The following is an 82860-nucleotide window of genomic DNA, read 5'->3' as shown; positions in this document are numbered from 1 at the left end:
AACTCAGGGGCGTGGCCACCAAGTACTTGCCGAACTACCTGGCTTGGCAACGGCTGATGAGCTGGAACAAGGAAGGCGTTTCCGCCGACGATGTCATCGCGTCAGCTCTCGGCAAGCAGGTCATCAACGTTTAATCTGAACAGCGCCATATCTTCGGAGTTGTAGAGTTCTGAGCGAATGCCCTTTTCTTTCTGCAACCTTTCTAGCTTTTGCTCCAACCCAGTTGAGGCGATAGTTGAATAAAATCCGACAAACACTGTGCAGCCGAAACTTTCTAATCGGTCTCGAATGTCGATTTCGTCATTTACGCCTACTGATTCTTTGGAGTTTGCATAATGCTTGCAGCTAACGAGTTTTTTAACCGTTGTTCCATGCTCTTCAATTTCTAGGCGAAGATCAATTCCCCCATCAGCACCTCTTGTTGGTCCTTTTGTAATTTTTCCTCCGATCACTGACTCCAGAAATATTTTCGCAAATTTTTCAAATTGATCCAGATCGTTGGACTTTCCGCTCGCGGGCTCAATTTCACGAAAATTCAGTCTTGCCATCTTAAAAATAAGTATCAGTAAGCCGTTTAATGGAAAAGGCTAGCACGATGGCGGCCGATGTACGGAGCAGGATGATTGACGATTGATGCAGGGCGATCCTGCTTCATGCACATTCCGAACTCGATCAGTAGATTGTCAACGATTTGAGCGACCATGTCGAATGGCTGCTCTTGGCGGCCGATAGGGGCAGTTCACCCATTAGTCCGCAAAGCAGCCGTTCAGTAACAATCCACGACAGCGTGCAGCCGCTCTCTAGGCGGTTTTCGGTCTTACCATGCAGGGCCGCGCTGAAGGCCGGTGCCAACTCATTTCGGTGTGTGTTAACTACCGTACGTCGCGAGTTGTCACCGCTCGTCGGCTGTCGAGGATCACAGGTGCTGGCAGGGCGCTAGACTCTGTGCCGGATGGTGATTCTCGGACAGGTCGGGAAGAGTGCCCTGGCGGCGACCTGGGCGGTTCGGCCTTGGGCCTGGCGCCAGCGCTTCCCAGTCAGTCACGGAATGTTTTGTAAATACATTTGGTAAACATTCCGATGCCCAGAGCTATCCCAGCAGTGCACGAGCCCCAACCACCTAGATAGAGTGTCTATAGAGTTCGATTGGCGAACGAATTCTAAACATTCTGAGCTGCCGGATGCGGGAAGGTAAGGCGAAGGTCTTGTCCGAGGCTGAATTCAGCCAGAAGGAAGGTGGAGGCCACTAACTCGACTGAGGCCGTGCAGCGGCTCGAGCGCGAGCTTGCCGTTCTGCATGACGACACAAAGCTGATGGAGGAGACCTATGGATCGGACAATCTTAGGCTCGTTGTCATAAGGAGGTACATTGAGGGTCTGTTGAACAATGCCAAGGTCGTCCGGTGGCTCGCGCAGCATCGCCGCGACCATCTTCAGCAACTACAAATTCTCGCTGAGTCTGATAGACCGTCCAGAGCGAAGGCGGTAGGGTCGCGCTCACATTGAGGTCGCTTTGATCATACGACGTTCAGCGGTGCCAAATGAAGCGTTCGATTTTCTCTGAGAACAGCCATCTGCTCATCCGGCTATCACGAACTTGCGACCTGTCGGAGCAGGTCGCCGAGACAGCGTGGAAGCGATCGAGGTCCGTAGTGCTGCGCATCGTGTAGCCCCGTCATCAGCGTATCCCCTCTGAATCCGGGTTGACGCGTCTGCAGCAAACCGCCAACTTCTTGGCTCGACCCGCCCCTCTGAGAGCACACATGCGGCTGCAATCTGTCTCGATCCGAAATTTTCGATGCTACCGTGACGAAATCACGGTGGCCCTGTCCGATCTGACGACGTTCGTTGGGAAAAACGATATCGGGAAGTCTACCGTCCTTGAAGCATTAGAGATTTTCTTCAACAACGAAACAGTCAAGATCGATAGCAGCGATGCCAACGTCTTCACCGACGATAAGACGGTAGCCATCACTTGTGAGTTTTCCGATCTACCCGAGCCATTGACCCTCGATGCCGGCGCGGAGACGACGCTGGCTGCAGAGTATCTGCTGACTGCCAATGGAACGCTGAAGATTCGCAAGACCTTTGACTGCGGCAAGAAGGCGGTCTCCTGCGAGGTTGCTATCCTGGCTAACCACCCGACGGCACCTGGTGTCGCAGATCTACTTGATCTGAAGGAGCGCGACCTGCAGCGACGTGTGGAAGAGCAGAAGCTTGCTGTTGCAAGGAAGGGCAATCCTGGCATGCGTCAAGCGCTTTGGGCAGAGGCCGGTGACCTTAACTTGGCGGAGGTCGAGATCCACGTCACGAAGCCGAAAGAGGACAGCAAGCGCATCTGGGATCAACTCGAGCCGCATCTTCCACTGTTCGCGTTGTTTCAAAGCGATCGTAGCAGCCGCGATTCGGATGGTGAGGTGCAGAATCCCATGAAGGCCGCAGTTGCCGCTGCAATCGCGGAGGTGCAAGATGATATCGAGCGCATTCAGTTGAAGGTGCGTGAAAAGGCCGAACAAATCGCCAGAACCACACACGAAGCGCTGAAGACCATCGATCCGAACCTTGCCAGGGAACTGACACCGCAATTCGCACCGCCGACGGCCTCCAAGTGGACTGGCCTCTTCTCAGTTAGTCTCGATACCGATGACGGTATTGCGTTGAACAAACGTGGCAGCGGCGTTCGCCGCCTCATTCTAGTGAGCTTCTTCAAGGCTGAGGCAGAACGCAGGCTACGCAGTGGCACCACTCGAAACATCATCTATGCGATCGAGGAACCCGAGACGGCTCAGCATCCCAACAACCAGCGCATCCTCATCGAGTCGTTCAAGGTCTTGGCGAGTGAGCCGGGGTGCCAAATCATCCTCACCACGCATAGCCCGGGGTTCGCGTCTGAACTGCCCACTGAAAGCATCCGATTTGTGACTCGCGATGATGGCTTGAAGCCGAGGGTCGAAGCAGGTGCCGACGTCTTTGGCAATGTCGCGGAGACGCTCGGTGTCGTCCCGGATAGCCGCGTCAAGGTACTCCTCTGCGTCGAAGGTCCAACGGATATCGCCGCACTAAAATGCTTGAGTCGGGCGTTACATGCAGTCGACCAAACGCTACCGAATCTCGAGACTGATCCGCGAGTGGCATTTGTGCTCTTAGGGGGCTCTGCTCTCAAGCACTGGGTCGCGGAGCACTACCTGCGTCAGCTTAACTGTCCTGAGGTTCATATTTACGACAGCGACGTCGCCAGCTATGGCGAAGCAATCAATGCCGTCAACCGCCGTGAGGACGGCTCCTGGGGCGTGCTGACTGCCAAGCACGAGATCGAGTGCTATCTGCATCCCGACGCGATCAGGGAGGCCTTTGGAGTCGATGTGGTTGTTGCAGATCAACCAGATGCTGCCGGCAAGGCCGTGCCTAAGTTGTTTGCCGAGGTCTTTTCGGCCCAGCAAAGATTCGACGGCGTGATGAAGGACACGCAAGCGAAAAATCGCTTGGCCGACAAGGCGTTCCCCTTGATGACTGCGGAGCGATTGGCTGCCCGCGATCCGGCGGGTGAAGTGCTCGGGTGGCTACGCAGACTTGGCGCCATGCTTTGACGCATTCGTACGACCACATCTTGACCAGCAGCAAAAAGCAGCCTGTCGATTCACGGCGCCACGATGCACCTACGCGGAGGATTTCAGAGGCCTGCGTGACTTCTGGCTCATACCATAGGCTGCGGAAACAGAGACAATACTGTATATTTATACAGCATGTTTTTCCTCGTCTAAGTGAGCCGGAGCTGCGATGAGAACGGCCTTGAGATCGGGAGCGGTCGCAGTGCCGCCGCTTACACGAGCATTTGGCGCCATATTTCCCATTGGTCCAGTAAAACGCAGCATGGGCGAGCGCACGCAAATGTGATACAAAACGTACGTGCGAAATCTGGAGGCAAAACGAGAGGCATGGACGTCATCCATGAGAAAGAGCCGCGCGAGACAGTTGGTCGTAATACCGTTGCAAGGTTCCGTATGCAGTTCCAAGCAGCTGCCTATGCGGCGCTTGAGATTCTGAGCGGTAAGGAGATCGACCGGGTCTACTGCGATTATCACGACGACTTTGTCGTGCGCAGAACCGTAGAGGGCGTGGTCGACTACCACTTCTTCCAAGTGAAGACCAAGGGCAAGGCAAACCAGCAATGGGATGTCGCGGAGGTGTTCGCCCTCAAGAAAACAGGTGCGATCGATACGCATGAGAAGTTGGAGGCGATTCGCAACAGCATCGCGGGCAAGCTGTTCGTGCACACCATCGAATTTGGCGACCAGTGTCGCGAAATCACGGTTCTCAGCAACGTTCACTTCAATGACGATGTTCACGGTGTCGTCACGGACCTCTCCGCGGGCACGTCCAGCAAGAAGTACATCCGTCAGCTCATCGAAAAATTCGCGGAAATCATTTCTACCGAAAGTCCACTGTCGTCCGAGCAGATAGATGCGGCTCGAAAGAAACTGTCCTTGCTGCCGAACGTTCAATACATCGGCGACACGCTCGAAGCCTTCAGTATTGCCGCGCACAACGCTATCTGGAAGCACAGCGAGATTGAGCTGCATCAACACGAGATTGAACGCCTCGCAAGAAGCCTGGTGACGCTAGTCGAGGAGAAGTCCTGTTCTCCCATCAGGGGGCTATCCAAGGCTGACATCGATTTAGCAACTGGCGTCGGCCTGGAAGACCTGCTTGACGTCCTGAGCATTTCCACCCAGGTGTACCGGACCCTGATGGAAGGGGGCGACCCAGCTGCCATCAAAGCAGCGTCCATTCTTCAGCGGAAGCTGAAGGAGGCGGGTGCCACTGAATCCATGATCGAGGCGGCCTCGCGAGCGAAGGTCTCTTGGGACGTCTGGGTTAGAAGTGCGCGGCATACGTTTCCGGACTTCACGTTCAACGTCTTGCTCGATGAAGTCGACAAGAAGTGCAAGGCCTGGCTGCTCGGAGGTGGCGTCTTGGGAGACCTTGAGAGCTTCGTTCAAGGAACTCTGGACTCGCCGATCGCAAAGAAGTTCGCGGCACTGGATACGGACTTGGTGTTCGGAGCCTTCTGTGCCGCCGTCGTTAGGAGAGCAACGCGATGAGCTCGCCAGAGTTCTTCAGCGAAGCTAGGCGGCTCGGCCTCAAGCTGAACCTCTCTGGCGAAGGATCTTCACCGGTGCACACGCTCGACAACGAGGCTCTGTTCCAGTTGCCCCTGCTCGCCATGGCTATCTTAGCAATCTCGAAGGGCCAGTCCAAGCCTCAACTGCCCGAGATTGGGCAGTTGGTCGGCGAGTGTCTGGAGCGGACTGTCGCCGGCTTCAAAAGATCTTCTCAGGACATTGGTTGGTCCGGCAACCTGCGGATCAGGACCATTAAGGCGCTGACGTTCTTAGAGTCGACCGGGCAAGTCACCATCGACGAGGTGACACGCCGAATCGCCGCCACCGACTTGGGCAAGAAGGTCTACAACGGCGCCTTGGAGGGAGAAAGTCTCTTGTCTCTCTCCATGAAAACCATCGAGCTCAGCTACCAGTACATTCGGGATGAAGCTCGAGCCAGAGGGGAAGTGAATTGAGGCTGAAGTCACTGCAGATAGAACCTCTGGGCGAGGGAGGTTGGGAAAGCTCGCTCCTGGAGTTTGGCTACAGGACCACGATGCTGTTCGCGCGGAACGGCAGCGGGAAGACCCCTGTCATCCGTGCGCTTGCGTCCGCGCTGGGGTTCCCCAACAACTTTCGAACCGACATCCTCGAGAAGTGCAAGGCGATTGTCTTGCGCGCCGAGTCGGAAGAGAAACCGCTCACGATCCGCCGCACTATCGATGCGACGAACGAGGGGTTCTACGCCACGATTGACTTCGATGGTGAGCAGACCGAACACCATTCACAGGGATCCTTCTCGCTCGCGTTGTTCCAGCTTCTTGGGCTGAAGCCGCCACGGCTTGTGTCGACCAAAGGTGAGGAGGCGCAGCCCTACATCGCAACCTTGTTGCCGGTATTTTACCTGATACAGGGCTACGGATACTCGGCTGCCTACCGCGCCCCAAGCTCGTTCATCGCAGACCAATTTGCGGAGATGGTGCGGTTCGCTTTCGGGCTGAACCCCAAGCATTCCTATGAGGTCAAGAAGACCCTTATCGAAGAGAGGAGTGCCCTAGAGGCACAGACACGCAAGATCGTTGCTGCACAGCGTGTGCTCGAGTACCAGAGTCGCGGCGTTGACGACAGCGACGCAAACCAAGCGGTGCTGCAGCGGACGGCTGAGAACCTGACGCAGCAGATCGACGGACTTCGCGCATCCGTGGATGCGAGGGGGACCGCGAGCTCGACGCTCGCGGAGCTCCTGCGTCAGAAGGACGTCCAAATTCGAGCTCGGCAATTGGAGCTCTTCGAACTGCAGAATCGTGTCGCGGGCATCGAGACCATCCGTTCGGAAATTGATGGTGAGGTCAAGACACTCGGGCTGAACGAAGAGGCTCGGCGTGTCTTCACGTCGTTTCAGGAAATCTGCCGCGTGCCAAACTGCGGATTGTTTTTGGGTAGCACGGAATCGTACGGGAAGAACCTGCTGTATCTCAAGGACCAAATCAAGGACCTTGAGCGGAACAGCCAGCGTGCCGAGATTCGGGTTGAGCAATTGGAGGAGCGGCTTGAAGAGCTAGGAGCGGAGCGCCAGACGCTCGTTGACAACCTCGAGTTGCCCAGTACCTCGGGTGTCGATCAGTTGGTGACGGCTGTGCAGGCCTTGACCAAGCAGCTTGTCGGCGTGCAGGGCGAACTGGGCCGAATCTCTGGATTGAAGGACGAGCGCTCGAAGCTGTTCAAGCTGGAGCGAGAACGCGATCGTATCCAGGATCGCATTGACGGGCTGTCCAACACCGGTAGAGCCGACCATGAGTTCAACAAGCTTCGGCTGACTCTACGCGAACTCACCGTGAAGTGGATGCAGACGCTTGAGACGCAGAACGTGTCGACGAACGTCGACATTGACTTGAATCTCCGCTTTACGTTCGGAGGCGAAACGCTTGATGTCATCGGCAGCGGCGGCAGCAGCAGCACGACGATCAGACTAGTCCTCGCCATACACGCGGCCCTGCTGGAGGCGTATCTGTCTGATAGATCCCGTCCATTCCGATTCCTGATCCTCGACACCCCGAAGCAGGAGGAACTCCACACTGCCGACCTAGCCAGATACCTCACTGAGCTTGAGAAGATGTGCGAGGCAAACGATGCCCAGCTTCTCTTTTCGTCCACCGAGTATGACCACCCAACCGGTCCGAAAGATAAGTGTTGGCTGCCGAGCTACCGCGGACTGGACAAGCCGATGTACCTCGGCAAGCGAAGCGATCTGCTAGCCGATGCTGAGCTCACATGATCGAACGACTGGGCTAAAGCATACGGCGTCGACAAATGCGCGCAAGATGGCAGGGTGCGGACCGCTACAGCTAGCGGTTTGCATCCACCGGTTGAGTCCGCCCTGCAAAGCAGACGTTGACTATAAGCGATCGAACGTCCGCAACGGGTTGTGGAACGAACGTTCGAATGGCAGCGTCGAGGTCGCGAATCGGCTCATTCTGCCATCGGCGCGCCCCACCTTGAAAGCGACGTGAAATTGGTGAGCATTCGGGGGTGCGCAACCGGCGGCGTGGGCGCATAATCGTTGCACTCCCGCGCGTTGCGCATCGACCCCGCCTCACCGCTTCCTGCTCGCGGCCTCGCGCCGCCCACCGTTCCCGTCCGCCGCCGAAGTTGACGCCGCCGCGCGCCCATCGCCCGCTAGCCCGCGCCCGTGCTGGCGCTCCGGCAATCTGGTCAAACGATTACGGAACAGAACCGTTCTGACACCCCGATTGAGGCCGGTCGAGGGGTACCTTAGTCGTCGCGTCGCGTTACTTGCATGGCTCGCGCATACAAGTGGAGATGCCGAACACCTCGTTTGCATTGACAATGTCGTGGACTGGGATCTACTGATCGGGGTGCTCCAGGATGTCCCCGCCGGATGGAAAGGGATACTCGTAGGGCGCCCTGGTGAACGAGACCGTTCGACAGGCCTCCCTATAGGCGTTGGAATACCAACGTGTCGGCGTCGACTACCTCCACCGAAAGTAGATCTCCTTCTCTCCAGTTAAGGGACTCGACTAGTTCGGCAGACAACGGAATCATGAGATCTCCGCTCCCGTCTGCAGCAGCAACGGTGATGACGCGCTCGGAAGCCGCTTCTTGTCCCTGACGCTCCGAGTACTTCTGCAGGATGGTGCGCAGCATCGCATCATCATCCGGAAGTGTGAGCCACACTGCGCAATTGTCGTCGGAATACTTTGGCATACGGTCAACTGCTTTGCCGTGCTGCTCCATGATGCGTTGGCATTCTGTGGGGCGGAGTTTCATATCCGCAGAGTCTCCTTGGACGGACTATTGTCGCGGCATTCCTGAAGAGTAGATGAGTTTTCTCTACTGATCTAGTGACGTGATTTCTAAGATCGATTGGAATTCCCGGAGTATGTCCGGCTGCCGATTGCTCAAATACTTGAGCACCGATTCGTTCTCTATGAGCTTTGCCAGAAATCCTCGGGCGAGAACGAGGTGCAGCACATCTTGGCCGTACGTCTGCTCCACTAGCTTGTATTGTTCCTGCAGGTTGCTCATCTCGCGCTCCATCTTCGCCATTTGTTCTTGGGTGACGCCGGTTAGCTTCCTCGGCTTTTTGCCATCGACGAGGCGAGTTGCTGGCGTCGCAACCAATAGTGCCTCCGCGTAGGCGACGGAGATATTGTTCGCAGCTTCCATCAGTTCCACACACTCTACCTGGCGGGTCGGCTTCATCTTCCGGATGGCCCTCGCGACTTCTGGTGAAAACTGCCGATCCTTTAGCAATTCAATGGCCTCGGGGCAGATTCCATCAAGCAGATTGACCTTCTTCATGATTTGACTGACGTCGACCGAAAGGGCCTTCGCCAGTCGCTCTGGTGAAACGCCTCGGTCAATCGCGCGACGAATCATGTAGTGCTCCTGGATGGTCGCGAGACGATTGATGCGATTGTTGTACGTGTATGCCTCGTCGTCCGTCGCCACGAGACATGGCGCCTCGACGAATCCCAGCTCTCGCATAGCCGTCAGCCGAATATGGCCGTCGAGTAGCAGGTGGTGGCCGGACTGCTGGTCGACTGCAGTTACGGATAGAGGCTCAATCAGGCCGACTTCCTCAATTGAGGATCGGATCTGTTTGAACTTGCGCGTGTTGGCTAGCCCAACGGGTGCTCTGCGCGAAGGGAGAATGCAGATTACAGGTACGGAGAGGGGGGCCGGCACAAAGCCGAGCGTTACGTCGCTCATCCCGATCCACCATTTGGCCATACTCGCTCTGCGAGATATTGAGGTAGTGTAGCCATGGACTCGGCACGCAGGAGGTTCACAAAATTCTCGTCGGCGAACAACTGGCGAAGGGCTCCGAAGACGAACAGCAATCGCTGCTGTGTGAACTCGGCCTTGCGGACCATTGCCTTTTGACGCTCGACTTCGCCCTCATAGGTTCGGACCAGGCTGGACGTCGTGATGTCGGCTTTCTTGGATGTCATGTACCTGGCAGCCGATCTTCCTAGTGTCCGGCGACGTTCAATGATCCGCCGTGCGGTCATCAACTGTTTGCCGCGGAGCTTTCCCGACTCGTACGCTTCCTGCAAAGCCGCCTGGATTGCCTTGTCGTCATCGCCGGCTCCAGCAATAGACAGCGCTGCAGTCAGTGGGATCTTGCCATTTTCGACAGCGACCAGGAGGCGCTCTTCGCCGTGCTGAAGCAGCATCAGGATGCCCTGGACGTACGCTTGCGTCAGGCCGGTCTTCTCTGCAATGATCTTGGGAGAGTATCCGTGATCCTGCAGTTGCCGAATGCCCGCGAGCAACTCCAGTGGGCGGCACTGCCGGCGAGCGATGTTCTCCGCAAGGCTCATGATGAATGCGTCTTCGTCGCTGACATGAACGATCATTGCCGGAATAGTCGTTTCACCTAGCGATCGAAACGCCTTCAGCCGGCCCTCGCCACACACCAGAAGATACTTCTCTTCGCCATTCGAGCCGGCCCGAGGTGTTACGGTGATTGGCTTCTTTAGGCCGATTGCCTTGATGTTGCCAACGATCTCCTCGAAGACCCGACTATTGCGCTCGCGTGGATTGATCACGTCGATCTGGTCAATCGGGACCATGCGGATCTCGCCTGCTTGGCGCGTGGTGCTCATACCGCTCTCCGTAGCTTGGCGCGCTCTGCCATGTGGTAGAGATAGTCGAGGGTGTCGAAGCGGTAGCTCTCATATTCGATCGAGTTGCGCTCCGCCAAGCGAATACCCGGTTGCGTGAAATCCAGGCGAGGTAGCAGGTAGTAGTCGAGGGGCGCATCGTTCTGCCCATTCAATCGAACGGCGACGGTGATGTCTGGCAGCAAGCTCGTATCAAACCGGACTTTCCAGTGATTTCGGCCATTTTCATGGGGCTGGCAGCGTGACAACACAAGCGACACGGTGAACTCACGATTGACATCCAGGATGTCGGTGGCCGGATCGCGGAGGACTATTCCCCCAAGATCGGCAATGGCCTGCTCTGTCTGCTTAACGATGGTGGGATGCAACTGGCGCAGGAACCGGTTAATCTCAAGATAGCGATAGTCTCGGTCCGGTGTGAAGCCAACAGTCTGATAGGCACGGATCAAGCTGCCGAAGCGGTAGGCATAGATAGCAGATGATGGCATTCCCTCTGTTTCGTCAATGATCAGCCCTGACAGGAAGCCTCGGCTCCTATACAAATTGCGCAGTCGCTCAATTAGCTCCTCGCAGCTGTATCGCCGCGCCCGAACACGGATGATCCCCTGCGCGGTGTAGAAGACATCCGGTGGTACGATTGGCTTGAAGGCGCCATCCTTGCGAATCCACATGTCTGGCGGGTTCATCACGCGCATCTTCTTGAGTTTGAAGGACACGCGGTTGTAGACACTATTTCCAATGTACTTTTCGTTAGCTAGCACCTCCCTGACGGTTGCACGAGTCCATTCTCGATCCAGGTTCGTACGCACCCTCATGCCATTAAGGCGTGCGGCAATTTCGTACTCATTTAGCGATTCATCGATGAACCAGTTGTAGATCAGATTGACGATCCGAACTTCGCTGTCAGGTCCGGGCATCAGAATCACGCGGTCGGTCTGTAAGCTCTTGTGCTCCCCACGGTGAAGTTCGGTCTTCATAAGACCATGCTCGTCAACTAGCACTCGCCGCAAACCGTAGCCGGCGGGCCCGCCTTGCCGAAATCCGAGCTCGATCAGCCGGCACTGTCCCGCGAACACCTTGGCTGAAAGCTCGCGGCTGTACTCGCCGGCCATTGCACGCTTGACTCCCTTGACGATGGTTGACACAGGCGAGCCATCATTCTCGAATTGCTCGGCGCAATACGCGACCTGGATACCGGCGCGCCGGCAGATGTACTCGTAGTACGCGCTTTCATCTGCATCCTGAAACCGGCCCCAGCGGCTGACGTCGTACACGAGAATCGCTTGAAAGTCGGCTTGGCCGCAAGTGACGTCGTGGATGAGGCGCTGCAGGGCTTCGCGGCCGTCGATTCTTAGCCCGCTTCTGCCTTCGTCGGCATATGTGCGGATGATCTCGAGCCCCCGCCTGTTGGCGTACTCGCGGATCTTGTCACGCTGGTTTTCCGTTGAGTACTGCTGATGCTCTGTGGACATCCGAACGTATTCGACGGCGTGCTGCGCCATGCCCGTTGCAGGCGCAGCTTCAGTGAATTGATCGAGTGCCATGATGACCACGAGCTAATGTGCGAACCCGCTCTCACGCTCCTAGCTTCACCGGTGCTCGTTCGATGCCCGAGACCGATGGACCGTACGAGGCTGCGGATGGCTTCATTGGGGGGCATTCGCAGCCTGGGAGAGCGCACGGATCCACAGTAGCAGGTCGGGCGCCAACATGCCTCACGTCATCTCTTTGCAATCGTGGGCGGTCGGGGCCCTAGTTGGCGGAGCACAACGATTTCCACGGTCCACGCGTCCATCTTTGCAATGCCTGCCGACGTCTGACGCTGTAAGGTGTAAATGCCCGCTTGAAGCGGCGCTCGGGCCGATGACACGTCCATCTTTGCAATCGGGCGTCGACGGAGATTTCTGGAGCGCTGCGACTCCCGGTTGCTCTCGGCATATGCCGGATGCGCAGCGCGATAGTGGGACCAGTAATCCTTGTGGCGCATAAGCCATCTACTTCGCGCCCGCGCCTGGTTTTCGCGATAGTCGGGATCGGTACTCAGGCGCATCTTTTGCCATCGACGCCGGCGTTCGTGTTGGCAGGCAGTGGCCGAGCAATAGCACTGCCTCGGTACATGGGGACATGGAAGAAAGGGTTGGCCGCAGGCGGCACACCGTCGCATCGCTTTCATGGCTCGCTCCAGTCAAGGAACCAAGTATGTGGCGAGGTGGCGGCAAGTTATTAAGCGACTGCTGAAAACTATATTCAGACGAGGCGATGGGCAGAGCCCAACTTAGTTCRTCGAAAGATCCTTYGACGAGTGGTGTCATCTATTCTGTGACGTCGGTAGGAAATTTCCATCTTTTCTGAAAATCGTAAAGATATACTTCACAGAAAAGATGGGTAAGTCCCTGATTTTTAAGCCCCGTCTTGCCAACTATTTTGTGAGACTACATTTCGTGTAGATGTGTCTAGCTAGGTCTTCGGACTTTTAATCCGATGGTCGCGTGTTCGAGTCACGCACGACCCACGAGTATGTCGAAGGGCCTGTGGCGCAAGTCACGGGCCCTTTTTCATTTCTACGCACGCACCCAGTCCATAGCCGGCCAAGGTGCGGTCGATTCCTCCCTGCAGCAAATTCCTTCCCAAGACCTAGCCGGCATCGACGGTTGCATGTCTTCGCATGATGCGGTAAGATTTTCTTACCGCACCGTACAGTGCTTTGCTGAGGGTCTAGACATGACACAACTCGAATTGGAAGAGCTTCTGATTGCCGCCGTAGCCAACATCCAGAAGATGAGCGGTCGTGACGAGACGGAGGTCTCTGYCGACACGGTTCCACTCGATGACCTTCCTGGCTTCGATAGCTTGAATGGTGTTGAGGTCACGGTGGAAGTGATCGAGCAGCTTGAACTACCCTTAGAGGTTAATAATATTTTTGTCGCTGACGAAAAACCCATCTCAATCAGGGATGTTGCGAAGATGCTGTCTGAACTCGACCCAAAATTGGGTGGGCAAGTAGGAGTTTAAGATGTCTATTTCGGATCRCCTTCGGGAAGCACGTGAGATTGCTGGATTGTCACAAGGGCAGGTGGCAAAGCGTTTGGGCATGCACCGGCCTACCATTTCTGAGATTGAGGCAGGGCGCAGGAAAGTAGCGGCCGATGAAGTCGAATCCTTCGCTAATCTGTACGACGTCTCCGTTGAATGGATCGTCAATGGCTCCGTAAAAGATGAAGCTGCCGAAGCTCGCGTTCTCATGGCAGCTAGAGAGCTTAGCAAGATGTCGGACAATGACCTCGAGCGCTTGATGAACATGCTGAGGATGTTGCGTAAGGGCGAGGACAAGTAATGTCGCAGAAGAAATTGCTTTTCAGCGGGGCTATTGCAAAGGCATTGCAAGTGCGAAGGCGTCTTGGAATATCTATCGAAGATCCGGCATCGCCGCTTGATGCCGCCGAGAAGTTGGGGGTCGAAGTTCGCTTGGCAGACCTCCCCTCCATGGAGGGTATGTACGTCGCGAGCGGCAGGCCGACCATCATCCTTTCCAGTCTGCGGCCGCATGGTCGGCGGAATTTCACTTGTGCGCACGAGCTAGGTCATCATGCATTCGGGCATGGCGAGCAATTCGACGAGCTTACTAGCGATCGCTCCTACAACAGGGCTACCGATAGTAAAGAGTTTCAAGCCGATTGTTTTGCCGCATTCTTCCTCATGCCGAAGGCAACAATAGAAAGTGGCATGGCTCGCAGGAAGCTCCAATACCCCACGCTGAGTGCGCTTCAGGTCTATGGTCTGGCCAACTGGCTTGGGGTCGGCTATTCCACTCTAGTAAATCATCTGGTGAATGGCATCGGCGCGATCTCACGCGCAGCGGGCGAAAATCTGCTCCGTACGACACCTCGCGACATCCGCCGGGAGTTGACGGGGGCTACTTCACCCTTAAGGCAAGTACTACTGGTGGACCAGTATTGGGGTGGTCGTGCGATCGATTGCGAAGTAGGTGACTTACTTCGTATCCCCTTAGGTTTTGAATTGGAGGGGGCGCTAGAGGTGTCTAGTGATCGCGCTTTCGCGATAGCTAAGAAGCCCGGTATAGCGCGGCTATTGCACTCAGAGTCCGACTGGTGCGCATTCGTTCGGACACCCTCGCCGAAGGTACCGAGTGCATGTCGGTGACGATGGAGTTCCCTGGCGAGGCGGGCCACCCGGTGTTGCGCCGCCGCGTGGTGTTTGGCCCAGCCTCGCACTACATGGCGACACCGCATGCGCAGCCATCATGCCCGGCCGCCGCCCGCGAGGCGAGCGAGCAGGATAGCGACAGCGACAGCGAGAGCGATGAGCACGATTTCTGCCCATGCTGCCTGCTGACGAAGTCGATTGACGCCTTTCGTCCCTTGCTTGCGTCCGGCGCGTTTGCCGCCATCCGCCTGTACGCCGCGCGCTATGCCGATGGCGAGATCCAGACGGATTGCCGTCTCAACGGTGAAGACTATCCGGCCGGCCAGCTGGCTTTGATGGACTACGTGAAGACCTGGCCGGAGATGGGATTCGAATTCCGCAAGCAGCTTGTGGTAGTGCGCAACCTGGACTAAACGGCGGACACAAACACGCTGACCTTGAAAACGTTGGTTGGCGTGCCTCACGCTGACAAAGGAAACGCAATGCCACGATCTACGTCCGACCCGGTCACCACGGGCCGTGCTCTGCTTGGCGTCGGCTCGCTACTGATCTTGATGGTAGGTGTGCTGCTCCTGGTGCTGCGGATCGCACAGCAGAACTACATGATGGCCCTTGGCGTAGTCTGGGTGGCCAACGGCCTGACCATGATCCTGCATGCGCTGTACTGGCGGCGCTATGGCTTGTCCAGGTGCTGGAAGGTGGCGGTGGTCCTCCAGGGCTTGCTGACGATCTCGCCGTTGCTGCTCGGAGAGTACGGGTTGATCTTGATCTTCTTTATGCTGGGCGGGGCGCTCCGCTTCTGGTAGCGCCAGCTTTTACTGAGACGTCAGAATGGGTGTTGAATACAAGATCGTCGTTGACCTGCCGTTGGGAGACATCGCCGAGAAAATTCTCGGCCGCGCGGCCGGCGGGGCAGGCAAGAAGGGGTCCTCCGGTTTTGATTTCAGGGCGCCGGGGAATTCGGGCCAAATGCCCGATGCCATCGCCAGTGTGGAGCCCTATGGATTCTATTTTTGTAGTTTCTCGGGCATCGACGGCCTGAGCGCTGAAGTGCTTGGCTTCATCGTTGCCGCCGCCGCCGCATACGGAAAGGTGCTTGTGGAGGATCTTGAGTAACCCGGCTGCCAGGGCTGGATTTGCCCTACTTTGCTTCCACCGCCGAGCCAAGCTCGCGTAGCCGGCGTGCAAATTCCGCAGGCGCCACGGGCCGGCAGAATAGAAAGCCCTGCTGTCTCTCACAGCCTAAGGAACGTAGATAGGCCGCCTGTTCCGGGGTTTCCACGCCCTCCGCCGTGACGCTCATGCCGAGCGAGTGCGCCATCGCCACGACAGCGTGGGTAATCGCGGTGGAATCGCGATTGTCTGGCAGTCCGGCGACGAATGATCGATCGATCTTGAGGTTATGAAGCGGGAAGCGCTTCAGATAGGATAGCGACGAGTATCCCGTGCCGAAGTCATCGACGGAAATCCGCACGCCGGTACGGGTCAGCGATGTCAGCGCCGGCATCACCGCTTCGCTATCCATCATCAGGAGCCCTTCCGTGATTTCCAGCTCCAGCGCGCTGGGATCGAGCCCGGCGCGCGCGAGGCAGTCGAGGACCATTTGCGCCAACCCGGCGTTGATCTGGCGCGGGGACAGGTTCACCGCAATCGAAAGATCCGGTGCGATGGTTCGCCGCCATTCGACCGCCTGCGCGCAGGCTTGCTCCAGCACCCACTGGCCAATGGCCACGATCATGCCTGTCTCTTCCGCGACCGGAATGAACTCGTCTGGCGAGACATTGCCGAGTTCGCCGCTGTGCCATCGCAAGAGGGCTTCCGCGCCAACCGCGCTTGCGCACTGGCCGTCCACGATGGGCTGGTAGACGACATTGAGCTCGCCTGCGGCCAGCGCGCGCCGCAAGGATTGCTCCACGGCAAAGCGGCGCTGCATGCGCAAGTTAAGCGACGCCGTAAAGAACTGGAAGCTATTGCGCCCCAGTTGCTTGGCGTAGTACATGGCGGAATCCGCATTGCGCAGCAGCGTTGCGGCGTCGCGGCCGTCTTCTGGAAACAGGCTGATGCCAATCGAAGCACCAATAAAATAGGCGTTCTCGCCGACCGTGAACGGCAATGCAATGGTATCGAGAAGCCGCGTGGCCAACGCGGCGATCTCTTCCGTGCTGCGATAGCCGCGTATCACGACCACAAATTCGTCGCCGCCCACGCGTGCGAGCGTGTCGTGCTCTCGTACACAGCCGGTCAGCCGGTGGGCGACGCTGCGCAGCAGGGCGTCGCCAGCTTCATGCCCGGCCGAATCGTTGACCAGCTTGAAGCCGTCCAGGTCGACGTAGACGATGGCAACGCGCAGCGGGTCTTGTCCGTCGTTGTCGCCGGGCGCGAGTATGTCGGTCATCCGGTCGGCAAGATAGCTGCGATTGAAGAGTCCCGTCAGGGAATCTCGCGTTGCGAGATACTTCAGGCGCTGGGTGGCTTCGCGTACCGGCCCGATGTCCACAAAGGAGACCAGCAAGGAACCCGGTGCCGTCTCGCCGGGCTTGATGATCGGGACCACATTCTCACTGATCCAGATGATCTCGCCACTGGTCAGTTCATGCCCGATCACCTCGCCAAGAATCGGTTGCCCCGTGGCTATCACGCGGGACGTTGGCCGGTCCGAGATCGCGATCGGGGATCCGTCGTCATGAAAGGAGCGCGCCACGTTGCCGTAGATATTGCTGCCAACCAGCGACGTTGCGGAGCGCAGCATGCGCTGCGCACTTGGGTTGCATGCCAGCACGATGCCGCTTGGGCTAAGCACGAGGATGCCTTCGCTCAGGAGGTCGACAACGAAGCGATGATGTTCTTCGCTCTGCGCAAGCCGTTGCGCAATCGCATCCTGATGCACCGCAAGGCCCACGCTCTGCCCGACGTTCCGGAGGATCGTCTCTTCCTTGGCGGTCGGCCGCCGCGGGACGCGATAGTAGACCGCAAACGCCCCGAGCACCTTGCCCGCATCGTCGAGGAACGGAATCGACCAGCAGGCGCGCAGCCCGATCGGCAACGCAAGCTGCCGATAATCGTCCCACAAGGGATCGGTCGCGATATCTTCCACCACCACCATGCGCTGCTCGAACATGGCCGTGCCGCATGAACCGGCGCCGGGGCCGATCGGGAGTCCGTCAATCGCCGCGCTGAACGCGTCCGGCAGCGAAGGCGCCGCGCCGAATTTCGCGTGCGTGCCACCGCCATTGAGCAGCAGGATGGAGCATGACGGCCCTTCGCCAAGCATCGCCTCGGCGCGGCGGCATACCTCGGCGAGCAGTGCCGGGAGCGGCATATTGCGCGTGATCAGCCGCAGTACGGTTTGCTCGAATGCCAGCATCTCGTCGGCCAGGTCGGAGGGAGGGTGACTGGTTGGTAGCGCTGCGGCATTGCCGGGATCGGCTGGCACCGGGCCTTCTTTCATTGCTGCGCTCCCTGTTCGAGGCTAGCGGGTGGGGACATTCTACGAACATTGGCTCGTTCTTGCGACCAAAACTGCTGCCTCGGTGAAGTCGTTGTCATCGGCTGGCGCCAGCCTCGATACGCGCGCCGTCTTCCTTCGCCCGCATCCCTCTCGTCATCGGCCCACGCGCTTCGCCCTCCCTACGTAGGGTGAAGCCTCGCGGCCAGGGCGCCGTTATAAACGGACGCCTTTCTTCCTCTTGCCCCTTCGGGAGCGATCACCGCCCCTGCGGAAAGCTCGGTTGAGACAATGAATTCAGTTTTGCTAATACCTGATTAAAGCATGGCCGTTGTTGCGGACACAATTGTTGAATTTTTGTTAGATCCTTGGACTGATGCGTTCGCCGAGCCATCAGAAACGAATAAACACCAGAAGATTGGGAAATTTCCCCAATTTTTGACGATGGCCCTCTGCTAATGTCGCGTCCAAATTCAGCGCGGCAGGATCGGCAGCATCGCAGCGGCGTTTCCTTGTTGAGCATGGGAAGCGTCTTACACATCGTCTTATCCGATTTCGTCCGCGCGCACTTTGAGAATGGGAGAAGCCCTGTGCGGCGTGGCGAGACTGGGATGGAGCACCAAAGGACGACAGTCGCCGCAATGGCGGCGCACGGCTTGCGCCTTTCCGCTCTGGCCTGGGGGGCGCTCCTGCTCACGGGCACTTGCCTTGCTGCCGGCGTGGTGCCCGATGGCGGCGCCACTGCGCCCACGGTCACGGTGGGGGCCAATGGCCGCATCACCGTTGGTATCACCAATGCGGTTGGCGGTGTGTCCACCAACACCTACCGGGACTTCAACGTCCCGCGCGCCGGCGTCGATCTCGATAACCGCGCGGTGCTCGCCCGCACCATCCTGAATCAGGTCACGAGCACCAATCCGTCATTGCTCGAAGGGCACGTTGAATGTGCTGGGAGACCGCGCCAACGTCATTGTGGCCAATCCCAACGGGATCACCGTGAATGGCATGACGGTGCAGAACATTGGCAAGCTGGCGCTGACTACCGGCCAGGTCGACCTGACGACCCTCAACAATGCGACCGCACAAAGCAACATCATCATCAAGACCAGTCGGGGCTTGCTTGAGATCGGCCCGGAAGGGCTGTCCGGTGAACTGCTCCAGCTTGAGTTGATTGCCAAGCAGATTCGCATTGGCGGCAGGATCGAGAACCGTTACAGCAGCCCCACCGCCAATCTGCGGTTGGTTGCGGGAACCAGCGCGGCGGAGGTCAATACGGGCCCTTCGGCCACCGATAACCGGACCGACTGGATCAAGTACACGGCGCCCGAGGACATCCGCGGCAAGGGCATTGCAGTGGACATCACCGGCGCGGGTAGCCTCGTTTCGGGCCGTATTGAGCTGCTCGTTACCGATCAGGGCGCGGGCGTACGGCACGCCGGCAGCGCCTACGCCACCTCCGGAGATTTTGTCGTCTCCGGTACCGGCGATCTGCAACTCGCCTCCGGGAAAATCCAGGCATTGCAAGACGTCTTGATCGCCACCGGCGGGTTCACGGGCACAGGCAACCTGGATGCCGGCCGGCATCTGCAAGTCACCTCCGACCGCATTGACCTGAACGCCACCACGCTGGCGGCCGGCACGCGCACAACGGGGGATCTGGTGATTGGCGCGGCAGGCCAGGCACACAGCCAAGCCATCAAGCTGACCGGCTCGGTGCTGAGCGCCAGCGGCGGCATCGGGCTTCTGGACGCGGGCGCGGGCATTGCGCTTGCCGGCACGCAGGCCTCGGCCGCGGGCAACCTCGTCATTGCGACATCGCGGCTCCAGACCACGCAGGCTGACAAGCGCACGGCACTGACTTCGCGCAATGGCTCGCTGAGCATCCAGGCAGACACGGCGGCGCTGTCCGGCACCGACGTCGACGGCGTGGCCGGGACCGGTATCCAGGTGCGCGATCTTGCGTTGCAGGACACCGCCATACGCGCCTCCGGCGCCGCCGTGACAATGGATGCCACCGGCAGCTATGTCCAGCGTGACAGCAGCGTGCTGGCCGCGACCGATGTGCGGCTGCATGCGGGCTCGGTATTGCTTGACTCGGCCGCCGCGCAATCGACGCTGGTGGCCACCCAGGGTGGCGTGCTGCTGCAGTCCGACCGCGAGCTGACCAGCCAGGGCGCGCTGATCCAGGGCCAGTCGCGCATCGGGGGGCAGGCGCAGTCCGCCGGCGCGGTGACCGTGCTGACGGGCGGCACCGTGCTCAATACCTCCACCCCCGACTATCTTGGGATCTTCTTCGGTGCGGGCGACGATGTCACGGTCCGGGCCGGGGGCGATGTCATCAACCGCTACGGCCGCATGCTGTCGAACGGCTACCTTGCCGTGACGGCCGGCGGCGACCTGCGCAACGAGATCACCAAGCAAGCCGGCGCCAACGGCGAGCAGCCAAGCTACCAGACCGGCAGCGGTCACCGCTGGCTGGTGCTGACCAAGACCAGCGCGCGCTTTGACGTGGACTATGGGCAGGTAGACCGGCCGGCGCAGATTGCCTACCTGCTCTCGGAGAAGGGCACCACGCTCACCGGGCGCAACGTCATCAACACCGGCGGGGAAATCTATGCCAACAACGGCGACATCAAGGTGCGCGCGGCTGACACGTTCCGCACCGAAGGCATCACCAGCGGCGCCGCGCATTATTCCCGCAGCTGCATGATTGTCTGCCGCACCTCGGCGTCATCGACCACCACCGTGACGGGAGGCCTGTTGTCCGCCGGCGGCCATATCGACATCCAGGCGGGCAAGCTGGCCGCGAACGTGGGCGGGCGCGTGCTGGCGCTGGGTGACTTGACGGTCAATGCGCCGCTCACCTATGCCGCCGGTGTGACCGGCTACTCGGCGATCGCGCGCGACCGGGGCTTCAAGGCCTTCTTTGGCGACACCTGGGCCAGGCTCTACGCCACGGACATCGGCGGCAGCTGGATGGCGGCGGGCCGCACGCGCATCAGCGGCGACACCGCAACGGATGGGGGCAGTTTTGATGGTGACGTGGCCGTTGCGGGCACCACCACGGTGACGCGGCCGCGCCAGCGCGTTCCCGTCACCGTCGAGAACCACCTTGGTTTCGCTTCCTGGGTGTGGCAATGATGCGGCGCGCTACCCCACTCCGATTCCGGCTCCGGCTGTCCGTGACGGCCCTGGCGATCCTGTCTGCCGGTTCCGTGCAGGCTCAGGTACCGCCAATGCCGTTGCCATCGGCATCGGCAGCGCCATTGCCCCAACTCACGCCGGAAGACCCGGCGCAGCGCCTGTTGCGCGAGCAGCGCCAGCGCGACCTTGAGCGCGAGGCCACCCAGCCACCGGCCCGGATCGAGAGCCAGCAGGTATTGCCACCCGACACGCCCATCGAAGCCGTGCCCGAGACGTCGGCCACGTTCGAGATCCAACGTATCCAGGTGATCGGCAATACCGTGCTGTCGGATGCCGAGATCGACGCCATCACGGCACCGTTTGTTGGCAAGTCATTGGGGACCAATCGCATCAACCTGTTGCTGCGGCGCTTCACCGAAGCCTTTGTGGCGCGGGGCTTGATCACCACGCGTGCCTATCTGGGCGAGCAGAATCTTGCCTCCGGCGTGCTGATGGTCACCGTTGTGCCAGGCACGGTCGAATCGATCCGCCTCAACGGGCGCACCATCCGCCCTCTCGGCAGCGAAGGCAGCGAAGGCCGCGCAGATCGTGGGGATAGCAGAGATAGCGGATGGCTCGATACCGTGGGCGGCGGGCTGCTGACAGACGCTGGCACCGGCTGGCAATTCCCCGCGCCGGGCGACACCTTGCGCCTGCAGGATCTGGAGCAAGGGGTTGACCAGGTCAACCGCCTGCGTCGCAACCGGGCCGAGCTGCAGATACTGCCGGGGCAGACGCCGGGCAGCTCGGTGGTGGCGCTGGCCAACCAGCCCGGCGACCGTTTCCGCTTCAATGTCGGCGTCGACAACTATGGCAGCCGGACCACGGGCATCTCGCGCACGCGGCTGGGCGTGGATGCCGACAACGCACTGGGCTTCCAGGAGGCGGTGTCCGCCAGCTATGTGGGCACGCGCGATACCAATGCAGCCGTGCTCTCGGCGGCGGCGCCGTTTGGCTACAACACCTTCAGCTATACCGGCTCGATATCCGAGTACCAGACCGCCATTGGCGATACCGCGATGCTGTACGGCCGCACCTTTGGCCACACGCTGGGCTGGAACCGGGTCCTCACCCGCGACCGGAGCGGGCGGCAGGCCTTCGACCTGACCTTCACCTATCGCAAGAGCGAGCGCGAGATCAACAACCTGGAGCTGGATCCCCAGCGGCTCACCGTGCTGCGCGCGGCCTGGAGCGGATTGCGGCGTTTTGCCACCAACGACCAGCAGGGATATGCCACGGCCGAGGCTGGCGTCTCGCGCGGGTTGCGGCTGATCAATGCCACCCGCGACCCCGCCGACATCCGCTCTGACGAGGCGCATGCGCAGTTCACCAAGCTCGATGCCAATGCGAGCCTGCAACTGCCGTTGCCGCGGGCCTTCGACACCGCCCTGCTGGCCTGGCGTGCGCAGCTTGTCGCGCAGTGGGCCAACGTGGCGCTGTTCGGCTCCGAGCAGATCTACGCGGGCGGCGTCAGCACCGTGCGCGGTTTCCGCGAAGGCGCCATCGCCGGCGACCGTGGCGCGTATCTGCGCAACGAGATGGTGTGGGCCAACGCGCCGGCGCTGGCCGGCATCCGCATGGAGCCGTACCTGTTCCTGGACGGCGGCCAGACCCAATCGGTCGCAACCCATGACTGGCAATCGGTGGCGGGCACCGGCGCCGGCATCCGTCTCTCGGCCCAGTGGGCCAAGCAAACATTCACCAGTGAACTGCTGGTTGGCGTGCCGCTCGCGCAGCCCAGCTATCTGGGCACAAAGGCGCTGCTTCTGTTGGCCACGCTCAACTGGACCTATTGAGGTGGGCTTGAAGCGGCCTGCCTGAACACAAAACACAGATATCCGATGACAAAGGAAACCAACATGCAATCCCAGATCTTTCGCCTTATCGCCACCACCGCATTGGCCTTCAGCCTGCAGCCTGTCTTTGCCGCTTCGGTCAACGGCGTGGCCATCCCCGATGACCAGATCGCCCGTGCCATGCAGCAGGCGCAACTTCCCGACAACGACGCAACACGCAACGCCATCAAGCAGCAGCTGATCGCGCGCGAGCTGTTTCGCCAGGAAGCGGCCAAGGCCAAGGGGCTGGAAGCGCGGCCCGATGTGCAGCAGGCCCTGCGCGAGGCCAAGGATGCCATCCTGACCCAGGCCTGGCTCAAGGACCAGATCAAGCCCGCACCGGTCACCGAGGAGCAGGTGCGCTCGCGCTACAACGCCATCGTGGCAAGCCTGGGCGACAAGGAATACAAGGGCCGCCTGATCGAGCTCGCCGACGATGCCGCGGCCTCCGCCGCGCTCGCGCGCATCAAGGGTGGCGAGGACTTCGCCAAGGTGGCGCAGCAGGTGAGCCTCGCGCCGTCCAAGGCCAGCGGTGGTGCGATGGACTGGCTCAGCTTCAAGGTGCCGGCGCAGGAAGGCCAGACCCAGAACCTGCCCTTGCCGCTTGCGCAGGCGCTGTCCACCCTGCCCGCTGGCGCGGTGAGCGCCACTCCCGTGGCCTGGAACAACCGCCACTTCCTGGTCAAGGTTGACGAAGTGCGCGCGACCCGCGTCCCGGCCTACGACACCGTCAAGCCCGGCATCCAGCAAGCGTTGCAGGCGCAGGAACTTGAGCGGGCCACGACCACGCTGGTCACGCAGTTGCTGGGCAAGGCAAAGATCACGCAGTAAGGCGGCCCGCAAAGCCCGCCGGCGGCAAGCTGCCGCCCTCCTACGCAACCAGCCCCAAGACATCCAGCTCATCCAGCTCGACGCACTGCCAGGAAGCACCATGTACCGCGTGAAACAAGCCGCTCTGCCTCAGGACAACGCACAACCCGATCCGTTGCCCGGCCTCTCCATGGCCGAGCGTGGCCGTCGCCGCTTGTGGGTGCGTGCGCTGGCTGGCGTGGTGGCCATCACGACCTGGCTTGCGCCGCTGCAGGTGTCCTTGCTGCAAGCCAGGCAGGCGGCGGGGGCGTTGGCGGCGGGCGCCTCGGATCCGGCTAGTGTTGCGATCCAGTCCGGCGCCGCGCGGCAAAGCCTGATGCGCTGGGCGGTCGCGCACCTGCCGGTGACGGTCAGCTTTGGTCCTGCGGCGGCGCACGCAGCGCCGGTCACCGACCCGAACGCACCGGTGCGTTTTACCCCGGCGATCAGCACCACCAGCGGACCGGGTGCGCCGGCGGGCGGCGTGCCCGTGGTGGGCATCACCACGCCCAACGCAGCGGGTATCTCGCTCAACCAGTACCGCGCATTCGTGGTCGATCCGATCGGCCTGATCCTCAACAACAGCACCACCGGCGGCGGCACGTTCCTCGGCGGCCAGGTTGGCGCCAACGGCAACCTGGCCACCTCTGGCCCGGCTGGCCTGATCATCAACCAGGTCACCAGCCAGACGCCCGCCCAGGTCAACGGCACCATCGAAGTGTTCGGCGCTCCGGCCGGGGTTGTGATCGCCGCGCCCGGCGGGGTCTATACCCGTGGTGCCAGCTTCACCAACACCACCCAGGTAACGCTCACCACGGGCGTGCCGCAGTTCCTGTCGGGCACCGGGACATCCACCAGCTTCGATGCCGCCACTGCCGCCGGCTTCCTCGTGCAGGGCGGGCGCGTACAGATCGCCAACCCGTCGCCGGGGAACCCCAACGGCGTGGGCATCGAGGGCACGGTCGGCAACATCAACCTGATCGCCGAGTCGATCGGTGTCGATGCGGCGCTCTACGCGGGCAACCAGATCAACCTGGTGGCAGGGCGCCAGTTGGTCACGCCCTCCGCTACGTCATCCGGCGGCGCCTTTGCCACCACGGCCACCGGCGCAAACAACGCGGCCAGCAACACCAGTGCCGCCAGCAGCCTGGCGATCGACGCCACCGCGTTCGGTGCCATGACTGCCGGCCAGATCCATATCGTGAGCACCGCCGCGGGCCTGGGCGTGCGCGCCGATGGCAATCTCGCCGCGTCGGCCAGCAACCTGACGCTGGACTCGGCCGGTAACCTGAAGGTTGGCAGCACCTACGCCAAGCAGGCGGTCGCGCTCAATGCCGCCGGCGCCGTGACGGCGTCGGGCAATGGCCACAGCGAGGCCGGATACACCCTCAGCGCGGGGCAGGACGCCACACTGGGCGGCACGCTGAATGCGGGCAAGGCCGTGGCGGTGTCGGCAGGTGGCTCGATCAACGGTGCCGGTGGCATCCAGGCGCAGAACGCCGTGACCCTGGCCGCCGGCGGCAGCGTGGATGTGGGCGGCGCGGTCAGTGGATCGCAGATCGCCATCTCGGCGGCGGGCAACGATGGCCGTGGCGATATCCGTTTGCGTGGCGATGTCAGCGCGCCGGGCGCGATCCAGCTCAACGCGGCGCGCGACACCACCATCGACGGCAGCGCGGTCTCGGCAGCCGATTTGGACCTGTCGACCCAACGCCATCTCACCATCAACGGCATGGCGGGCAGCACCGGCGGCAATGTGTCGCTTACCGGTGTCACCGGCAATGTCACCACCACCGGCAACGTCGTGTCGCCCGGCACGCTTGCCGTCACCGCGGGTACCGATGCCAATCTCGGCGGCCAGGTGCTCGCCACCGGCCCGGTCGGCGTCACCGCCCGCAGCGGGAGCATCACCACCAGCGGGCAGATCGGCAGCAATGCCAGCCTCTCCCTCACCGCTGCGCAGAACGTCACGGTGGGCGGCCAGGCCCAAAGCGCAGGCAAGACCACCATTACCGCCTCCGCCGGCAGCGCCGCGATCAACGGCGCGCTGACCAGCGATGGCGATGCGGCCATCGCGGCGGGGCAGAACGCCAACGTGGCCGGCAGCCTGGCCAGCGGCGGCAACACCACCATCCAGGCCGCAGCCGGCTCGGCCACGGTGAGCGGAGCGCTCTCCAGTGTGGGCAGCGCCACCGTGAATGCGGGACAGAACCTCACCCTGGGTGGCAGCGTGCTGACCGGCGGTGATCTGGCGGCCACGGCCGGGCAGACGCTCAAGGCGGGGCAGCTCACCTGGGTGGGTGCCAACGCCACGTTGCGTGGCATGGATATCCAGATCGRCTCGGTGGCGGGTTCAGGCACAACCGGGGGCAATGCCGTCACCGGCACGCTCGATGCGGCCGCCACCCGCAACCTCGCCCTGACCGGCGACACCACGGCCGCCAATATGGCGCTGGGCGGCCAGTCCATTGCCAACAGCGGTGCCACCATTGCCACGCAGCAACTCACGGTCAACAGCGGCGCCGTGAGCAATGCCGGGACGCTCGCAGGCAACCAGGTCAGCCTGACTGCCACCAACCTGATCAACCGCGGCACCATCGGCGGCCAGACCGTCAACGTCACGGCGGCGAATGCCCTGGACAATGCCCAGGGCCTGATCGCAGGCGCCAAGCATCTCGCCGTCACCAGCGGCGCGCTCGCCAGCAACCAGGGCGGCACCCTCTTCGCCGGCGACCTCACCGGACGGGCGCCCACGGTAGGCGACCTGACGCTGAGCATCACGGGTGGCAACGGGAGCTTCAACAACGCCGCGGGTCAGATCCTGGCGGGCAACAACCTGACCGTGAATACCCCGAACCAGGTGTTCGACCCCTCGGCGGCCACCACCGGCACGCTGAACGCCAACGCCACCCTGACGCTCGCCGCGCTGGCCATCAGCAACACCGGCACGTGGAACGTGCCGGGCGGCAACCTGGTGCTCAATGCCAGCCAGGGCATCACCAATACGGGCACGATCCAGAAATCCGGCGACCTGACCCTGGCCACCGGCGGCACGCTCACCAATGCCGGGCAGATCGTCAGCGGCAGCCATCTCTCGCTGTCCGCTGGCGCCTTGACGAACACCGGCACCCTGCACGCCAACGGCAATCTGGCGCTGGGCGGCAACGTGGCCAACCAGGGCACCGCCGAGGCCCTGGGCAATCTGACCGTCACCGGCGGCGACTACGACAACCGCGGCGGCACCACCCAGGCCGGCGGCGACATCAAGGTCGATATCTCCGGCACGCTCAACAACATCGGCAGCGTGATCGGCGCCAACGGCAATTTGCATATCGCCGCAGGCGCGGTCATCAATGACCGCACCGCGCCGGTGGATGGGGGCAGTTCCACCACCAAGGTGGTCAACGACAGTCTGCTCAACTCGACCATCATCGGCAGCTATTCGCCCTGGTTGCCAGGGGGATCCTGCGACAGCTGCTCTGCCTATGTACCAGGCGCAATCTCCAACATCACGCTGGCCGACATCACGCGCAATCCCGACGGCTCCGTGTTGCTGGTTCGTGGCGCGGAAATTATTCCCTCGAACGGGGACCAGCAATTTGGACAAGATCTGTGGCACCTGATCCCCGGCACCCTGGGCCGCGATCGCGTGCCAGTGTTCCTGCTGGCGCCCGGAAGCACCCTCAATATTGGCGGGATACCCACCGTCGACCATACGGTGGTGCGGCAGGCCGACGGGACCGCCGGCCAGATCATCAGTGGCGGGAACCTCGACATCAGCACGGCCTCGCTTTCGAACAAGGGCGGCATCGTTTCGGCGGGCAGGAACGTCACGCTCAACGTCGGCAGCCTGGACAACAGCCGTTCTGCAACGCTGGTCAACAGTACCGGGGATTCGGTGAACCAGGGCGAGCTTTCGGCCTTCATGGCGCAACTTGCGGCACTCACAACGGGCAATACCGATGTCTACGGACGGGGGCCGCTGGTCTACGGCGTGCCGCCGAACATGAATGCCTGCGACAGCTGCTCCGCGCCGCCGCCATGGTCGGCGGTCGCGCAAGGCAAGACTGCCACTGGTGCGGCTGCTGCCGCGCCCAGCCAGGTAACTACCAGCTACCAACTCGGCAAAGCCGGCCAGATCACCGCCGGCGGCAACCTCAATCTCACCGGCACCGGCGACCTGACCAACGCCGGCGACCTGGCCGCAGCGGGCAAGGTCGCCATCAAGACGCCAGGCACGTTCACCAACAAGGGCGTCTACGACAGCAAGATCACCACAACGCCCGGCTGCGTGGCGGGCGCGCCGGACTGCCCGGGCGACAGCAATCCCCGCGTGGATTCCCTCGCCTGGCAGCAGACGCCCAGCACGGTGGCCGCTGGCCAGACGCTCACGATCAGCGCGGCCAACATCCAGAACCTGAACGCAACGCTGGCCGCGCAGGGCGATGTGAGCCTGAACGCCACCAGCAGCGTGACCAACCGGTCCGGTGCCATTCAGTCACTGACGGGCGATGTATCGATTACCGCGCCGACGCTGGTCAACACCACCATGGATACAGCGCGGCTGCACAAGAGCTACGGCGGCCAGAACCCGCCTTACGCCGGCGGCTGCAATCCCGGTGGCACCTATGGCAACAGCCAGTGCGCGGCAGATGAGGACGCCGCCGCCGGCCCAGCCGGCGTCATCTCCGCCGCGCGCGACGTCCAGCTGTCCGGCACGAACCTGACCAACAAAGGCGCGCTCATCACCGGCGGGCGCAACGTGACGGTCGGCATGGCCGGCAGCATCGACAACAACAGCATCCCGCTCAACGCCGATTGGGTGGGGCGCTGGCAGGAAGACCGCAGCGGCGGCGACCACTGGCACGACACTGGCGGGCGCGCCACGCTCGGCAGCCTGGAATCCGGCATCCAGGCCAGCAACGCGCTGTCGGTGACGGCCGGCGGCCAGGTGCTCAACACCGGCAACCTGATGGGCAGCAAGGTCGACGTCACCGGCGCCGCCCTGGTGAACGGCTACACCAGCCCGACGCAACCCACGCCGCCCGCAACCGGCGCGCAGCAAGTCATCCCGCTGGGCCCGGTGGCAGCACCCGGCGGCGCGGTACCGGCCGCCACGCCGGTGAACAACCCGACCACCCCCTGGCAGTTCAACCCGGTCATCGTGGCCACGCCGGCGGCGCCCACCACCGGCAGCAGCCAGACCATCGACTGGCACTTCAACGCCAACCTCGGCGGCAATCCGGTCACCGCGCCCAACGGCACCACAGACCGCGCCCAATACCTGAACAACAGCCCGGCCACCGCCGTGCTGGCCGGCGTCACGCCCGACAGCCTGCTCGCGCAGCTGCCCGCCGAACTGCGCCCGGGCAAGGTCAGCTTCTACTACGACCCCTACACCGAAGGACAAAGGCTCCAGCAAGCCGCGCTGCAACAGACAGGCCAAGCCAGCTTCGTGAGCGGCCTGGCCTGGGACAGCCAGAACCAGCTCTCGGTCACGGACCAGGAAAAGCTGAGCCTCTACAAGAACGCGGCGGACTACGCCAAAGCGCACAACATCGCGCTAGGCACGGCGCTGACGCAGACGCAGGTCAACGAACTCGACAAGCCCCTGCTCTGGTACGTGCAGCAAGCCGTTCCCGACCCGAACTGCAACACCGTAGCCAGCACCGCGTGCCCCACGGTGAACGCGCTGGTGCCGCAGGTGTACCTGCCGCAAGGCTACGCACAGGCGCTGACCAAGCCGACCGGCGGCACCATCGCCGGCGACAACGTGAGCCTGGACATCGCCGGCCAACTGCGCAACAGCGGCGCCATCACGGCAGCCGACACGCTCAACGTGAAAGCCGGCAGCATCGACGCTGGCCCCAACGTGGTCGACATCGGCACCTCGGCCTACAAGGCCCAGGGCGGCTGGAACGTGATCACCGGCACCGTGGTGCAGCCCGGCGGGTTCATGAGCGCAATGCGCATGAACATCGAGGCCGACAGCATCCACGCGGTCAACAATGCATTCCTGATTCGCAACGCCGACGGCACGGTCGACGAGGCCGCAACCGTGGCGCTGGTGAATCAGCTGAAGGCCAACCTGGGGTTGAACTACACCGAGGGCACGGTCGCCGACGATATTCATACGCAGTTTATTAAGGAGAAGAAGGGGTTCGGGCCGCTTGGCCAGATTGTGATCATGGTGGCTGCGGTGGCCATCTCGATCGTGACGGCAGGTGCGGCATCTGCGGCCATGGGTGTTGCGCTCTCCGCCATGTCGCTAGGCCAGGCGATGGTCGTGGCCGCCCTCTCCAGCATGGCCAGTAGCGCTTTCACCCAACTTGTTTCCGGCCAAGGGTTGAACTTCGGGAAGCTGGCGAAGGCCGGTGCGATTGGCGCGATCACGGCGGGCTTGACCAAGGGCATCACCTTTGACGGCAGCAGCTTCGGGGTGAGTGAATGGGGTAAGTCCCTGGAGGGAACGAATACCCTGGCAAACCTGGCGGGCACGAACAACGTCGGTGGCGTGTTGCAGGCGGCCCAGAATGGCGCGACCGGCACGCTGGCACAGCAAGCCGTGGGCTTCGTTGGCACGGGCTTGATCAATGCCGGGGTTAGCACGGCGTTCAACGGGGGAAGCTTTGGGAATGCGCTAAAGGGCAGTCTGGTGGCGCAGGCGGCGGCGTTGGGCGCCAATAGTATCGGCGCGAACACTGATCCAGGTTCCTTCGAGAGCATCGCCAGCCATGCGGCTCTCGGCTGTGTCGCGGGTGCGGCCGGCAGCGGTGACTGTGCGTCAGGTGCCATTGGCGGGGCCACTGGAGCGGTGATATCGCCGCTGGTTGGCGGCGCGCTGGGAATCGAGACGAACGCTGACCGGGCCAACTCGTTGAATCAGGCTGTCGTGATCGGTGCTTCGATGTTGGCCGGCGGTGCCCTTGCCAACGCGCTTGGGCAGAATGGCATATCGGCGGCAGGTGCTGCCCAGAACGAGGCCGCAAACAACTACCTGTCGCCAAAGCAAGCCGGCGCGCTAGAGCGTGCCAAGGCGCAATGCGCCGCAGGTGACGCGTCCCAGTGTACTCTGCGGGATCAGCTACTGTCGCTGGACGCGACTTCACGCAAGCAATTGAATGCGTTGGCGGACGCTTGCGCGAACGGAAGCGCAGTTGCATGCCAAACCGCACAATCGGCGGTGTCGCTTTTGAACAAGATCGCGAAGGGAGACGTGAAAGATTGTGGTGGTGGGGTGGTTGATTGTCTGGCAGCCTATCAGCCAAGTGCGCGGGAGCTTTCGGGGGTTGCGGCCAAGCTGCCCGGAGCGGGTGGCGGAGCTGTGGTGCCGACGGCAGATCCCATTACTGCAGCGGCGTTGATTCGCTTAGGGCTTGCCAACCCCACAGTTGGCCTAGCGACCGGATTTGGTGCTGGCAGCGGCGAAGCGCTAAATCAATTTCTGTTTGGCGACGGCGCATTCAACTATGAGCGCATAGTTAATGCGTCAGTCATTGGCGCCGCGACGGCGCCGTTCGCAGGCGTCTTTTCCGGCTATGCTGGCACCGCGCTGCTTGGTGGCGGCGCGAATGCGGCTGCCGCAGCTTATAACAATAGTCAATCTGGTTCGAATGATTCAATCTTGGCGGCCGGAGCAGTAGGCATGACCTTTGGAGCCGGAGCTAAATTTCTCGGAGATACCACAGGACTATTTACGAGCCGCGTACTGAACTACACGCGACAATACGACCCTTCTCTTGGTGTATTGCTTCAGCCAGCAGGGGGGCGTCTGATAGTCAACCCCGTTCAGAGTAGTTTGCCAAGTATCCTACGCGATATGAATGGCATGCTGTTGCCTGCAGCAGGCGGGGGCGTGCACTTACCGGAAAAGCCTGCAGCGAATGGAGGGAAGCCATAATGATTGAATATGTTCGAAAAATTTTCGCAGAATTGTACTATCAACCAAAACGCGATGATCGCGATCCTGGGATTATTTGGGGGGTAAATAGATTTGTCGGATTACTTCTGATGTATCCGATTGGATGGTTGTTTGTCGCGATTGTTAGGGTGTGCCGTGGCGATGGGTGGCAGTGGTTCTACTTTAAATATCTATTGAATGGTGAAATATTCATTTTTCTAGGATTCGTATTGTTCAATATTTATGTAATATCACGATACGGATGGCGAAAGCTATTTCGTTTGATTCGCGAAACTCGATAAGCTCGCTATGGGACCGATGATAGGTAGCAGGCTCGCTGCCCGCCACGACGGTTGATCACTTTCAGGAACTGGATCGAAACACGTGCCTTTAACGAATACCTTAGCCCTGATGCGTTTACGCCATTTCTGGGCGCTACTCGCCAGCGGCATCGCCCTTTCCGGTTGCGCCCCGATGATCGCAACAACACCATCTTCCGTCGAACTTGCACAGGATGGGACCACGGCGCGATCCATCACGGTCCAGACACCAGTAGTGATCCAGCTCGATACGGGGTACTCGCGAACATTGGCCGCCAAATCCGTATGGAAACCGGTGGGACGCGTGCCGCAAGGTGTCGTCTACCGGCCGGTCGGGACGATCTTCACAATCGAGGGCCGTCAGGTCCACGAAGCCTACCTTGTCCTCAAAGACAAAAAGCTGGTGGGCTTCTATTTGCCGGGGGAGCAGAACTATTCCCCGCTTTCAACCGCAGTACCTCTGACCTTTGGAGAGACCGAATGAAACGAGTTGTACGTATGGTATTGGGTGGGATGGCAATGTCGCTGCTGATGGCGGGTTGCGCATCGGGTGTGAAGCATTCCGATATGGCGGCGTCCATCCCGACGATCAAGCCGGGCGAGGGGCGCATTTACTTCTTGCGCTCGGCCTCGATGTTCGGTGCCGCGATCCAACCGGACCTTCGCCTCAACGGCCAGGTTGTGGGGGAATCCAAGCCCGGCGGCTTCTTCTTCGTGGACCGGCCTGCTGGCAAATATGTCGCCTCGGCGGCGACGGAAACAGAGAAGACGCTTAGCTTCGCCCTGGACGGTGGGGAAACGAAGTACGTGCGCAGTTCGCCGTCAGTGGGCCTGATGGTTGGCCGCGTGGTGCTGGAGCTGGAAACGCCTGACAAAGCCAAGGAGGAGCTGTCGTCCTTGAGCTATACCGGGGACGTGGTGAAGGCGTCGGCCAAGTGAGTAAGCGGGCCAGACTGAGTGGCGTCACGCCATCGCGACTCGGGTAGTTAAGACGGGTGCCCGGCAGCTATTCCCCGGCCGTGGCCACGGCTGCCGTTTGGCAAGTGGCCTTCAACCGGAGCTGTGCGTCGCGTCATTTGCGCACGTGCAACGCGGGTCATTTTTCTTAGCGCAATCTGGTCGAAGCACTGCTTTTCGCGCCGCTAGTGGCTGTAGGTTCATCCGGTTGAACCTACACCGAACTGCGGGCACTCGCGCGCGGTGGAGAGAAATACGTTCCATCGTGACCCATCTGGGCGGATCCTTTGCATTGATCCTTAAAGAAACCCATCATTCATACCGATATGACGACATGGTCGGCATGGCTGTCATGCCCCAACCAGCTCGGTTCGGGAATCGGGTCGGCAAATTCCCTATTGTTCAAAGCTCTCCCATGACGTCTTTCCTACCCCGCCGGTCATTGTTGGGTGCGCTGATAGCGCTACCGCTTTTGCTCACCGGGTGTGCCGTAATGCCCGAATACGCGCCGACGGGCGCCCCTGACACGCAGGCACGCCTACGCATCAAAGCGATGGATATGTACGCGTATCCCGCTGTCATCCTGGGGACCGTCGAGCAGGACAATGAACCCAAGCGCCAGTTGCTTGCCGTTTTCACGAAGGGATGGGCAGGGATCGGCAAGACCCCGAAGGAAAGCGAGCGCATCGGCATGCCGGCCTCGACAGATCAGGATACCAACATGCCCGTGCTCGAGCGCTACGTGAGCGCGGGACAGCCGCTCTCGCTAATGTTTGCGGCCACGCTTGATGGCAGTCTTGTGTGTCGCGCGGCGGCGGCGATGACACCCGAAGCGGGGCGCGATTACGAGCTCGTCGTGCTGCTGCAAGGAACGTCGATCGGCGGCAATGGACGATGCGGACTGCTCGCGTATGAGCTCCAGCCTGACGCTGGCCCGGATAACCGCGTGCCGTTCATGCTGCGGCCCCGGTCAGTGGCCAAGCGCTAACTTCGCGGGCATGTAGCGCAGTCCGTAGGAACCATCGTATGCCTTATAAATTTCTTCATGTCGTGAATATGAGAACCACAACGCTTGTACTGACTTTGTGCGCCTGCGCGTTTGCGCTGGCCGGTTGCGCGGCCAAGTATCAGGAGCCGACGTCCGGAGAACGTGCAAGATTGCGCGTGGTCAACACCGGGCCGCGGGTCAACACGAACGTTTTCCTCTACCCGAATGCGCCGGCTGCCGCCACCTGCTTCGATTCGAAGGATACTATCGGGCGCATCAACATTGCTTTGCTCGATTGGGACAATGCGCTGCATAAGCACAAGCAGGGCGTCAGCATCGGTATTCYAGGCAACGAGGCGGAACGGAGCGAACGTTTTGCGGAGACCTATATTCCTGCCAACCAATCGTTCACTTTCGGCTTTGCCGGCGGCGGTACGCTGGTAGGTGTCGGCGGATCTTTATCTGTGCGCGGCGGCTGTTCCAGTGAAGCATCGTGGGTCCCGCAGGCCGGAGTGGACTACGAAGCCAGCTATGACTGGAAATCCTGTCGCATGACGGTTTCAACGATTTCGACGCTAGGCGTCACCAACCAGGTGGTGCGCGAACCGGCAAACGTGAAGTACCTGAGTTCGTGCAACCGCCTTCCCAAGCCAGCCAAGTGATTCGCCGTGCTTAAGAATGCGAGCGGCGGCTGCGCCCGCGTCTTTTCAATTGATGTGAGGATAYGACGCGGAGCTGGGTCATCACGGAGACGAAGAACCTGTCGGCACGTCATCGCAACCCATCTCATTGGCCGGGCAGCGCACGCAATTTAACGCCCATTCACGCTATCTCACGTATTCCGGCCCTCCCGCAGTTGGCTCGCCAATCGGCCGGCACATCAAATTGCGACTGGAGATTGTGCATTTATGTATTGGACGGGTCATTTCCTGCCTTCGACGAAGAGGCAATTCAAGCGCCTTGCCAATCTGTTGGTGGTAGCCGCAATGCTGGTTGGCACGCAAGGAATCCCGCATGCCAATGCGGCATATGCCCAGCCCGACGATGCGATGGCGGTCGTGCGAAGCTGGACTATCCTGCAAAGGATCCAAAGCGAATGTCCGGGCGGGCCCGATGAGCGTTGGCGACTCGATCGCATTGATCAGGCGGTTGCCCCGTCCCATCGGTTCTCTGCCCGACGATATGCGGAGGCGCTGATTAAGAACTCCGCGTGGCAATCTATCCTCGGCAAAGACATTCAGACGCTGCGGAACATGACGAATGGCTGTGGGACACCTGCGATGCTGGAGTGGCAAGCGGGTATGCGCCGACAAATCGATGCATTAACGCAAACGCTTGCTGGCGATGTTGTGAGCCACTGGCCATCTGAAGCGCTGCAGACGCCCGTCAAAATTTCAGTCGACGCGTTGGAGGCCGTTGACGACGACGATCCTGGCTATCTCCGTGTGTCCATATCCAACCCCGGCACCGACGTACTAGAGATTGCACTATCAGGCAAGGACCTGCACACCGGGTTTTGCAGGGATCTCAGCTCTGCAGATTTGCCGATTACCGCTGGCACAGATCTCCCCACACGGTTGCTTACGCTGCGCCCGGGTGCGTCCATCGCAGCGCGCCTCGTGCTGGATGCGGCCTGCATGCCTGCAGATTCCGTTGCACTGATTGGTGCGTTGATCGTTGTCCGCGACGGGGTGATGGAGTATCGCTCCTTCGGACAGGTCGACATTCCCCGAAAGGCCGTGCCCGGGCAATAGCTGCGGTCCGGCGACACCTGTGGCGGCAATGTCGCTTCGGTGCTCCGATTGGTCTACTTGTGGTGGGTCGTGATGCAACGGCCGGCTCTGCCGCCACTCCGCGCGGCACCGACACCCCTGCGTTCCCCAACTTTCCATACTTCTGGTGCGGCAGCGCACCAGAACCGTGCCGTGCGCACGTAACTGCCGCCTGCCACGGGCGTCTTCGGCCGCCATTGCGGCGTTTTCCATCCCTGGACACCCCCAAAGTCACTGGCACGGTTGTTGCGATGCAGAATTCAAGTGACTTGAATTTAGAGAAAGTCGCATGTAGTTTTGCTCGAGTGACTTGAATACCAACCGTTTGTCCACGTGTCGAAGGGGATGAGAGTGCGCAAGAAGAACACCGTAGTTGCCGCTGCCTTGTTGCTGGCCTCGGCCGGGTTGGCCGGGATGTCCGCGCCGGCTGCCGCCAAGGATGTCGTCAAGATTGCCTTCGTGGGCCCGCTGACTGGCGGCGTGTCGTCCATCGGCCTGGGCGGGCGCAACTCCGCCGACCTGGCGGTTCGCTTGCGCAACGCTGACCCGAAGTCGAAGTACACCTATGAGCTGGTCACGCAGGACGATGAGTGCCGCCCCAACGTGGGCGTGCAGGTGGCGACCAAGATTGCTGCCGACAAGAGCATCGTGGCGGGGGTGACGCATTTCTGCTCCGCCGTGGCGATGGGTACGGTTGGCGTGTACAACCGCTTTGGCATGCCGGCCGTGGTGTGGGGCGCCGTGTTGCCGGATGTCACTTACGGCAATAACTTCAAGGAGATCCATCGCGTCAACGGCACGATGATCAACCAGAGCGAGGTTGCGGCGAAGTTCATGACGGGCCTGGGCTACAAGAAGTGGGCGATCATCCATGACACCACGGATTACGGCAAAGGCCACAACAAGTACTTCAGCGAGTTCCTGAAAAAGGATGGCGGCACGGTGCTGGGTACGTTCGGCGTGACGGCCGACCAGCAGGATTTCACGACGGAGCTGACCAAGATCCGCGAGCTGAAGCCGGACGTTGTCTACTTTGGCGGCCTCACGCCGCTGGGCGTGCGTATCCGCACGCAGATGGAGAAGCTGGGCATCAAGGCGCAGTTCGAGGGAACGTCGGGCATCAAGTCCGATGCGTATATCCAGGGTACGGGCAAGGAGCAGGCCGAGGGCTCGCTGGCCTTTATCGAGGGCGCGCCGTGGGAGAAGCTGCCCGGCGGCTTGTTCTTCGCGGGCAAGTATTCGCAGCAGAAGTACAGCGATCCGCCTGAGGCGTATGGCCCGTTTGCGTTTGCCGCGGCCAACCTGATCATGGATGCGGTGGAGAAGGTGGGGCCGGATCGCAAGAAGGTGCGCGACACGCTCAATGCGACCAAGGATGCCGACACCATCATCGGCAAGGTGACGTTCGATGATCGTCGCCAGAACATCGTGCCGCTGGTGACCAAGTATGTGGTCGAGGATGGCAAGTGGGTGATCTGGGAGGACAGCACCTACGGCAAGGGCAAGAAGAAGCTCGCCGGCTTGTAAATCACCGAAGCGTTAAACCAGGAAAGCACGATCCCACGATCCGGCGATTCCACGGGCCCGCGACCGCAAGGCGCGGCGGCCCGTGGCCGAGTGCGCGTGGCGTCTGGCTTCTTGTCTGGATGGGGGAGGGGTACTCGATGAGTGTGATTGGCCAATACGTCTTCAACGGTTTGATGCTCGGCATGATCTATGCCATGGTCGCCGTGGGATTTACGCTGTTTTTCGGCGTGCTGGATGTGATCAAGTTCTCGCACGGCGATACGCTGATGGTCGGCGCGTTTGCTGGCCTGGCGGCGTCCACCGGCGTGCTGATGCTCGACATCCAGTCGCCCTGGATCCGCTTGCTGGCGGTGGTGCTGTGCGCGATCTGCGTGACCGGCCTGCTGGGCGCGGCGATTGCCAAATTCCTGATCCTGCCGCTGCGCAAGGCGGCACCGCTCAATACACTGCTGGCCACGCTGATGCTGGGCACGGTGATGCGCGAATCCGTGCGGCTGTTCTATCCCGACGGCGCCAACCCCAAGCCGTTCCCGGCGCTGCTGCCGACGGCTTCCATCGAGCTGGGCAGCTTGTCGCTGCGTGCCGATAACCTGATCCTGCTGGCTACCGGCATCGCCATCATCGTCGGCGTGCATCTGCTGATCACGCGTACCCGTTTCGGCATGGCGATCCGCGCGGTGGCGCAGGATGGCGAAACGGCGCGGCTGATGGGCATCAACTTCGAGGCGGTGGTGCTGCTGACATTCGCGCTGGGCTCGGGCATGGCCGCGCTGGCGGGCGTGATGAACGGGCTGTACTACAACGAGATCAACTTCAATGTGGGGCTGCTGCTTGGCGTGATCGGCTTTGCCGCGGCCATTCTCGGCGGGCTGGGGAACATCTACGGCGCCATCCTTGGCGGCTTCCTGTTTGCCGCGCTGCAGGTGCTTGGCAGCGCCACATTGCCTGCGCTGATTCCGGATATCCCGAGCGCGTACAAGGACGTCTTCGCCTTCGCCGTTGTCATCGTGCTGATGGCGTGGAAGCCGACCGGCCTGATCGCAGAAAAATCCAGTGAGCGGGTCTGACACCATGAACATCACGAATACCCCGAATACCCCGAATACCCCGAATACCCCGAAGAGTCACACATCAGCCAGGCGTCATCCCGCCGTGGTGCTGGCGCTGGCCGGCATCGCGCTGACCGTCTACATGTGGTTGTTCCTGCATGCGGAGTCGCAGCTCAGCGTGGCCATCTTGCTGGCCGTTGCCATCGCGACGGTCATTGCCGGCCGGAAGCTGGGCGCCAACCGCGCGCTCGAGGAGGCCGGCGCCAGCCGTCCGGGCCTGGCCCGCTTGTGGGCGGTGGGCGGCACGCTGGCGCTGATCGCCGCGTTCTACGATGCGCACTTCGCGCTGTTGATGATCTGCTCCGTGCTGCTGTACACCACGGCCTGCCTCGGCCTGACGCTGCAGTTTGGCTTCTCTGGCGTGGCCAACTTCGCGGGCGCGGCGTTCTTTGGCATTGGCAGCTATGCCACTGCGGTGATGGCCATGCACACCGGCATTCCGCACTTGCTGATCATCGTCATCTCGGGCGTGATCGCGGCGCTGGTCGGCTCGATGCTGATCACGCCGGTGTTGCGCACGCGGGGGCACTATGCTGCCTTGGTGACCATCGCCTTCGGCATCCTGTTCAAGACCTTCATCGAGGTCAACGATGTGCTGGGCGGGCCGCAGGGCCTGCAGGTGCCGGGCATGACCATCTTTGGTTACGCGCTGAACKACGGTTTTACGGTGGCGGGTGTCGACGTGTCGTTCTACGTCAGCTATGCCTTGATCAGCCTCGGCATCTGTGCCGGTGTCTTTGCAACGGTAAAGGCGCTGGAGCGCTCGTGGGTGGGATTGAGCATGGATGTGGTGCGCACGGACGAGACGGCCGCCGCCACCTTCGGCTTGCATATCGCGCGCTGGAAGGTCGTGGCTTTCATGCTGGGCAATTTCTTTGCGGGCATCGCGGGCAGCATGTACGGGATGATCACCGGCTTCGTGGCGCCGAACAACTTTACGTTCTCAGATTCGCTGCTGATGCTGTCGATCGTGATCCTGGGCGGGCTGGGCAATGCGGTCGGCCTGATTCCGGCGGCCATCATCGTGCTGGTGTTGCCGGAGAAGCTGCAGTTCATCCAGGAATACCGCTTTCTCTTCTACGCGGCGCTGGTGATCGCCATCCTGTTGTTCCGCCCCGACGGGCTGCTGCCGCGCAAGACGCGCTTGTTCTTTGGCCGGGAGACTTCGCGATGAGTGACAAGACCATGATTGAAGTCAAGGGCCTGACCATGCGGTTCGGCGGCCTGACCGCGCTGGACAGCCTGGACATGACAATCCGCGAGGGCGAGATCCTCGGGCTGCTGGGGCCCAACGGTTCGGGCAAGACTACCTTCTTCAATGTGCTGACCGGCCTGTACAAGGCGAGCAGCGGCACCATCACCTACAACGGCGAGAACGTCATCGGCAAGACGCCGCAGGACATCTACCGCAGCGGCGTGGCGCGGACCTTCCAGCGCTCGCGCTTGTCGTTGCCGCTCACGGTATTCGACAACATCGTCATCGGCGACTACCAGCACATGCAGCACGGGCTGGTGTTCAACCTGTTCCGGCGCAAGGCGTTTCGCGCGGAGTACGACGCCTATGTGGAGAAGGTGAAGGGGCTGCTGAATATCTTCAGCCCGCCGTTGGTGGCGCGGCTGTTCGAGCCCGTGGAGACCTTCACCATGATCGACCRCCGCCGCATCGAGGTGTGCCGCGCGCTGATGAGCCAGCCGCGCCTGCTGTTGCTCGATGAGCCTTCCGCCGGCATGACGCATGACGAAACGCATGCGCTGATGAGCGACATCCTGGATGTGCGCGGCAAGCTGCCGAACTTGTCGGTGGTGCTGATCGAGCATGAGATGAACGTGATCGAGCGCATTACCGACCGCTGCGTGGTGCTGAACTATGGCAAGAAGATCGCCGAGGGCACCTACACGGAAATCACCGCCGACGCCAATGTGCAGACCGCCTACCTTGGAGAGGAAGCCGCATGAGCACGCTCAATTCCCCCGGCACGCTCAGCGTGAAAGGGCTCACCACCGGGTATGACAAGGTCAACGTGCTGCATGACGTTTCCATCGACGTGGCCCCTGGCAAGATCACCTGCATCCTCGGCGCCAATGGCGCGGGCAAGAGCACGCTGATTCGCGCCATCCTCGGCCTCACGCCGCCGCGCCAGGGCCAGGTCTTGTGGGACGGCAAGGACCTGGCTGGCGAGAAGACGCACAACATCATCGCTACCGGCATCGCTTGCATCCCGGAGGGGCGCAAGATCTTTCCGCGCATGACGGTGGCGGAGAACCTGGCGCTGGGCGCATACCTGGAGGCGGATGCGGCGCGGGTGCGCGATCGCCTGGCCAAGGTCTACGATATCTTTCCGCGCCTGAAGGAGCGGGCGACGCAGCTGGCGGGGACGATGTCGGGCGGTGAGCAGGCGATGGTATCGATCGGCCGGGGCTTGATGGCGGAGCCGAAGCTGCTGGTGATCGATGAGCCGTCGCTCGGGCTGTCGCCGCTGTATGTGAAAGAGAACTTCAAGGTCATCAAGCAGATCAACGCACTGGGCATCACCGTGCTGCTGGTCGAGCAGAACGCGCGGCAGACGCTGGCCATTTCGCATTACGGCTACGTGCTGTCGCAAGGGCGCGTGGTGGCGCAGGGCACGGCCGAAGCGCTGGCCAGCAACGACGAAGTGCGCTCGGCGTATTTCGGCTGACGGAGAACAGGCATGCACGATTTCCTGGCACTGCCGGCGCGCGAGCTGGCGGCACGCATGGCGCGGCGCGAACTTAGCGTGCAGGCATTGGTACGCGCGTACATCGAGCGCATCGATGCTGCCGAGGCCGGCATTCTGGCCTGGCAGCATTTCAACGGGGCGCAGGCATTGCAGCAGGCGCGGTTGCTGGATGCGGGACCTGCCTTGGGCGCGTTGCATGGCTTGCCCATCGGCGTGAAGGACCTGATGGACACCGCCGACATGCCCACCACGTATGGCTCGCCGATCTACGCCGGGCATCGGCCCGTCATGGATGCCGCCTGCGTGGCGATGGCGCGCGCCGCGGGTGCGGTGGTCATGGGCAAGACCGTGACCACGGAGTTCGCTACTTTCCAGCCGGGTCCCACGCGCAACCCGCGCGCCCCCGCCGATGCCCCGCGCACGCCGGGCGGCTCGTCCAGCGGATCGGCGGCGGCGGTGGCTGCCGGCATGGTGCCGATCGCCTTCGGCACGCAGACTGCCGGCTCCATCATCCGTCCTGCTGCCTATTGCGGTGTGGTCGGCTACAAGCCGACCTATGGCACGCTGCCGTCGGCCGGCATCAAGTCGCTCGCGCCTAGCCTGGATACCGTGGGCGTGCTGGCGCGCTGCGTCGACGATGCTGCCTTTTTCATCGGCGCGATGGCGCGCCTCCCGCTCACGCCGCCGCAGACCGGGCAGGCGACGGCGTTGCGCGTTGGCATTTGCCGCACGCCGCATTGGGAGCGCGCGGATGATGACAGCCGGCGTGCGCTGGACTCGGCTGCGCGCTGGCTTGAGGGCCGTGGCGCCGTGTTGAGCGACCTGATGCTGCCCGCTGCATTCGACGACCTGACGCAGGCCCAGATCGACATCATGGCGTACGAAGCCGCAGCCGCCTTCGCGCCGGAAATGCGCGCGCGGCCCGATGGTCTCAGCAGCGGCTTTGCCGCGTTGCTGGCGGCAGGCCGTGGCATCGATGGCAGCCGCTTCTTTGCCGCGCAGGCGCTCGCCAGTTCCGCACGCAGGGCCTTCGAGCAGAGGTTCGAGTTCGTCGACGTCGTCCTCGCGCCGAGCGCGCCGGGCGAGGCCCCGGCCGGCCTGGGCGCGACGGGCGATCCCATGTTCAATCGCATGTGGACCCTGCTTGGCAATCCCTGCGTCCATGTGCCTACCGGCACGGGTGCGCACGGCATGCCGGTGGGCGTGACGCTGATTGGCCCGCACCGGGGCGATGCGCGCGTGCTTGCGGCTGCGCAGGCGCTTGAGCGCTGCGTGGCTTGAAGTGCGGTGATATGACCGATCCGAATCCGAGGAGAATCCATTGACTCAACAAGATCCACTGGCGCAGCACGCGGCAGAACAGGCGCAGGACCATGTCAATAGCGGCCGCTTGCAGGCGGCCATTGCCGCGCTGGCCGCTTTCGGCGGTCGGGACGATGGCGGTGTCTCCCGTGAAACGCTGACCGATATCGACCTTGCCGCGCGGCGCTACCTGATCGAGCGGGCGCGCGCGCTGGGCTGCGAGGTGAGCACGGACGATTGCGCCAACCTGTTTTTTCGCCGCGCTGGCACGGTGGATCTTCCGCCCGTGCTGACCGGCAGCCATGCTGACACGCAGCCGGTCGGGGGCAAGCTGGATGGCGCCTACGGCGTGCTGGCCGGGCTCGAAGTCATCGCGGCCCTCAATGATGCCGGCATCGAGACGCTGCGCCCGATCGAAGTGGTGGCCTGGACCAACGAGGAAGGCAGCCGCTTCGGGCCCGGGGCCATGGGGTCGAGCGCGTTTGTGGACCCGGCTTGCCTGCCCGCGTATCGCGCGTCGGTGGACGGCGCCAACATCCGCTTCGGCGATGCGCTGGACGCCGCGCTTGCCGCCACGGACGACGTGCCGCGCCGCCCGATGCAGCGGCCGATGTCGGCCTGCGTGGAGTTGCACATCGAGCAGGGCCCGGTGCTGGAGCGCGCGGCCGTGCCGCTGGGCGTGGTCACCGGCATCCAGAGCGTGCGGTGGTACCGCGTGGCATGCACCGGCGTGATGGCGCATGCGGGCACCACGCCCATGGACGAGCGCAGCGATGCCATGGCTACTGCCGTTGGCATTGCCCACCAGTTGTACGCCTACGCCGCTGCCGAGGCCGCCAGCCAGTTGCGGCTGACGCTGGGCCGCTGGCAGGTCGGCCCCAACTCAGTCAACACGATTCCGGGCAAGGTAGAATTCACGATCGATGTGCGCTGCGTGGACGAGGCCGTGCTGGCGCGTTTCGAGGCAACGCTGGATGCCGTGATTGAGCGGGCCCGGCCGCGCCAGGGCGGCATCACGTACCAATGTTTTTTCCGGCGCCCGCCAACGCACTTTCCCGCTGCCATGCTGAACCTGATCGAGCGGGCCTGTGCGCGGGCCAGCGAGCAGGCATCGCAGGGCAAGCCGCTGCACCTCACATCCGGCGCGTTCCACGATGCCATGTACCTGGCGGAGCATTGCCCCACGGCCATGATTTTTGTGCCCAGCAAAGGTGGGATCAGCCATAACGCAGCAGAGGAAACAGCGCCGCACGAACTATTCCTCGGGGCGCAGGCGCTGGCCTATACCGTGGCCGCGCTGGCGAACCAGTAACCTGGGTTCTCCTGGGTTCTGCATCTTCATCTTCAACTTGTCTTGCACGGAACGTGAATTGAAAGCCAAAAGCGCCCTGGCGGTTGACCAGATCGACTCAAAAGATCAAAGCGACCCGAACGACAAGAAGACGCCTGCCTCCAGCTTGGGCGTGCGGTTGCGCCATGCGCGCCTGGTGTCGGGCTACACGCTGCTGCAGCTGGCGCAGAAGGCTGGCTGCTCGGAAAGCCTGATCTCCAAGCTGGAGCGCGGCCTGGCCTCCCCGTCGTTCGCGATGCTGCACCGGCTCGCGGTTGCGCTCGACACCAATATCGCCGCGCTGACGAGCGAGGACAACCCCAGCGAAAGCCCCATCAAGCGCCAGGGCGAGCGCCCGGTCATCAAGGCCGGCGGCATCGCGCTGGAGCGCATTGTGCTGGCCAAGCGTGGTGGTTTGCTGCAGGCCAATATCCACATCGTGTCACCGGGCGAAGCCAGCGATGGGCAGATCGAGCATGTCGGCGAGGAAGTCGGCTATGTGCTTGAAGGCACGCTTGAGCTGACGCTGGGCGATATGAGCTACACAGTTGGCGTGGGCGATGCGTTCACGTTCCCGAGCAGCGTGCCGCACGGTTACCGTAACGCCGGCACCGGCGTGGCACGGGTTTTGTGGGTCAACTCACCGGCGACCTTCTGATTGCCTGCTGACAGGTAACTCAAAAGCACATTTATCAGGTTGGCGAACGCACATTGACGACTCCGGCTCAGCCTGATGTAATAACTGTTGTTAACAGTTAGGAGCGCCAAAATGCCAACCAGCGTTGCCCTTGGCAGTCACTTCGAGACCTTCATTCGTGAGCAGGTGCAAAGCGGACGCTTCAACAATCTCAGCGAGGTCGTGCGCGCTGGTCTGCGATTGCTTGAGCAGCAGGAGCAGCGCAACCAGTTGGAACTGGAAGCACTGCGCGCTGAGATCGCAGCGGGCAAATCGAGCGGCGAGCCTAAGCCTGCTGAAGATGTCTTTGCCAGGCTCGAGACCAAGTATCGGTCCGCCGATAAAAGCAAGCATCGCTGATGCGGCTCACGATTACGCCGCTGGCCGAAATGGACCTGGAAGCCATTGCAGACTACATCGCAGCGGACAACCTTGAGCGTGCGCTGACCTTCATCGTGGAACTGCGTGAGCAATGCCGACGGATCGCGGGGAATGCTCAGGGATATCGCCGCCGAACTGAGCTGGGTAGTGACATCCGCTCTTGCGCCTATGGCAACTACGTGATTTTCTTCTCGGCTAGCCATGACGAAGTGACGGTTATTCGTGTCCTTCACGGTGCCCGCGATATGCCGACACTCTTTGGTTCCGGCGATGCCGTGTAGTTTCCGCCGGCTGAACCTGCTTCCCCCGCCCTTGACACCCCCCAACCCCCCATGTTCCAATCCGCCCACATTCTGATTTGGGTCGACGCCCAAGCCAACCTGCCTTCCCGGGCAAGGTGGATCGCGAAAGCGGATGTGGCTCCTTGAGGAGCAACCAAACGGGCCATGCGTCGACCCTCCTTGCACGGAGGGTTTTTTGTTTTCTGCTTCGGTCATGGATCGCGAGATCACACGCAGCCGCTTCCAGGGCTGCCTGCTGGGCGGCGCCGTTGGCGACGCACTGGGCGCTCCCGTGGAGTTCCTGTCGCTCGCGGAGATCCGCGAGCGCTTTGGCAAAGACGGCATCACCGGCTACGCCCCGGCCTACGGCGGCGTTGGCACCATCACCGATGACACGCAGATGACGTTGTTCACGGCGGAGGGCTTGCTGCGGGCGTGGGTGGGCGAGGTGAGCGGGGGCATCGGCAGTGTGCCTGGCGCGGCCTCGCGCGCTTATCTGCGCTGGTTGCTGACGCAGGGGATCCAGCCGGCGTTTCATCGCGATGTGCTGTCGGACAAGCCGGGATGGCTTTACCAGCAGGCGGCACTGCACAGCCGGCGCGCGCCGGGAAACACCTGTTTGTCGGCGCTGGAGGCCATGCTCAAGCTGGGAGAGCCCGCGCGCAACGACAGCAAGGGCTGCGGGGGCGTGATGCGTGTGGCGCCGGCTGGCCTGTTTGTGTGGCGGCGCGCCGGGCAGCGATCGCCTCAGGACGCCTTTGCCCTGGGTACGGAGCTGGCCGCGCTTACCCATGGACATCCAAGCGGGTCGCTGACGGGCGGTGTGCTGGCGGTGTTGATCCGCGAGCTGGCCGACGGTGCTGCGCTGCCTGATGCTTTGTCGAGCGCCAAGGCGTGCCTGTCCAAGCAGCCGGATCACGAGCAGACGCTGCTGGCCATCCTGCATGCGCAGGCGCTGGCCGACTCTGATGTGGCCTCGGATGACGCCATCGCGCGCCTGGGCGAGGGCTGGGTGGCGGAGGAGGCGTTGGCGATCTCCATATACTGCTCGCTGGTCGCACGTGATTTCCGTCACGGCGTTGTGCTGGCGGTGAATCATGATGGCGACTCGGATTCAACCGGCGCCATCACGGGAAACCTGCTGGGCACGTTGCTTGGCGTGGAGGCCATTGCGCCGGAGTGGCTGGCGCCGTTGGAGCTGCGCGAAGTGATCACCGAGCTGGCCGACGACCTGAGCGTGTTCCCCGAGTGGGACTTGGGCATCGACCCGGCAGACGAGGCGCTGGTTCAGCGGATCTGGACGAAGTATCCTGGGCTTTGAGTCTTGGGCGCTACGCCTGCACCGTTTGATAGCCGATAGTAGGACCGGACATTGCCATGTCCGGAATGCGATTTATGATGGAGATCCCATCTCCAAGCCCAGCAGCAGGGCCCGGTACCCCATGCATCAGGAAGAAGAACTCAGGGTCGCAAAGCGCAAGGCATTGGCCTTGCTGCTGTTCGCGTTTGCCGTTTTCGTCACCACTGTTTTCCTGCCGCGCGCGCCCTTGACGGATGGCGTGCGGGCGGCGGCGGAGGCGGCGCTGGTTGGCGGGCTGGCGGACTGGTTTGCCGTGGCGGCGCTGTTCCGGCGGATTCCGTTGCCGGGCTTTGCGCGCCACACCAACATCATCATCCGCAAGCGGGACGATATTGCGGATGGCCTGGCGGTGTTCGTGAAGGAGAAGTTCCTGGACGTGCAGTCCGTGGTTGCGCTGATCGAGCGGCACAATCCGGCGCTGGTGGTCACCCGCTGGCTGGAGTCGCCCGCCAACGCGCGGCAGATCGGCGATATGGTGGTGAAGTTCGCGAGCGGCATGCTGGATGTGATGGATGAGCGCAACATCCAGTCACTGCTGAAGCGGGCGGTGGATACGATGATCGACAAGGTCGATCTGTCGGAGTCCGCGGCGACGATCCTCGACAGCCTGACCAGGAACGATCGGCACCAGGCGCTGCTCGATGAGACGATCGCGCAGTTGATCGCCTTGCTGAACGAGCCGCCCGCCCGCGCTTTCATCTCGGAGCGGATCGTGGAATGGCTGAAGAGCGATCACCCCAGGAAGGAGCGGCTGCTTCCCACCGAGTGGATCGGGAGCAATGGCGCTGACCTGATTTCCGCGGCGCTGAGCCGCGTGCTGACCCAGATCGAGGGCGACGCCAATCACGCGCTGCGCAAGCGCTTCGATGCGGCCGTGCAGCGTTTGATTCAACGGCTGAAGCACGATGCCGCGTTCCACGCCAAGGCCGAGGCGCTGAAGGCGCACCTGAAGCAGGATGGGGCGCTGAACGCCTATGTCGGCGGGCTTTGGGCCGAGTGGCGCGATGGGTTCAAGCGCGACCTGGCGCGCGAGGATTCCGCCACGCACCGCAAGGTGGCGGCGGCGGGCCAGTGGATCGGCGCGGAGCTGGCGCGCAACGCGTCCCTGCGCGCATCGCTCAACGATCATCTGCGCGACGCGGCGCGCAACATGGCGCCGGACTTTGCGGAGTTCATCACGCGGCATATCAGCAACACCATCCGCAGCTGGGATGCGCGCGACATGTCCCGGCAGATCGAGCTGAACGTGGGCAAGGACCTGCAGTACATCCGCATGAACGGCACGGTGGTCGGCGGGCTGATCGGCGCGGCGCTGTACCTGATCGCGCAACTGCCGGCGTGGCTCGCCCGCTAGGCGTCTGCTTTGCGTTGCCTTGCCAGTCGGAGCCGGTCAAGGCCGGTTGGCCAGCCGGAGCACCACTTGCAGCAGGATCTGCGCGCCATTGACCAGGTCGTCCGGCTCGGTGTACTCGCGCACGTCGTGGCTCAGGCCCTTGACGCTGGGCACGAAGATCATGCCGGTCGGGCACAGGTGCGCCAGCATCTGCGCGTCGTGCCCGGCGCCGCTGGGCATGCGCATATGGCTAAGGCCCAGCGAGGCGGTCTCTTGCTCGATCAGGTCGATGACCATGGGGTGGAACGCCACCGGCTCCAGGTGCGCCAGCATGCGGTAGCTCAGGCTGAGGATCTCTGCCTGGCAGGTCTGCTCGGCAAAGGCCAGCACCTCGGCTTCGGCCTGGGCGAGCAGTTGGTCATCGGTGTTGCGCAAGTCGACGGTGAAGGTGGCGCGCTCGGGGATGACGTTGATCATGTTGGGCTCGAAGCGCATGGCGCCCACCGTGCCGAGCTGGCTGTCGCCGTAGCGCAGTGCCAGGTCGTGCACGAAATTGGCGATGCGCATGGCGGCGTAGCCGGCGTCGTGCCGCAGGTCCATGGGCGTGGTGCCGGCGCTGTTGGACATGCCGTCGATCCTGAACTCCGTCCAGGAGATGCCTTGGATGCTCTCCACCACGCCGATGCGCAGGTCGCGCAGATCCAGCGCCGGGCCCTGCTCGATGTGCAGCTCGACAAAGCTGTCCACGCGCGGCGCACCCACCGGGGCTTGCCCGCTGTAGCCGATGCGCTGCAGCTCGGCGCCGACGGTGGTGCCGTCGATGCTGGTGGCCGCTAGCGCGTCTGCCAGGGGCAGGCCGCCTGCGTAGACCAGCGAGCCCATCATGTCGGGCTGGAAGCGCACGCCGGTGGCATTGGTAAAGAAGGCCACGGCAATCGGGCGGCGCGTGCGCAGGCCTGCATCGCGCAGCGTGGCGATCACTTCCAGGCCGGCCAGCACGCCATAGCTGCCATCGTAGCGGCCGCCGGTGCGCACGGTATCGATATGCGAGCCGATCATCACGGGGGGCAGGTCCTCGGTGCCGGCGTAGCTGGCCACGCCGTTGCCGATGGCGTCGATCGTCACCACCATGCCAAGCGCCTGCATGCGCGCAACCGTCCAGTCCCGGCCGAGCTCGTCGGCATTGGTCAGCGCCAGGCGGCGCACGCCGCCGCCTTCAATGGCACCAAGCCGCGCCAGATCGTCCAGGCTTTGCAGCAGGCGCTCCGGGTGGACGCGCGGCGTGCGTGGGGTGTGCTTTGCTTCTGTTACCTGTGCTGCCTGTGCTGCCTGCTGTGGGTGTTGCGCGGTCATGCGTGTTTCTGGGTCCAATCGGAATGCGTGGAATGCGTGGAATGCGTCCACTATGAAACGATGGTCTCGCGTTTCGGTGCACATAAGGTGCAAATGAGGTGCCCATGAAACGCATGTTTCTCTGCTCGTTGTGCGTCGCGGGCCGCTTGCATTCGTGGTTCAATAGGCGCGGTGCTTATTTTTTTGCAGTGAACCATCATGACCCTGATTGACATCAAGACGCTCCAGGAAGCGGCCGCCGCATTTGGCGAGGCCCGCGGCTGGGGCAAGTATCACAGCCCCAAGAACCTGGCCATGGCGCTGAGCGTGGAAGTGGCCGAGCTGGTCGAGATCTTCCAGTGGAAGACGGAGGAGGAGGCGCGCGGCATCATGTCCACGGACGAGCGCGCGCACGTGGAGCAGGAACTGGCGGACATCACGATCTACCTGGCGCAGTTGCTGACCGCGCTCGATGTTGACCTGAACGCGGCGGTGAAGGCCAAGATGGCGATGAATGCGGTGAAGTATCCGGCCAAGACGGGCGGCGCGGATTGAAGTAAGGGGCGCCGGGCCAGCGGCGCCACCTGCGAGGCCTTCAGCGCGCCGGCGCGCCCTTCTGCCCGCCAAGCCGCGGATTGGGATATTCGCAGCCCAGCTCGACCCGGCCCTTGTACTCGCGGGCCACGATCCACGCGCCGCGCGCGCTCTCGCGGGCCAGGCCCCGGCCGGCCACGCCGCGCAGGCCGAGCTGGCTGGCCACGGCGTTGACGTCGGTGGCGCTGGTGATGCCATAGGCCGTGTAGTTGCCGAGCTGGTAGTCGCCGAAGCGCACGTCCGTGGTGGGCAGGCCGGCAACGCTGACGGGCTTGGGGGTGCGATACACGGCGGAGGCGAAGCCGCTCAGTTCGTCGTTCTTGCTCCACCCGGGCAGCCCGCCATCTTCCAGGGCGTCGACATAGGCGGCCACGCCGCTGGCTTCGCCCTTGCAGTCGAGCAGTGCGGCTAGCGGCGGCAGGTTGGCCGCGTGGGAGATGGCGGGGCCGCCGATGGCCAGCAGGATAGCGCCCAGGCGCAGCAGTTGCTTCTTCATTGTTATTGTTCCGAGGTTGAGATTGGCGCGATATTGTCCGTCATGGCGGCATCATCGTGTCCAGCACGGCTGCACGCCGCGCGATGGAATTCCGGTGCCCCTCTTTCTCACCGTTCCATCCCGGGCCACATGCCGGTAGACTTTGGCCGTTGCATTGAGGCCATGCCAGTCATATTGTCGCCGATGCCGCCGATGCCGCATCGCTGGTCCCCATCCCCCCGTTCCGGCCGGACATTCCCGGCCGCTTCCATGCTGGAGCCCCCGCACCGCCATGAAGATCCTGATCGCACGACTGAACCACGAAACCAATACCTTCTCGCCGGTGGCGACGCCGCTGTCGTCCTTTCATCCGCACTACGGCGAGGACGCGTATCGGGCGAGCAAAGGCACGCGCACGGCCATCGGCGCCTTTATCGACCTGGCCGAGGCGGCCGGCGCGGAGCTGGTGGTGCCGGTCACGGCCAGCGCCAACCCGAGCGGACGCGTCGCGGCCGATGCATATGCGGCCTTGTGCGATGCCATCGTGAAGGCGGCGCCCGGGTGCGATGCCGTGATGCTCGACCTGCACGGCGCCATGGTCGCGCAGAACAGCGACGACGGCGAGGGTGAGTTGCTGGCGCGCCTGCGCGAAGTGCTGCCGCACGCGCCGATTGCCGTGGCGCTGGACCTGCACGGCAACGTGACGCAGGCCATGATCGATCACGCGGACATCGCGGTCAGCTTCAAGACCTATCCGCACGTGGACATGTACGAGACCGGCGAGCACGCCGGCCGCCTGCTGATGCGCATGCTCCAGCAAAAGGCGCGGCCCGCGCTGGCCTGGCGGCGCCTGCCGATGGTCACGCACACACTGCGCAGCAATACCGGCGAAGGCGCGATGCAGCGCGCGGTGGCGGCGGCCAGGCAGGCGGAGGCCGACGGCATGCTGGCAGTGTCGGTGCTGGCCGGCTTCGGGCTGGCGGATATCGCGGCACCTTGCCTGAGCGTGCTGGTCGTGGCCGACGGCAGCCAGGCCGCGGCGCAGGCGGCGGCCGACAAGCTTGCCGCGCAGATCTGGGCGGAGCGCGCCGGCTTTGTCTATGAGAGCGAGCCGCTGGCTGAATCGATCGCGCGCGCCGCGCAGCTGGCCGCGCAGGGCGGCAACGGGCCGGTGCTGTTGCTGGATCACGGCGACAACTGCATGTCGGGCGGCACCTGCGACGATATGGAAGTCCTGCGCGAGGCCTTGCGGCAAGGCTTGTCCGGCATTGCCGTTGGGCCGGTGTGCGACCCGCAGGCCGTAGCCGCGATGATCGCGGCCGGCGTGGATGCCAGCGTGACGTTGCCGGTGGGCAACAAGGTGCCGCTGACCCAGCTTGGCATCTACCCGACGCCGCTGACCCTGACGGGCCGGGTGGCCGCCATCAGCAATGGCGAATACGTGATCAGTGGTCCGACCTACACCGGCGCGCGCATCCGCATGGGCCGCACAGTGCTGCTCGATATCGGCGCGGCGCAGGTGGTGGTGACCGAGACCCCGCAGGAGCACTGGGACCTGGGCATCTTTACCCATATCGGCGTGGATCCCCTGGCGCAGCGTTTCCTGTTGCTGAAGTCGCGCATGTACTGCCGGCCGGTGTTCGTGCCGATAGCAAAGGCGGTGGTGGAGTGTGATGGCGGTGGCGTGACGAGTTCGCGCTATGCGCAGTTCCCGTTTGAGCGTCTGACGCGGCCGGTGTATCCGCTGGACGCGGACGTGACCTTGGGCGGTTAGCTAGCGGCCTGACCCGCTCACGCGATATACGAAACCTCGGGCAGCGCGAACGTCTCGCGCACCAGTTCCGCGCGCCGGGTCACTTTCTCGCAGGATAGTTCGAGGTGGTCGCGCAGCAGGTCGGCGGCCTTGCGCGGCGCGCCATCGGCGGCGGCCTGCAGCACGGCGATGTGCTCGGACATGAACGGGTCCGCTTCGGGCATCGGCGTGGAGACGCCCAGCACGTGCTTGCTCAGCGTGAGGATGCAGCGCGTGCGCTGCAGGCTGCTGAGCAATTCCTTGTTGGGGCACTGCGAGAGCAGCTGCACGTGCAGGTCGTGCTCCAGGTTGTCCATGGCGGTGCGGCTGACCTTGGGGTAGACGCGCTGCACCTTGTGCAGGTCGCCGATCATCCGCTCTATCTCGGCCCGGTCGGCGTGGCCGATGGCGGCGCGCAGCGCGGCGGGTTCCACCAATGAGCGCAGTTCGTAGAGATCATGGATGCGCTTGGCGTCCAGCGGCGTGATGACCCAGCGCAGGCGCTCGTCCTTCTCCAGGATGCCCAGGCTTTCCAGGCGCAGCAATACGTCGCGCACCACGGTCCGGCCCACGTTGAAGTGGCGGGCCAGTTCGATCTCGTTGACGCGATAGCGGCCGAACACCGAGAGGTGCACCAGGTCGCGCTCCACTTCGTCGTAGATCACTTCCCAGCCCAGCGTCTTGCGCGCGACATCCGGCTCGCGGTCCACGCCCAGCATGGCAGGGTCCAGCGGGATGCGCCGGGGCGCGGTGCCCGCGGGCCCGGCCACGAAGCCGCGGCCTTCGAAGCGGCTGACCACGCCATCGGCTTCCAACTCGCGCAGGGCCTGGCGCACCGGCGAGCGGGTGGAGCGCAGGATCTCGGCCACATGGCCTTCCAGCAATACCGTGCCCTGCTCCAGCGAGCCTTCCACGATGGCCTTGCGCAGCAGCTCGACGATGACGGCGTAGATCGGCGCGTGCCGTTGCGCTTCGTCGGCTTCCTGCATGAGTGCGAAGGGGGCGGTGCGCTTGTCTTGTCGCGCGGCCGTCGATGGACTCGGCACGTTGTCTCCGGATCGGTTGGCGGGTTTGGGTGGTGTTGGGTATGTCGTCAGGTACTTCGTCGGGTGCGTCGCTCGTGGTGTCGGCATGGTGCCAAGTATCGGGCGGCGCATGAACGCTCGAACGCATGAGCATATGATACACGGGTATTTTCATATATTGACGTTTGTCGGCAATAGTCATATATTTCGATCCATGCCGGCGCAAGGCCGCATCGAGACGAGAACAAAACACCGAGACAGGGTGGCGGCCAAGCCGGCGCTGCCCACAAAAGAGCGATAGGGCGCATCCCCGATGGACTACCAGTTCGATTTCAGCTTCCTGTCCGCCAACTGGCGCGAACTGCTCGACGGGGCATGGCTGACCCTGCGCATGTCTGTTGCGACCATCGTGCTCGGCTTTGTGCTGGGAACGGCGCTGGCGGTGGCGCGCACGCAAGGCCCGGCCTGGGCGCGCCGCTGCGTCACGGGCTATGTGGATGTGATTCGCAACACGCCGCTGGTGATCCAGGCGTTCTGGCTGTTCTTCGGGCTGGCGGCGGTGCATGTGCGCGTGCCGGCGATGGCGGCGGCGGTGCTGGCGCTGGTGGTCAACGTATCGGCCTACACCACGGAGATCGTGCGCGCGGGCATCGAGTCGGTGCCGCGCGGCCAGTTGGAGGCCGCATCGTGCCTGGGGCTGTCGCGCTGGCAGGTGCTGCGCCTGGTGGTGCTGCCGCAGGCGGTGGAGCGCATGTACCCGGCGCTGATCAGCCAGTTCGTGCTGATGATGCTGGCCACCTCCATCATGTCGCAGATCTCGGCGGAAGAACTCACTGCGGTGGGCTACCGCATCCAGTCGGAGACGTTCCGCGGCTTTGAGATCTACATCGTCATTGCCGTGGTGTACCTGGTGCTGTCGTGGCTGTTGCGGTTGTCGATGGCGGGCGTGGGTGCCATCGCTTTCACGCGCCGCCGGCGCCTGAAGACGGCGCTCTGATTCCGCACGCTATCTCTTTCCCCTCTTTCCCCTTCTTCTACTTTCCTACTTCCTTTCGACGCGGAGCCAAGCATCATGTCCAGCCTTTCCCTGGATCAAGTCTTGTTTATCCTGCGCGGCGCAGGCTGGACGCTGTTGCTGTCAGCCATGGGCTTTGTCGGCGGCGCGCTGGCGGGCCTGCCGCTGGCACTGGCACGCAGCCGCGGCGGCCGCGTGCTGCGCATGGCTACCGGCGCCTTCGTGCAGCTGGTGCAGGGCGTGCCGCTGCCGGTGATCATGTTCGTGGTGTATTTCGGCATCAGCGTGGGTGGCTTCGACCTGCCCGCGCTGGTGGCCGCCGGCATCGCCATGACGGCGTATTCCAGCGCCTACCTGGCCGAGATCTGGAAGGGCTGCATCCAGGCCGTGCCGCGCACGCAGTGGGAGGCGGCCGAGTGCCTGGCGCTCACGCCGCTGCAGCGCGTGGTGCACGTGATCTTGCCGCAGGCTGCGCGCATCGCGGTGGCGCCCACGGTGAGCTTCCTGGTGCAGATCGTGAAGAACTCCTCGTACGCGGTGGTGATCGGCTTCTTCGACCTGACCTATTCGGCACGGGTGGTGAACAACTCCACCTTTGAGCCCTTCGTGGTGTTTTCCATCGCGGCGGTGCTTTATTTCGCGATCTGCTATCCGCTGTCGACGCTGTCGTACAAGCTGGAGCGCCGCTTCAAGCGGGTTTGATACGAGGCTGAATACGGGGCTGAATGCGGGGCTGAACGTGGCTGCGGGAGCGGACCCGAATCAGCGGGAAACACAAGACATCATGGAGACAAGCATGGAAGACATCGTCCGCTTCGACAAGGTGAGCAAATCCTTCGGGCAGGTGGAGATCCTCAAAGGCGTGAGTTTCTCGGTGCGCGCCGGCGAGGTGGTGGCGCTGATCGGCCGCAGCGGCTCGGGCAAGAGCACGGCTCTGCGCTGCATCAACGGCCTGGAGCGCGTGAACGGCGGCGCGTTGCACGTGTGCGGCCGCGCCATGCACGAAGACAACGTGCCGCTGGGCGAGCTGCGCAAGGAAGTGGGCATCGTGTTCCAGAGCTACAACCTGTTCCCGCACCTCACCGTGGAAGAAAACGTCATGCTGGCGCCGCGCAAGGTCAAGGGCGTTGGCAAGAAGGAGGCGCGCGAGCTGGCCATGCACGTGCTCAAGCAGGTTGGCATGGAGGAGCGCGCCGGCTACTACCCGGAGCAATTGTCCGGCGGCCAGCAGCAGCGCGTGGCGATTGCGCGATCGCTGGCGATGCAGCCGCGCCTGATGCTGTTCGATGAAGTCACCTCGGCGCTGGATCCCGAGCTGACCGGCGAGGTGCTCAAGGTGATCGAGCGGCTGGCCGAAGACGGCATGACCATGGTGTTGGTCACGCACGAGATGGCGTTCGCGCGCTCGGTGGCGGACCAGATCATGTTCATGCACCAGGGCATCGTCTGGGAAGGCGGCAGCGGCAAGCTGCTGGATGAACCTTCGACGCCGGAGCTCAAGCAGTTCGTCGGCAACGGCCTTTGATTTCCCGCTGGCCGGCACGACTCAACCTACACACACGGAGACACCCCATGCACTTCAACCGCCGCCTGCTCGGCTCGCTCGCCGCCCTGCTGCTCGTTGGCGCATCCGCCAGCGCCTGGTCCGACACGCTCGACACCATCAAGCAACGCAAGAAGATCCTGGTCGCCGTGGATATCGGCGCGCCGCCCTACGGCATGCTCGACAGCCAGGCAAAGCAAAGCGGCTCCGATGTGGAGACCGCCCGCCTGCTGGCCAAGGACCTCGGCGTGGAACTGGAGATCGTGCCGGTGACCGGGCCCAATCGCGTGCCGTTCCTGCTGACCAGGAAAGCGGACGTGGTGCTGGCCTCGTTCTCGGTCACCGACGAGCGCAAGAAGGTGATCGATTTTTCCGATCCCTATGGCGTGATCCCGGTGGTGGTGGGCGGGCCCGCAAAGTCCAGCCTCAAGCGCTTTGCCGATCTGTCCGGCAAAACCATCGCCGTCACGCGCGGCACCACCAGCGACCAGGAACTGAGCCGCGGCGCCAAAGAAGTGCCGGGCGTGAATATCGTGCGCTACGAGGACGACGCCACGACCAACACCGCCGTCTCCACCGGCCAGCAGGACTATCTCGCCGCCGCCATCAGCGTGATTCCCGCGGTGAAGAAGAGCAATCCCACGCGCGACCTGGAAACCAAGTTCGTGATGAAGGCCTATCCCTATGCGATCGGCCTGCGCAAGGGCGACACCGCGCTGAAGGCGTGGCTCGACAACTGGGTCAAGGCCAACCTGAAGAACGGCAAGATCAACAGCATCTACAAGCAGTACTTCGGCATCGCGCTGCCGGACGAAATGATCAAGTAAAGCCCGCACGAATCGGCAGGGCGACCATTAAATCGCGAGAAACCACCCCATGAGCACAGAGAGCATTGCCGCCGCCCCCGCGCAGCTTCCCCGCACGCCGCGCACCATCCGGCTGCATCCCGATGACGACGTGGTCATCGCCCGCGAACAGATGGTGGCCGGCACGCCGGTCGCCGACGAAGGCGTGACCGTGATCGGCCTGGTCCCGCCCGGCCACAAGATCGCCACCCGTGCGATCGCCAGTGGCGAAGCGGTGCGGCGCTACGGCCAGATCATCGGCTTTGCCAGCCAGGATATCCGCGCCGGCCAGCACGTGCATACGCACAACCTGGCCATGGGCGATTTCACGCGGGACTATGCGTTCAGCGCGGAGGCCCGCGTGGTGCAACCGGTGGCGCAGCCGGCCACGTTCGATGGCATCAGACGCGCCGACGGCGGCGTGGCCACGCGCAACTACATTGGCATCCTGACCTCGGTGAACTGCTCGGCCACGGTGGCGCGCGCCATCGCGGATTATTTTCGCCGGGACATCCATCCGCAGGCGCTGGCCGCCTATCCCAATGTGGATGGCGTGGTGGCGCTCACGCACGGCGTGGGCTGCGCGGTCGATCCGCAGGGCGAGGGGCTGGCGGTGCTGCAGCGCACGCTGGGCGGCTATGCCTGCCATCCCAACTTTGCCAGCGTGCTGGTGATCGGCCTGGGCTGCGAGACCAACCAGATCTCCGCGCTGCTGGCGACACAGGGGCTCACGCACAGCGACCGGCTGCAGACGTTCACCATCCAGGACACTGGCGGCACCACCAAGACCATTGCCCATGGCATCGAGCTGATCAAGGCGATGCTGCCGAAGGCCAACGCGGTGGAGCGCCTGCCGGTGCCGGCGCACCATCTGGTGGTGGGCCTGCAATGCGGTGGCTCGGACGGCTACTCGGGCATTTCGGCCAACCCGGTACTGGGCGCGGCGGTGGATTTGCTGGTGCGCAATGGCGGCACCGCGATCCTCTCCGAGACGCCGGAGATCTACGGCGCCGAGCACTTGCTGACGCGCCGCGCGCAAACGCCGGAGATCGGTCAGAAGCTGGTGGCGCGCATCCGCTGGTGGGAGGCCTATTGCGAGCGCCACGGCGCCAGCATGGACAACAACCCCTCCGCCGGCAACAAGGCGGGCGGCCTGACCACGGTGCTGGAAAAATCGCTGGGCGGCATCGCCAAGGGCGGCTCCACCAATCTCGCCGAAGTGTACGAGTACGCGCAGCCGGTGCGCGTGCGCGGCCTGGTCTTCATGGATACGCCGGGCTACGACCCGATCTCCGCCACCGGCCAGGTGGCGGGCGGCGCCAACCTGATCTGCTTCACCACCGGGCGCGGCTCGGCCTACGGCTGCGCGCCCTCGCCCTCGGTCAAGCTCGCGACCAACACGGCGCTATGGCAGCGCCAGTCGGACGACATGGACCTGAACTGCGGCACGGTACTGGACGGCAGCGCCACCATCGCCGAACTGGGTGCGGCGTTGTTCCAGCTGATGCTGGACACGGCCTCCGGCAAACGCTCGCGCAGTGAGCTCCATGGCTACGGGCAGAATGAGTTCGTGCCCTGGCAACTGGGGGCGATTACCTGAACGTGGATGGTTGCCCGGGCGTGCCCCGGGCAACGGCCGGCACGCCGTGCCCGGCGTGGCGGACCGGCTCGGTCGCCATGTTCCTGGCCTGCTCAGACCGTTCTACGCCCGCCGCTTGCCGGCGCGCGCCGCACGGTCTTCGAGGCGGGCTTGCCCGCGTCGGGCACCGGGCCATCAAACGCATCGGCCGCCAGCAGCACGCCCGCTGAGACGATGTACTCCGCCGCGCTTTCGATATCTCCCTGCAGCGCGGCCCGTGCCGCAACGCCATCCCTGCGCTTGAGCGCCGCAACCAGCCGCGCGTGGTGATTCACCGCTACCTGCTCGCCCACGCGGCGGGAGCCGGAGCGCAGATCGTGATTCAGGATCGGGCCAATACGCAGCCACAGCGCTTCAATCATCTGCAGCAGGATCGGCATGCCGGCGCCCTTGTAGACGGCGAAATGCAGTTCCTTGTTGACCGAGATCAGCTTTGAGCTGTCCGGCCTAGGCCGGGCCATCTCTTCCGCGAAGCGGTCATGGAGGGCCGTGACCTGCACGATCGCGGCGTCGCTCAGGTGCTCGGCCGCCTGCTCTGTCGCCAGTCCTTCCAGATTGACCCGGATACTTGTGATCTCCCGGAACTGGCTCACGCTCATGATCGGCACGCGCAACGCACGGTTAGGCGTCAGTTCCAGTGCCTGCTCCGCCACCAGGCGATGCACCGCTTCGCGCACTGGCATCACGCTCACGCCCAGCGCAGCGGCAGTGCTGCGCAGCGAGATTTGTTCTCCGGGCATCATGTGGCCGCTGATCAACAATTCTCGCAATTGCGCGTAGACGTCTCCACTCAACGTCTGGCGCTTCAAAGGGGTCACAAGTTCGGGTAGGGACATGCGGAAATCATAGCACTTCATAGCACATAGGGTATCCCCGATTTGAGATCTGTGATCACAGATATAACATGGCGGCCATGGAGGTGCATCGCCTCATGCATGGAGCTGACGAATATGTGGAATGACAACTCTCTCGCGGGCAAGCGAGTCCTGGTGACCGCTGGCGCCGACGGCATCGGGCTGGAAATCACGCGCGCCTTCGCGCAGGCGGGTGCCAGCGTGCTCGTTTGCGATATCCAGGGCGCCAGCCTGGAGCGCCTCGCGGCCGTGCTGCCGACGGTGCATGGATGCCGGGCTGATGTGTCGAGCGAGGTGGACGTGGCCGCCATGTTCGAGACCGTCGATCGCACGCTCGGCGGCCTCGACATCCTCGTGAACAACGCCGGCGTGGCGGGCCCCACCGGTGGCGTCGAGACCCTGACCCTGGCCGATTGGGAGCGCACGCTCGCGGTCAATCTCACCGGGCAGTTCCTGTGCACGCGCCTGGCCGTGCCGCGCTTGCGCCAGGGAAGGAGCCCCGCCATCGTCAACCTGTCATCGGCTGCCGGCCACCTTGGCATGCCGGGGCGCTCGGTCTACTCGGCGTCCAAATGGGCGGTCATCGGATTCACCAAATCGCTGGCACTGGAACTCGGCGCCGACGGCATCCGCGTGAATGCCATCCTGCCCGGCGCGGTCGATGGCCCGCGCATCCGCGCGGTCATCGCGGCAAAAGCCGAGGCGCTGGGCAAGCCCCTGGAAGACGTCACGCGTGCCTACACGTCGCAAGCCGCGCTCGGGCGCATGGTGCAAGCGCGCGACATCGCCAACATGGTGCTGTTCGCGTCCAGCGACCTGGCCGCCAACGTCACCGGCCAGGAGCTGGCGGTCGATGGCCTGACGCAAGCGCTGAGCTGACCTTACCTCCCCCAACCGATTTCACACGGAGCCCGCCATGGCAGCCCGATCCAAAGCCATCATCACCTGCGCCCCCACCGGCGCGATCCACACCCCCAGCATGTCGCCGTACCTGCCGGTGACCGCCGACGAGATCGCCACCGCCGCCATCGATGCGGCCAAGGCCGGTGCGGCCATCCTGCACCTGCACGCGCGTGATCCGAAGGACGGCCGGCCGTCGCAGGACCCGGCGCTGTTCCGGCCGTTCCTGTCGAAGATCAAGGCGGCCACGAATGCCGTGATCAACATCACCACCGGCGGCAGTCCCCACATGACCGTGGAGGAGCGCATGCTGCCCGCCACGACGTTCAGGCCGGAACTGGCCTCGCTGAACATGGGCTCGATGAACTTCGGCCTGTTCCCGATGCTGGATCGTTTCAAGGAGTTCGCGCACGAGTGGGAGCGCGAGCATCTGGAGAACAGCCGCAACCTGATCTTCAAGAATACCTTCAGCGATATCGAGAACATCCTGAAGATCGGCAACGCCAACGGCACGCGCTTCGAGTTCGAGTGCTACGACATCAGCCACCTGAACAACCTGAAGCATTTCCTGGACCGCGGCCTGGTCAAGGCTCCGGTGTTCGTGCAGTCGGTCTTCGGCATCCTGGGCGGCATCGGTGGCGATCCGGAAGACCTGATGCATATGCATCGAACCGCGAACCGGCTGTTCGGCGACCAGTACCGCTGGTCGATCCTCGGCGCCGGCCGCAACCAGATCCCGCTGGCCACCATCGGCGCGGCGATGGGCGCCAACGTGCGCGTCGGCCTGGAGGATTCGCTGTGGATCGGCCCGGGCCGGCTGGCGGCATCGAGCGCCGAGCAAGTGCTGCGTATGCGCAGCGTGCTTGAGGCGTTGAACATCGATGTCGCGACACCCGACGAGGCTCGCGAGATCCTCGGTCTGAAGGGCGCGGCGAACGTGGCCTTTTAAAGCCCGCGCCGCGAGCGCTGGCACGCAAGACAACATGCGGACGCCGGAGGCCTTGATGCCTCCGGAACATAAACAGATACCGCCGACAGGAGATCCAGGCCATGTCCACCACTTATGTGCAAACCGCACGAGAAGCGCCGCTTGCCGATCAGCGCTCCTTGAACGCGCTGTTGTTCAGGAAGCTGATGCCGCTCCTGGTGATGGCCTACGTGATCAGTTTTCTCGATCGGACCAATATCGCGCTGGCAAAGAGCCATATCGCGGTCGACCTGGGCATCTCCGCGGCGGCCTATGGGCTGGGTGCGGGCCTGTTCTTTCTCAGCTACGCGCTGCTTGAGGTCCCCAGCAACCTGATCATGCACAAGGTGGGGGCGCGCTTCTGGATCACGCGCATCATGATCACCTGGGGCTTGTTGTCCGCGGGCATGGCCTTTGTCAGCGGCGAGACCTCGTTCTATGTCATGCGCCTGTTGCTGGGCGCGGCGGAAGCTGGACTGTTCCCCGGTGTGATGCTTTACCTGACCTACTGGTTCGGCCGCAAGGAGCGGGCGCGCGCGACGGGATACTTCCTTCTGGGCGTGTGTATTGCCAACATCCTTAGCGGGCCGCTCGGCGGCGCGCTGCTGCAAATGGACGGCGTGCTGGGATGGCGAGGCTGGCAATGGATGTTCGTGCTGGAGGGCCTGCCGGCGGTGGCGTTTGCCTTCGTCGTGTGGAAGAAGTTGCCGGACGGCCCCGGAAGCGCGTCCTGGCTGTCCCCCGAGGAAGCCCGCGAGGTTGAACGCCGCCTTGCGGCGGAGCAAGCCGAGGAGGCATCCGCCGGGCATGTCGGGCATTCGTTCCGGGGCTGCCTTGCCGATCGCCAGATCTGGCTCGCGATCTTCGTGTACTTCTGCCACCAGATCAGCATCTACACTGTGATTTTCTTCCTGCCGGGCATCATCGGCACCTATGGCAAGCTGTCGCCGCTGCAAATCGGCCTGCTCAACTCCCTGCCATGGATCGCGGCGGCCATCGGCGCCGCGGCGCTCCCGCGCTTCGCCAGCAACCCGCAGCGTTGCCGCCGCATGCTGATTGCGGGGCTTGCCGTGATGTCGGCCGGCCTGCTGCTCGCGGCCTATGCCGGCCCGGTGGTCGCCATGGTGGGCTTCAGCCTGACGGCATCGATGTTCTTCGTGGTCCAGTCGGTCATTTTCCTTTTTCCGTCGTCGCGTCTTGCTGGCGTGGCGCTGGCGGGCGGGCTGGCACTGGTCAACACCTGCGGGCTGGTTGGTGGATTTATCGGCCCGTCGGTCATGGGCGTGATTGAGCAGACCACCGGCAGTACGAAGAATGGCCTGCTGATCATTGCGGGGATGCTGGTCCTGGCCGCGCTTGCAAGTACTCGGCTACGCCAAGGGCAGGAAGGGAAATCCGCCTGACCGGTGGCAAGCGATGCTGCCACGGGCCATGCCTCGGCGCCGCCCCGCTATAACCTTCCCGCATATCCGCCACCCGATTTTTCATTATTCCGGCATGTCTCGCCTCCCTACACTGGTCTCCAGCAAACACTGACCTGGCACCCCGCCGGCGTCCAGAGATAAAACAGGAGACGGCGCTAGCCGGCAGGTGCATTCGTGCGACGCAATCGTATGGATACGCCGCGCCGGCCCCGCCGCGAGGAGCGCATGCCATGTCCGATACATCCGCGCTGGATGTCGAACGCTATATCGACGAAGCCGGCTTTACCCCGTTCCACTGGTTGCTGCTATTACTGTGCTTCCTGGTGATTCTTCTCGATGGCTACGATATGGCGGCGATTGCTTATGTGGCGCCGTCTCTGCTCGAAGAATGGGGGCTGCAAAAGGCGCAGCTCGGGCCGGCCATGAGCGCGGCGCTATTCGGGCTGGCTTTCGGCGCGTTGTTGGCGGGACCGCTTGCCGACCGGATCGGGCGCAAGCCGGCGGTGGTGGTGTCGGTGCTGTTTTTCGGCGCGGGCAGCCTGGCGACGGCGTGGGCGTTTTCCATTGGCTCGCTGACGGCGCTGCGTTTCGCCACCGGGCTGGGCCTGGGCGCGGCGATGTCGAACGCGATTACCTTGCTCGCGGAATATTGTCCCAGCCACCGCCGCACCATGGCGGTGAGCGCGATGCTGTGCGGCTTTCCGCTCGGCGCCGGGGCGGGCGGGTTTTGCGCGGGCTACCTGATTCCCGCGTTCGGCTGGCGCTCGGTGTTGCTGGCGGGTGGCGTGGCGCCCCTGTTGCTGTGCGTGCTGCTGGCGTGGCTGATGCCGGAATCGGTGCGCTACATGGTGCTCAAGGGGCACGCCAGCGAGCGCGTGCGCGCGGTGCTGGCGCGCATCCGGCGCGAGCCGCTGGCGCACGTGCAGCGTTTTGTGATTGGCGAGCAGGCCGCTGGCGGGCGCTCGGCCGTGATGGCGATTGTCACCCGCCCTTACCGGCTTGGCACGCTGCTGTTGTGGTTCTGCTGCTTCATGAGCATGCTGGTGTTCTACATGATCGTGAACTGGATGCCCTTGCTGCTGAAGGAGGCGGGCTTGCCGGTGCGGCAGTTCGCGCAGATCAGCGCGCTGTTTCCGCTTGGCGGCGGCGTGGGCTCCATCCTGATCGGCTGGCTGATGGACCGGCGCGAACCCAACAAGGTGCTGGCATTGGTCTACCTCGCGGCCGGCCTGTTGGCGTATTGCGTGAGCCATGCGGTGGGCAATGTCGGGCAGACGGTGCTGCTGGGCAGCCTGGTGTTCATGATGGGCTTTATGTCGGGCGGTGGGCAGTCGGCGTTGTCTTCGCTGGCGGCGGGCTTCTATCCCACGCATTGCCGCGCGACCGGCGTTGGCGGCATGCTCGGCATTGGCCGCTTCGGGGCGATTTCCGGCGTGCTGGCGGGAGCGGAGTTGCTGCGCCAGCAGTGGAACGGGGCCAGCATCTTCAGCGTGTTGCTGGTGCCGGCATGGCTGGTGTGCGCGGCCTTGCTGCTCAAGTATTACAGCAGCGTGAAGCACAGGCCGGATGAGGGCCTGCTGACGGCGCAGGCGCGTTGAGCCCGGTTGCCGGGGTGAAACGATGGGGCGGGAGGTGATGGTGTCGGATTTTGATCTCTGGTTCGATGACTTGCAGACCCGCAACCGTCTCTACAACGCGCGCGCGTCGGTGGCGGATTTCRATGCCTGCATGCGCGAATACGCGGCGCTGTCCGCGCGGGCCAAAGCGCGCTGCCCAGGCATGCTGGATGTGGCGTATGGCGCGGGCGAGGACGACCGGCTGGATATCTTTCCCGCCTCGCGCGCCACGGCGGCTCCTGCGCTGATCTATATTCACGGCGGCTACTGGCGCTCGCAGCGAAAGGAAGATGCGGCATGCATGGCCGCCAGCTTCACGGGTGCCGGCGTGGCGGTAGTGGTGCTGGAGTACACCTTGCTGCCGGCGGTGACGCTGTTCGACGTGGTGCGCCAGGTGCGGGGCGCCGTCGCCTGGCTCCATCGCCATGCGGCCGACTACGGCATCGACGCGCGCCGCCTGCATGTGTGCGGGAGTTCGGCCGGCGCGCACCTGGCCGCGATGCTGCTGGCGGACGGCTGGCAGCAAGCGTTGGCGTTGCCGCGCGACGTCATCAAGGGCATGGTGGGGCTGAGCGGTCTCTACGATATCCGGCCCTTGTGCGCAACGGATGTGAACGACTGGCTGCGGCTGGACGAGAAGCAGGCTGCCGCGCTGAGCCCTGCCTTGCTGCTGCCGCAAACTGGCCCGCAACTGCTATTGGCGGTAGGCGAACTGGAAACACGGGCCTTCGTCCACCAGACGTTGCATTTCCACGCCGCGTGCGCGGCGCGCGGGCTGCCCGTCCGCCTGGTGCCGGCGCCGGGCTTGAACCATTTCAATATCGTCAATGAACTGGGCTGCGCGGACAGCCTGCTCTTTCGGGAGACGCTGGCGCTGCTATCTTGAGGGTGGCTGCAGGCGCAGCCACCCGCCAAAAAAAGCGGGCGGTCCTGAATATCAGGATCGCCCGCTTGTTGTCATGCCAAAACTTGGCCGATCAGCGGCCCTTGCCCAGCGCCGCATCGATCGCTTCAAGCAGGCGCGGATCGTTCGCGGCGACGTCCGGCGCGAAGCGCGCTACCACCTTGCCTTCCCGGTCGACCAGGAATTTCTCGAAGTTCCACAGCACATCGGTGGTGTTCTCCGGGTTCACGCCGTAGCCCTTCAGGCGTTCACGGAAGGGGCCGTCGCCGATCGCGGCTGGCTGGGCTTGCGTCAATGCCGCGTACAGCGGATGCTGGTCCGGCCCTAGCACCGAGACCTTCGAGAACATCGGGAAGTGCACGTCGTAGGTCAGCTTGCAGAATTCCTGGATCTGCGCCTCGTCGCCCGGCTCCTGGCCCTTGAAGTTGTTGGCCGGGAATCCCAGCACCTCCAGGCCCTCGGCGTGCTTGGCCTGGTATAGCGCTTCGAGCCCTTCGTACTGGGGCGTCAGGCCGCACTTCGATGCCACGTTCACAACCAGCAGCACACGAGCGCGAAAATCCGCGAGCCGGCTGTCGGTGCCGTCGATGCGTTTCAGGGGAATGTCGTACAGGGTGCTTGCCATCTCTCGTCCTTTCGTGAGCGCTACGGATTCCATGGAGCCGACAGTATGCAGGGCCTGGACGATTCTTGCCTGTGGGCATTCCGATTTCCCGGACATGCTGCATTGCAGCGCGAGAGCACTACAGCCGCACCACCGTGGCACCACCGCGGCGCTACCACCCTTATTGTCGCCACTGAGCGCAACCGCACACCCATTCCCCCGCAGTATTTCCTAAACTGCAAGACACTCCCAATCACGGCTAGCGGTCCCCGCGCTGGCCCTTCCGCCATGCCGCGCCTTGTCTTTGCCTCTGCGATCCAGCGCCATATCCCGAGCCCGGAGCGGGAAGTGCCCGCGGCTACCGTCGGCGCCGCGCTGGAGATGGCGTTTCGGGAGCAGCCGGAGCTGCGCGGCTATATCCTCGATGACCAGGGCCAGTTGCGCCGGCACCTGGCGGTGTTTGTGGATGGCTCGGCCATTCGTGACCGCCGGCGCATGAGCGATCGCGTGGGCGCCAGCAGCCAGATCTATGTAGTGCAGGCGCTGTCAGGCGGTTGACGGCTTGCCGCTGAAGGCTCGGCGCCCAAGCGTGGAGGTCAGCATGAACGATCAACTTCTCATTGGCACGCGCAAAGGCTTGTTGATGTTGCGGCGCGACAGCAGCGCGCTCGCCTGGCTGCAGGAGTCGGTGCATTTCCTGGGTGAGCCCGTGAGCATGGTGCTGGCCGATCCGCGTGACGGTACCTTGTATGCGGCACTTAACCTTGGGCATTTTGGCGTCAAGCTGTGGCGGCGCAGGGCGCGCGGCGCGGAGTGGGAGCCTTGCGCGGTGCCGGTTTATCCGCCCCAGCCAGAGCCGGATCCGCCCGGGGAAGCCGCCGTGCCGGGCGTACCCATCCCTGCGCAAACTGGCGATGCCCCGGTTGCCGCGCGACCGGTGCCGTGGTCCTTGCAGCAGATCTGGTCGATGGAAACCGGCGGGGCCGACGAGCCCGGCGTGCTGTGGGCCGGCACCTTGCCGGGTGGCTTGTTCCGCTCGGGCGACGGCGGCGCAAGCTGGGCGCTGAACCGGCCGCTGTGGGACCGCCCCGAGCGCAGCGAGTGGTTTGGCGGCGGCTACGATGTGCCGGGCATCCACTCCATCTGCGTGGATCCGCACGATAGCCGCCACGTCACCGTGGCCGTTTCGTGCGGCGGTGTGTGGCAGACGCGGGACGGTGGCAGGAACTGGGCCTGCACGGCGAGCGGCATGGTGGCCGACTACATGCCACCGGAGCGGCGCGAGGATGGCAACATCCAGGATCCGCACAGGCTGGCGCAATGTGCCGGCCATCCGCATGCGATGTGGGTGCAGCACCATGGCGGGATCTTTCGCTCCGGCGATGCGGGCATGCACTGGCAGCGCTTGCACGCCAAGCCGTCGAGCTTTGGCTTTGCGGTGGCGGCGCATCCGCGCCGGCCCAATACCGCGTGGTTCGTACCCGCAGTCAAGGATGAATGCCGCGTGCCGGTGGACGGCAAGCTGGTGGTCACCCGCACGCGTGACGGCGGGGTCAGTTTCGAGGCATTCTCCGAGGGGCTGCCCGCGGCGCCGTCGTATGACCTGATCTACCGGCACGGGCTGGCGGTGGACCGTACCGGCGAGCGGCTTGCCATGGGCTCCACCACCGGCAGCCTGTGGATATCGGAGAGCGGCGGGGAGCGCTGGAAGCTGTTCTCGGCACATCTGCCGCCGATTTACTGCGTGCGCTTTGTTTGAGTTGCCCGCGCGCGCTCAGGGCCCATCGATTCACGGACAGGACGCGAACGCATGGCGCAAGCAAGCACTAAGAGCACAACCAAATCCCACGCAGCGCCCGTCGCCCGCGTCGCCCGCGTCGGCATTGGCGGATGGAATTTCGCCCCCTGGCGCGACAATTTCTATCCCGCCAGGCTGACGCAGAGCCGGGAGCTGGAATACGCCAGCCGCCAGCTCACCGCCATCGAGATCAACAGCACTTACCACGGCACCCAGAAGCGCAGCTCGTTTGCCAAATGGCGCGACGAGACGCCGGATGGCTTTCTGTTCTCCGTCAAGGCATCGCGTTTTGCCACCAACCGCCGCGTGCTGGCGGAATCCGGCGAGTCCATCGCGCGTTTTGTCGACAGCGGCATCGCCGAGCTGGGCGACAAGCTCGGCCCCATCGTCTGGCAGTTCGCGCCCACCAAGCCGTTCGACCCGGAGGATTTCGAGGCCTTCCTGGCGCTGCTGCCGGCATCGGTCGAAGGCCGCAAGCTGCGTCATGTGCTCGACGTGAGGCATGAGAGCTTCATGACGCCGGACTATCTCAAGCTCGCGCGCAAGTACAAGGCAGCCACCGTGTTCACGGACTCGGACAAGTTTCCGTCCTTCGCGGATCTCACCGCGGATTTTGTCTATGCGCGGCTGATGCGCAGCGCACCAACGCTGAGGAGTGGCTACGCGCCGAAGGCGCTGGATGCGTGGGGCGAGCGCGTGCAGGCCTGGGCGGCGGGCGGGAGGCCGGAGGATCTGCCGCAAGTGGATGCCAGTGCACCTGCAAAGCGCAAGCGCGAAGTCTTCGTGTTCTTTATCAGCGGCGCCAAGGAGCGCGCGCCGGCGGCGGCGCAGGCGCTGCTGGCGCGGCTGGGATGGCAGGCGCCGCCCTGGGAAGCCGGCGCCAAGGGTAAATAGACGCCGGGAGACGCCGGTAGAGACGACGGGAGACGGCAAATTGACGACAGAAGCGCGGCAGCCAGCCCGGTATAATCCGGCATGACCTCAAGCCCTACCCAATCCGCAGCGCCCGCCGCTGCCGGCGCCTCTTTCTCCAAACTGCCCCTTTCGCCCGCCACGCTGGCGACGCTGGAGCAGCTCGGCTACCAGACCATGACCCCGATCCAGGCGGCCAGCCTGCCGATCGCGCTGGCCGGCCAGGACCTGATCGCGCAGGCCAAGACCGGCAGCGGCAAGACCGCCGCCTTCGCGCTGGCGCTGCTGAACCGGCTCGATGCGCGCCGCTTCGACGTGCAGGCGCTGGTGCTGTGCCCCACGCGTGAACTGGCCGACCAGGTCACGCAGGAAATCCGCCGCCTGGCGCGCGCGGAAGAAAACATCAAGATCCTGACGCTGTGCGGCGGCTCGCCGATGCGTCCCCAGGCCGACAGCCTGGCGCATGGCGCACATATCGCGGTGGGCACGCCCGGCCGCATCATGGATCACCTGGAGCGCGGCACGCTGAACCTGGATGCGCTCAACACGCTGGTGCTGGACGAAGCCGACCGCATGCTCGACATGGGTTTCTTCGACGACATCGCCTATGTGGCGAGCCACTGCCCCAAGGAGCGCCAGACGCTGCTGTTCTCGGCCACCTATCCCGAAGGCATCGCCAAGCTCAGCCAGCAATTCCTGCGCAAGCCGCGCGAGGTCAAGCTGGAAGAGCAGCATGACGACAGCAAGATCCGCCAGCGCTTCTACGAGGTGGCCGACAGCGACCGCCTGAACGCCGTGGGCCTGCTGCTCAATCATTTCCGCCCGGTCAGCACGCTGGCCTTCTGCAACACCAAGGCCCGCTGCCGCGACCTGGTCGACCTGCTGCGCGCGCAAGGCTTCGAAGCCCTGGCACTGCACGGCGAGCTGGACCAGCGCGAGCGCGACCAGGTGCTGGTGCAGTTCGCCAACCGCAGCTGCTCGGTGCTGGTAGCCACCGACGTGGCCGCGCGCGGGCTGGACATCGCCCAGCTCGAAGCGGTGATCAACGTCGACGTCACGCCCGACCCCGAGGTCTACGTCCACCGCATCGGCCGCACCGGCCGCGCGGACCAGGATGGCTGGGCGCTTAGCCTGGCGAGCATGAACGAGATGGGCCGCGTGGGCAATATCGAGCAGGCCATGGGCGCCGAGATGGAATGGCAGCCCCTGTCCGCGCTGACTCCCGCCAGCAACGAGCGCCTGCTGCCCCCCATGGTCACGCTGCAGATCCTTGGCGGGCGCAAGGAAAAAATGCGCCCCGGCGACATCCTCGGCGCGCTCACCGGCGACGCCGGCTACACCAAGCACCAGATCGGCAAGATCAACGTGATGGACATGTCCACCTACGTGGCGGTCGAGCGTTCGATCGGGCGCGAGGCGATGCGCAAGCTGAATGACGGCACGGTGAAGGGCAAGCGCGTGAAAGTGCGCATGCTGACGGAATAACGGTGGCCGCGACGCTGCTGTCCCCGCGCATGGCGCCCTCGCCCTGCCTGCTTGGTGCTTCCCGATGAAAACGCCGAAGCGGCTGCAGCCGCTGGTCGAAGACGGCCTGGTCGATGAGGTGTTGCGCCAGCTGATGAGCGGCAAGGAAGCCACCGTCTATGTCGTGCGCAGCGGCGGCGAGATCCGTTGCGCCAAGGTCTACAAGGATGCCGCGCAACGCAGCTTCCGCCAGGCCTCGACCTACCAGGAAGGGCGCAAGGTCAAGAACAGCCGGCAGGCGCGCGCCATGGAAAAAGGCACGCGCTACGGGCGCAAGGTGGCGGAAGAAGCCTGGCACAACGCGGAGGTGGATGCGCTGTACCGGCTTGCCGCCGCCGGCGTGCGCGTGCCCACGCCCCATCTGTGCTTCGAGGGCGTGCTGCTGATGGAGCTGGTGGTGGATGCCGAGGGCAATGCCGCGCCGCGCCTGAACGACGTGGCGCTGAGCCCGGAGCAGGCGGTGGCATTTCACGACGCGCTGATCGAGCAGGTGATCTTGATGCTGTGCGCCGGCGTGGTGCACGGCGACCTCTCCGAATTCAACATCCTGGTGGATGCAGACGGCCCGGTCATCATCGACCTGCCGCAGGCGGTGGATGCCGCCGGCAACAGCGAGGCCAGCGCCATGCTGGAGCGCGATGTGGATAACCTGGCGTTTTACTTTGGCCAGTTTGCGCCGGCGCTTAACGGCACGCAGTACGGCAAGGAAATCTGGGCGCTTTACCAGGCCGGCCTGCTGCATCCCGGCGTGAAACTGACCGGCCAGGTTGCCGTGGACGACACCCCGGTGGACGTGGAAGCCGTGCTGGCGGAAGTGGAAGACGTGATCCTGGAGGAAGAGGCGCGCCAGCGGTACCTGCAAAGCGCGGAGTAGGGCGGCAGCGCGGCAGCACGGCCATGCCGCGCTCAGAACTGCGCCGAGTACTGTACGAGCAGGAAGTTGATGCCGGGGTTGGGCCGCTTGAGCCTGCCGTTGGAGTAGTGCTGCAGGCGCAGTGCGATTTCGGAGTGCACGGCATCGCCAAAGTGGTAGCCGATGGCGATGCGGTCGCCGAACTGGAACGCCGTGGAAAACACGGTCGTATCCGAGATGCGGGTGCGCGAGAGCAGGTGGGCGCCGATGGCGAGATCCGCGAAGGCTGACGCGGGGCCCGCACCCTGCAAGCGAAAGACGGGCGTCAGGCCAATGTCGCCCATTGCGCCGCCGCTGCCGCCATGCGGATCCCAGGCACCTGCGGAAATTTCCAGCCCCAGGCGCAGCCTGGCCGATCGCGTGGCGGAGGCCCACAGGTCCTGCCGCAGGTCCCAGCGCAGCTCAAGGCGGCCAAGGTTGGCTTCGGGCGCGATGCCAAGCGAGACGCCGACGCGAACGGGTTCGAACCAGCCAGCGTCGGCGATGGGCGGCGGGTCCGCCTGGGCGTAGGTACAGGCGCCGTGTAGTGCGAGGACAACGGCAAACGAAGAGACGCGCATCGAGGGGCCCTCGCAACGGACTGCAGGGCTCTCGTCCAACGCGTGGCTGCCCGGCTCTTCATTTGATCATACACATTGGCAGCCAGGCTCGCCGGGCTTTCGTCTGCGAGGAATCCGGCGTGGGCACTCGCGTGCAAGCCCGGCCGCGCACTGGCAAGACAGGCGCGCGGCGCTCAACCGAGCCGCACCACGTACCCCGCCTTCGGCTCGCTCCCGCCTGCCACCAGGCTCGCGATTCTCTCCTGCGCGGCGCCGAAGCCCTGTGCTTCGATCAGCGTCAGCCAGCCGTTCGCCGGCTCTTTCACGTAGTCGATAAACGCGCGCTGCGCTGCGTTAAAGCGCCGGTTCACGCCTTCGGGCCCCCAGTCGGCGTTGCGCTTGCGGATCTGCACCGGCGCGAAATAGAACTCGGGCTTGGGCCCGGGCAGGCCGGTATCACGCAAAAAGCCCGTGTTCTGCGCCGAGCCGGCAAAGCAGTCGTACACCAGCGCGCCGCCAAAGTGATGGTGCACGCGTGCGCGCAGCGCTTCGTCACCGGAGAAGTCCACATAGAGCGTGGGCGCGTCGGTGGCGAGTGTTTCCAGCTCGTCGTAGCTGACCACCTCCGCATAGCAGCCAAGGCCTTCGACAAAGGCGCGGTTGCGCTGCGCAGTGATGGCGGCCAGCGAGATGCCGGGGATATCGCGCAGGCAGAAGGCGGTGCCATAAGCGGTTTTGCTGGAGGCGCTGGACACCACCAGCCGCGTGGCGCCGAAGAAGCGGTTGTCCTCGAGGAAGTCGGCCAGCATGAACGACGTGATGAATAGCGGCCGGTACAGGATCTGGTAGTTTTCCAGCTCGGGCGCATAGGCGGCGTCATGGGTCACACGGGTGTACTGGTTGTACGCGGAGGTCAGGGTCCGGCGGTGCTCGATGGCATCGTAGAAGCCGCGCTCGGTCACGCGTTCAGGCTGCATGCGGATATGGCTGGCGATGGGGAAGTAGCCGTAGAAGCGCTCGCCCGCCGCCACCCCGGGCACCTTGGAGTCCACCACATCGGCAAAGCCCCACACCGGCATATGGCCCCATTCTTGTTGCCCGGTGGGAAAGAACTGCCAGTAGTTCATGGCGTCGCCGAAGGCGGCGTAGGTGATGTTGTTGGTGGTGAGCGCGAAGCGGTCGATCTTCAGCAGGACTTCGCCGGGGGCGGCGTCGGTGCGCTCCTGGCGCGCTTCCAGCCGGCTTTCATTTAGGGCATGCTTGCGTGTCAGYAGGCGGGTAACCGTGAGCGAAGGTTCGGCGCTGTCGTTGCGGCTGCCGTGGTTGTTGCCGTGGTTGCTGTGCTTCGTCTGATCCTGTCCCATTTTCTGTCCCACTCTTACTGTCGAGGTCGATGCCACCAATGTATCGCCGCAAGCCGGCCGCCGGGTTCGGAAACGCGGGTGCCGCGGCCGAGCCGGCGCAAGCGCCGGCCAGGCCGCTGAAACGCCCATCGCAGCAGCGCGCGCGCTTTACCGTGGACGCCATTTACGAGGCTTTTGTTCGGATATGGCGCTCGCGTGGCTGGGACGGCGTGACCACGCGCGCCGTGGCGCTGGAGGCCGGATGCTCCGTAGGCACCCTGTACGAATACTTCCCCAACAAGGAGGCGCTGCTCTCCGGCTATGTGCGGCACACCATCGAGCTGCTGCTGGCGCGCATCGAGGCCGAGGTGGCGGCCGCACCCGGGCTGGACTGGCGCACGCGCGTCCAGCGCCTGGCACGCCTGACCTGCGGCGCCGACGATGCCTCGCTGGAGGGCTTCGAACACGAGATGCTCAAGCTGGAAGCGCGCATCGCCGAGACCAGGCATCACCGCCGTGTGTTCGATGAGTTGTACGCAGCCTGGCAGCGCGCGCTGGCGGCATGCCCGGATTTGCCGGGTGCGCCGGACGCCGCCACGGTGCGAAGCCTGGTGGAGGCGGTCTGGGGCGCGCGCCGCTATCGCCTGCTGCTGCAGGTTGCCGAGCCCTCGCGGGCGGCATGGGTGGCGCAGATGGAGCGGCTTTGCCTGCTGGCGCTGGGGGTTGCGCCATTGTCTTCGGATCCTGCCGATTCTATGGATCCTGCGGATCGCTCCTGAACCCCACCTTCTTGTGCGTGCCGTCGCAGAATGGCTTGTTGCCCGACTGGCCGCAGCGGCAAAACCAGGCCTCGGTCATGCGGGTGATGGTTCTGCCGGTGCCGCTGATCACCTCAAGATTGCCTTTGACGCGCAGCGGTCCGTTGGGGATGGGATGGATATCGAGGGGCCCGTCGCGCTGCGCCAGCGGCTCCGATGCCACGGTGGCGGCCTCGCCGGTGGCGACAAAACCCGTGCTGGCGTGGCTGCCGTCGCACAGGGGCTTGTTGCGCGAAGCGCCGCAGCGGCACAGCGTCAGGCGAAAGCCGGCGGGCTGGCCATCGATGGTGATGGCGGCGCGTAGCGCCAGCGGGCCGTTCTCGAGCACGCGCACCACATTGACCAGGGGCGCCGCCTCGCCGGGGGAGCCGTCGACGTTCTGGTAGCTGATGGCGCCCGATGGGCAGTTGTGCGCAATCTCCGCGATTTCTTCGGCGCTGGCGTTGTCCGGGTGGATCCACTCGCCCTGTACGCCGGGCACGAACACGTCCGGGCGGTCCAGCACGCAGTGGCGCGAATGGATGCAGCGGCTGTCGTCGAAGAGCACGATGACGCGCTTGCCGGCAACGGACTCGGTGGCCATGGCTGGCCCTCCTGCGCATTGCGCGCCAGGTGGCGCGCTCCCTTTCCTTTATAGCGCTTGCCAGCGGGTTTGCGCAGTGCTTTTCAGCGGCTTGGTTTTTTTGCAAAGATTCGTGTGCGTCACCCTGTAAGGCGTGCGCGCGTGGTGCTAATCTGAAGGCGATAGGCAGCGGCGCGGTGCGCAGGTGCCCTGCCAGGCGCTCCCGCCTTTGCGCGGGTCGTGTTGCAATCCGTTGGGATCGAACAAGGAGTGGGTGATGAAAACTGCACGACAGGTTCTTGAGTCCAAACCGACTCAGGCTATCTACAGCATTCCCCCAGGCGCCACGGTTTATGCTGCGCTGCAACTGATGGCGGAGAAAGGCATTGGCGCGTTATTGGTGATCGAACGCGGCGATATCGTTGGCATTTTGAGCGAGCGGGACTATGCGCGGAAGGTGATCCTGATGAAGCGGACTTCCCGGGAGACCTTTGTTCGCGACATCATGACGTCGGCGGTGATTTATGTGCGCGGGGATCAGAGTACCGATGAGTGCATGGCGTTGATGACGCAGCATCGGTTGAGGCACTTGCCGGTGATGGACGGCGATACCTTGGTGGGCATGTTGTCGATCGGGGACCTGGTCAAGGATATTATTTCCGAGCAGAAATTTATCATCGATCAACTGGAGCACTACATTAGCGGGACGCCCCATCCCAAGCTCTGATCTCATTGCCCGGGGATTCCGCTGGTTAGCTTAAGGTCGCAAGCTTTAAGTCAACGTCTGTTTCATGACCCCTGCGGGGCGCCGGCCTGCTTTCTTGTCTTGCCAAAAAGGCAGGCAAGGACGGCGCCCCATACGGCCCTGGCACCTCTTCACGGCTCGCTTCGCTCCCGTCGTTGCTGGCGGCAAAAAAACCACAAGATTTCCGTTTTTTCGCTTCGTGCCGGCTTGCTGGCAGATAACCGCTCGTACTGAACAGAAGTACGCACGTTCCGGAAAAAGGCACGCCTGCGCCGCATCGGAAACCAACTTAGTGCCGCACTCCATATTTGGTATCCGCATATAATTATGCATTCACTGAATTAGGCCTTCCCGGGCCGTGCAGGCGGCATCTGCCAGCTCGTGGCAGTTCTCGATTCGCGCAGCGCTGGGTACGCGTCCAATCGGTTGATTTCAATTTTGTGGCCATGTTCCCCGATGTAGGCTGACAAACGAGGTGGTTTGTTGGTGGTTGGGCGCAACGTTGGTTGCTCATGACTACGCGCCCTGCTGCCCCCGATGTCTTCCTCCGCTCCTGCTTCATCTGCTTCGTCCGCTGTTGCTACCCCTGCCCTGAGCCACCAGGCCATCATGCGAGTGATCGGCGGGATCATCCTTTGCATCTTGCTGGCCGCGCTGGACCAGACCGTGGTGATTCCTGCGGTGCCGGCGATTGCCAATGACCTGAACGGGTTTGGCCATTTGTCGTGGATCGTGACGGCCTACCTGATCACTTCCACCGTTTCCACGCCCTTGTACGGCAAGTTGTCGGATACCTATGGCCGGCGCCGGCTGCTGATGCTGGCGATCGCACTGTTCATCCTGGCCTCGGTGGCGTGCGCGATGGCGGCTACGCTGGAGCAGCTGATCCTGTTCCGCGCGCTGCAAGGCATTGGTGGTGGCGGTTTGATGTCGCTGGCGCAGGCGGCGATTGCGGATGTGGTGGCGCCGCGCCAGCGTGGGCGTTACCAGGGTTACCTGGCGACCGTGTGGGCGGTGGCTTCCATCGCCGGCCCGCTGGTGGGCGGCTGGACTTCAGATCATCTGTCGTGGCGCTGGCTGTTCTGGATCAATGTGCCGCTGGGGCTGCTGGCCATGTTCATGTGCTATCGGGGCTTGAGCCAGTTGCAGGTGCGTGGCGGCTCGGCGCGGGTGGACTGGGGCGGCGCGCTGCTGCTGACGGTTTCCATTGTGGCCTTCCTGCTGGCGATGAGCTGGGGGGGCGATGTCTATGACTGGATCTCGCCGGAAATCGCTGGCCTGGCGCTGCTGGCCTTGGTGGCGGTGGCCGCGCTGGTCTGGCAGGAGCGCCGCGCGGGCGACCCGATGCTGCCGCCGAGGCTGTTTTGCAACCGCGCCTATGTGCTGGGCGTGGCGGCGTCCGCGATGGCCGCGCTGAATATCTTCTTGTGCATCTTCGCGCTGCCGCTGCATTTCCAGCTGGTGCGCGGCGCCGATGCGTCGGAGTCCGGCTTGCTGGTGGTGCCGTTCCTGCTCTCCACGGTGGCGGGCAATTTCATCGTGGCCGGGCTGGCGCCGCGCCTGGGGCGGATGCGCGGCATCCTGACTGGCGGCTTCATTGCCGCGGCGCTGGGCTTGCTGGCGCTCGTGCTGATTTCGCCCTCCACGCCGCTGGCGCTGGTGCTGCTGGCCATGATGGTGGCCGGCGTGGGGCTGGGCATGACCATGGTCGGCACCTTGATGACGGTGCAGAACGTGCTGGAGCGCCGCGATACCGGCGCCGGCACCGGCGCGCTGCTGGTGCTGCGCTCGCTTGGCAGCGCCTTTGGCGGCGCGCTGGCCGGCACCTTGCTGACGCTGGAATTCCGCCATGCCCTGCACGCTTCCGGCGTGACGCAGGCGCTCGACCTGGGGGCGCTGCGCCACGGCAGCGAGGCGCTGGCCCATCTCTCTCCCGCGGTGCGGGACGTGCTGACGGGCGGCGTGAAGTCGGGCTTTCGGCTGATTTTTGCCGTGGGCACCGTGGCCGCGCTGCTGGCGCTGGTGATCGTGCGCCGCATGCCGGACGTGGAGTTGCGCAGCAGCGTGACCGAGCACGCGGCCACGCTGGCCATGGAGTAGGCGGGGGAGGCTTGCGCATCCATTTCACGCCCAACGGCGTAAACTACGGACAGACCATCTCCGGAGTTTCCTACATGCGCAGCCTTCCCGAACAGCGCTCACGCGCCCTGCAACGCATCGCCTTGTCCGGCGCGTTGGTCCTGGCCGCTGCCGCCGCTGTTGTCGCCGCGCCGCGTCTTGCGCAAGCCGCCGATACCCCGGCAGCCACCGCCGCCAAGCCAGCCGGCGCCTGCCCGGCCTCGCTCAACTTCAAGTTCCCCCGCCTGCAGGACGAAGCGCCGCAAAACCTCTGCCAGTACGCCGGCAAGGTCGTGGTGGTGGTCAATACCGCCAGCTATTGCGGCTTTACCCCGCAATACGAAGGGCTGGAGGCGCTGTACGCCAAGTACCGCGAACGGGGGCTGGTGGTGCTGGGCTTCCCGTCGAACGACTTTTCGCAAGAGCCGGGGTCTTCCAAGGAGATCGCCGACTTTTGCTACAACACCTATGGCGTGAAATTCCCGATGCTGGGCAAGTCGCACGTGCGCGGCAGCGATGCCAATCCCATGTACGCGCTGCTGGCCAAGCAGTCCGGCACCACGCCCAAGTGGAATTTCTACAAGTACGTGATCGACCGCAACGGCCAGGTGGTGGGCAGCTATAACAGCATGACCAAGCCCGACGACAAGCAGTTCGTGAGCAAGATCGAGCAACTGCTGGACGGCGCGCGCTAAGCCACCAAGCTATTCAGCCGCCATCGGCACAGCACGGCTTCGCAGCATGAAGCCGTGCGCCACCAGGTTGAGCGCGGCAAAGCCGATCCCGGCCAGGCCACCCCCTGCCATGGCATCGGCGCACGATTCGATCCCTTCTTGACCGGCGTCAAGCCGCCGGGGCGCCGCCATCGCTACTTTCGCCGCTTTGGGGAGAGACAGACGATGGCCATCACGCTATACGATGCCGGCGGGCACACCTGCCTGCTGTTTTCGGACCTGGTCGAGGAGGAGCACGGCGAGGTGGTGCAGACCAACCAGTTCCTGATCGTCGACGCCGGCCACGGCGCGCTGATCGATCCTGGCGGGCACATGACCTACGGCGAGCTGTACCTGGCCATCAGCCGCTACTTTCCGCCCAAGCAGCTCGACTACGTGCTGGCGTCGCACGCTGATCCGGACATCGTGGCCTCGGTCGGGCGCTGGCTGACCGCCTCCGATAGCCGCATCCTGATCTCGCGCGTCTGGGCGCGGTTTTTGCCGCATTTCTGCCAGGCGGGCAAGACGGAAGGGCGCATCGTCACCATCCCCGATGCCGGCATGCCGATCGCGCTGGGCAACTGCACGTTGCTGGCGGTGCCGGCGCATTTCCTGCACTCGGAGGGCAACTTCCAGTTCTACGATCCCATCAGCAAGATCCTGTTCTCCGGCGACCTGGGCGCGGCCATGACCAGCGCGCGGGAAGCCGGCGCGGTGGTGAGCGATTTTGCCGCGCACACCCACGCCATGTTGCCCTTCCACCAGCGCTACATGAGCGGCAACCGCGCCTGCCGGCTGTGGGCCAACATGGCGCGCGGGCTGGATATCGAGTGGATCGTGCCGCAGCACGGCCCGTCGTTTCGCGGCAAGGCCATGGTGGCGCAGTTCATCGACTGGGTTTCCACGCTGGAGTGCGGGCTGGACTTGCTCAGCCAGGACGACTACAGGCTGCCGCCTTTCATCGCGGCGGCTGCCTGAGGCCCGGCACCGGTTGCACGATCAATCGCGCGCCAGCCCTTCGGCCACCAGCGCCTCGTGCACCTTCGGCCGCGCGGCCACGCGAGACAGGTAAGCCTGCAGCGCGGGGTAAGGGTTGAGCGGCATGCTCAGGAGATTGGCCCAGTTGGCGACGGCGAAGCAGTAGGCGTCGGCCACGGTGAACTGCGTGCCGCACAGGTAGTCGCGCGTGGCCAGGTGCCGGTCCAGCTCGGCGAAGCGCAGGGCCACCTTGGCCTTGCAGTCCTCGCGCGTGCTCTGCGCGGTTTCCTTGTGCCACAGCCACGGGCTGAAGACCTTGTGCAGCTCGGTGGAGACCAGCGTCAGCCAGCCCACCGCTTCCAGGCGCGCCTGGGTGCCGGCCGCCGGCAGCAGCGCCTTGCCCGGGGCGAGGTCAGCCACGTATTGCAGCAGCGATGCGGCTTCGGTGTGGCGCGAGCCATCGTCCAGTTGCAGCATCGGCACGTAGCCGCGCGGGCTTACCGCGTAGAAGTCGTCGCTGCCGTTTTCCGGCTCGGCCAGCTTGTGCGTGGCCAGGTCGACCTTGGCGAGCGAAAACGGCAGGCCGGCTTCGCGCAGTGCGATATGCACGGCCAGGGAGCAAGCGCCAGGGGAGTAGTAGAGCTTCATCGGGTGGTCCTCGCTGTTTTGGGTTCGGTTCGGGCTCGGGCTCGGGTTCGAGATTTCGGGGTTTGCCGCCACGCCTTGTGGTGGCAGTGCAGGCAGTCTAGGATTGCGAAAGCGCAATCGCAATGCGCGCCGTTGCAAGTCATGACTGCAAATTCGCAATGAATATTCCCTACCAACTCTCTTCCCCCGATCTCGACGTGGTGCTGGCATTGGTGCGTGGCGCCACGTTGGCCGAAGCCGGGCGCCGGCTCGGGCTTGATGCCTCCACCGTGTTCCGCGCGCTGCAGCGCATCGAGAAAGGGCTGGGGCGGCGCTTGTTCGAGCGCAGCCGCGCGGGCTACCTGCCAACCGAACTCGCCCAGCAGTTCGCGCAACATGCCGAACGCATCGAGGCCGAGCTGGAGGCGGCGCGCGCGCATGCCTCGGTGTCGGCGGGCACGGTGTCGGGCCTGGTGCGCATCACCACCACCGATACCGTGCTGCATGGCATGGTGCTGCCGGCGCTGGCGCCGCTCGGGCGCCGGCATCCCGGGCTGAGCTTCGAGCTGATCGCCACCAATGAGCTGGTCAGCCTGACCCGGCGCGATGCCGACATCGCCGTGCGGGCCACGCGCCATCCGCCCGATCACCTGATCGGCAAGTGCCTCGGCGCCTTGCGCGTGGCGGTGTTCGCGGCGCGGGAGCTGCTGGAGGCGGCCGGCATCGCGGTCCCCGGGCACGGCGGCGCCGTCGACCTTGCCGCGCTGGCCACGCTGCCCTGGATCGCCCCGGACGAGGCCATGCCCGATCACCCATCAGTGCGCTGGCGCCGCAAGCACCTGCCGCGCGTGGTGCCGCAATACCGCGTCAACAGCATCGCGGGCGTGCTGGAGGGCGTCGAGGCCGGGCTTGGCGCCGGCATTGTTTCACTGATGATCGGGCGGCGCAGCGGCAAGCTGGTGGCGCTCACCGGCACGCTGGACGAGTGCGACACCGACCTGTGGCTGCTGACGCATCCCGAGTCCCGGCATCTGCGGCGCATCGCCACCGTGGTCAGCCACCTGGCGGAGCATGTCAGGCTGGATGCGTAGGGCGGCGAGAACGTGCGCTCACGGCGCGGCCAGGGCGGCGGGAATGGCGCTGGCCAGAAAGTCGTAGACCGCGCGGATGCGCGCGCTGCCGCGGATTTCCCGGTGCACGGTGAGCCAGACCGGCAGCGGTGGAATGGACAGCTCGGGCAGCACCGTGCGCACGCGCGCATCGCCGGCGGCGATATAGCGCGCCGCGAAGCCCACGCCCAGGCCGGCGCGGATCGACTGCCACAGCACGATGTCGTCATCGCTGCGCACCGCAAACACCTCGCGCGTGACCTCCACGCCCATGGCCCGAAAGCCGCGCAGGATCGTGTCGTCGTGGTCATAGCCGATCAGGTCAAAGCGCGGCAGCTCCTGCGCCGTGCGCGGCACGCCCTTGCGCCGCAGGTAGTCCTCGTGGGCGCAGGCGCATAGCGCCACGGACGCCACCTTGCGCGCGATCAGCGATGCCTGCACCGGCCGCACCATGCGGATGGCGATATCGGCCTCGCGCCGCAGCAGGTTGCTGACCGCGTTGGACGACACCACTTCGATGGCAAGTTGCGGCTCGCGCAGGCGCAGGTCCGCCAGCAGCGGCGGCAGCAGGTAGCTGGCCACCGCGCGGCTCGCGGAGATGCGCACCGTCCCGGCAATGCCCGCCTGGTCGCGCGTCAGCGTGCGCGCGACCGCGTCCGCGCCCTGCTGCATCACCCGCGCGTGCCCGGCGATGGCGCGCGCGGCCTCTGTCGGCTGCAGGCCATGGCCGGTGCGCTCGAACAGCGGCACGCCGAGCTGCGCCTCCAGCTGCGCCACGTGGCGCCCCAGCGTCGGCTGGCTGCTGGAAAGCTGGCGCGCCGCGCCCAGCAGGCTGCCGGCCTCCATCACGGCCAGGAAGGAGCGCATCAGTGCCCAGTCGAATGCTTCGGCCATTTCCTCTATCGCTCCTTGCCTGGCGCGCTATTCAAAAATGAATTCGCGTGTTGCGTATTCATGCAATTGTGGCGTAGCCAAGGCTTGCCCACAATGGTCTTCAGGCGATGCTGCAAGGAGAAGGTCATGCTGGAGAACGCGATGCAGGAGAACATGATGCGCGACACCGTATTGATACTCGGCGCCAACGGCCGGCTTGGCCGCACCCTGGTCGATGCCTTTGCCGCGGCTGGCTGGACGGTGCTGGCGCAGGCACGCCGTCCGCTGGCGGGCACGGCGGCGCACAACGTGCGCAGCCTGGCTATCGATGTGGCAGACACCGCGCAACTGCTCGCCGCCGCGCGTGGCGCCAGCGTGGTGGTGAACGCGCTCAACCCGGTCTATACCGAGTGGGAGCAGCACGCCGAAGCGCTGGCGCGCAGTGGCATGGAGGTGGCACAGGCGCTGGACGCCTTGCTGCTCTATCCCGGTAACGTCTACAACTTCGGCGAGTCGATGCCGCCGCTGCTGCGCCCCGACACCGCCGAGCGGCCCAGCACGCGCAAGGGCGAGATCCGCCGTGCCATCGAGGCCGGCCTGCGCGAGCGCGCGCCCGCGCCGCGCAGCGTGGTCTTGCGCGCGGGCGATTTCTTCGGCGGCCCGGGGCGCGGCGCATGGATGGACCTGGCGATCGCCAAGTCGCTCGATCAAGGCAAGGTGGTCTATCCAGGCCCGCGCGACCGCGCGCATGCCTGGGCCTACCTGCCCGACCTGGCGCAGGCCTTCGTTGCGGTGGCACGGCGCCATGCGGATCTGCGCGGCCATGCCGTGCTGCATTTCGCGGGGCATACGCTAACGGGCGATGAACTGGTGAGCGCACTGGCCGAAGCCAGCGGCATGGCGCACGCACCGCGCGTGGGCGGCATGCCATGGTGGCTGATCCGCGCAGGCGGCGCGGTGGTGCCCATGTGGCGCGAGCTGGCCGAGATGGCTTACTTGTGGAATGTGCCGCACGCGCTCGATGGCACGGCGCTGGAAGCCCTGGTGGGCGAGCTGCCGCGTACGCCGCTCAAGCAGGCGCTGCGCGCAAGCCTGGGCGAACTGGGTTTGCGGGTGGCAGCCTGAGTGCGGCGCCAGGCCTGCCCAATGATGTCGGCGCGCGTCACCACGCTGCCGAACTGATGCCGCCACAGCGTCGCGCCCAGCGGCGCAGCTTAGTCCAGCATCGCCGCCAGCGTCGGCGGCAACCCGCGATTCGGCTTGTGCGGCGGGCGCGCGAAGCTGCCTTGCGCCGCGCCAGTGGGCGCCAGTGCGATCAAGCTCTCGCAATGCCGGATCGCGCTGGACACGCCATCCACCACCGGCACCGGAATCCGGTCCTTGAGCGTACGCGCCAGCCCGGCCAGCGGCGCGCCGGCCACGATGATCACGTCCGCGCCATCCTCGTGCACCGCCTTCAGGCTGAGTTCCTCCAGCCGCGCCGCATGATCCTCCTGCACGCTGCCGATATCGCGCAGCGGCTGCTGCAGCGAACGCACGCTGGCCAGCCGCGAGGTCAGCCCATTCGCCGCCACGCACTCGCGGTACCAGGCCTCGATCCGATGCGAGATCGCAATGATGGAAAAACGCTGCCCAAGCAGGCAGGCGCTGGCCAGCGCGGCCTCTGTCATCCCCACCACTGGCACATTGAACAGTTCCTTCAACCCCGCCAGCCCGGGATCGCCAAACGCAGCCACCACCAGGCCATCGAACTGCCCCTGATGCTCCGCCGCCACGCAAGCGGTCGCGTAGCCGCCCACCAGCGCTTCGAACCGCGTCTCGATATATGCCACGCCGAACTGCGCCGTCGCCATCGTCAAGGCAGTCCCGGGCAAAGCCGTGCGCGAAGCCTCCGCGCGAATCAGCTCGGTAACGCTCTCGGAAATATTAGGATTAACAACAAGAATACGCATGATTGTGTCCGAAAAAATGCCCACCACCAGCAGGCCCCCAGGGGCCCCCACGCGATGCGAAGCGAGCCGTGAAGGTGTACCAGGCCGTATGGGGCGCCTCGTCGGCAGCCAAAAAGAGCGGAAAAGAGGGGGCCATGTTTGAGC

Annotated in this window: 74 protein-coding genes, 1 tRNA gene, 2 pseudogenes and 1 riboswitch; of the genes and pseudogenes, 59 read left to right on the top strand and 18 right to left on the bottom strand. The window is 63.8% G+C overall.

Annotated features, from left to right (window positions below):
• Positions 1–134, top strand: a pseudogene (locus tag AB4061_RS26980) (IS1595-like element ISCARN29 family transposase); the annotation flags it as partial.
• On the opposite strand, the gene AB4061_RS26975 reads toward AB4061_RS26980, so the two are convergent.
• On the bottom strand, positions 102–548 hold the full coding sequence (locus AB4061_RS26975; RefSeq protein ID WP_441639261.1) for a restriction endonuclease: 447 nt from the start codon (positions 546–548) through the stop codon (positions 102–104). The pseudogene AB4061_RS26980 and the gene AB4061_RS26975 overlap by 33 nt on opposite strands.
• A gap of 688 nt (positions 549–1236) precedes the next feature.
• Between AB4061_RS26975 and AB4061_RS26970 the strand changes: the two genes are divergently transcribed.
• The 5 genes from AB4061_RS26970 (at position 1237) to AB4061_RS26950 (ending at position 7377) form a co-directional block, all read left to right on the top strand.
• On the top strand, positions 1237–1506 hold the full coding sequence (locus AB4061_RS26970) for a plasmid partitioning protein RepB C-terminal domain-containing protein (RefSeq protein ID WP_441639259.1): 270 nt from the start codon (positions 1237–1239) through the stop codon (positions 1504–1506).
• 257 nt (positions 1507–1763) lie between these two features.
• Complete coding sequence (locus AB4061_RS26965) at positions 1764–3587, top strand: ATP-binding protein (RefSeq protein WP_441639257.1); 1824 nt, start codon at positions 1764–1766, stop codon at positions 3585–3587.
• Between the two features lie 348 nt (positions 3588–3935).
• Complete coding sequence (locus tag AB4061_RS26960) at positions 3936–5102, top strand: dsDNA nuclease domain-containing protein (RefSeq protein WP_441639255.1); 1167 nt, start codon at positions 3936–3938, stop codon at positions 5100–5102.
• Positions 5099–5578 (top strand): hypothetical protein, encoded by a 480-nt coding sequence (locus AB4061_RS26955; protein WP_441639253.1) that lies wholly within the window; start codon positions 5099–5101, stop codon positions 5576–5578. The genes AB4061_RS26960 and AB4061_RS26955 overlap by 4 nt, the downstream gene beginning before the upstream one ends.
• Positions 5579–5658: 80 nt before the next feature.
• Positions 5659–7377, top strand: a complete 1719-nt coding sequence (locus AB4061_RS26950) for a hypothetical protein (protein WP_441639251.1) — start codon at positions 5659–5661, stop codon at positions 7375–7377.
• Positions 7378–8057: 680 nt separating this feature from the next.
• On the opposite strand, the gene AB4061_RS26945 is transcribed toward AB4061_RS26950, so the two are convergent.
• The 4 genes from AB4061_RS26945 to AB4061_RS26930 all read right to left on the bottom strand — a co-directional run bounded on the left by AB4061_RS26945 (position 8058) and on the right by AB4061_RS26930 (position 11796).
• Positions 8058–8390: a hypothetical protein gene (locus tag AB4061_RS26945; protein ID WP_441639249.1), complete on the bottom strand. Its 333-nt coding sequence runs from the start codon at positions 8388–8390 to the stop codon at positions 8058–8060.
• 63 nt (positions 8391–8453) lie between these two features.
• On the bottom strand, positions 8454–9335 hold the full coding sequence (locus tag AB4061_RS26940) for a plasmid partitioning protein RepB C-terminal domain-containing protein (RefSeq protein ID WP_441639247.1): 882 nt from the start codon (positions 9333–9335) through the stop codon (positions 8454–8456).
• Positions 9332–10234 (bottom strand): ParB/RepB/Spo0J family partition protein, encoded by a 903-nt coding sequence (locus AB4061_RS26935; RefSeq protein ID WP_441639245.1) that lies wholly within the window; start codon positions 10232–10234, stop codon positions 9332–9334. The genes AB4061_RS26940 and AB4061_RS26935 overlap by 4 nt, the downstream gene beginning before the upstream one ends.
• Complete coding sequence (locus tag AB4061_RS26930; protein ID WP_441639243.1) at positions 10231–11796, bottom strand: recombinase family protein; 1566 nt, start codon at positions 11794–11796, stop codon at positions 10231–10233. Before AB4061_RS26930 ends, AB4061_RS26935 begins: the two co-directional genes overlap by 4 nt.
• Positions 11797–12702: 906 nt before the next feature.
• Here AB4061_RS26930 and AB4061_RS26925 point away from each other — a divergent pair.
• The 7 genes from AB4061_RS26925 (at position 12703) to AB4061_RS26895 (ending at position 15532) form a co-directional block, all read left to right on the top strand.
• Positions 12703–12764 (top strand) — tRNA-Lys (locus AB4061_RS26925).
• Positions 12765–12769: 5 nt separating this feature from the next.
• Positions 12770–13264: an acyl carrier protein gene (locus tag AB4061_RS26920; protein ID WP_441639241.1), complete on the top strand. Its 495-nt coding sequence runs from the start codon at positions 12770–12772 to the stop codon at positions 13262–13264.
• 1 nt (position 13265) lies between these two features.
• The gene (locus AB4061_RS26915; RefSeq protein ID WP_441639239.1) at positions 13266–13586 is read left to right on the top strand and encodes a helix-turn-helix domain-containing protein; all 321 of its coding nucleotides are present in this window, start codon (positions 13266–13268) and stop codon (positions 13584–13586) included.
• Entirely contained in the window at positions 13586–14413 is an 828-nt protein-coding gene (locus tag AB4061_RS26910; RefSeq protein ID WP_441639237.1) for an ImmA/IrrE family metallo-endopeptidase, read from the top strand. The genes AB4061_RS26915 and AB4061_RS26910 overlap by 1 nt, the downstream gene beginning before the upstream one ends.
• A complete protein-coding gene (locus tag AB4061_RS26905; RefSeq protein ID WP_441639235.1) occupies positions 14404–14829 on the top strand; it encodes a DUF6348 family protein in 426 nt (141 codons plus the stop codon). Before AB4061_RS26910 ends, AB4061_RS26905 begins: the two co-directional genes overlap by 10 nt.
• A 69-nt stretch (positions 14830–14898) precedes the next feature.
• Positions 14899–15222: a hypothetical protein gene (locus tag AB4061_RS26900; protein ID WP_441639233.1), complete on the top strand. Its 324-nt coding sequence runs from the start codon at positions 14899–14901 to the stop codon at positions 15220–15222.
• 25 nt (positions 15223–15247) lie between these two features.
• The gene (locus AB4061_RS26895; RefSeq protein ID WP_441639231.1) at positions 15248–15532 is read left to right on the top strand and encodes a hypothetical protein; all 285 of its coding nucleotides are present in this window, start codon (positions 15248–15250) and stop codon (positions 15530–15532) included.
• Positions 15533–15557: 25 nt separating this feature from the next.
• Here the strand turns inward: AB4061_RS26895 and AB4061_RS26890 are convergent, their stop codons facing one another.
• A complete protein-coding gene (locus AB4061_RS26890) occupies positions 15558–17864 on the bottom strand; it encodes a putative bifunctional diguanylate cyclase/phosphodiesterase (RefSeq protein ID WP_441639229.1) in 2307 nt (768 codons plus the stop codon).
• Positions 17865–18319: 455 nt separating this feature from the next.
• Here AB4061_RS26890 and AB4061_RS26885 point away from each other — a divergent pair.
• The 22 genes and pseudogenes from AB4061_RS26885 to AB4061_RS26780 all read left to right on the top strand — a co-directional run.
• Positions 18320–18757: pseudogene (locus tag AB4061_RS26885) on the top strand (hypothetical protein); the annotation flags it as partial.
• A 49-nt stretch (positions 18758–18806) separates the two neighbouring features.
• On the top strand, positions 18807–21002 hold the full coding sequence (locus AB4061_RS26880; protein ID WP_441639269.1) for a two-partner secretion domain-containing protein: 2196 nt from the start codon (positions 18807–18809) through the stop codon (positions 21000–21002).
• Positions 20999–22840, top strand: coding sequence for a ShlB/FhaC/HecB family hemolysin secretion/activation protein (locus tag AB4061_RS26875; protein ID WP_441639227.1), 1842 nt, complete (start codon positions 20999–21001; stop codon positions 22838–22840). The genes AB4061_RS26880 and AB4061_RS26875 overlap by 4 nt, the downstream gene beginning before the upstream one ends.
• A gap of 63 nt (positions 22841–22903) precedes the next feature.
• A complete protein-coding gene (locus tag AB4061_RS26870) occupies positions 22904–23710 on the top strand; it encodes a peptidylprolyl isomerase (RefSeq protein WP_441639225.1) in 807 nt (268 codons plus the stop codon).
• A gap of 100 nt (positions 23711–23810) precedes the next feature.
• A complete protein-coding gene (locus tag AB4061_RS26865; RefSeq protein WP_441639223.1) occupies positions 23811–31628 on the top strand; it encodes a two-partner secretion domain-containing protein in 7818 nt (2605 codons plus the stop codon).
• A 411-nt stretch (positions 31629–32039) separates the two neighbouring features.
• Positions 32040–32432, top strand: a complete 393-nt coding sequence (locus AB4061_RS26860) for a hypothetical protein (RefSeq protein ID WP_441639267.1) — start codon at positions 32040–32042, stop codon at positions 32430–32432.
• Positions 32429–32887: a DUF2846 domain-containing protein gene (locus tag AB4061_RS26855; RefSeq protein WP_441639221.1), complete on the top strand. Its 459-nt coding sequence runs from the start codon at positions 32429–32431 to the stop codon at positions 32885–32887. The genes AB4061_RS26860 and AB4061_RS26855 overlap by 4 nt, the downstream gene beginning before the upstream one ends.
• Positions 32888–33398: 511 nt before the next feature.
• A complete protein-coding gene (locus AB4061_RS26850; protein WP_441639219.1) occupies positions 33399–33893 on the top strand; it encodes a hypothetical protein in 495 nt (164 codons plus the stop codon).
• 38 nt (positions 33894–33931) lie between these two features.
• Positions 33932–34555, top strand: a complete 624-nt coding sequence (locus AB4061_RS26845) for a hypothetical protein (RefSeq protein ID WP_441639217.1) — start codon at positions 33932–33934, stop codon at positions 34553–34555.
• A 246-nt stretch (positions 34556–34801) separates the two neighbouring features.
• Positions 34802–35647, top strand: coding sequence for a hypothetical protein (locus AB4061_RS26840; RefSeq protein ID WP_441639215.1), 846 nt, complete (start codon positions 34802–34804; stop codon positions 35645–35647).
• A 369-nt stretch (positions 35648–36016) separates the two neighbouring features.
• Positions 36017–37192, top strand: coding sequence for a branched-chain amino acid ABC transporter substrate-binding protein (locus tag AB4061_RS26835; protein ID WP_441639213.1), 1176 nt, complete (start codon positions 36017–36019; stop codon positions 37190–37192).
• Positions 37193–37329: 137 nt separating this feature from the next.
• Positions 37330–38259: a branched-chain amino acid ABC transporter permease gene (locus AB4061_RS26830; protein WP_441639211.1), complete on the top strand. Its 930-nt coding sequence runs from the start codon at positions 37330–37332 to the stop codon at positions 38257–38259.
• 85 nt (positions 38260–38344) lie between these two features.
• A complete protein-coding gene (locus AB4061_RS26825; protein WP_441639265.1) occupies positions 38345–39475 on the top strand; it encodes a branched-chain amino acid ABC transporter permease in 1131 nt (376 codons plus the stop codon).
• Positions 39472–40257: an ABC transporter ATP-binding protein gene (locus AB4061_RS26820; protein WP_441639209.1), complete on the top strand. Its 786-nt coding sequence runs from the start codon at positions 39472–39474 to the stop codon at positions 40255–40257. Before AB4061_RS26825 ends, AB4061_RS26820 begins: the two co-directional genes overlap by 4 nt.
• Positions 40254–40979: an ABC transporter ATP-binding protein gene (locus tag AB4061_RS26815; protein WP_441639207.1), complete on the top strand. Its 726-nt coding sequence runs from the start codon at positions 40254–40256 to the stop codon at positions 40977–40979. The genes AB4061_RS26820 and AB4061_RS26815 overlap by 4 nt, the downstream gene beginning before the upstream one ends.
• 12 nt (positions 40980–40991) lie before the next feature.
• Positions 40992–42281 carry an amidase gene (locus AB4061_RS26810; RefSeq protein ID WP_441639206.1) on the top strand — a complete coding sequence of 430 codons (1290 nt, stop codon included), beginning with the start codon at positions 40992–40994 and terminating at the stop codon, positions 42279–42281.
• Positions 42282–42321: 40 nt separating this feature from the next.
• Positions 42322–43614, top strand: coding sequence for a M20 family metallo-hydrolase (locus tag AB4061_RS26805; RefSeq protein WP_441639204.1), 1293 nt, complete (start codon positions 42322–42324; stop codon positions 43612–43614).
• Positions 43615–43705: 91 nt separating this feature from the next.
• Positions 43706–44290 (top strand): helix-turn-helix domain-containing protein, encoded by a 585-nt coding sequence (locus AB4061_RS26800; RefSeq protein ID WP_441639263.1) that lies wholly within the window; start codon positions 43706–43708, stop codon positions 44288–44290.
• A gap of 111 nt (positions 44291–44401) precedes the next feature.
• Complete coding sequence (locus AB4061_RS26795; RefSeq protein ID WP_441639202.1) at positions 44402–44668, top strand: type II toxin-antitoxin system ParD family antitoxin; 267 nt, start codon at positions 44402–44404, stop codon at positions 44666–44668.
• Complete coding sequence (locus AB4061_RS26790; RefSeq protein WP_441639200.1) at positions 44668–44970, top strand: type II toxin-antitoxin system RelE/ParE family toxin; 303 nt, start codon at positions 44668–44670, stop codon at positions 44968–44970. The genes AB4061_RS26795 and AB4061_RS26790 overlap by 1 nt, the downstream gene beginning before the upstream one ends.
• Positions 44971–45032: 62 nt before the next feature.
• Positions 45033–45138, top strand: a riboswitch (SAM-I-IV-variant riboswitch).
• A gap of 46 nt (positions 45139–45184) precedes the next feature.
• The gene (locus AB4061_RS26785) at positions 45185–46291 is read left to right on the top strand and encodes an ADP-ribosylglycohydrolase family protein (protein ID WP_441639198.1); all 1107 of its coding nucleotides are present in this window, start codon (positions 45185–45187) and stop codon (positions 46289–46291) included.
• Positions 46292–46412: 121 nt separating this feature from the next.
• Positions 46413–47684 (top strand): DUF445 domain-containing protein, encoded by a 1272-nt coding sequence (locus AB4061_RS26780; RefSeq protein ID WP_441639196.1) that lies wholly within the window; start codon positions 46413–46415, stop codon positions 47682–47684.
• Positions 47685–47720: 36 nt separating this feature from the next.
• On the opposite strand, the gene AB4061_RS26775 is transcribed toward AB4061_RS26780, so the two are convergent.
• Positions 47721–49016 carry a Zn-dependent hydrolase gene (locus AB4061_RS26775; protein ID WP_441639194.1) on the bottom strand — a complete coding sequence of 432 codons (1296 nt, stop codon included), beginning with the start codon at positions 49014–49016 and terminating at the stop codon, positions 47721–47723.
• A 198-nt stretch (positions 49017–49214) separates the two neighbouring features.
• On the opposite strand from AB4061_RS26775, the gene AB4061_RS26770 reads away from it, so the two are divergent.
• Positions 49215–49550 (top strand): nucleotide pyrophosphohydrolase, encoded by a 336-nt coding sequence (locus AB4061_RS26770; RefSeq protein WP_441639192.1) that lies wholly within the window; start codon positions 49215–49217, stop codon positions 49548–49550.
• 40 nt (positions 49551–49590) lie between these two features.
• Here the strand turns inward: AB4061_RS26770 and AB4061_RS26765 are convergent, their stop codons facing one another.
• The gene (locus AB4061_RS26765; RefSeq protein ID WP_441639190.1) at positions 49591–50085 is read right to left on the bottom strand and encodes a hypothetical protein; all 495 of its coding nucleotides are present in this window, start codon (positions 50083–50085) and stop codon (positions 49591–49593) included.
• Positions 50086–50356: 271 nt separating this feature from the next.
• Between AB4061_RS26765 and AB4061_RS26760 the strand changes: the two genes are divergently transcribed.
• Positions 50357–51838 carry a M81 family metallopeptidase gene (locus AB4061_RS26760; protein WP_441639188.1) on the top strand — a complete coding sequence of 494 codons (1482 nt, stop codon included), beginning with the start codon at positions 50357–50359 and terminating at the stop codon, positions 51836–51838.
• A 17-nt stretch (positions 51839–51855) separates the two neighbouring features.
• Here AB4061_RS26760 and AB4061_RS26755 read toward each other — a convergent pair whose 3' ends face one another.
• Positions 51856–52902 carry a GntR family transcriptional regulator gene (locus AB4061_RS26755; RefSeq protein ID WP_441639186.1) on the bottom strand — a complete coding sequence of 349 codons (1047 nt, stop codon included), beginning with the start codon at positions 52900–52902 and terminating at the stop codon, positions 51856–51858.
• 292 nt (positions 52903–53194) lie between these two features.
• Between AB4061_RS26755 and AB4061_RS26750 the strand changes: the two genes are divergently transcribed.
• The 5 genes from AB4061_RS26750 (at position 53195) to AB4061_RS26730 (ending at position 57884) form a co-directional block, all read left to right on the top strand.
• Positions 53195–53878 (top strand): amino acid ABC transporter permease, encoded by a 684-nt coding sequence (locus AB4061_RS26750; RefSeq protein ID WP_441639184.1) that lies wholly within the window; start codon positions 53195–53197, stop codon positions 53876–53878.
• A 75-nt stretch (positions 53879–53953) separates the two neighbouring features.
• Positions 53954–54598: an amino acid ABC transporter permease gene (locus AB4061_RS26745; protein WP_441639182.1), complete on the top strand. Its 645-nt coding sequence runs from the start codon at positions 53954–53956 to the stop codon at positions 54596–54598.
• Between the two features lie 94 nt (positions 54599–54692).
• Positions 54693–55421: an amino acid ABC transporter ATP-binding protein gene (locus AB4061_RS26740; RefSeq protein WP_441639180.1), complete on the top strand. Its 729-nt coding sequence runs from the start codon at positions 54693–54695 to the stop codon at positions 55419–55421.
• Between the two features lie 47 nt (positions 55422–55468).
• Entirely contained in the window at positions 55469–56266 is a 798-nt protein-coding gene (locus AB4061_RS26735) for a transporter substrate-binding domain-containing protein (RefSeq protein ID WP_441639178.1), read from the top strand.
• A 49-nt stretch (positions 56267–56315) separates the two neighbouring features.
• A complete protein-coding gene (locus AB4061_RS26730; RefSeq protein ID WP_441639176.1) occupies positions 56316–57884 on the top strand; it encodes a UxaA family hydrolase in 1569 nt (522 codons plus the stop codon).
• Between the two features lie 92 nt (positions 57885–57976).
• Here AB4061_RS26730 and AB4061_RS26725 read toward each other — a convergent pair whose 3' ends face one another.
• Positions 57977–58759 (bottom strand): GntR family transcriptional regulator, encoded by a 783-nt coding sequence (locus AB4061_RS26725; RefSeq protein WP_441639174.1) that lies wholly within the window; start codon positions 58757–58759, stop codon positions 57977–57979.
• Positions 58760–58873: 114 nt separating this feature from the next.
• Here AB4061_RS26725 and AB4061_RS26720 point away from each other — a divergent pair, with 114 nt between their 5' ends.
• The 5 genes from AB4061_RS26720 (at position 58874) to AB4061_RS26700 (ending at position 64570) form a co-directional block, all read left to right on the top strand.
• Positions 58874–59656 carry an SDR family oxidoreductase gene (locus tag AB4061_RS26720; protein WP_441639172.1) on the top strand — a complete coding sequence of 261 codons (783 nt, stop codon included), beginning with the start codon at positions 58874–58876 and terminating at the stop codon, positions 59654–59656.
• Between the two features lie 37 nt (positions 59657–59693).
• Positions 59694–60626, top strand: coding sequence for a 3-keto-5-aminohexanoate cleavage protein (locus tag AB4061_RS26715; protein ID WP_441639170.1), 933 nt, complete (start codon positions 59694–59696; stop codon positions 60624–60626).
• A 101-nt stretch (positions 60627–60727) separates the two neighbouring features.
• Positions 60728–62047: an MFS transporter gene (locus AB4061_RS26710; RefSeq protein WP_441639168.1), complete on the top strand. Its 1320-nt coding sequence runs from the start codon at positions 60728–60730 to the stop codon at positions 62045–62047.
• 251 nt (positions 62048–62298) lie between these two features.
• Positions 62299–63666 (top strand): MFS transporter, encoded by a 1368-nt coding sequence (locus AB4061_RS26705; RefSeq protein ID WP_441639166.1) that lies wholly within the window; start codon positions 62299–62301, stop codon positions 63664–63666.
• Between the two features lie 37 nt (positions 63667–63703).
• Entirely contained in the window at positions 63704–64570 is an 867-nt protein-coding gene (locus AB4061_RS26700; RefSeq protein ID WP_441639164.1) for an alpha/beta hydrolase, read from the top strand.
• Between the two features lie 91 nt (positions 64571–64661).
• On the opposite strand, the gene AB4061_RS26695 is transcribed toward AB4061_RS26700, so the two are convergent.
• Positions 64662–65213, bottom strand: a complete 552-nt coding sequence (locus AB4061_RS26695) for a glutathione peroxidase (RefSeq protein WP_441639162.1) — start codon at positions 65211–65213, stop codon at positions 64662–64664.
• Between the two features lie 267 nt (positions 65214–65480).
• Here AB4061_RS26695 and AB4061_RS26690 point away from each other — a divergent pair, with 267 nt between their 5' ends.
• From AB4061_RS26690 to AB4061_RS26670, 5 genes are all read left to right on the top strand, one after another.
• On the top strand, positions 65481–65750 hold the full coding sequence (locus AB4061_RS26690; RefSeq protein ID WP_441639160.1) for a MoaD/ThiS family protein: 270 nt from the start codon (positions 65481–65483) through the stop codon (positions 65748–65750).
• A gap of 43 nt (positions 65751–65793) precedes the next feature.
• The gene (locus AB4061_RS26685) at positions 65794–66951 is read left to right on the top strand and encodes an exo-alpha-sialidase (protein ID WP_441639158.1); all 1158 of its coding nucleotides are present in this window, start codon (positions 65794–65796) and stop codon (positions 66949–66951) included.
• A gap of 51 nt (positions 66952–67002) precedes the next feature.
• Complete coding sequence (locus AB4061_RS26680; RefSeq protein ID WP_441639156.1) at positions 67003–67884, top strand: DUF72 domain-containing protein; 882 nt, start codon at positions 67003–67005, stop codon at positions 67882–67884.
• An 81-nt stretch (positions 67885–67965) separates the two neighbouring features.
• Complete coding sequence (dbpA, locus tag AB4061_RS26675) at positions 67966–69387, top strand: ATP-dependent RNA helicase DbpA (protein ID WP_441639154.1); 1422 nt, start codon at positions 67966–67968, stop codon at positions 69385–69387.
• Positions 69388–69451: 64 nt separating this feature from the next.
• Positions 69452–70300, top strand: coding sequence for a PA4780 family RIO1-like protein kinase (locus AB4061_RS26670; RefSeq protein ID WP_174425685.1), 849 nt, complete (start codon positions 69452–69454; stop codon positions 70298–70300).
• Between the two features lie 32 nt (positions 70301–70332).
• Here the strand turns inward: AB4061_RS26670 and AB4061_RS26665 are convergent, their stop codons facing one another.
• Together AB4061_RS26665 and AB4061_RS26660 are read right to left on the bottom strand one after the other, a co-directional pair.
• The gene (locus AB4061_RS26665; protein ID WP_441639152.1) at positions 70333–70899 is read right to left on the bottom strand and encodes an acyloxyacyl hydrolase; all 567 of its coding nucleotides are present in this window, start codon (positions 70897–70899) and stop codon (positions 70333–70335) included.
• Between the two features lie 173 nt (positions 70900–71072).
• On the bottom strand, positions 71073–72242 hold the full coding sequence (locus AB4061_RS26660; RefSeq protein WP_441639150.1) for a DUF2855 family protein: 1170 nt from the start codon (positions 72240–72242) through the stop codon (positions 71073–71075).
• Between the two features lie 38 nt (positions 72243–72280).
• On the opposite strand from AB4061_RS26660, the gene AB4061_RS26655 reads away from it, so the two are divergent.
• On the top strand, positions 72281–73000 hold the full coding sequence (locus tag AB4061_RS26655; protein ID WP_441639148.1) for a TetR/AcrR family transcriptional regulator: 720 nt from the start codon (positions 72281–72283) through the stop codon (positions 72998–73000).
• Here the strand turns inward: AB4061_RS26655 and AB4061_RS26650 are convergent.
• Entirely contained in the window at positions 72975–73622 is a 648-nt protein-coding gene (locus AB4061_RS26650; RefSeq protein ID WP_441639146.1) for a CDGSH iron-sulfur domain-containing protein, read from the bottom strand. The genes AB4061_RS26655 and AB4061_RS26650 overlap by 26 nt on opposite strands.
• Before the next feature lie 256 nt (positions 73623–73878).
• Between AB4061_RS26650 and AB4061_RS26645 the strand changes: the two genes are divergently transcribed.
• From AB4061_RS26645 to AB4061_RS26635, 3 genes are all read left to right on the top strand, one after another.
• Positions 73879–74328 carry a CBS domain-containing protein gene (locus AB4061_RS26645; RefSeq protein ID WP_441639144.1) on the top strand — a complete coding sequence of 150 codons (450 nt, stop codon included), beginning with the start codon at positions 73879–73881 and terminating at the stop codon, positions 74326–74328.
• Between the two features lie 627 nt (positions 74329–74955).
• Positions 74956–76446, top strand: coding sequence for an MDR family MFS transporter (locus tag AB4061_RS26640; protein ID WP_441639142.1), 1491 nt, complete (start codon positions 74956–74958; stop codon positions 76444–76446).
• Between the two features lie 74 nt (positions 76447–76520).
• A complete protein-coding gene (locus AB4061_RS26635) occupies positions 76521–77159 on the top strand; it encodes a glutathione peroxidase (RefSeq protein WP_441639140.1) in 639 nt (212 codons plus the stop codon).
• A 9-nt stretch (positions 77160–77168) separates the two neighbouring features.
• Here AB4061_RS26635 and AB4061_RS26630 read toward each other — a convergent pair whose 3' ends face one another.
• Complete coding sequence (locus tag AB4061_RS26630; protein WP_441639138.1) at positions 77169–77330, bottom strand: hypothetical protein; 162 nt, start codon at positions 77328–77330, stop codon at positions 77169–77171.
• A gap of 33 nt (positions 77331–77363) precedes the next feature.
• Between AB4061_RS26630 and AB4061_RS26625 the strand changes: the two genes are divergently transcribed.
• A complete protein-coding gene (locus AB4061_RS26625; RefSeq protein ID WP_441639136.1) occupies positions 77364–78155 on the top strand; it encodes an MBL fold metallo-hydrolase in 792 nt (263 codons plus the stop codon).
• Positions 78156–78176: 21 nt separating this feature from the next.
• Here AB4061_RS26625 and gstA read toward each other — a convergent pair whose 3' ends face one another.
• The gene (gene gstA / locus AB4061_RS26620; protein WP_441639134.1) at positions 78177–78803 is read right to left on the bottom strand and encodes a glutathione transferase GstA; all 627 of its coding nucleotides are present in this window, start codon (positions 78801–78803) and stop codon (positions 78177–78179) included.
• A 158-nt stretch (positions 78804–78961) separates the two neighbouring features.
• On the opposite strand from gstA, the gene AB4061_RS26615 reads away from it, so the two are divergent.
• Positions 78962–79873 carry a LysR family transcriptional regulator gene (locus AB4061_RS26615; protein WP_441639132.1) on the top strand — a complete coding sequence of 304 codons (912 nt, stop codon included), beginning with the start codon at positions 78962–78964 and terminating at the stop codon, positions 79871–79873.
• Positions 79874–79891: 18 nt separating this feature from the next.
• Here the strand turns inward: AB4061_RS26615 and AB4061_RS26610 are convergent, their stop codons facing one another.
• Positions 79892–80785 carry a LysR family transcriptional regulator gene (locus tag AB4061_RS26610; RefSeq protein WP_441639130.1) on the bottom strand — a complete coding sequence of 298 codons (894 nt, stop codon included), beginning with the start codon at positions 80783–80785 and terminating at the stop codon, positions 79892–79894.
• A gap of 126 nt (positions 80786–80911) precedes the next feature.
• On the opposite strand from AB4061_RS26610, the gene AB4061_RS26605 reads away from it, so the two are divergent.
• On the top strand, positions 80912–81889 hold the full coding sequence (locus AB4061_RS26605; protein ID WP_441639128.1) for an NmrA family NAD(P)-binding protein: 978 nt from the start codon (positions 80912–80914) through the stop codon (positions 81887–81889).
• A gap of 89 nt (positions 81890–81978) precedes the next feature.
• Here the strand turns inward: AB4061_RS26605 and AB4061_RS26600 are convergent, their stop codons facing one another.
• Positions 81979–82716 carry an aspartate/glutamate racemase family protein gene (locus tag AB4061_RS26600; protein WP_441639126.1) on the bottom strand — a complete coding sequence of 246 codons (738 nt, stop codon included), beginning with the start codon at positions 82714–82716 and terminating at the stop codon, positions 81979–81981.
• Positions 82717–82860: the final 144 nt, after the last annotated feature.

Source organism: Cupriavidus sp. YAF13, from assembly GCF_052113425.1.
GTDB lineage: Bacteria > Pseudomonadota > Gammaproteobacteria > Burkholderiales > Burkholderiaceae > Cupriavidus.
Note: the sequence above shows the minus strand (reverse complement) of the source record. Positions and strands in the feature narration are given on the sequence as shown.

Coding starts and splice junctions, on each gene's coding strand:
- AB4061_RS26975 (WP_441639261.1), bottom strand. CDS start 548: ATGGCAAGACTGAATTTTCGTGAAATTGAGCCCGCGAGCGGAAAGTCC.
- AB4061_RS26965 (WP_441639257.1), top strand. CDS start 1,764: ATGCGGCTGCAATCTGTCTCGATCCGAAATTTTCGATGCTACCGTGAC.
- AB4061_RS26960 (WP_441639255.1), top strand. CDS start 3,936: ATGGACGTCATCCATGAGAAAGAGCCGCGCGAGACAGTTGGTCGTAAT.
- AB4061_RS26955 (WP_441639253.1), top strand. CDS start 5,099: ATGAGCTCGCCAGAGTTCTTCAGCGAAGCTAGGCGGCTCGGCCTCAAG.
- AB4061_RS26950 (WP_441639251.1), top strand. CDS start 5,659: ATGCTGTTCGCGCGGAACGGCAGCGGGAAGACCCCTGTCATCCGTGCG.
- AB4061_RS26945 (WP_441639249.1), bottom strand. CDS start 8,390: ATGAAACTCCGCCCCACAGAATGCCAACGCATCATGGAGCAGCACGGC.
- AB4061_RS26940 (WP_441639247.1), bottom strand. CDS start 9,335: ATGAGCGACGTAACGCTCGGCTTTGTGCCGGCCCCCCTCTCCGTACCT.
- AB4061_RS26935 (WP_441639245.1), bottom strand. CDS start 10,234: ATGAGCACCACGCGCCAAGCAGGCGAGATCCGCATGGTCCCGATTGAC.
- AB4061_RS26930 (WP_441639243.1), bottom strand. CDS start 11,796: ATGGCACTCGATCAATTCACTGAAGCTGCGCCTGCAACGGGCATGGCG.
- AB4061_RS26910 (WP_441639237.1), top strand. CDS start 13,586: ATGTCGCAGAAGAAATTGCTTTTCAGCGGGGCTATTGCAAAGGCATTG.
- AB4061_RS26905 (WP_441639235.1), top strand. CDS start 14,404: ATGTCGGTGACGATGGAGTTCCCTGGCGAGGCGGGCCACCCGGTGTTG.
- AB4061_RS26900 (WP_441639233.1), top strand. CDS start 14,899: ATGCCACGATCTACGTCCGACCCGGTCACCACGGGCCGTGCTCTGCTT.
- AB4061_RS26895 (WP_441639231.1), top strand. CDS start 15,248: ATGGGTGTTGAATACAAGATCGTCGTTGACCTGCCGTTGGGAGACATC.
- AB4061_RS26890 (WP_441639229.1), bottom strand. CDS start 17,864: ATGAAAGAAGGCCCGGTGCCAGCCGATCCCGGCAATGCCGCAGCGCTA.
- AB4061_RS26875 (WP_441639227.1), top strand. CDS start 20,999: ATGATGCGGCGCGCTACCCCACTCCGATTCCGGCTCCGGCTGTCCGTG.
- AB4061_RS26870 (WP_441639225.1), top strand. CDS start 22,904: ATGCAATCCCAGATCTTTCGCCTTATCGCCACCACCGCATTGGCCTTC.
- AB4061_RS26860 (WP_441639267.1), top strand. CDS start 32,040: ATGCGTTTACGCCATTTCTGGGCGCTACTCGCCAGCGGCATCGCCCTT.
- AB4061_RS26855 (WP_441639221.1), top strand. CDS start 32,429: ATGAAACGAGTTGTACGTATGGTATTGGGTGGGATGGCAATGTCGCTG.
- AB4061_RS26850 (WP_441639219.1), top strand. CDS start 33,399: ATGCCCGAATACGCGCCGACGGGCGCCCCTGACACGCAGGCACGCCTA.
- AB4061_RS26840 (WP_441639215.1), top strand. CDS start 34,802: ATGTATTGGACGGGTCATTTCCTGCCTTCGACGAAGAGGCAATTCAAG.
- AB4061_RS26830 (WP_441639211.1), top strand. CDS start 37,330: ATGAGTGTGATTGGCCAATACGTCTTCAACGGTTTGATGCTCGGCATG.
- AB4061_RS26815 (WP_441639207.1), top strand. CDS start 40,254: ATGAGCACGCTCAATTCCCCCGGCACGCTCAGCGTGAAAGGGCTCACC.
- AB4061_RS26810 (WP_441639206.1), top strand. CDS start 40,992: ATGCACGATTTCCTGGCACTGCCGGCGCGCGAGCTGGCGGCACGCATG.
- AB4061_RS26795 (WP_441639202.1), top strand. CDS start 44,402: ATGCCAACCAGCGTTGCCCTTGGCAGTCACTTCGAGACCTTCATTCGT.
- AB4061_RS26790 (WP_441639200.1), top strand. CDS start 44,668: ATGCGGCTCACGATTACGCCGCTGGCCGAAATGGACCTGGAAGCCATT.
- AB4061_RS26785 (WP_441639198.1), top strand. CDS start 45,185: ATGGATCGCGAGATCACACGCAGCCGCTTCCAGGGCTGCCTGCTGGGC.
- AB4061_RS26780 (WP_441639196.1), top strand. CDS start 46,413: ATGCATCAGGAAGAAGAACTCAGGGTCGCAAAGCGCAAGGCATTGGCC.
- AB4061_RS26775 (WP_441639194.1), bottom strand. CDS start 49,016: ATGACCGCGCAACACCCACAGCAGGCAGCACAGGCAGCACAGGTAACA.
- AB4061_RS26770 (WP_441639192.1), top strand. CDS start 49,215: ATGACCCTGATTGACATCAAGACGCTCCAGGAAGCGGCCGCCGCATTT.
- AB4061_RS26765 (WP_441639190.1), bottom strand. CDS start 50,085: ATGAAGAAGCAACTGCTGCGCCTGGGCGCTATCCTGCTGGCCATCGGC.
- AB4061_RS26760 (WP_441639188.1), top strand. CDS start 50,357: ATGAAGATCCTGATCGCACGACTGAACCACGAAACCAATACCTTCTCG.
- AB4061_RS26750 (WP_441639184.1), top strand. CDS start 53,195: ATGGACTACCAGTTCGATTTCAGCTTCCTGTCCGCCAACTGGCGCGAA.
- AB4061_RS26745 (WP_441639182.1), top strand. CDS start 53,954: ATGTCCAGCCTTTCCCTGGATCAAGTCTTGTTTATCCTGCGCGGCGCA.
- AB4061_RS26740 (WP_441639180.1), top strand. CDS start 54,693: ATGGAAGACATCGTCCGCTTCGACAAGGTGAGCAAATCCTTCGGGCAG.
- AB4061_RS26735 (WP_441639178.1), top strand. CDS start 55,469: ATGCACTTCAACCGCCGCCTGCTCGGCTCGCTCGCCGCCCTGCTGCTC.
- AB4061_RS26730 (WP_441639176.1), top strand. CDS start 56,316: ATGAGCACAGAGAGCATTGCCGCCGCCCCCGCGCAGCTTCCCCGCACG.
- AB4061_RS26725 (WP_441639174.1), bottom strand. CDS start 58,759: ATGTCCCTACCCGAACTTGTGACCCCTTTGAAGCGCCAGACGTTGAGT.
- AB4061_RS26720 (WP_441639172.1), top strand. CDS start 58,874: ATGTGGAATGACAACTCTCTCGCGGGCAAGCGAGTCCTGGTGACCGCT.
- AB4061_RS26715 (WP_441639170.1), top strand. CDS start 59,694: ATGGCAGCCCGATCCAAAGCCATCATCACCTGCGCCCCCACCGGCGCG.
- AB4061_RS26710 (WP_441639168.1), top strand. CDS start 60,728: ATGTCCACCACTTATGTGCAAACCGCACGAGAAGCGCCGCTTGCCGAT.
- AB4061_RS26705 (WP_441639166.1), top strand. CDS start 62,299: ATGTCCGATACATCCGCGCTGGATGTCGAACGCTATATCGACGAAGCC.
- AB4061_RS26695 (WP_441639162.1), bottom strand. CDS start 65,213: ATGGCAAGCACCCTGTACGACATTCCCCTGAAACGCATCGACGGCACC.
- AB4061_RS26690 (WP_441639160.1), top strand. CDS start 65,481: ATGCCGCGCCTTGTCTTTGCCTCTGCGATCCAGCGCCATATCCCGAGC.
- AB4061_RS26685 (WP_441639158.1), top strand. CDS start 65,794: ATGAACGATCAACTTCTCATTGGCACGCGCAAAGGCTTGTTGATGTTG.
- AB4061_RS26680 (WP_441639156.1), top strand. CDS start 67,003: ATGGCGCAAGCAAGCACTAAGAGCACAACCAAATCCCACGCAGCGCCC.
- dbpA (WP_441639154.1), top strand. CDS start 67,966: ATGACCTCAAGCCCTACCCAATCCGCAGCGCCCGCCGCTGCCGGCGCC.
- AB4061_RS26670 (WP_174425685.1), top strand. CDS start 69,452: ATGAAAACGCCGAAGCGGCTGCAGCCGCTGGTCGAAGACGGCCTGGTC.
- AB4061_RS26665 (WP_441639152.1), bottom strand. CDS start 70,899: ATGCGCGTCTCTTCGTTTGCCGTTGTCCTCGCACTACACGGCGCCTGT.
- AB4061_RS26655 (WP_441639148.1), top strand. CDS start 72,281: ATGTATCGCCGCAAGCCGGCCGCCGGGTTCGGAAACGCGGGTGCCGCG.
- AB4061_RS26650 (WP_441639146.1), bottom strand. CDS start 73,622: ATGGCCACCGAGTCCGTTGCCGGCAAGCGCGTCATCGTGCTCTTCGAC.
- AB4061_RS26645 (WP_441639144.1), top strand. CDS start 73,879: ATGAAAACTGCACGACAGGTTCTTGAGTCCAAACCGACTCAGGCTATC.
- AB4061_RS26640 (WP_441639142.1), top strand. CDS start 74,956: ATGCGAGTGATCGGCGGGATCATCCTTTGCATCTTGCTGGCCGCGCTG.
- AB4061_RS26635 (WP_441639140.1), top strand. CDS start 76,521: ATGCGCAGCCTTCCCGAACAGCGCTCACGCGCCCTGCAACGCATCGCC.
- AB4061_RS26630 (WP_441639138.1), bottom strand. CDS start 77,330: ATGGCGGCGCCCCGGCGGCTTGACGCCGGTCAAGAAGGGATCGAATCG.
- AB4061_RS26625 (WP_441639136.1), top strand. CDS start 77,364: ATGGCCATCACGCTATACGATGCCGGCGGGCACACCTGCCTGCTGTTT.
- gstA (WP_441639134.1), bottom strand. CDS start 78,803: ATGAAGCTCTACTACTCCCCTGGCGCTTGCTCCCTGGCCGTGCATATC.
- AB4061_RS26615 (WP_441639132.1), top strand. CDS start 78,962: ATGAATATTCCCTACCAACTCTCTTCCCCCGATCTCGACGTGGTGCTG.
- AB4061_RS26610 (WP_441639130.1), bottom strand. CDS start 80,785: ATGGCCGAAGCATTCGACTGGGCACTGATGCGCTCCTTCCTGGCCGTG.
- AB4061_RS26605 (WP_441639128.1), top strand. CDS start 80,912: ATGCTGGAGAACGCGATGCAGGAGAACATGATGCGCGACACCGTATTG.
- AB4061_RS26600 (WP_441639126.1), bottom strand. CDS start 82,716: ATGCGTATTCTTGTTGTTAATCCTAATATTTCCGAGAGCGTTACCGAG.